Source organism: Streptomyces sp. NPDC005761 (genome assembly GCF_040630635.1).
Lineage (GTDB): Bacteria > Actinomycetota > Actinomycetes > Streptomycetales > Streptomycetaceae > Streptomyces.
This window is the reverse complement of sequence record NZ_JBEXXX010000004.1, coordinates 1-114,886: the sequence shown is the minus strand read 5'-3', so window position 1 is coordinate 114,886 and position 114,886 is coordinate 1. Positions and strand designations below refer to the sequence as shown.

At 71.4% G+C, this 114,886-nt stretch carries 102 protein-coding genes, 1 pseudogene and 1 riboswitch (1 of these 104 cut by a window edge); of the genes and pseudogenes, 37 read left to right on the top strand and 66 right to left on the bottom strand.

What is annotated here, in order from left to right:
- Together ABZ434_RS05840 and ABZ434_RS05835 are read right to left on the bottom strand one after the other, a co-directional pair.
- Positions 1-10, bottom strand: partial view of a helix-turn-helix domain-containing protein gene (locus ABZ434_RS05840; protein WP_359132400.1) — the 5' portion only. Its footprint begins 1,361 nt before the window's first position; only the first 10 of its 1,371 coding nucleotides appear in the window; it begins with the start codon at positions 8-10; its stop codon lies beyond the left edge, outside the window.
- Between the two features lie 212 nt (positions 11-222).
- Positions 223-3,582, bottom strand: coding sequence for a LuxR family transcriptional regulator (locus ABZ434_RS05835; protein ID WP_359132397.1), 3,360 nt, complete (start codon positions 3,580-3,582; stop codon positions 223-225).
- 161 nt (positions 3,583-3,743) lie between these two features.
- Here ABZ434_RS05835 and ABZ434_RS05830 point away from each other — a divergent pair, with 161 nt between their 5' ends.
- Positions 3,744-4,520 carry an alpha/beta fold hydrolase gene (locus ABZ434_RS05830; RefSeq protein ID WP_359132395.1) on the top strand — a complete coding sequence of 259 codons (777 nt, stop codon included), beginning with the start codon at positions 3,744-3,746 and terminating at the stop codon, positions 4,518-4,520.
- Between the two features lie 82 nt (positions 4,521-4,602).
- Here the strand turns inward: ABZ434_RS05830 and ABZ434_RS05825 are convergent, their stop codons facing one another.
- From ABZ434_RS05825 to hisD, 9 genes are all read right to left on the bottom strand, one after another.
- Entirely contained in the window at positions 4,603-5,487 is an 885-nt protein-coding gene (locus tag ABZ434_RS05825; RefSeq protein WP_359132576.1) for an alpha/beta hydrolase, read from the bottom strand.
- Between the two features lie 236 nt (positions 5,488-5,723).
- On the bottom strand, positions 5,724-6,479 hold the full coding sequence (hisF, locus tag ABZ434_RS05820; RefSeq protein WP_359132393.1) for an imidazole glycerol phosphate synthase subunit HisF: 756 nt from the start codon (positions 6,477-6,479) through the stop codon (positions 5,724-5,726).
- Positions 6,479-6,874, bottom strand: coding sequence for a RidA family protein (locus ABZ434_RS05815; protein ID WP_359132391.1), 396 nt, complete (start codon positions 6,872-6,874; stop codon positions 6,479-6,481). The genes hisF and ABZ434_RS05815 overlap by 1 nt, the downstream gene beginning before the upstream one ends.
- On the bottom strand, positions 6,871-7,596 hold the full coding sequence (gene priA, locus ABZ434_RS05810) for a bifunctional 1-(5-phosphoribosyl)-5-((5-phosphoribosylamino)methylideneamino)imidazole-4-carboxamide isomerase/phosphoribosylanthranilate isomerase PriA (RefSeq protein WP_148017770.1): 726 nt from the start codon (positions 7,594-7,596) through the stop codon (positions 6,871-6,873). The genes ABZ434_RS05815 and priA overlap by 4 nt, the downstream gene beginning before the upstream one ends.
- The gene (hisH, locus tag ABZ434_RS05805) at positions 7,596-8,237 is read right to left on the bottom strand and encodes an imidazole glycerol phosphate synthase subunit HisH (RefSeq protein WP_359083251.1); all 642 of its coding nucleotides are present in this window, start codon (positions 8,235-8,237) and stop codon (positions 7,596-7,598) included. Before hisH ends, priA begins: the two co-directional genes overlap by 1 nt.
- Positions 8,238-8,247: 10 nt before the next feature.
- A complete protein-coding gene (locus ABZ434_RS05800; protein ID WP_168713658.1) occupies positions 8,248-8,415 on the bottom strand; it encodes a hypothetical protein in 168 nt (55 codons plus the stop codon).
- Positions 8,412-9,014 (bottom strand): imidazoleglycerol-phosphate dehydratase HisB, encoded by a 603-nt coding sequence (hisB, locus tag ABZ434_RS05795; protein ID WP_136328297.1) that lies wholly within the window; start codon positions 9,012-9,014, stop codon positions 8,412-8,414. The genes ABZ434_RS05800 and hisB overlap by 4 nt, the downstream gene beginning before the upstream one ends.
- Positions 9,011-10,168 (bottom strand): histidinol-phosphate transaminase, encoded by a 1,158-nt coding sequence (locus ABZ434_RS05790; RefSeq protein WP_359132389.1) that lies wholly within the window; start codon positions 10,166-10,168, stop codon positions 9,011-9,013. Before ABZ434_RS05790 ends, hisB begins: the two co-directional genes overlap by 4 nt.
- Positions 10,165-11,487, bottom strand: coding sequence for a histidinol dehydrogenase (gene hisD, locus ABZ434_RS05785; RefSeq protein WP_359132388.1), 1,323 nt, complete (start codon positions 11,485-11,487; stop codon positions 10,165-10,167). The genes ABZ434_RS05790 and hisD overlap by 4 nt, the downstream gene beginning before the upstream one ends.
- Before the next feature lie 153 nt (positions 11,488-11,640).
- Here hisD and ABZ434_RS05780 point away from each other — a divergent pair, with 153 nt between their 5' ends.
- From ABZ434_RS05780 to ybaK, 4 genes are all read left to right on the top strand, one after another.
- Entirely contained in the window at positions 11,641-13,242 is a 1,602-nt protein-coding gene (locus ABZ434_RS05780) for an oxidoreductase (RefSeq protein ID WP_359132387.1), read from the top strand.
- 246 nt (positions 13,243-13,488) lie between these two features.
- Positions 13,489-14,526 (top strand): hypothetical protein, encoded by a 1,038-nt coding sequence (locus ABZ434_RS05775; RefSeq protein WP_359132386.1) that lies wholly within the window; start codon positions 13,489-13,491, stop codon positions 14,524-14,526.
- Between the two features lie 5 nt (positions 14,527-14,531).
- Positions 14,532-15,275, top strand: a complete 744-nt coding sequence (locus tag ABZ434_RS05770; protein WP_359132384.1) for an LON peptidase substrate-binding domain-containing protein — start codon at positions 14,532-14,534, stop codon at positions 15,273-15,275.
- Positions 15,276-15,297: 22 nt separating this feature from the next.
- Positions 15,298-15,822, top strand: coding sequence for a Cys-tRNA(Pro) deacylase (ybaK, locus tag ABZ434_RS05765; RefSeq protein ID WP_359132383.1), 525 nt, complete (start codon positions 15,298-15,300; stop codon positions 15,820-15,822).
- Positions 15,823-16,081: 259 nt separating this feature from the next.
- On the opposite strand, the gene ABZ434_RS05760 is transcribed toward ybaK, so the two are convergent.
- From ABZ434_RS05760 to ABZ434_RS05745, 4 genes are all read right to left on the bottom strand, one after another.
- The gene (locus ABZ434_RS05760; protein WP_359132382.1) at positions 16,082-16,825 is read right to left on the bottom strand and encodes an ABC transporter permease; all 744 of its coding nucleotides are present in this window, start codon (positions 16,823-16,825) and stop codon (positions 16,082-16,084) included.
- 34 nt (positions 16,826-16,859) lie between these two features.
- Complete coding sequence (locus ABZ434_RS05755; protein WP_359132380.1) at positions 16,860-17,720, bottom strand: ABC transporter permease; 861 nt, start codon at positions 17,718-17,720, stop codon at positions 16,860-16,862.
- A 91-nt stretch (positions 17,721-17,811) separates the two neighbouring features.
- Positions 17,812-18,786: an ABC transporter ATP-binding protein gene (locus ABZ434_RS05750; protein WP_359132574.1), complete on the bottom strand. Its 975-nt coding sequence runs from the start codon at positions 18,784-18,786 to the stop codon at positions 17,812-17,814.
- 154 nt (positions 18,787-18,940) lie between these two features.
- Positions 18,941-20,275, bottom strand: coding sequence for an NYN domain-containing protein (locus ABZ434_RS05745; protein ID WP_359132572.1), 1,335 nt, complete (start codon positions 20,273-20,275; stop codon positions 18,941-18,943).
- Between the two features lie 259 nt (positions 20,276-20,534).
- On the opposite strand from ABZ434_RS05745, the gene ABZ434_RS05740 reads away from it, so the two are divergent.
- The gene (locus ABZ434_RS05740) at positions 20,535-20,714 is read left to right on the top strand and encodes a hypothetical protein (RefSeq protein ID WP_326735693.1); all 180 of its coding nucleotides are present in this window, start codon (positions 20,535-20,537) and stop codon (positions 20,712-20,714) included.
- A 92-nt stretch (positions 20,715-20,806) separates the two neighbouring features.
- On the opposite strand, the gene dnaE is transcribed toward ABZ434_RS05740, so the two are convergent.
- Positions 20,807-24,343 carry a DNA polymerase III subunit alpha gene (dnaE, locus tag ABZ434_RS05735; RefSeq protein WP_359132378.1) on the bottom strand — a complete coding sequence of 1,179 codons (3,537 nt, stop codon included), beginning with the start codon at positions 24,341-24,343 and terminating at the stop codon, positions 20,807-20,809.
- Between the two features lie 195 nt (positions 24,344-24,538).
- Between dnaE and ABZ434_RS05730 the strand changes: the two genes are divergently transcribed.
- From ABZ434_RS05730 to ABZ434_RS05715, 4 genes are all read left to right on the top strand, one after another.
- Positions 24,539-25,864 (top strand): DUF2252 domain-containing protein, encoded by a 1,326-nt coding sequence (locus tag ABZ434_RS05730; RefSeq protein WP_359132376.1) that lies wholly within the window; start codon positions 24,539-24,541, stop codon positions 25,862-25,864.
- A 65-nt stretch (positions 25,865-25,929) separates the two neighbouring features.
- On the top strand, positions 25,930-26,661 hold the full coding sequence (locus ABZ434_RS05725; protein WP_359132570.1) for a hypothetical protein: 732 nt from the start codon (positions 25,930-25,932) through the stop codon (positions 26,659-26,661).
- 51 nt (positions 26,662-26,712) lie between these two features.
- On the top strand, positions 26,713-27,528 hold the full coding sequence (locus ABZ434_RS05720; protein ID WP_359132374.1) for a DsbA family protein: 816 nt from the start codon (positions 26,713-26,715) through the stop codon (positions 27,526-27,528).
- A 391-nt stretch (positions 27,529-27,919) separates the two neighbouring features.
- Complete coding sequence (locus ABZ434_RS05715) at positions 27,920-28,882, top strand: zinc metalloprotease (protein WP_359132370.1); 963 nt, start codon at positions 27,920-27,922, stop codon at positions 28,880-28,882.
- A gap of 60 nt (positions 28,883-28,942) precedes the next feature.
- Here the strand turns inward: ABZ434_RS05715 and ABZ434_RS05710 are convergent, their stop codons facing one another.
- Positions 28,943-29,521, bottom strand: coding sequence for a dienelactone hydrolase family protein (locus tag ABZ434_RS05710; protein WP_359132568.1), 579 nt, complete (start codon positions 29,519-29,521; stop codon positions 28,943-28,945).
- 37 nt (positions 29,522-29,558) lie between these two features.
- Here ABZ434_RS05710 and ABZ434_RS05705 point away from each other — a divergent pair, with 37 nt between their 5' ends.
- Positions 29,559-30,686, top strand: a complete 1,128-nt coding sequence (locus ABZ434_RS05705) for a mechanosensitive ion channel domain-containing protein (RefSeq protein ID WP_359132565.1) — start codon at positions 29,559-29,561, stop codon at positions 30,684-30,686.
- Positions 30,687-30,711: 25 nt separating this feature from the next.
- On the opposite strand, the gene ABZ434_RS05700 is transcribed toward ABZ434_RS05705, so the two are convergent.
- From ABZ434_RS05700 to ABZ434_RS05680, 5 genes are all read right to left on the bottom strand, one after another.
- Entirely contained in the window at positions 30,712-32,298 is a 1,587-nt protein-coding gene (locus ABZ434_RS05700; protein WP_359132563.1) for a Na+/H+ antiporter, read from the bottom strand.
- 137 nt (positions 32,299-32,435) lie between these two features.
- Positions 32,436-32,906: a GNAT family N-acetyltransferase gene (locus tag ABZ434_RS05695; protein ID WP_359132367.1), complete on the bottom strand. Its 471-nt coding sequence runs from the start codon at positions 32,904-32,906 to the stop codon at positions 32,436-32,438.
- Complete coding sequence (locus ABZ434_RS05690; protein ID WP_359132364.1) at positions 32,903-33,844, bottom strand: RluA family pseudouridine synthase; 942 nt, start codon at positions 33,842-33,844, stop codon at positions 32,903-32,905. The genes ABZ434_RS05695 and ABZ434_RS05690 overlap by 4 nt, the downstream gene beginning before the upstream one ends.
- A 23-nt stretch (positions 33,845-33,867) precedes the next feature.
- Positions 33,868-34,521 carry a signal peptidase II gene (gene lspA / locus ABZ434_RS05685; RefSeq protein ID WP_359132362.1) on the bottom strand — a complete coding sequence of 218 codons (654 nt, stop codon included), beginning with the start codon at positions 34,519-34,521 and terminating at the stop codon, positions 33,868-33,870.
- Between the two features lie 57 nt (positions 34,522-34,578).
- On the bottom strand, positions 34,579-35,451 hold the full coding sequence (locus ABZ434_RS05680) for a TraR/DksA C4-type zinc finger protein (RefSeq protein ID WP_359132360.1): 873 nt from the start codon (positions 35,449-35,451) through the stop codon (positions 34,579-34,581).
- Positions 35,452-36,029: 578 nt separating this feature from the next.
- On the opposite strand from ABZ434_RS05680, the gene ileS reads away from it, so the two are divergent.
- Complete coding sequence (gene ileS, locus ABZ434_RS05675) at positions 36,030-39,179, top strand: isoleucine--tRNA ligase (protein ID WP_359132358.1); 3,150 nt, start codon at positions 36,030-36,032, stop codon at positions 39,177-39,179.
- 469 nt (positions 39,180-39,648) lie between these two features.
- Here ileS and ABZ434_RS05670 read toward each other — a convergent pair whose 3' ends face one another.
- The 16 genes from ABZ434_RS05670 to rsmH form a co-directional block, all read right to left on the bottom strand.
- A complete protein-coding gene (locus ABZ434_RS05670; RefSeq protein ID WP_359132356.1) occupies positions 39,649-40,785 on the bottom strand; it encodes a DivIVA domain-containing protein in 1,137 nt (378 codons plus the stop codon).
- 49 nt (positions 40,786-40,834) lie between these two features.
- Positions 40,835-41,119, bottom strand: a complete 285-nt coding sequence (locus tag ABZ434_RS05665; RefSeq protein WP_136328318.1) for a YggT family protein — start codon at positions 41,117-41,119, stop codon at positions 40,835-40,837.
- Between the two features lie 71 nt (positions 41,120-41,190).
- Positions 41,191-41,802: a cell division protein SepF gene (gene sepF, locus ABZ434_RS05660; protein ID WP_136328319.1), complete on the bottom strand. Its 612-nt coding sequence runs from the start codon at positions 41,800-41,802 to the stop codon at positions 41,191-41,193.
- 125 nt (positions 41,803-41,927) lie between these two features.
- Entirely contained in the window at positions 41,928-42,647 is a 720-nt protein-coding gene (locus ABZ434_RS05655; RefSeq protein ID WP_359132353.1) for a YggS family pyridoxal phosphate-dependent enzyme, read from the bottom strand.
- A gap of 3 nt (positions 42,648-42,650) precedes the next feature.
- Positions 42,651-43,412, bottom strand: coding sequence for a peptidoglycan editing factor PgeF (gene pgeF / locus ABZ434_RS05650; RefSeq protein WP_359132351.1), 762 nt, complete (start codon positions 43,410-43,412; stop codon positions 42,651-42,653).
- A complete protein-coding gene (gene ftsZ, locus ABZ434_RS05645; protein WP_359132349.1) occupies positions 43,409-44,623 on the bottom strand; it encodes a cell division protein FtsZ in 1,215 nt (404 codons plus the stop codon). The genes pgeF and ftsZ overlap by 4 nt, the downstream gene beginning before the upstream one ends.
- Positions 44,624-44,899: 276 nt before the next feature.
- Complete coding sequence (locus tag ABZ434_RS05640) at positions 44,900-45,694, bottom strand: FtsQ-type POTRA domain-containing protein (RefSeq protein WP_359132347.1); 795 nt, start codon at positions 45,692-45,694, stop codon at positions 44,900-44,902.
- Positions 45,695-45,744: 50 nt separating this feature from the next.
- Complete coding sequence (gene murG / locus ABZ434_RS05635; protein ID WP_148017738.1) at positions 45,745-46,839, bottom strand: undecaprenyldiphospho-muramoylpentapeptide beta-N-acetylglucosaminyltransferase; 1,095 nt, start codon at positions 46,837-46,839, stop codon at positions 45,745-45,747.
- A gap of 6 nt (positions 46,840-46,845) precedes the next feature.
- Positions 46,846-48,288: a putative lipid II flippase FtsW gene (gene ftsW, locus ABZ434_RS05630; protein WP_359132344.1), complete on the bottom strand. Its 1,443-nt coding sequence runs from the start codon at positions 48,286-48,288 to the stop codon at positions 46,846-46,848.
- Positions 48,289-48,402: 114 nt separating this feature from the next.
- Positions 48,403-49,836: a UDP-N-acetylmuramoyl-L-alanine--D-glutamate ligase gene (gene murD / locus ABZ434_RS05625; protein WP_359132342.1), complete on the bottom strand. Its 1,434-nt coding sequence runs from the start codon at positions 49,834-49,836 to the stop codon at positions 48,403-48,405.
- Positions 49,818-50,888 (bottom strand): phospho-N-acetylmuramoyl-pentapeptide-transferase, encoded by a 1,071-nt coding sequence (mraY, locus tag ABZ434_RS05620; protein WP_359132340.1) that lies wholly within the window; start codon positions 50,886-50,888, stop codon positions 49,818-49,820. The genes murD and mraY overlap by 19 nt, the downstream gene beginning before the upstream one ends.
- Entirely contained in the window at positions 50,885-52,291 is a 1,407-nt protein-coding gene (murF, locus tag ABZ434_RS05615) for a UDP-N-acetylmuramoyl-tripeptide--D-alanyl-D-alanine ligase (RefSeq protein ID WP_359132337.1), read from the bottom strand. Before murF ends, mraY begins: the two co-directional genes overlap by 4 nt.
- Positions 52,292-52,295: 4 nt before the next feature.
- Entirely contained in the window at positions 52,296-54,014 is a 1,719-nt protein-coding gene (locus ABZ434_RS05610) for a UDP-N-acetylmuramoyl-L-alanyl-D-glutamate--2,6-diaminopimelate ligase (RefSeq protein WP_359132335.1), read from the bottom strand.
- Between the two features lie 17 nt (positions 54,015-54,031).
- The gene (locus ABZ434_RS05605; RefSeq protein WP_359132332.1) at positions 54,032-56,032 is read right to left on the bottom strand and encodes a penicillin-binding transpeptidase domain-containing protein; all 2,001 of its coding nucleotides are present in this window, start codon (positions 56,030-56,032) and stop codon (positions 54,032-54,034) included.
- A 4-nt stretch (positions 56,033-56,036) separates the two neighbouring features.
- A complete protein-coding gene (locus ABZ434_RS05600) occupies positions 56,037-56,555 on the bottom strand; it encodes a cell division protein FtsL (RefSeq protein WP_359132561.1) in 519 nt (172 codons plus the stop codon).
- Positions 56,556-56,661: 106 nt separating this feature from the next.
- Positions 56,662-57,627 (bottom strand): 16S rRNA (cytosine(1402)-N(4))-methyltransferase RsmH, encoded by a 966-nt coding sequence (gene rsmH / locus ABZ434_RS05595; protein WP_359132329.1) that lies wholly within the window; start codon positions 57,625-57,627, stop codon positions 56,662-56,664.
- A 381-nt stretch (positions 57,628-58,008) separates the two neighbouring features.
- Here rsmH and ABZ434_RS05590 point away from each other — a divergent pair, with 381 nt between their 5' ends.
- The 4 genes from ABZ434_RS05590 to ABZ434_RS05575 all read left to right on the top strand — a co-directional run bounded on the left by ABZ434_RS05590 (position 58,009) and on the right by ABZ434_RS05575 (position 63,675).
- The gene (locus ABZ434_RS05590; protein WP_359132327.1) at positions 58,009-58,554 is read left to right on the top strand and encodes a carbonic anhydrase; all 546 of its coding nucleotides are present in this window, start codon (positions 58,009-58,011) and stop codon (positions 58,552-58,554) included.
- 267 nt (positions 58,555-58,821) lie between these two features.
- Positions 58,822-59,871 carry a MoxR family ATPase gene (locus ABZ434_RS05585; protein ID WP_359132324.1) on the top strand — a complete coding sequence of 350 codons (1,050 nt, stop codon included), beginning with the start codon at positions 58,822-58,824 and terminating at the stop codon, positions 59,869-59,871.
- On the top strand, positions 59,871-61,250 hold the full coding sequence (locus tag ABZ434_RS05580) for a DUF58 domain-containing protein (RefSeq protein ID WP_359132322.1): 1,380 nt from the start codon (positions 59,871-59,873) through the stop codon (positions 61,248-61,250). The genes ABZ434_RS05585 and ABZ434_RS05580 overlap by 1 nt, the downstream gene beginning before the upstream one ends.
- 10 nt (positions 61,251-61,260) lie before the next feature.
- The gene (locus ABZ434_RS05575) at positions 61,261-63,675 is read left to right on the top strand and encodes a DUF3488 and transglutaminase-like domain-containing protein (RefSeq protein WP_359132320.1); all 2,415 of its coding nucleotides are present in this window, start codon (positions 61,261-61,263) and stop codon (positions 63,673-63,675) included.
- 249 nt (positions 63,676-63,924) lie between these two features.
- Here ABZ434_RS05575 and ABZ434_RS05570 read toward each other — a convergent pair whose 3' ends face one another.
- The 3 genes from ABZ434_RS05570 to ABZ434_RS05560 all read right to left on the bottom strand — a co-directional run bounded on the left by ABZ434_RS05570 (position 63,925) and on the right by ABZ434_RS05560 (position 65,994).
- Positions 63,925-64,323, bottom strand: coding sequence for a DUF3040 domain-containing protein (locus ABZ434_RS05570; protein ID WP_359132318.1), 399 nt, complete (start codon positions 64,321-64,323; stop codon positions 63,925-63,927).
- 284 nt (positions 64,324-64,607) lie between these two features.
- Entirely contained in the window at positions 64,608-65,366 is a 759-nt protein-coding gene (locus ABZ434_RS05565) for a methyltransferase (RefSeq protein ID WP_359132315.1), read from the bottom strand.
- Positions 65,367-65,466: 100 nt separating this feature from the next.
- The gene (locus ABZ434_RS05560; protein ID WP_359132312.1) at positions 65,467-65,994 is read right to left on the bottom strand and encodes an SAV_6107 family HEPN domain-containing protein; all 528 of its coding nucleotides are present in this window, start codon (positions 65,992-65,994) and stop codon (positions 65,467-65,469) included.
- A 179-nt stretch (positions 65,995-66,173) separates the two neighbouring features.
- On the opposite strand from ABZ434_RS05560, the gene ABZ434_RS05555 reads away from it, so the two are divergent.
- The 5 genes from ABZ434_RS05555 to ABZ434_RS05535 all read left to right on the top strand — a co-directional run bounded on the left by ABZ434_RS05555 (position 66,174) and on the right by ABZ434_RS05535 (position 72,345).
- Entirely contained in the window at positions 66,174-67,073 is a 900-nt protein-coding gene (locus ABZ434_RS05555) for an ATP-binding cassette domain-containing protein (protein WP_359132559.1), read from the top strand.
- Positions 67,045-69,174 carry a YhgE/Pip domain-containing protein gene (locus ABZ434_RS05550; protein WP_359132310.1) on the top strand — a complete coding sequence of 710 codons (2,130 nt, stop codon included), beginning with the start codon at positions 67,045-67,047 and terminating at the stop codon, positions 69,172-69,174. Before ABZ434_RS05555 ends, ABZ434_RS05550 begins: the two co-directional genes overlap by 29 nt.
- A 29-nt stretch (positions 69,175-69,203) precedes the next feature.
- Positions 69,204-69,815 carry a TetR/AcrR family transcriptional regulator gene (locus ABZ434_RS05545; protein ID WP_266777756.1) on the top strand — a complete coding sequence of 204 codons (612 nt, stop codon included), beginning with the start codon at positions 69,204-69,206 and terminating at the stop codon, positions 69,813-69,815.
- 363 nt (positions 69,816-70,178) lie between these two features.
- Positions 70,179-70,796, top strand: coding sequence for a DUF4126 domain-containing protein (locus tag ABZ434_RS05540; protein ID WP_359132308.1), 618 nt, complete (start codon positions 70,179-70,181; stop codon positions 70,794-70,796).
- Positions 70,797-70,827: 31 nt separating this feature from the next.
- The gene (locus ABZ434_RS05535) at positions 70,828-72,345 is read left to right on the top strand and encodes an NAD(P)/FAD-dependent oxidoreductase (RefSeq protein ID WP_359132306.1); all 1,518 of its coding nucleotides are present in this window, start codon (positions 70,828-70,830) and stop codon (positions 72,343-72,345) included.
- Positions 72,346-72,395: 50 nt separating this feature from the next.
- Here the strand turns inward: ABZ434_RS05535 and ABZ434_RS05530 are convergent, their stop codons facing one another.
- The 5 genes from ABZ434_RS05530 to ABZ434_RS05510 all read right to left on the bottom strand — a co-directional run bounded on the left by ABZ434_RS05530 (position 72,396) and on the right by ABZ434_RS05510 (position 76,762).
- Positions 72,396-73,313 (bottom strand): hypothetical protein, encoded by a 918-nt coding sequence (locus tag ABZ434_RS05530; protein ID WP_359132304.1) that lies wholly within the window; start codon positions 73,311-73,313, stop codon positions 72,396-72,398.
- A 50-nt stretch (positions 73,314-73,363) separates the two neighbouring features.
- A complete protein-coding gene (metF, locus tag ABZ434_RS05525) occupies positions 73,364-74,281 on the bottom strand; it encodes a methylenetetrahydrofolate reductase [NAD(P)H] (RefSeq protein WP_359132302.1) in 918 nt (305 codons plus the stop codon).
- Positions 74,282-74,403: 122 nt separating this feature from the next.
- Positions 74,404-75,057, bottom strand: coding sequence for a thiamine phosphate synthase (gene thiE, locus ABZ434_RS05520; RefSeq protein ID WP_359132300.1), 654 nt, complete (start codon positions 75,055-75,057; stop codon positions 74,404-74,406).
- Positions 75,058-75,151: 94 nt separating this feature from the next.
- Positions 75,152-75,517, bottom strand: coding sequence for an Rv2175c family DNA-binding protein (locus ABZ434_RS05515; RefSeq protein ID WP_359085106.1), 366 nt, complete (start codon positions 75,515-75,517; stop codon positions 75,152-75,154).
- 69 nt (positions 75,518-75,586) lie between these two features.
- On the bottom strand, positions 75,587-76,762 hold the full coding sequence (locus ABZ434_RS05510) for an FAD-dependent oxidoreductase (protein WP_359132558.1): 1,176 nt from the start codon (positions 76,760-76,762) through the stop codon (positions 75,587-75,589).
- Positions 76,763-76,977: 215 nt separating this feature from the next.
- A riboswitch (TPP riboswitch) is annotated at positions 76,978-77,090 on the top strand.
- On the opposite strand from ABZ434_RS05510, the gene thiO reads away from it, so the two are divergent.
- From thiO to ABZ434_RS05480, 6 genes are all read left to right on the top strand, one after another.
- Entirely contained in the window at positions 77,088-78,266 is a 1,179-nt protein-coding gene (thiO, locus tag ABZ434_RS05505) for a glycine oxidase ThiO (protein WP_359132298.1), read from the top strand. Its footprint overlaps the riboswitch before it by 3 nt.
- Positions 78,263-78,493 carry a sulfur carrier protein ThiS gene (gene thiS / locus ABZ434_RS05500; RefSeq protein ID WP_359132296.1) on the top strand — a complete coding sequence of 77 codons (231 nt, stop codon included), beginning with the start codon at positions 78,263-78,265 and terminating at the stop codon, positions 78,491-78,493. Before thiO ends, thiS begins: the two co-directional genes overlap by 4 nt.
- Before the next feature lie 2 nt (positions 78,494-78,495).
- Positions 78,496-79,290 (top strand): thiazole synthase, encoded by a 795-nt coding sequence (locus tag ABZ434_RS05495; RefSeq protein ID WP_359132294.1) that lies wholly within the window; start codon positions 78,496-78,498, stop codon positions 79,288-79,290.
- A gap of 171 nt (positions 79,291-79,461) precedes the next feature.
- The gene (gene pknB, locus ABZ434_RS05490) at positions 79,462-81,384 is read left to right on the top strand and encodes a Stk1 family PASTA domain-containing Ser/Thr kinase (RefSeq protein WP_359132291.1); all 1,923 of its coding nucleotides are present in this window, start codon (positions 79,462-79,464) and stop codon (positions 81,382-81,384) included.
- A gap of 6 nt (positions 81,385-81,390) precedes the next feature.
- Positions 81,391-82,248, top strand: a complete 858-nt coding sequence (locus ABZ434_RS05485) for a deoxyribonuclease IV (protein WP_359132289.1) — start codon at positions 81,391-81,393, stop codon at positions 82,246-82,248.
- Positions 82,249-82,455: 207 nt separating this feature from the next.
- Entirely contained in the window at positions 82,456-82,878 is a 423-nt protein-coding gene (locus ABZ434_RS05480) for a DUF4396 domain-containing protein (RefSeq protein ID WP_359132557.1), read from the top strand.
- A gap of 29 nt (positions 82,879-82,907) precedes the next feature.
- Here the strand turns inward: ABZ434_RS05480 and ABZ434_RS05475 are convergent, their stop codons facing one another.
- Complete coding sequence (locus tag ABZ434_RS05475; RefSeq protein WP_359132286.1) at positions 82,908-83,540, bottom strand: sulfite oxidase-like oxidoreductase; 633 nt, start codon at positions 83,538-83,540, stop codon at positions 82,908-82,910.
- Positions 83,541-83,694: 154 nt separating this feature from the next.
- Here ABZ434_RS05475 and bfr point away from each other — a divergent pair, with 154 nt between their 5' ends.
- Positions 83,695-84,174, top strand: coding sequence for a bacterioferritin (gene bfr, locus ABZ434_RS05470; RefSeq protein WP_136328351.1), 480 nt, complete (start codon positions 83,695-83,697; stop codon positions 84,172-84,174).
- A 40-nt stretch (positions 84,175-84,214) separates the two neighbouring features.
- Here the strand turns inward: bfr and ABZ434_RS05465 are convergent, their stop codons facing one another.
- Positions 84,215-84,538, bottom strand: a complete 324-nt coding sequence (locus ABZ434_RS05465) for a (2Fe-2S)-binding protein (protein WP_359132283.1) — start codon at positions 84,536-84,538, stop codon at positions 84,215-84,217.
- A 169-nt stretch (positions 84,539-84,707) separates the two neighbouring features.
- Positions 84,708-86,054 (bottom strand): class II 3-deoxy-7-phosphoheptulonate synthase, encoded by a 1,347-nt coding sequence (locus ABZ434_RS05460; protein ID WP_359132281.1) that lies wholly within the window; start codon positions 86,052-86,054, stop codon positions 84,708-84,710.
- A gap of 156 nt (positions 86,055-86,210) precedes the next feature.
- Between ABZ434_RS05460 and ABZ434_RS05455 the strand changes: the two genes are divergently transcribed.
- From ABZ434_RS05455 to ABZ434_RS05445, 3 genes are all read left to right on the top strand, one after another.
- Positions 86,211-89,039 carry an N-acetylmuramoyl-L-alanine amidase gene (locus ABZ434_RS05455; RefSeq protein ID WP_359132278.1) on the top strand — a complete coding sequence of 943 codons (2,829 nt, stop codon included), beginning with the start codon at positions 86,211-86,213 and terminating at the stop codon, positions 89,037-89,039.
- Between the two features lie 73 nt (positions 89,040-89,112).
- Positions 89,113-89,187 carry a trp operon leader peptide gene (locus ABZ434_RS05450; RefSeq protein ID WP_359132555.1) on the top strand — a complete coding sequence of 25 codons (75 nt, stop codon included), beginning with the start codon at positions 89,113-89,115 and terminating at the stop codon, positions 89,185-89,187.
- Positions 89,188-89,286: 99 nt separating this feature from the next.
- A complete protein-coding gene (locus ABZ434_RS05445; RefSeq protein ID WP_359132276.1) occupies positions 89,287-91,179 on the top strand; it encodes an anthranilate synthase family protein in 1,893 nt (630 codons plus the stop codon).
- Between the two features lie 31 nt (positions 91,180-91,210).
- On the opposite strand, the gene ABZ434_RS05440 is transcribed toward ABZ434_RS05445, so the two are convergent.
- The 5 genes from ABZ434_RS05440 to ABZ434_RS05420 all read right to left on the bottom strand — a co-directional run bounded on the left by ABZ434_RS05440 (position 91,211) and on the right by ABZ434_RS05420 (position 96,197).
- Complete coding sequence (locus ABZ434_RS05440) at positions 91,211-92,215, bottom strand: 2-hydroxyacid dehydrogenase (RefSeq protein WP_359132274.1); 1,005 nt, start codon at positions 92,213-92,215, stop codon at positions 91,211-91,213.
- Between the two features lie 123 nt (positions 92,216-92,338).
- Positions 92,339-93,367, bottom strand: coding sequence for a 6-phosphofructokinase (locus ABZ434_RS05435; RefSeq protein ID WP_359132272.1), 1,029 nt, complete (start codon positions 93,365-93,367; stop codon positions 92,339-92,341).
- Between the two features lie 111 nt (positions 93,368-93,478).
- Positions 93,479-94,174: a response regulator transcription factor gene (locus tag ABZ434_RS05430; RefSeq protein ID WP_359132270.1), complete on the bottom strand. Its 696-nt coding sequence runs from the start codon at positions 94,172-94,174 to the stop codon at positions 93,479-93,481.
- Entirely contained in the window at positions 94,171-95,397 is a 1,227-nt protein-coding gene (locus tag ABZ434_RS05425; protein WP_359132268.1) for a DUF5931 domain-containing protein, read from the bottom strand. Before ABZ434_RS05425 ends, ABZ434_RS05430 begins: the two co-directional genes overlap by 4 nt.
- A 38-nt stretch (positions 95,398-95,435) precedes the next feature.
- Positions 95,436-96,197: a lysophospholipid acyltransferase family protein gene (locus tag ABZ434_RS05420; RefSeq protein ID WP_359132266.1), complete on the bottom strand. Its 762-nt coding sequence runs from the start codon at positions 96,195-96,197 to the stop codon at positions 95,436-95,438.
- 198 nt (positions 96,198-96,395) lie between these two features.
- Here ABZ434_RS05420 and ABZ434_RS05415 point away from each other — a divergent pair, with 198 nt between their 5' ends.
- Positions 96,396-97,175: an alpha/beta fold hydrolase gene (locus tag ABZ434_RS05415; RefSeq protein ID WP_359132264.1), complete on the top strand. Its 780-nt coding sequence runs from the start codon at positions 96,396-96,398 to the stop codon at positions 97,173-97,175.
- On the top strand, positions 97,168-97,854 hold the full coding sequence (locus tag ABZ434_RS05410; protein ID WP_359132262.1) for a hypothetical protein: 687 nt from the start codon (positions 97,168-97,170) through the stop codon (positions 97,852-97,854). Before ABZ434_RS05415 ends, ABZ434_RS05410 begins: the two co-directional genes overlap by 8 nt.
- A gap of 574 nt (positions 97,855-98,428) precedes the next feature.
- Here the strand turns inward: ABZ434_RS05410 and ABZ434_RS05405 are convergent.
- From ABZ434_RS05405 to ABZ434_RS05380, 6 genes are all read right to left on the bottom strand, one after another.
- Positions 98,429-99,217, bottom strand: coding sequence for an endonuclease/exonuclease/phosphatase family protein (locus ABZ434_RS05405; protein ID WP_359132260.1), 789 nt, complete (start codon positions 99,215-99,217; stop codon positions 98,429-98,431).
- 78 nt (positions 99,218-99,295) lie between these two features.
- Positions 99,296-100,237 carry an ROK family glucokinase gene (locus ABZ434_RS05400; protein WP_350998474.1) on the bottom strand — a complete coding sequence of 314 codons (942 nt, stop codon included), beginning with the start codon at positions 100,235-100,237 and terminating at the stop codon, positions 99,296-99,298.
- A 73-nt stretch (positions 100,238-100,310) separates the two neighbouring features.
- Entirely contained in the window at positions 100,311-100,769 is a 459-nt protein-coding gene (locus ABZ434_RS05395; RefSeq protein WP_359132258.1) for a DUF5304 domain-containing protein, read from the bottom strand.
- A gap of 83 nt (positions 100,770-100,852) precedes the next feature.
- Positions 100,853-102,067: an ArsA-related P-loop ATPase gene (locus ABZ434_RS05390; RefSeq protein ID WP_359132255.1), complete on the bottom strand. Its 1,215-nt coding sequence runs from the start codon at positions 102,065-102,067 to the stop codon at positions 100,853-100,855.
- A 4-nt stretch (positions 102,068-102,071) separates the two neighbouring features.
- The gene (locus ABZ434_RS05385) at positions 102,072-102,521 is read right to left on the bottom strand and encodes an SRPBCC family protein (protein WP_148017697.1); all 450 of its coding nucleotides are present in this window, start codon (positions 102,519-102,521) and stop codon (positions 102,072-102,074) included.
- A gap of 111 nt (positions 102,522-102,632) precedes the next feature.
- Positions 102,633-103,439 (bottom strand): metallophosphoesterase, encoded by an 807-nt coding sequence (locus ABZ434_RS05380; RefSeq protein WP_359132254.1) that lies wholly within the window; start codon positions 103,437-103,439, stop codon positions 102,633-102,635.
- A gap of 280 nt (positions 103,440-103,719) precedes the next feature.
- On the opposite strand from ABZ434_RS05380, the gene ABZ434_RS05375 reads away from it, so the two are divergent.
- Complete coding sequence (locus ABZ434_RS05375; RefSeq protein ID WP_359132251.1) at positions 103,720-105,516, top strand: AMP-dependent synthetase/ligase; 1,797 nt, start codon at positions 103,720-103,722, stop codon at positions 105,514-105,516.
- A 57-nt stretch (positions 105,517-105,573) separates the two neighbouring features.
- On the opposite strand, the gene ABZ434_RS05370 is transcribed toward ABZ434_RS05375, so the two are convergent.
- Positions 105,574-106,716 (bottom strand): glycosyltransferase family 4 protein, encoded by a 1,143-nt coding sequence (locus ABZ434_RS05370; RefSeq protein ID WP_359132249.1) that lies wholly within the window; start codon positions 106,714-106,716, stop codon positions 105,574-105,576.
- A gap of 101 nt (positions 106,717-106,817) precedes the next feature.
- On the opposite strand from ABZ434_RS05370, the gene ABZ434_RS05365 reads away from it, so the two are divergent.
- A complete protein-coding gene (locus ABZ434_RS05365) occupies positions 106,818-108,089 on the top strand; it encodes a glycosyltransferase family 87 protein (RefSeq protein WP_359132248.1) in 1,272 nt (423 codons plus the stop codon).
- Here the strand turns inward: ABZ434_RS05365 and ABZ434_RS05360 are convergent.
- From ABZ434_RS05360 to ABZ434_RS05340, 5 genes are all read right to left on the bottom strand, one after another.
- Positions 108,046-109,299, bottom strand: a complete 1,254-nt coding sequence (locus tag ABZ434_RS05360) for a hypothetical protein (RefSeq protein WP_359132247.1) — start codon at positions 109,297-109,299, stop codon at positions 108,046-108,048. The genes ABZ434_RS05365 and ABZ434_RS05360 overlap by 44 nt on opposite strands.
- A 16-nt stretch (positions 109,300-109,315) precedes the next feature.
- Positions 109,316-110,350, bottom strand: a complete 1,035-nt coding sequence (locus ABZ434_RS05355) for an NlpC/P60 family protein (protein WP_359132246.1) — start codon at positions 110,348-110,350, stop codon at positions 109,316-109,318.
- A 237-nt stretch (positions 110,351-110,587) separates the two neighbouring features.
- Entirely contained in the window at positions 110,588-111,613 is a 1,026-nt protein-coding gene (locus ABZ434_RS05350) for an NlpC/P60 family protein (protein ID WP_359132245.1), read from the bottom strand.
- A gap of 284 nt (positions 111,614-111,897) precedes the next feature.
- Positions 111,898-113,259: an NYN domain-containing protein gene (locus ABZ434_RS05345; RefSeq protein ID WP_359132554.1), complete on the bottom strand. Its 1,362-nt coding sequence runs from the start codon at positions 113,257-113,259 to the stop codon at positions 111,898-111,900.
- A 36-nt stretch (positions 113,260-113,295) separates the two neighbouring features.
- Positions 113,296-113,538 carry a hypothetical protein gene (locus ABZ434_RS05340; RefSeq protein ID WP_014156692.1) on the bottom strand — a complete coding sequence of 81 codons (243 nt, stop codon included), beginning with the start codon at positions 113,536-113,538 and terminating at the stop codon, positions 113,296-113,298.
- 160 nt (positions 113,539-113,698) lie between these two features.
- On the opposite strand from ABZ434_RS05340, the pseudogene ABZ434_RS05335 reads away from it, so the two are divergent.
- Together ABZ434_RS05335 and ABZ434_RS05330 are read left to right on the top strand one after the other, a co-directional pair.
- Positions 113,699-114,477 (top strand): annotated as a pseudogene (locus ABZ434_RS05335) (rhomboid family intramembrane serine protease).
- Positions 114,474-114,755: an Lrp/AsnC ligand binding domain-containing protein gene (locus tag ABZ434_RS05330; protein WP_136328375.1), complete on the top strand. Its 282-nt coding sequence runs from the start codon at positions 114,474-114,476 to the stop codon at positions 114,753-114,755. Before ABZ434_RS05335 ends, ABZ434_RS05330 begins: the two are co-directional and overlap by 4 nt.
- Positions 114,756-114,886: the final 131 nt, after the last annotated feature.

The window sequence follows — 114,886 nt, the reverse complement described above, 5'->3', positions numbered from 1 at the left end:
CCTGCGGCATGGCGGCCTCCACCGGGATTCGGCCGGCTCCGGAATACGGCCGGCTCCGGTTCACCCAGCCCGGCATTGGGCATGAGCACACCGAATCATCCTGACGCCCGCAGAATGGCATACCGCCCAGTCGGTACCTAGAGGTTTGCGGCGTTCTTCTCATCACGGTCCTGCAACCTCTCGGACTCGGAGCCGAAACCCGAGCCCTTCGCCGGAGGCTGTTCAGCGGTCCAGCAACCTGGCCAGCTCGGTCCTGGACCGCACTCCGAGCGCGGCGAACACATTGCGCAGATGGTGGTCGACGGTCCGGGTGCTCACCGAGAGCCGCAGCGCCACCTCACGGTTGGTGGCCCCCTCCGCGACGCACCGGGCGATGCGCTGCTGCTGCGGGGTCAGCGCGGCCAGCGGATGCGTGCCGCCCGCCGAGGCCGAGCCCTCCACGGCCTCCCCGGCGGCCCGCAGCTCTCCGCTCGCCCTGTCCGTCCAGGCACGCGCGCCGCACCGTTCGAAGGCGACCAGGGCGTCCCGCAGCGGCCCCCTTGCCTCCCGGGTGCGGCGGCGCCGACGCAGCCACGCCCCGTACAGCAGTTGGGTGCGGGCGCGTTCGAAGTCGCCGCCCGCGCGGTCGTGGTGGGCGAGCGCCTCCTCGTACCGTCCCGCCACATCGGCCGGTGCCGCCAACAGGGCGCGGCAGCGGGCCAGCTGGGCGGGGGCCTGGGGATCGGTGGTGCGCGTGACCCACACGGCGAACTCCGCCACGGCGTCGGCGACCGGGTCCGCTCCCCTGCCCCGGTCCGCCCGTCCGGCCAGGACGGACGCCTCGACGTAGCACGGTACGGCGAGCATCCGGGTGGCGAAGTGCCCGCGCCTGGGGCCGGGCCGCACGAGCGGGTCGAGCCGGGCCGCGGCCTCGCCGGAGCGCCCCGCCGCCAGGTCCGCGCGGGCGAGTGCCCAGGTGGCGAGGGTCGCGGCCTGGGCGAGTCCGTGGGGTCCGGCCCCGGCGAGGGCCGCGTCGGCATGGGCGGTACAGGCCTCCGCGCCGCCCTCGACGGAAGCGGTGAGGGCGAGCACGGCGTGCAGGTGGGATGCGGTGTTGGGCTGTCCGGTACGCCGGGCGGCGTGCAGGCCCTCCAGCGCGTGGGCGCGGGCGGGGGCGTGGCGGCCGGCCCGGAGCTCGGCGTACGCCAGGTGTTCCAGGGCCTGCGGCAGCAGGGCCTCGGGGCCGGCCGACCGTACGGCGGCGAGGGCGCGGGTCCCGAGCCGGCAGGCGGCGTCGATGTCGCCCAGCACCAGGGCGGAGACGCCGCCGCGGAGCAGCGGGGCCGATCCCTCCGCCCGGCCGGCCGCGTCGAGGCAGCGGCGCAGCAGTGCCTGCCCCTCGGCGATGCGTCCGCACAGCACCGCGCTCATGCCATCGCAGTATTGGGCGAGGGCCGGATCGGACGCGGAGCCCGGGATCCGGCTCATGGCGTCGAGGTACGCCAGCGCGTCCCCCATCGCCCAGGCCGCCTCGGCGGCACCGAGGCGGGCGTCGAGGGCGCGGCGCGGGTCGTGCGGAGCGAGCAGCGCCGCAGCGGTGAGGAGGGCCTCATGGGCGTCGGCGGCGGGCCCGTCGCGCAGGGCGAGCAGTCCGCGCACCAGATGCGCGCCGTCGTGTGCGGGGCGGGCGCCGGCCCGGGCCAGCAGCGCACGGGCCCTGCCCGCGTCACCCGCGAGCCGGGTGTGCTCGGCGGCGGCGGCGAACCGCGCGGCCCGCACCGCTTCGTCGGTGGTGAGCACCGCGGCACGGGCGAGCGCGGCCGCCCGCTCGGCATGCGGGCGCGGAGCCACGGCCGCAGCCTCCAGCGCGTCGGCCAGCCCGTCGTCGGGCCCCGCGGCGGCACAGGCACGCTGGACGAGCGCGGGCAGCACGGACGGCCCGGCCGCACGGTGCCCCGGTCCGGACCGGGACGTGCCCTGTTGAGGGGGCAGCGGCGTTCCGGGCCAGGTGGCACCGCCGTGGACCGGAACGGGGGCAGGGGCGGGGGCGGGTGCAATCGCGCGGGACTCGGCGGGAACACGGCCAGGGACGGGACCGGCCGCACGGGCGTCACCGGGAACAGGGCCGGGGGCGGAACCGGAACCAGCCGCACGGACGCCCCCGAGGCCAGGACCAGGCACCGGACCGGCCGCACGAGCGTCCCCAGGGGCACGGCCGGGCACGGAACCGGCCGTACGGGTGTCACCTGGACGCAGGCCGGCAGCGGCCGCCCAGCCGTCGTCCGGGCGGAGTCCGGAGTCGGTCACCGGGACTTCGCCCGGAAGCAGACTCGGAGCGGTCACCGGGCCGTCACCCGCCCGGAAGCCGGAACTTGTCGCCCGGCCGCCGTCGCCGGGGCGGGAACCAGCTGCCGTCAGGTACGGAACCCCCGCCCCGGTCCGGGAGGCCGGGCCGCCGGAGCGCCCTTCCCCGCCTCCAGGTCCGGCCGCCCGTCGCCCGGGCCGGCGGACGCGTCCCCGGGCGCCGGCCGGGGCGGTCGTCAGCAGGGTGGCGAGCAGTCCGTGCACTGCTCGGCGATGCTGCGGGGAGGCGCTGTGCAGGACCGCCCGGCGCACCAGGGGGTGGCTGAAGTGGAGGCGGTCGCCCGCCCGTTGGAGGGCCCCGGCGGTCCCGGCCGGGGTGAGCAGGGCCTGGTCGAGCACGGCGGGGCCGAGGCCGGCCGAGGCGGCCGCGCGAAGCAGGAGGGCCATGTCCGCTCCTGCCCCCTCCGGCTCGTGCTCCTGCGCCGCGGCCGCGAGCAGGAGCAGCGTGCGGGTTTCCGGGGGCAGCCCGTCGAGGCGGGCGGCGTGCGCGTCGAGAACATCCTCCGCGCCGGGCAGTGGCCAGGGCGGCGGGGTGCGTCCGGCGAGTTGGCCGGGGGTCAGCCGGGCGGCCAGTCCGGCGAGCAGCCGGGGGTTGCCGGCCGCCTCCCGCAGGAGTTCGCCGCGGACCACGGGGTCGAGCTGCTCCCCGACGCCGGTCGCGTCGGTGATCCGGTCCAGGAGGGCCGCCGCCGCGTCGTCGTCCAGGGGGCCCAGCCGGAGCGCGGGCAGTCCGGCGAAGCTCGTCTCGTCACCGGAACCGATCACCACCGCGACCCGGCTGCCCGCGCCGAGCCTGCGGGCCGCGAAGACGAGGGCGGCGCGCGAATCGGGGTCCCAGGCGTGCCCGTCGTCCACGCACACCAACAACGGGCGGGCGGAGCCGAGTTCTCGCAGCAGCACGAGAAGCGCCGTGGGAGTGATGCCGTCGCGCAGCACCCTGTCGGGCGGCAGCGGAAGCGGGCCCGGCGCGGAGCAGAGCAGGGCGTGCAGCCCGCTGTACGGCAGCCGCTGCTCGTCGGGGGCCGCGGTGGCGGACAGGACCGGGCCGGCACGCCGCTCGCGGTGCGCGGCCACGGCGCTGTCCAGGAGCGCGGTGCGGCCGGTGCCGGGCAGCGCGGTCAGTACCAGCGAGCCGCCGTCACCCCTGTGCAGCCGCGCCAACAGGGTGTCGAGGATGGCGAGTTCACCGCTGCGGCCGTACAGCCGGAGCGGACTGTGCACGGTCGTCGATGGAGTCACACCAGCACGTTACTTCCGCGTATACAGCGCCGGAAGATGTGCGTCCGGCCCCTCCCCGCCCCCGGCCGGTTGCGGGGCACCCTCCCAAGGCGAGCCGCATCTCGCTGTGCACGCGCACAAGGCGGGCCTGCTCTCGCGCGCGCCGCCCGTAACGTCGGGCCATGACTGATGAATTCCGTACGGACGACGGCCTGACGCTGCGGTACTGGTCCTGGTCCCGCGGGCCCCGGAGCGGGCTGCCCCCCGTGCTTCTGCTGCACGGTTTCGCCGCCCATGCCCGGCTGAACTGGGAAGGCCCCGGTGTGGTCGAGGCCCTGGTCGCCCGGGGCCGCCACGTATACGCCCTCGACGCCCGGGGACACGGTTCGTCGGACAAGCCGCACGACGACTCCCTGTACGGCGAGTCGCTGATGGCCCGGGACGTGCGACAGCTGATCGACCGCACCGGTTCCGGGGAAGTGCATCTGGCGGGCTATTCGATGGGGGCGGTCGTGGCGCTGCTCGCGGCCGCCGATGACGAGCGGATCACCCGGCTGGTGGTCGGCGGGATCGGCGCGGGCGCGGTGGAGCTGGGCGGGCTGGACACCCGGGCCATGCCTCCGGAGCTGGTGGCGGCCGCCCTGACGGCCGAGGACGCGGCCGACGCCCCCGAGCGGACCCGGGGCTTCCGGATCCTGGCCGACACCACGGGCTCCGACCGGCTGGCCCTCGCGGCTCAGCTCCGCTCGCTGCACCGGGCGCCGCTGCCGCTGGACCGGATCCGGATACCCACCCTGGTTCTCGCCGGGGCGGGCGATCCCCTGGCCGCGCGGCCCGAGGTGCTGGCCGGCGCCCTCGCGGGGTCGCGGCTGACGGTGCTGCCCGGCGACCATCTCACGGTTGTCCGCGATCCCGGGTTCGCCGCCTCCGTCGCCGGGTTCCTCACCGAGGACGACTGACGCGCCACGGCGGGGTCGCCCGACGGCGAAGGGCCGGACCGCCGTGCGCGGTCCGGCCCTCACCCCTTGTCGGAGCCTGGAGCTACGAGGTGTGGGGGCAGTTGCCCCGCGACTCGGCGACCGTCAGGCTCACCGACGGCAACGGGCACAGGAACTGCTCGTAGCGGGTGTCATTGTCGATGAAGCGCTTCAGCCACGAAATGCTGTACTTCGCGATCGTCGTGTTGGAGGAGTTCGGGGTGAAGTGCGTGGCTCCGCGGAGCTCCACGTACGCCTTGTCCAGTGTGCTCGGAAGCGACCGGTAGAAGGGTTCCGAGTGGGTGGCGACGGGGGCGATCGTGTCGCCGTCCGCGCCGAAGATCAGCGTGGGTGTACGGACTTCGGGCCAGGTGGTGTCGGTGTTCCAGCCGGTCAGCGGGATCGCCGCCTTGAGCGAGGTGCGGCTCTTGGCCGCCTCCAGGGTGCCGCCACCGCCCATGGAGTGGCCCATCACGCCGAGCCGGGAGGTGTCGATCCGGGTACGCACCGAGCTCGACTTCGTCAGGTAGTCCAGCGCGGCCAGGAGCTGGCGGCCCCGGCTGTCGGGCTGGTCCAGCGTGGTGTTGGTGTCGATGGTGAAGACGACGAAGCCCTGGGAGGCGAGCCGCGGTCCGAGCCAGGCGATGCTCGACTGGTAGGCGGTGAAGCCCGGCGAGATGGCGACCGCGCCGAAGGTGCCGTCCGAGGTGGACGTCGGGTAGTAGATCGTGCCGCCGCCGAATCCGGTGACGCCGAGCGAGGAGACGCTGGTCTGCGAGACCGCGTACGAGCCGCGGCTCGCCTCGATACTGGAGTTGCTGGGGGCCGGGCCTCGCTCGTAGGGGTTGTCGGCGGCCTGGGCGCCCGGCACCAGCGCGGTGCACAGACCCGCGGTGGCGACGGTGGCGGCCAGCAGGCCCTTGACGAGACGGGCGCGGCTCTTCGACATCCGGTGGCGCGAGGAGGTGTCGCCGGAGGGGAGGTGCTGCACGAGGGGGGGTCCTCTCGGTCGTGGCGGGAGCCACGCCGGGCAGGGGCCGAGGGCCCGTCGTCACCGGGGGCCGTTCGGGGTGCACCGCGTGGAACCGCCGTTGTTCTCTGGCGGTCGCCACTTTCGCGGTGCACCCCGGGGGCACACATCGGCAACTTCACCGGCCTTCACGGCCGGTCCCCTCCCGCACGCCCTCAGCGGACGGGGTGTCCGGCCTCCCGCAGGGCACCCTTGACCTCGGAGATCCGCAGATCGCCGAAGTGGAAGACGGATGCGGCGAGGACCGCGTCGGCCCCGGCGTCGATGGCCGGTGCGAAGTCCGCGAGCCGGCCCGCGCCGCCGGAGGCGATGACGGGAACGCTCACGTGCGCCCGCACGGCGGCGATCATCTCGGTGTCGTAGCCGTCCTTCGTGCCGTCGGCGTCCATCGAGTTGAGCAGGATCTCGCCCGCGCCGAGCTCGGCTGCCCGGTGCGCCCACTCGACGGCGTCGATGCCGGTGCCCTTGCGGCCGCCGTGCGTGGTGACCTCGAAGGTGCCCGCGGGGGTGCGCCTGGCGTCCACGGAGAGCACCAGGACCTGGCGGCCGAAGCGCTCGGCGATCTCCCGGATCAGGTCCGGCCGGGCGATGGCCGCGGTGTTGACGCCGACCTTGTCGGCGCCGGCCCGCAGGAGCTTGTCGACGTCGTCCGGGGTACGGACCCCGCCCCCCACGGTGAGCGGGATGAAGACCTGCTCGGCGGTGCGGCGCACCACGTCGTAGGTCGTCTCCCGGTCGCCGCTGGACGCGGTGATGTCGAGGAAGGTCAGCTCGTCGGCGCCCTCGGCGTCGTACAGCTTCGCCATCTCGACGGGGTCACCGGCATCGCGCAGGTTCTGGAAGTTGACGCCCTTGACGACCCGCCCGTTGTCCACGTCGAGGCAGGGGATGACACGTACCGCGAGCGTCATCACGCACCTGCCCGGTAGGCCTCGACCTCGACCTCGACGACCAGGCTCGGGTCGACGAGACCGGACACGATGACCATGGTGGCGGCGGGGCGCACGTCGTCGAACAGCTCCTTGTGGGCGCGGCCGACCTCGTCGGTGTCCCGGGCGTGGGTGACGTACATCCGGGTACGGACGACGTCCGCGCGTCCGAGGCCCAGCTGCTTCAGCCCTTCGAAGGCGACCTCGAAGGAGGTGACGGTCTGCTCGTAGGGGCCGCCTGCGGAGATCGCGCCGCCCACCACCGACGTGCACCCGGCGACCAGCACCAGCCCGTTCGGCAGCTCGACCGCCCGGGAGTAGCCGAACTTCTCCTCCCAGGGGGCGCCGGAGGAGATGCGCTTGACGGAGTCGCTCATACGGAGACCGCCTCCAGCGCCTCTTCGAGGGTGAACGCCTTCGCGTAGAGCGCCTTGCCGACGATGGCGCCCTCGACGCCCGCAGGGACGAGCGAGGCGATGGCCCGCAGGTCGTCGAGCGAGGAGACGCCGCCGGAGGCGACGACCGGCTTGTCCGTGGCCGCGCAGACGTTCTTCAGGAGCTCCAGGTTGGGGCCCTGGAGCGTGCCGTCCTTGGCGATGTCGGTGACGACGTAGCGGGCGCAGCCCTCGGAGTCGAGGCGGGCCAGCGTCTCGTAGAGGTCGCCGCCGTCGCGGGTCCAGCCACGGCCGCGCAGCGTGGTGCCGCGGACGTCGAGGCCGACCGCGATCTTGTCGCCGTGCTCGGCGATGACCTTGGCGACCCACTCGGGGGTCTCCAACGCGGCGGTGCCGAGGTTGACGCGGCGGCAGCCGGTGGCGAGTGCGGCGGCGAGCGTGGCGTCGTCGCGGATGCCGCCGGAGAGCTCGACCTTGATGTCCATGGCGCCGGCCACCTCGGCGATCAGCGCCCGGTTGTCGCCGGTGCCGAAGGCGGCGTCCAGGTCGACGAGGTGCAGCCACTCGGCGCCGGAGCGCTGCCAGGCGAGTGCGGCCTGGAGCGGGGAGCCGTAGGAGGTCTCGGAGCCGGACTCGCCGTGCACCAGGCGGACCGCCTGGCCGTCGCGGACGTCTACGGCGGGGAGCAGTTCAAGCTTCGGCATTACAGCGTCTCGATCCAGTTGGTCAGCAGCTGGGCGCCGGCATCGCCGGACTTCTCGGGGTGGAACTGGGTGGCCCACAGCGCGCCGTTCTCCACGGCCGCCACGAACCGTTCGCCGTGTGTCGCCCAGGTGACCTTGGGGGCACGGATCTTGGCGTTGGTGACTTCGAGGGACCAGTCGTGCGCCGCGTACGAGTGCACGAAGTAGTACCGGGCCTCGGCGTCGAGTCCGGCGAACAACCGGGAGTCCTCGGGCGCCTCGACGGTGTTCCACCCCATGTGCGGGACGACATCGGCCTGGAGCGGGCCGACGGTGCCGGGCCACTCGTCGAGCCCCTCGGTCTCCACGCCGTGCTCGATGCCGCGCTCGAAGAGGATCTGCATGCCGACGCAGATGCCCATGACGGGGCGTCCGCCGGAGAGCCGGCGGCCGATGATCCATTCGCCGCGGGCCTTCTTCAGCCCTTCCATGCAGGCGGAGAACGCACCGACGCCGGGCACCAGCAGCCCGTCGGCGTTCATCGCCGTGTCGAAGTCGCGGGTGATCTCGACGTCGGCGCCGACGTGGGCAAGGGCACGCTCGGCGGACCGGACGTTGCCGAAGCCGTAGTCGAAGACGACGACCTTCTTCTTCGTATCCACGTGTGCTCCCTCAGTCCCAGAGGCCCTGGATCCGCATGACGCCCGCTACCAGGCACATCACGGAGGCGATCCCGAGCAGCACGATGACGCCCTTGGGCATGCCCTGCTTCGAGAAGGAGTAGACCCCGCCGGCCAGGAAGAGGCCGACCAGGATCAGGACGGTGTTGAGGCCGGTCACAGGGCGCCCTTCGTGGAGGGAAGGATGCCTGCGGCGCGCGGGTCGTGTTCGCTGGCGTAGCGAAGGGCGCGGGCGAGCGCCTTGAACTGGCACTCCACGATGTGGTGGGCGTTGCGCCCGTACGGCACGTGGACGTGCAGGGCGATCTGCGCCTGGGCGACGAACGACTCCAGGATGTGCCGGGTCATCGTGGTGTCGTAGGCACCGATCATGGGCGCCATGTTCTCGGGCTCGGTGTGCACCAGGTACGGGCGGCCTGAGAGGTCGACGGTGACCTGGGCGAGCGACTCGTCCAGCGGGACGGTGCAGTTGCCGAAGCGGTAGATGCCGACCTTGTCGCCGAGGGCCTGCTTGAACGCGGCACCGAGTGCGAGGGCGGTGTCCTCGATGGTGTGGTGCGAGTCGATGTGCAGGTCGCCGTCGGTCTTGACCGTGAGGTCGAACAGTCCGTGGCGGCCGAGCTGGTCGAGCATGTGGTCGTAGAAGCCGACCCCGGTCGCGACATCGACCTTGCCGCTGCCGTCGAGGTTGATCTCGACGACGACGGAGGTTTCCTTGGTGGTCCGCTCCACTCTTCCTACGCGGGCCTCGCGAGTCATGCGTCGTGCTCCTTCTTCAGTTCGCGTACCGCATCGAGGAACGCGTCGTTCTCTGCCGGGGTCCCTGCGGAGACCCGCAGCCATCCCGGTACGCCGTTGTCCCGGACCAGGACGCCCCGGTCGAGGATGTGCCGCCAGGCGGTGTGACTGTCGGCGAACCGGCCGAACTGGACGAAGTTGGCGTCCGAGTCGGTGACGTCGAAGCCGAGAGCACGCAGCTCGGTGACGATCCGGTCGCGCTCGCCCTTGAGCTGCGCGACGTACCCGAGGAGCGTATCGGTGTGCTCCAGGGCGGCGAGGGCGGTGGCCTGGGTGACGGAGGACAGGTGGTACGGCAGCCGCACCAGCTGGAGGGCGTCGACGACGGCCGGGTCCGCGGCGAGGTAGCCGAGCCGCAGTCCGGCGGCGCCGAACGCCTTCGACATGGTGCGGGAGAGCACCAGGTGGGGGCGGCCCTCGATCAGCGGGAGCAGCGAGGCGTGGTGGCTGAACTCGCCGTACGCCTCGTCGACCACGACCATCGACGGCCGGGCGGCCTGCGCGGCGTCGTACAGCGCGAGGACGGTCTCCGCGTCGACCGCGGTGCCGGTGGGGTTGTTGGGCGAGGTGATGAAGACGACATCGGGCCGGCGCTCGGCGATGACCGCACGGGCCGCGTCGACGTCGATGGTGAAGTCCTCGTTGCGCGGGCCGGAGATCCAGCCCGTGCCGGTGCCGCGGGCGATGAGGGCGTGCATCGAGTACGAGGGCTCGAAACCGATCGCGGTGCGGCCGGGCCCGCCGAAGGTCTGCAGCAGCTGCTGGAGCACCTCGTTGGAGCCGTTGGCCGCCCATACGTGGGCGCGGGTGACCTCGAGCCCGGCGGTGCGGGTGAGGTAGCGGGCGAGCTCGGTGCGGAGCTCGACCGCGTCCCGGTCGGGGTAGCGGTTGAGGTCGCGGGCGGCCTCGCGGACCCGTTCGGCGATCCGGTCGACGAGTGCGTCGGGGAGCGGGTACGGGTTCTCGTTGGTGTTCAGCCGGACGGGTACGTCGAGCTGGGGCGCCCCGTACGGGGACTGGCCGCGCAGTTCGTCGCGGATCGGGAGGTCGTCCCAGGCGTTGTGCGTGGTGCCGCCGTCCTCGGAGCCGGCGCCCGTGGTGCTGTCGTTCGTCACTGCTGCGGAACCTTCCACCCGAACCTGGCCTTGAGCGCGGCGCCGTGGGCGGGGAGGTCCTCCGCCTCGGCGAGGGTCACCACGTGGTGGGTGACCTCGGCGAGCGCGTCGCGCGTGTAGTCGACGATGTGGATGCCGCGCAGGAAGGACTGCACGGACAGGCCCGAGGAGTGGCAGGCGCAGCCTCCGGTGGGCAGGACGTGGTTCGAGCCGGCGCAGTAGTCGCCGAGGGATACGGGCGACCAGGGTCCGACGAAGATCGCGCCGGCGTTGCGGACGCGGCCGGCGAGGGCGGCCGCGTCGGCGGTCTGGATCTCCAGGTGTTCGGCGGCGTACGCGTCGACGACCGTGAGACCGTCCTCCAGGTCGTTGACCAGGACGATCGCGGACTGCCGGCCGGCCAGTGCGGGCTCGATCCGGTCGGTGACGTGCTTGGTCGCGGCGACCTGCGGCTTCAGCTCGGCCTCGGTGGCGGCGGCGAGCTCCTCGGAGTCGGTGACCAGGACGGCGGCTGCCATCGGATCGTGCTCGGCCTGGCTGATCAGGTCGGCGGCGACGTGGACCGGGTCGGCGGTTGCGTCGGCGAGGATCGCGATCTCGGTGGGGCCGGCCTCGGCGTCGATGCCGATGCGGCCCTTGAGGAGACGCTTGGCGGCGGCGACGTAGATGTTGCCGGGGCCGGTGACGAGGTTGACGGGCAGGCAGTCCTCGGTGCCGTACGCGAACATCGCGATGGCCTGGGAGCCGCCGGCGGCGTACACCTCGTCGACGCCGAGCAGGGCGCAGGCAGCCAGGATCGTGGGGTGCGGCAGGCCGCCGAACTCCTTCTGCGGCGGGGAGGCGACGGCGACGCCCTCGACACCCGCCTCCTGGGCGGGGACCACGTTCATCACGACGGAGGACGGGTAGACCGAACGCCCGCCCGGGACGTACAGCCCGACGCGCTCGACCGGTACCCACTTCTCGGTGACGGTGCCACCGGGCACGACCTGGGTGGTGTGCGTGGTGCGGCGCTGCTCGCGGTGGACGAGGCGGGCCCGGCGGATCGACTCCTCCAGGGCGGCGCGGACGGCGGGGTCGAGCGTGTCCAGCGCACCGGAGATCGCGTCGGCCGGGACCCGGATCGAGCCGAGCCGCACGCCGTCGAGTTTCTCCCCCCAGTCGATCACTGCCGCCGAGCCACGATGGCGTACGTCCTCGCAGATGGGCCGCACCGTCTCCAGGGCGGCTTCCACATCGAACTCGGCACGGGGCAGCAGGTCGCGCAGGGCGCCGCCCTCGGGGAGGGCTTCGCCGCGCAGATCGATTCGAGAGATCACACCGCAATTCTCTCAGACCGCCGCAGACGCCTGGTCGCCCGTATCACTGGCTGATACATGCCCACCGTGTCACGGCTGACTATTAGCGTTCACGTGGTGACTCAGAGGGAATAAGGGGATTACCGATTACGGCTCCGAGCGGAAGGAGCGTCGGTGACCGAACCGCACGACGGGGAATTTCCGGACGGCCTCAGCGCGGCAGAGCTGGGCATGTGGCAGTCCTTCAGGACCGGGACCACCTACGACCTGCGCGCCCGTGACGGGGTGCGCGACGATCCCTTCGCCCCGCACGTCTGGGGCCCCGAACGCAGCGTGGAGGCCCGGGTCGTCGCCCGGCTCCTGCTGAGCGGTCCACAGCCCCGGCCGGGGCGGGTGGCGGCGCTGAAGCTCCGCGGACTGCTGATCACGGGCAGGCTCGACCTCGCCGGCGGGCGCGTCGATCCGTACGTGGAGCTGACGGGCTGCCGCTTCGAGGAGGAGGTGCTGCTGCCCGAGTGCCACTTCACGACGCTGCGGATGGTGGGGTGCGCCCTCCCCCGGCTGGAGGCGGCACGGCTGCGCACCGAGGGCGACCTCCATCTTCCGCGCTGCCGGGTCGAGCGCGGGATCCGGCTCACGGACGCCCAGATCGGTACGGATCTGCTGATCAGTCAGATCGACATCGGCCCCGACCGGCAGGGGCGGGCGCTCGTCGGTGACGGTCTCACGGTCGCCCAGGACCTGCAGGCCGAGATGATCGAGACGCTGGGCGAGCTGAGCCTGCGCGGGGCCACGGTGGGCGGTTCGCTGAGTCTGCGCGGCAGCCGGCTGCGGGCGACGCAGGGACGCCGCGCGCTGAACGCCCCGCAGCTGAGCGTGGAGCGGACGCTGTACATGAGCGAGGCCTGGGTCAGCGTGGACACGGGGAACCAGGGCACCACTCCCCCGTACGGCATCACGAACTCCCCGACACCAGCCCGCGGCACCCGCCCGCAGGTCTTCCGGTGCCGGGGAGGGGTCCGCCTGGACGACGGGCGCTTCGGGGACGCGGTCGACCTGCACAAGGCCGTCTTCGTGCTGGCCGGCCACGAGGAGCTGTCGCTGCGCCGGACGGTCGTACCGGAACTGCGGTTCAACCCGGAGCGCCCCGCCCGGGGACGGGTGGTGCTCAATGGGGCGAAGGTCGTCACGCTCATCGACGTGTCGACCAGCTGGCCGGGCCCGGGCGGTCTGGCGATGGGCGGCTTCGTGTACGAGAACCTGGTCCCGTACGGGCACTTCCCGCTCTCCCGCCGACTGGAGTGGGTGGCTGCGGCGACCCCCGAGTACGTGCCGGAGCCGTACGAACGGCTGGCCGCCGTGCTCCGCGGCAGCGGGGAGGACGCGGACGCCCGCGAGGTGCTGCTCGCCAAGCAGCGGCGCCGGCGCGAGACGCTGCCGCCCGCCGCGAAGCTCTGGGGCTTCGTCCAGGACTGGACGGTGGCGTACGGCTACCGGCCGGGGCGGGCCGCGGTGTGGATGGCAGTGCTGTGGGCGGCGGGAACGGTGGCGTTCTCACGGTACGAACCGGCGTCGCTCAAGGGCAGCGAGCATCCCGAGTGGAACCCCGCGCTGTACGCGCTGGACCTGCTGGTGCCGGTGATCAATCTCGGCCAGGACGGTTACTGGCGGATGGTGGGCGGCTGGCAGTGGATCGCGGCGGCCCTGATCCTGCTCGGATGGATACTGGCCACCACCGTCGCGGCCGGCGCCTCACGGCTGCTGCGCCGCGGGTGACCGCAGGCGCGGCCCTCCGGAGAACATTCCCGGGGCCGCGCCCTTGCGCCGACAGGACCGACGGCGGCCGAACAGATGCGCCCGGGCATCGCACACACCACCGGTCACTCACACCCGGAGCAACAGGAACAGGCCAGATTTCGCGCTTTCCTTTACTCTTTCTTGGCTCCGGACAGGGCAACCCATCCACTCGGCACCAAAGCTTCACAGCGCTTCTCTGGCGCCCGCCCCGACCAGCGCTTTTCAATGGTCTGCACCATGCCTTTCCTCCGCGCTCTGCTCCGTACCGCGCGCGTGATCCGGCACACCCCGGAGCTGTCCGCCGGGTTGCCCGCGGACCATGCGGTAATGCTCGACGCCCCGGACGAGCGACTCTCGCCCGCTCTGGTGGCCGCCGCCCTCGGGGAGTACGAGCCCGCGGCGAAGCTGCTGGCGACGACCCGGGACGCCGCCGACTGGGAGAGCCGGGACCGCTATCTGAACCGGCTCGTCGCCTTCGCCCGCAACCGGGACGGCTGGCTCCGCGACTGGCTGGCCGTCGCCCCGCGCGACTGCGACGCGATCCTCGTCAAGGCCCAGCTCGCGGTCGAACGGGCCTGGGAGTCACCGGCCCGCGCCGAGCAGCTGCGCGCGATCGGACCGATGATCACCGCGGCGGCCCAGAGCGATCCGCGCGATCCGGTGCCCTGGCGCCTCGCCCTGGACCACGCCCGCGGTACACATGCCACGCACACCACGTTCGAAGCGCTGTGGGAGCAGGCTCTGCAGCGCTCCACGCATCATTACGGCTGCCATGTCGCCGCCCTCCAGTACCTCTCCGCCGCCTGGTACGGCTCGCACCGCGAGTGCTTCGACTTCGCCGAGCGGGCCGCCGAGGACTCGCTGCCCAGCTCCCTGGTGCAGGCGCTGCCGCTGCGGGCCGCGTTCGCGGTGCTCACCGAGGGGCCGGGGGCCGGGTTCACCTCGGTGCAGGAGGAGCGGATCGACGCAGCCGCGGATCTGGCGATCTCGCTGTCCGGCGCCTTCGCGCCCGGCGACCCGTGGCCGGCCGAGGTGCGCAATCTGCTCGCGTACGTGCTGGTGGTGCGAGGCCGCTGGGGCGAGGCACTGGAACAGTTCCGGCAGATCGGACCCCATGCGATGTCCTTCCCGTGGGCCTCGGTGTCCGACGATCCGCTCGGCAGGTTCCTCGACGCACGGGACGGAGCAAGGCTCAGGGTGGCCTCCGGGACGCCCCTCGGCCACCGGGCCGACCGAGGACGGGCCCGCGGCCATTACGCTTGACCGTTGTGACCACCGCTCGCCTGCCTCTGTTCCCGCTGAACGCGGTGCTGTTTCCCGGCCTTGTGCTGCCGCTGAACGTCTTCGAGGAGCGTTATCGCGCCATGATGCGCGAACTGCTGAAGACCGATGAGGACGAGCCCCGGCGCTTCGCCGTGGTCGCCATCCGCGACGGCCGCGAGACCGCCCCGACGGGCTCGGGCATGCCGGACGCGATGACGGTTCCCGTCGAGCGCGGCCCGGCGGACGGCTTCGGCCCCGACCCCGTCCAGACCTTCCACCGGGTCGGCTGCATCGCCGACGCGGCGAAGATCCGGGAGCGTTCGGACGGCAGCTTCGAGGTGCTGGCGACCGGCACCAACCGGGTGAAGCTCCTGTCCGTGGACGCGAGCGGCCCGTACCTCACCGCCGAGCTCGAAGAGCTGGAGGAGGACCCGGGCGAGGAGGCTGAGGCGCTCACCGAAGGCGTCCTGCGGGCATTCCGCAGCTACCAGAAACGACTGGCGGGCGCGAGCGAGCGCTCCCTGACCACGGGCGCGGACCTGCCCGACGAGCCGTCGGTCGTCTCCTACCTGGTCGCCGCCGCGGCGGTCCTCGACATCCCCGCCAGGCAGCGGCTGCTCCAGGCCCCGGACACCGCGACCCGGCTCCGCGAGGAACTGACGATCCTGCGCTCCGAGACCGCCGTCATCCGCCACCTCCCGTCACTGCCCGCCGTGGACCTCACCCGCACTCCGACCCACCCCAACTGAGCGACCGGAGGGCCACTCCCCCGTGGCGAAGAAGCCGAAGAAGCAGCCCCAGTCGGGCGGCACCCCCGCGACGGTCGCGCTGACCGCTGCGGGCACGGAGTTCACGGTGCACGCGTACGAGCACGACCCCGCGTCGGCCTCCTACGGCGAGGAGGCGGCCGAGGCCCTCGGTGTGTCCCCCGACCGGGTGTTCAAAACCCTCGTCGCCGACGTGGACGGCCGTCTGACGGTCGCGGTCGTCCCCGTGGCCGGCTCCCTGGACCTGAAAGCCCTCGCCTCGGCTGCCGGCGGCAAGCGCGCCACCATGGCGGACCCGGCGGCGGCGGAGCGCACCACGGGCTACGTGCGCGGCGGAATCTCCCCCCTGGGCCAGCGCAAACGGCTGCCCACGGTGCTGGACGCCTCGGCACGGACCCACACGACGATCTGCGTATCGGCGGGCCGCCGCGGCCTGGAGGTCGAACTGTCCCCCACGGACCTGGCATCCCTGACGAACGCGCTCTTCGCCCCCATCGGCCGCCCAAGCGCCGGCCAACCCGGCGCTTGAGGGCCGGACAACCACTCCCAGCCCGCCCCCCACTCACGGCCCGGACACCCATACCCAGCCCGTCCCCCACTCACGGCCCGGGCAGCCACTCCCAGCCAGCCCGGCGCTTGAGGACCGGGGTCCGGGGCAGAGCCCCGGTTACGGGAAGGGGCGGGTAGGGGAAAGGCCCCGCGCAGCGGCCCCGCTCACCCCCGGCAGGCGACGCAGGCGGCCCAGACACCGGCCCCGCACCCCCCGCAGGCCCCGCGCAGCGGCCCGCTCACCCCCCGGCAGGCGGCACCGGCGGCTCGGGCGAGGCCGACGGCGAGGCCCCGGGCGCGGACGACGGCCCCGCCCCGTCCCCGTACGACGGACCCCCCGAAGGCCCCCCGTGGTACACCCCCCACTCCGGCTCCGGATCCCGCGGCCCGAACACCGCCGTCAGCCCCAGATGCACGGCCATCGCCGCCAGCGACCACGCCAGCAGCGCACCCTTCGCGTGCAGTTCCAGGGGCGCGTCGAAGATCACGCCCTTGCCGACCTCGCGCGCGTGGGCGACCACGTCGTCGGTCGGGCCCAGCCGGGTACCGAGCTGCCACGCCACGAGCGAGCCGAGTACGCCGCCCACCGCGAGCGCCACCACGAGGGCGATCCCGCCCTTCCGGTGGAACAGGAAGGCCACTCCCGCGGAAACCGCACCGAAGGCCAGCGCCAGCAGCGCGAACGTGCCGTCGGCACCGATCGCCTCCTCGCCCTCGCTGTCGCTGAGGAAGACGGCCGCGTCGTCGGAGACCAGCGGAACGCGCGGCGCCAGCCACAGCCAGAGCAGACCGAGCGCGAGCCCCGCGACCGTCACAGCGACGGCGACGACGGCCGCCCGTCGCAGTTCCGAACGGAGTTCGCCGTTCTCCGGCGACCCCAACAGGGTTCCGAGGCGGGAGCCGCCGGAGCCACCCCCCTCCGGCGGCTTCTGCCACGGGTCGTGGGGCGAGGGCTGGTGCGGCGGCGTCAGAGGTGCTGTCACTGTGCCATCGTGCCAGGCGCCCCTGGGGCGCGCCTCACCGGACCGCCGCCCTGCGGTAGGCCCAGGTCGCCACGGCGAGCGAGAGGACCCCCACGACGGCGCAGACGGCGAGGTCGAGGGCGACGACGGCCCAGTCGGGGTGGGCGTCGAAGGACCGGGAGAGCGCCTCGACGCCGTACGTGGACGGCAGCAGGTCACGCGCCCAGCCGATCGGCTCCGGCAGCCGGGCCGCCGGGAGCACGCCCAGCAGCAGCGCCGCGGACATGCCGAGCTGTCCCAGCAGCGTGGCGAGCTCCTGTCGCGGCGCGAGCAGCCCGAGGGCCGCGCCGAGTCCGGAGAGGGCGGCGCCGGAGAGCGGGATGACGGCGACGAGGACCCAGAGGTGGGTCATCGGCAGCCCGAACAGCACGCTGCCGGTCACGGCCGTCACGATCGTGCCGGGCACGGTGAAGGAGGCGTACGCCCCGGCCGCCCCCAGCACCACCGCTGCGGGCGGCACCGGCAGGGTCGCGTAGTGGTCGAGTCCGCCGCCGGCCCGCAACTGCCCGAAGTACTGGGCGAGCAGGTTCAGCGCGACGAAGGCGACGACCAGGACGCTGGACCCGGCCACGACGGCGCGCGCCTCGGTGCCCCCGTCCACGACCCCGCGCATCAGGACCATGATCCCGATGGACTGGAAGGTCGCCACGAAGAGCAGCGGGATGCGGGCCACCCTGGCCCGGGACAATTGCGCCCGGTAGACCGCGGCGAGCGAGGGGAAGAGCCGGGCGCGCGGGGCGAGCGGCGCGGGCGCCCGGTCGCTCTGCGCGCCCCCGGCGCCACCTGTCGCCGGACCGGACCGGCCGTGGAGCCCGGGCCGGCCGGACACCGCTTCCGCAGGAACGATGCTCGTCACCTGGCGCTGCTCCTGTTCGGTCCCTGCCCGGCCGCACACCCGCACCGGTCCGTTTCGGCCGCTGTGGCCACCGCACTCGTCCGACATCGCGTCATGACTTCACCAGCCCCTTGGTCTCGTCCCCGCCGAGCGCCAGGTAGACATCTTCCAGGCTGGGGGTCGCCAGGGTGAAGTCGTCGAGTGCGGCGAAGGCCGCGCCACCGGTCACGGCGGCGACCGCCGCCCGCGCCTCGTCGGGCCCGAGCCGCAGCACCCAGCGGCGCCCCGACTCCTGGGCGGACGGCCGGAGCGCGGCGACCTCGGGCACGTCCAGCGGTGCCCGCTCGCGCCACACCAGTTCCACCCGGACCTCGCCCGCGACCCGTGCCTTGAGCCCGGCCGGGGTGTCGCAGGCGATGACCTTGCCGCGTTCGATGACGGCGACCCGGTCGAGGACGGTCTCGGCCTCGATGACGTTGTGGGTGACCAGAAGCACCGTCGCACCGCGTTCGGCACGCCGCCGGTCGACGGCGGCCCAGACGGCGCGCCGGGCCACGGGGTCCATGCCGGTCGTCGGCTCGTCGAGGACGAGCACCGGGCGCTCCCCGACCAGCGCGGCCGCGACGCAGGCGAGCCGCCGCTGCCCCCCGGAGAGCTTCTTCAGGGGACGGCCGGCGAGTTCAGCGAGGCCGAGTTCGCCGAGCACCGCGTCGCGTTCGGCGCGGGCCTCGCGCACCGGCAGGCCGCGCAGCCGTCCGGTGGTCTCGGCAGCGAGCCCGACGGTCAGCTCGTCGAGCGCGGTCGACTCCTGCCCGAGGTAGCCGATCAGCCGGGAGGCCCGTTCCGGGTGGCGGACGAGGTCGTGGCCGAGCATGTCGACGCTGCCCGAGTCGGGCTTCATCAGTCCGGTGAGCTGTCGCACCAGGGTGGATTTGCCCGCGCCGTTGGGGCCGAGCAGGCCGAAGATCTCACCGCGCCGGACGTCGAGGCTGATGCCGTCGGTGGCGCGTACCTCGGGGGTGGCGGGGGCGCCCCGCCGGCCCCGGGCCGCAGGGTAGGTCTTGACCAGATCACGCACCACGCACACAGTGCCGTTCGCCGTCTGCGCCTGTGCTGTGCCCGTGCTCACGAGGTACGAGGGTACGGGGTCCGGGGACCCGCATTACGCCCGGGGCCGCACCGATCGGACATCAACGCAGCACATACCGGCCGGGTTGAGCGCCGTGCGTACCGATGCGGGCTCAGTCGCCGGACGAGGCGGCGGTCTCCGGCTTCCCCGCGACGGCGGCGTGCCGTTCGGCCGCCGGGGTGTGCTTCTCGCCCGTCGGGGCGTGCTCCGCGGCGGCCCGGACGTCGATCTCGCGCCAGAACCCCGCGCGGATCGCGTACCGGTCGTGCTCGTCGATCTGGTCGTCCTTGTGGGCGAGCAGCCCGAACCGGGCGGCGTAGCGCAGAAGCTCACCGTCGATGCGGTGCGGGACGCGGGGGTACATGGTGGACAGCTTCTGCAGGTGGACGGTCTCCGGCAGGCGTTCCATCCAGCGGCGGGCGAAGACCTGGCCCACCTCGAAGGGATCGCCGCCGACGGTGGTGATGTCCTCCTCCCGGTCCGCCCAGCGCTGTTCGGCGCTGGTGAGCTGGGCGAGCGTCGGCAGCGAGGCGGTCTCGGGCGGTTCACCCAGGGGGCCGCCGCGCTCCACCCAGCCCCGGTCGGACGACCAGCGCAGAGTCGCGCCGGCGGGCTGCGGGGCGGGGTGCTGCCGGTCCGCCCGGTCGGCGGGGCCGCGCAGGGTGCCCGCGAGGTCCTTCGGGGTGGGGACGCCTCGGCCGCCGTGGCTGTGCGCGGTGTGGCCAGGGGGCTCGTCGGGCGGCGCGGGCGTGCCGTTGCGGGCGGCTTCGGCCTGGGCCTCCTGCGCCCGCTCGGCGGATGCCGCGAGGGCCGCCTCGGGCAGGGGCGCGGAGAGGATCGCGGCGATCTCGGGGCGCGGGACGGGAGGAGGGGCACAGGCGCCGCCGGTCTCCTTGGCGCGCACGGCCTGGGTGATCCAGGCACGGTCCAGCACGCGCCGCTCGTCGGCCTCGGCGACCAGGTCCTCCGACTGGTTGTAGTCGCCGTCGGCGGCCTGGACGGCCCAGAGGTGGACGGCGACGCCGTGCTCCTTGGCGGACATCAGGCCGGGGAGCAGGTCCCCGTCACCGGTCACCAGGACGACGTCCGAGCAGGCCCGGTTCCTGGCCAGTTCGGTGAGCTCGGCGTGCATCGCCGCGTCGACACCCTTCTGCGCCCACCGCCCGTCACTGCGCGTCAGGGCGCCCAGCCTCACCGTCACCCGCGGCATGACGCGCAGCCTGCGGTGTTCCGGCTGTGGTACGCGGTCGGGGGCGCCGTCGAACCAGTAGATCCTCAGCAGCGGCTGTGCCGTATCGGCCTCGGCCCGCTCCCGCAGCCCCTGGATCAGGGCCGCGTGGTCGACGGTGATGCGGGACCGGGCGGGCTCTCCGGCCAGCAGACTCGCGGCTGCGCCCAGCAAGTAGCCGGCGTCCACCAGGACGACGCAACGGTCCACGCGTTCCACCCTCTTCCAGGAATTCGGGAACGGGTTCAGCGGGTCCGTCTTGGCTGAAGGCACGGATCCGCTTACTCAGGGTTTCCTTCGAGTCTGCCCGACCGCGCGAGGGTTGACGGCCGGAACTCGATCATCGGCGTGGCGGATCCGGAAAACGGCGCATCATACCCCCTCACTACGCACGGTAATGATCCAACATGCGATGTTTATCCGATTATGTGAATCTGACAGCGGTCCTGGCCCCGAGAGTCCTTATAGGAGGAACACCATGGCCAAGAACAAGAACCGCAAGCAGGGCAGCCAGCAGGAGCGCGCGTCCGAGTCGGAGCGCGGTGCTCAGGAGGCACGGTCCACGGCTTTCGAGTCGCAGAACCAGCCCCAGGCGCAGTCCCAGGGCAGCCCTGCCGATGTTGCGCGTAAGCATCAGCGGCGCTTCGGCCACAACTGACCGGACTTCTCCGGTACGGCCACAGGCCGGTAGCCGAGAGGGGCGCACCCGCTGTCGCGGGGCGCCCCTCTCGTGCGTGCGCGAGCGGTGACTCAGCCGGCCAGGCAGGACGGGCCGAGGAGCACCTTCAGGTCACCGAAGAGCGCCGGGTCCGCCTTCACCCGGTGCCGGTCGAGGCGGAGCACCGTCGTCTTGCGGGGGCCCTGCAGCTTGATCCGCACCTCGGTGTCGCCCCGGTGGCTGTTGAGCACCTCGCCGAGCCGGCTGACCATGGGCGGGGTGATCTTGACGGTGGGGATGGTCAGGATCACCGGGGCGTTGGTACCCGCGTTCGAGATGTCCGGGACCTGCATCTCCATGGCGACCAGCCGGGGCACGTCCTCGCGCTTGTCGAGCCGTCCCTTGACGAAGACGACGGTGTCCTCGACGAGCTGGGTGGAGACCAGCTGGTAGGTGGCCGGGAAGAACATGCACTCGATCGAGCCGGCCAGGTCCTCGACGGTGGCGATGGCCCAGGCGTTGCCCTGCTTGGTCATCTTGCGCTGGAGGCCGGAGATGATGCCGCCGATGGTGACGATCGCGCCGTCGCTGTGCTCGCCGCCGGTGAGCTGCGAGATCGCCGCGTCGGACTTGTCGCTCAGCACGTGCTCGATACCGAAGAGCGGGTGGTCGGAGACGTAGAGCCCGAGCATCTCGCGCTCCTGGGCCAGCAGGTAGGACTTCTCCCACTCGATGTCGGAGAACTCCACGTCGAGCCCGAAGCCCGGCTCGTCGCTGTCCTCCTCACCTCCGCCGAAGAGGTCGAACTGCCCCTCGGCCTCCTTGCGCTTGACCTGCACCACGTTGTCGATCATGGGCTCGTGGTGCGCGACGAGGCCCTTGCGGGTGTGGCCCATCTCGTCGAAGGCGCCGGCCTTGATCAGCGACTCCACGGTCCGCTTGTTGCAGACCACGGCCTCGACCTTGTCGAGGAAGTCGGGGAAGCTGCTGTACTTCCCCTTCGCCTTGCGGCACCGGATGATCGAGTCGACGACGTTCTGGCCGACGTTACGGATGGCCGTCAGTCCGAAGAGGATGACGTCGTCACCCTGGGCGGCGAAGTTCGACTCCGACTCGTTGACGTTCGGCGGGAGCACCTTGATGCCCATGCGCCGGCACTCGTTGAGGTAGACCGCCGACTTGTCCTTGTCGTCCTTGACCGAGGTGAGCAGCGCCGCCATGTACTCGGCGGGGTAGTTGGCCTTGAGGTACCCGGTCCAGTACGTGACCAGGCCGTACGCGGAGGAGTGCGCCTTGTTGAAGGCGTATCCGGCGAACGGGACCAGCACGTCCCACAGCGCCTTGATCGCGGCGTCGGAGAAGCCGTTCTTCTTGGCGCCCGCCTCGAACAGGACGAAGTTCTTCGCCAGCTCGTCGGCCTTCTTCTTGCCCATCACACGGCGCAGGATGTCGGCCTCGCCGAGCGAGTACCCGGCGACGATCTGGGCGGCCTTCTGCACCTGCTCCTGGTACACGATCAGGCCGTACGTGAGGCCGAGGACCTCCTTGAGCGGCTCCTCCAGCTCCGGGTGGATCGGAGTGATCTCCTGGCGGCCGTTCTTGCGCTCGGCGTAGTTCGTGTGCGAGTTCATGCCCATCGGGCCCGGCCGGTACAGGGCCGAGACGGCGGAGATGTCCTCGAAGTTGTCGGGCTGCATCTGGCGCAGCAGGGACCGCATCGGCCCCCCGTCGAACTGGAACACCCCGAGCGTGTCGCCGCGGCAGAGCAGCTCGTACGTCTTGGGGTCGTCCAGCGGCAGCGCCAGCATCTCCAGGTCGATGCCCTTGTTGGACTTCACCATCTTGATGGCGTCGTCCATGATCGTCAGGTTGCGGAGCCCCAGGAAGTCCATCTTCAGCAGGCCGAGCGACTCGCACTGCGGGTAGTCCCACTGCGTGATGGTGACGCCGTCGGTGTGCCGCACCCAGACCGGGGCGTGGTCGACGATCGGCTCGCTGGACATGATGACGCCTGCGGCGTGCACGCCCATCTGCCGGACCAGGCCCTCGACACCCTTCGCGGTGTCGATGACCTTCCGGACGTCCGGCTCGTTCTCGTACATCCCCCGGATCTCACCGGCCTCGCTGTAGCGCGGATGCTTGGGGTCGGTGATGCCGTTGAGGTCGATGCCCTTGCCGAGGACGTCGGCGGGCATGGCCTTGGTGAGCCGGTCACCCATGGCGTACGGGTAGCCGAGGACGCGGGCCGAGTCCTTGATCGCGTTCTTGGCCTTGATCTTGCCGTAGGTACCGATCATGGCGACCTTGTCGGCGCCGTACTTCTCCGTGACGTACCGGATCACCTCGACGCGCCTGCGCTCGTCGAAGTCGATGTCGACATCGGGCATGGAGACGCGCTCGGGGTTCAGGAAGCGCTCGAAGATCAGTCCGTGCTCGATCGGGTCGAGGTCGGTGATGCCCATCGCGTACGACACGATCGAACCGGCGGCGGAGCCTCGGCCGGGGCCGACCGCGATGCCGTTGTTCTTGGCCCACATGATGAAGTCGGCGACGACCAGGAAGTACCCCGGGAACCCCATCTGGATGATGATGTCCATCTCGTACTCGACCTGCTTCTGCCGGTCCTCGGGGACCCCGCCCGGGAAGCGGCGGTCCATCCCGACGCGGACCTCCTCCTGGAACCAGGTGATCTCCGTGTAGCCGTCCGGGATGTCGAACTTCGGCATCAGGTCGCGCTTCTCGAACATCCCGGTGGTGTCGATCTGCTGCGCGACGAGCAGGGTGTTGGCGCAGCCCTCCTGCCAGGCGTCCGAGGAGTCGACGCCGTACATCTCGTCGGTCGTCTTGAGGTAGTAGCCGGTGCCGTCGAAGCGGAAGCGGTCCGGGTCGGAGAGGTTCTTGCCGGTCTGGATGCAGAGCAGCGCGTCGTGCGCCGTCGCCTCGCTGGCGTAGGTGTAGTGCGAGTCGTTCGTCACGAGCGGCGGGATGTTCAGCTTCCTGCCGATTTCGAGGAGCCCGTCACGGACCCGTCGCTCGATCTCGATGCCGTGGTCCATCAGCTCCAGGAAGTACTTGCCCTCGCCGAAGATGTCCTTGTAGTCGGAGGCGGCCTGGACCGCCTCGTCGAACTGTCCGAGCCGCAGCCGGGTCTGCACCTCTCCCGAGGGACAGCCGGTGGACGCGATCAGGCCCTCGGACCACTGGGAGATGGTCTCCTTGTCCATGCGCGGCCACTTCTGCAGCCAGCCCTCGGCATAGGCGTCGGAGGACAGCTTGAAGAGGTTGTGCAGCCCCTTGGCGTTCGACGCCCAGATCGTCTTGTGGGTGTAACCACCCGAACCGGAGACGTCGTCCCGCTTCTGGTGCGGCTGGCCCCACTGGATCTTCCGCTTGTGCTTGCGCGACTCCGGAGCCACGTACGCCTCGATCCCGATGATCGGCGTCACGTTCGCCTTCTGGGCGGAGTGGAAGAAGTCGTACGCCCCGTGCAGGTTGCCGTGGTCGGTCATCGCGATATGGGACATGCCCATCTCGTTGCACGCCTCGAACATGTCCTTGAGCCGCGCGGCACCGTCCAGCAGCGAGTACTGGGTGTGGACGTGAAGGTGCGTGAAGGGCGGCTTGGTCACGGCGCTGTGCCTCCGGGGGAAGTGGGAGTGACGGAGTGGGGGCGTCCGCCGAGGGGGACAGCGTGGAAGTCTACGTCTCCCGGGTCACGAGCGACGGGCACTCCGCGATACGGTCGCGCGTTGGAAGGGCGAGGACGCCCGTCCCTTTTGTCATGTACGTCGTCATGCAGGCCAGGTACCAGGAGGCACCCAGAGATGTCGGAAACGCAGACCGGCGCAGCGCAGCGCGGGGAGCAGATCCTCGAGGTCTTCGACACCGCTTTCGGTGAGCTGCTGGCCGCCGATCCGGCTGCCTTCCGGGTGAAGTTCCGCAAGATGGCGGGCTCCGCCTTCGCCTTCTACCGGGGCACTGCGTGTCTCTTCTACAACGACCTGGAGCGGGAGCGGCACGGCGGGCCGTATCTCGACGAGCGCACCGGGCGGGTGTGGATCCACGGCGATCTGCACGCGGAGAACTTCGGCACCTACATGGACGCCAACGGACGTCTGGTCTTCAACGTGAACGACTTCGACGAAGCCTATGTGGGCCCCTTCACCTGGGACCTCAAGCGCTTCGCCGCCTCCGTCGCCCTGGTCGGTTACGCGAAGGCCCTGGGCGACGACCAGATCACCGAGCTCGTCCGGGTCTACGCCGCGGCCTACCGCGAGCGGATCCACGCGCTGGCGACGGGCGCGAAGAACGACGAGGTGCCGCCGTTCACGCTGGACACCGCCGAGGGGCCGCTCCTGGGCGCCCTGCGCGTCGCCCGGTCCCTCACCCGGTTCTCGTTGCTGGACTCGATGACCGAGATCCGTGACTTCGAGCGCAGGTTCGCGGAGGGCGGCGGCGCGATCGACCTCGACGCGGCGACGCGCTACAAGGTCCTCGCGGCGTTCGACGGCTACCTGGAGACGCTGCCGGAGTCGAGCCTGACCCGCCCGGACTCCTACCGGGTCAAGGATGTCGTCGGCCGGCGCGGGATCGGCATCGGATCGGCCGGGCTGCCCTCGTACAACATCCTCCTGGAGGGCAACAGCGACGCCCTGGAGAACGATGTCGTGATCTACCTCAAGCAGGCGCAGACCCCCGCCGTCTCCCGGCACATCACGGACGCCGCGGTGCGGAGCTACTTCCAGCACGAGGGGCACCGCACGGTGATCTCGCAGCGCGCCCTGCAGGCGCACGCCGACCCGTGGCTGGGCTGGACCGAGCTGGACGGGGCCGGCCAGCTGGTCGCCGAGGTGTCGCCGTACGCGGTCGATCTGGACTGGTCGGACATCGACGAGCCCGAGGAGATCGCGGCGGTGGTCGCCGACCTCGGACGGGCGACGGCGACGATGCACTCCGCGGCGGACGACGAGAGCGGCCATTCGCTGGTGCCGTTCTCCACCGAGCGGGCGATCGACGCGGCGATCGCGGCCGACGAGGAGGGCTTCGGGGACCTGCTGGTGGACTTCGCCCACAGCTACGGGGCCCGGGCGCGCGCGGACCACCAGATCTTCGTGGACCTCTTCCGCAACGGCCGCATCCCGGGGCTGTAAGTCTTCCCACAGCGCCCTGGCCCTTTAGGGCTGGCTTACAGGTTCGCATGCGACACTCCCTGACGATGGACATCTCCGGGACACAGCTCAGAGTCGTACGCGCGGCGCTTTTCACAGCGCTCGTCGTGACGCTCTCCGCTGCCTCCCACGTGGTGCTCTCCCGGGTCCCGCTGCCGCTCACCCTCGTCGCCGTGCTGGCCGGGGCCGTCTTCGCGACGGCCTACGCGCTGGCCGGCCGGGAGCGCGGCTTCGGGGCCATCGCCGGACTGCTGGTGCCGCTGGAGCTGGCCGCCGACACCGTGTTCACCACCGGCCAGCACCTCTGTTACGGCGCGGCGGGCGGCCCGATCGCGGGCCCGCTGCGCTCGGTCGGCGTGGACGTGCTGTGCGGTGGCGGTGACGTCGGGACCGGCACGACGGGGCTCGGCAGCGTCGGCGAAGTGGGCACCCCGCTGGCCTCGGTGACGGCGGGCGGTCACGGCGCTGCCGCCCTGCTGGCATCGCCCGGCCCCCTGGTGCCGTGGCTGCTGCTGGCCGCGCACGTGACGGTCGGGCTGCTCGCCGCCGCCTGGCTGCACCGCGGTGAGCTGGCGCTCGCCGGGCTGCTGGGCGCGTTCGCCCTGATGGCCTTCCGGCCGCTGCTGGTCGCGGTGGCCGTGGCGGGTGCGGTCCCTCGCTCCGTGGGCCTCGAGGCCCCCGCCCCGGGCGCCGGCCCGCACCTGATGGCCCACGCCCGCCTGCTGGTGCACTCCGTGGGACGGAGGGGACCGCCGCGCTCGGCCTGCGCCATCGCCTGAGCACACGAGTCCCCTGAGACGTACGACCACGCACCCCACGGAGAACCGACCATGAGCAAGCGCAACAGCCAGGCCAACAAGTCCGCCGCCCGCGAGCGGCTGCGCGAGGAGCGCGAGCGCCAGGCCAAGAAGGACAAGACCCGCCGCCAGGTCGTCGTCGGCGTCTCGGTCGTCGCCGCCCTCGCGATCATCGGCGGCGGCGCCTACGGCGTGATGCAGCTGAACAAGCCCGGCCACTGGGACGAGGCCGGTGACGCCAAGAACGTCACCGCGCCGAAGAACACCTCGGGCGAGAACGGCACGACCGTCGTGGTCGGCAAGTCGACCGCCAAGAAGACGCTGGAGCTGTACGAGGACTCCCGCTGCCCGATCTGCGCCACGTTCGAGCAGACGGTCGGTGAGACCGTGCACAAGGACGTCGACGCCGGCAAGTACAAGGTCAAGTACGTCGGTGCCACGTTCATCGACAACAGTGACAACGGCGAGGGCTCGAAGAACGCCCTGAGCGCCCTCGGTGCCGCGCTGAACGTGAGCCCCGAGGCCTTCCTCGACTACAAGTACGCCCTCTACTCCGCGAAGTACCACCCGCAGGAGACGGAGGACAAGTTCAAGGACGACGCGTACCTGATCAAGGTCGCCGACACGGTCGACGCGCTGAAGGGCAACGCCGGCTTCCAGAAGAACGTCAAGGACGGCACGTACGACGCCTGGGCGATGAAGATGTCCGCCACGTTCGACAAGAGCGGTGTCCAGGGCACCCCCACGCTGAAGATGGACGGCAAGACGCTGACCGGCTCGGACGAGAAGAACGCCCCGATGACGGTGGCGGACTTCAACACCGCGATCACCGCCGCGCTCAAGGCCTGATCCACCCGGCCCCGGCCGACGGGCAGGTGAACCCACCGGGTTCACCTGCCCGTTCGCGTGCGCCTCGCGGACCGGACCGTCCAGATCCGGCCACGGCGCGAAGTGTTGCCGGCGCATGACGGCCTCGCGGCGGCCGGTGTTCCGCATGGATCCAATGCGGACACACCGGCCGCCGGAACGACCCGGGACATGACGCCCGTGTCTCAAACTCCGTTGCGGACAGAAGATTTTCTTCCCGTTGTCCTGGTTCGCACCGCGAATGATTGGGCCGGATCAGTTCTCCCCCGGATGTGACATGCCCACGTAATCTCCCGGCGGCGGGTGAGGAAATCCCTCCCCCACCCATCCGCTAGGAGACCCTGTGCGCACTCTTGCCCGTATATCCCCGCGTATGCGCCACCGTGCGATCGGCACCGCCGTTCTGGCCGGAACCCTGGCCCTGGCACCCCTCACCGTCTCCTCCGGCGCCACCGCCGCGCCCGGCAAGGCCACCGCGGCCACGTCAGCCGAGGCCTGCGCCGGCACCCCGGACAGCGCCACCGCCCGCCAGTCCCGCCCCACGGGCCCGCAGCACGCCGCGGATCCCAACGAGCTCACCGCCTCCCAGGCCGCCGCCATCGACAAGCAGCTGAAGCAGAGAGTCGCCGAGCGCCGGGTCACCGGCTCCGCACTCGCGGCCGGCGCGACGATCCCGGTCTACTTCCACGTCATCCACTCGGGCACCACGGGCAAGCTCACCTCGGGCGCCATCAGCAGCCAGATGAGCGTGCTGAACTCCGCGTACAGCGGCCAGGGCACGGGCAACACCCCCACCGGCTTCCAGTTCTCCCTGGCCGGCACCGACTACACGGACAACGCCTCCTGGTACAACCTCTCCTCGGGCTCGTCGGCCGAGAAGTCCATGAAGACCGCCCTGCGCAAGGGCGGCAAGAACGCGCTCAACGTCTACACCGCCAACCTCGGCGGCGGGCTGCTCGGCTGGGCGACGTTCCCCAGCTCCTACAACTCCAGCCCGTCCATGGACGGCGTCGTGATCCTGGACGCCTCGCTGCCGGGCGGCTCGGCCGCCCACTACGACGAGGGCGACACCGCGACGCACGAGGTCGGCCACTGGATGGGGCTCTACCACACGTTCCAGGGCGGCTGCAGCGGCAACGGCGACTACGTCTCCGACACCCCCGCGGAGAAGAGCGCCGCGTTCGAGTGCCCGACCGGGCGCGACACCTGCGCCAACAAGACCGGCGTCGACCCGATCCACAACTTCATGGACTACACGTACGACTCCTGCATGTACCAGTTCACCGCCGGCCAGGTGCAGCGGATGAGCGACAGCTGGACCGCGTACCGCGGCTGATCCCGCTCCGTCACGTCGAAGGGCCCCGCGCCGTAGCGTGCGCGGGGCCCCTTCACGTACTCACAGGGTGGCGAGGAAGCCGATCGCGACCTTCCAGGCCAGCTCGGCCGACGCCCGGTCGAAGTCCGGCAGCTCGGCGTCGGTGAACAGGTGTCCCGCGCCGGGGTACCGGTAGACCTCGACATCGGCGCCGGTCCGCTGCATCTGCAGATACCAGGAGTTCAGCCAGTCGTGCGTCTCGAAGGGATCGGGGTCCGCGACGTGCAGTTGGACGGGCAGCTCGTCCACCGAGGCGTTCTCGGCGATGTCCGACGTGCCGTGGAACAGCAGCAGCCCGCGGGCCTTCGCGTCCCCGAGCGCCAGCGTCTGGGCGACGGACGCGCCGAGCGAGAAGCCCACGTAGACCAGCCCGCGGTCGGAGTAGGGCGCCGCGGCCAGCACCGCGCGCCTGAGCAGCTCCTCCTTGCCCGTCTCCTCCTTGAAGGCGAGCCCCTCCTCGATGGTCTCAAAGGTGTGCCCCTCGAAGAGATCGGGCACGTGCACCTCATGCCCGGCGGCGCGCAGCCGGTCGGCGGCCGCGTGCACCGCGGGGCGCAGACCGTACGTCGAGTGGAAAAGCATGATGTTCATGAGGCCCATGGTGCCATTTACCGTCGAGAGCATGGAGAGCGACAGGATGGAGAACGTACTGCGGCCGCTGATCGTCCTCGGCGGCTCCGCCGTGATCACCCTGGTGGTGGGCTGGCTGCTCGACCTGCTGCTCAGGCGTGCCGACGGCCGGCACCACGAGACCCCCCTGTGGGGTCTGCTGCGGCGCTGCCGGGTCCCGTTCCAGCTGACGCTGGGCACGGCGCTGCTGCGGGCCTCGTACACCCATACCGGGCTGAGCATCGTCGGCGATCACAGGACGGGCATCGGGCAGTTGCTGACGCTGGTCCTGATCGGGGCGTCCGCCTGGCTGGTGGTGGGCGTCGCCGTGGCAGTGGTGGACTCGGTGTACGCGCGCTACGCGGCGAGCACCCGCGATCCGGCGCGGGTGCGCCGGGTGCGGACGCAGGTGACCCTGATCCAGCGCGTGGTCATCGCGATCGTGACGACCGTCGCCGTCGCCGCGATGCTCCTGACGTTCCCCGCCATGCAGACCGTCGGCACCTCGATGCTGGCCTCGGCCGGTGTCCTCGGCATCGTCGCGGGTGTCGCCGCCCAGTCCACGCTCGGCAATCTCTTCGCCGGCCTTCAGATCGCGTTCGGCGACATGGTGCGGATCGGCGACACGGTGGTGGTGGACGGTGAGTGGGGCACGATCGAGGAGATCACTCTGACCTTCCTCGCGGTCCGGACCTGGGACGAGCGGCGGATCACGATGCCGGTCTCGTACTTCACCAGCAAGCCCTTCGAGAACTGGTCGCGCGGCGGGATCCAGATGACCGGCTCGGTCTTCTTCCACCTCGACCACGCGGCGCCGATCGCCGCCATGCGCGAGCAGCTGCGGGACATCCTCGGCGAGTGCGCCGCCTGGGACGGGCGGGACTGGTCGCTGGCGGTCACCGACACCACACCCTCCACTATCCAGGTGCGCGCGGTGGTCACGGCGAAGGACGCGGACGACATCTGGACGGTTCGCTGCGCGGTCCGGGAGCAGCTGATCGGCTGGCTTCGCGATCATCATCCGTACGCGCTGCCGCGGATCGCCACGGCCCCCGCCACGCTGGCGCCGGGCGACATGTGGCCGACCGTGACCATGGACGGCCAGGAGGCGAAGCCGGCGGGCTGGGGCAGGGCGCCGCGCACCGGGCGCGGCTGAGCTCCCGGCGCCGCGGGCCGGACGGTCAGCGCAGGCTGCGTACGTCCAGCTGCCGCAGCACCCGGTCGACCACCTCGGGATCCGCACCGGCCTCGCTGCGCGCGGAGAGCACCGCGTGGCGGGCTGCCGACATCATCTCGCGCTGGATGCGGCTGACGGCCTTGAACCGCTCGGCGCGCTGGGCGTACGCCTCGCGCCGTTCGTCGTCGACCATGTCGGGGCTGATCCGCGCGCCCACGTCGTAGGCCAGCCGCTGGAGGCGCTCCACGAGGTCCTCGGGGAACTCCTCGACCTCCTGGATCTCCTTGAGCCGCTGTCTGGCCGCCTTGGCGGCGCGGATCGCGAGGTCCTTCTCCAGCGCCTCCTCGGCATCGGTGTCCGCCTTGACCCTCAGCCTGCGCACCAGCCAGGGCAGGGTCAGACCCTGGAAGACCAAGGTGACCATGATCACGGCGAAGGCGACGAACACGATCTCGTCGCGGCCGGGGAACGGCTTCCCGTCGTCCGTCTTCAGCGGGATGGCGAGCGCGAGGGCCACGGAGGCCACGCCGCGCATCCCGGCCCACCACATGATCACGGTCTCCCGCCAGCTCGTCGGGATCTCCTCGCTGACGTCGCGGCGGGTGTGCAGCCGCTTGGCCAGCCAGGTCGCGGGGAGCAGGTAGAGCAGCCGTACGCCGACGACGACGGCGACGACGGCGAGGGCCCAGCCGGCCATCTCCAGTTCACGGCCGTCGGCGGTCCCGAAGACGTTGTGCAGTTCGAGTCCGATCAGCCCGAAGGCGACACCGGTGACGAGGGTGTCGACGATTTCCCAGAAGGTGCGGCCGGTGAGCCGGCCGAGGACGTCGTCGGCGTCGGCGGTGTGTTCGGCGAGGAAGAGAGCGGTGGTCAGCACGGCGAGCACGCCCGAGCCCATCAGCTCCTCGGCGAGCACATAGCTGACGAACGGCACCAGCAGGGTGAGCCCCACCTGGAGGGTGGCATCCCCGAGCAGGCCCATGAGTTTGATGGTGAGCCAGCCGATCAAGGCACCCACCACCACGGCGACGACGGCGGACAGTCCCAGCAGCCCGAAGGCCTCGGGCAGCGAGAACGTGCCGCTGACCGCCGCGGCGATCGCCACGTGGTAGAGCACGATGGCGGTCACGTCGTTGAACAGTCCCTCGCCCTCCAGGATGGAGACGAGCCTGCGGGGCAGCCCGACCGATCCGGCGACCGCGGTGGCCGCGACCGGGTCGGGCGGGGCGACGAGCGCGCCCAGCGCGACAGCTGCGGCGACGGGCAGTCCCGGAATGACCGCGTTGGCCACCGCCGCGACGGCCGCCGTCGTGAGGAAGACCAGAGCCACGGCCAGGAGGAAGATCGGCCGTTTGTTGGCGGCGAACTGCCGCCAGGAGGTGCGCTGCACGGATGCGTAGAGCAGGGGCGGCAGCAGTGCGGGAAGAATGATCTCGGGCGGGATGTCCACGTTCGGCACGAAGCTGAGGAAGGCCATCACGACGCCCATGAGGGTCATCAGCACCGGCGCGGGAAGCCCGAGCCGGTCTCCCAGTGGCACGGTGACCACGGCTCCGAGCAACAGCAGGAGCAGCAGGGCCATTTGATCCACGAGGTGCCTTCCGGAGCGCGCCGGGCCGGCCTCGGCGACCGGCCGGCCTCGGCCCAAGCCTGCCATGCAGGCTCCGCAATCCGGACAACGGGCCCTGCTGCCGGCTCCGGGCTCCCGGCCCGACCGGGGCGGGAGCCCTACGCGTCCACGGTGCGGCGCATCGCCCGGTGCGGAATGCCGGCGTCCGGGAATTCGGGGCCGTACGCCACGTAGCCGAGCCGCTCGTAGAAGCCGAGCGCATGTGTCTGGGCGTGCAGGTCGACGGCGGCCAGGCCGAGGGCGCGGGCGGCGTCCTCGATGGCCCGTACCAGGGCCGCGCCGACCCCGAGGCCGCGCGCCTCCTTGGTCACGGCGAGCCGGCCGAGCGAGCCGACGGTGGGATCGCCGCCGGTCTTCGCCGCGACCGCCGGACCGTGCAACAGCCGGCCGGTGCCGAGCGCCGTGCCGTCCGCGGCGACGGCGATGACGTGCACCGCGTCCGCGTCGTAGGCGTCGTACTCGATCTCCTCGGGCACGTTCTGCTCGCCGACGAAGACGTCCTTGCGGATCTGGAAGCAGGCGGCACGGTCCTGCTCACCGGTGACCGTGCGGGTGACGTATCCGGTCATTCGCTCTCTGCCGCGATCCTGTCGAGGGCCTGCTGGAGGTCGTCGGGGTAGGTGCTGGAGAACTCCACCCAGCTGCCGTCCGAGGGGTGCTCGAAGCCGAGCCGGACCGCGTGCAGCCACTGCCGGGTCAGGCCCAGCCGCTTGGCCATGGTCGGGTCGGCTCCGTAGGTCAGGTCGCCGACGCAGGGGTGGCGGTGGGCGGACATGTGCACCCGGATCTGGTGGGTGCGGCCCGTCTCCAGCTTGATGTCCAGGAGGCTGGCGGCGCGGTACGCCTCGATCAGGTCGTAGTGCGTCACGGAGGGCTTGCCCTCGGCGACGACGGCCCACTTGTAGTCGTGGGTGGGGTGCCGTCCGATGGGGGCGTCGATGGTGCCGCTCATCGGGTCCGGGTGGCCCTGGACCAGCGCGTGGTACTTCTTGTCGACGACCCGGTCCCGGAACTGTGCCTTCAGCAGTGTGTAGGCGCGCTCGGACTTGGCGACGACCATCAGCCCGGAGGTGCCGACGTCGAGCCGGTGCACGATGCCCTGGCGCTCGGCGGCGCCGGAGGTCGAGATCCGGTACCCGGCCGCGGCGAGACCGCCGATGACGGTGGTGCCGGTCCAGCCGGGGCTCGGATGCGCGGCGACGCCGACCGGCTTCATGATCACGACGATGTCGTCGTCGTCGTGGACGATCTCCATGCCCTCGACGGGCTCGGCGACGATCTGTACCGGAGCGGGAGCCTGGGGCATCTCCACTTCCAGCCAGGCGCCACCCCGCACCCGTTCGGACTTCCCGACCACCGAACCGTCCACCTGCACCTTCCCGGCGGCGGCCAGCTCTGCGGCCTTGGTGCGGGAGAAGCCGAACATGCGGGAGATGGCGGCGTCGACACGCTCGCCTTCCAGGCCATCGGGTACGGGCAGGGTTCGGATCTCGGGTTGCGTACTCACCTGTCGAGTATGCCTTGCACGGCCTAGTCCTTGTGCACGGTGCCGTCGGGGTCCAGGCCCTTGAAGGAGAGCAGCACGATCAGGATGCCTCCGCAGACGATCGCGGAGTCCGCCAGGTTGAAGACGGCGAAGTGCGCGGGGGCGATGAAGTCCACCACCGCGCCCTCGAAGACGCCGGGCGCACGGAAGATGCGGTCGGTGAGGTTGCCGAGTGCGCCGCCGAGCAGCAGGCCGAGCGCGATCGCCCACGGCAGGCTGTACAGCTTGCGCGCGAGCCGGGCGATCACCACGATGACCGTCGCCGCGATGATGGTGAAGATGATCGTGAAGGCCTCGCCGAGGCCGAACGCGGCGCCCGCGTTCCGGATCGCGTCGAGCTTGAGCCAGTCGCCGAAGATCTCGACCGGCTCCTGGTGCTCCAGCTTCGCCACCACGAGCATCTTGCTGCCGAGGTCGAGCAGGTAGGCGAGGACGGCGACGCAGAAGAGCAGGATGATCCGGCGCCGACGCGTGGCCGGCGACCGGTCGGCGGTCGCTTCCCCGTCCCCCGCGTCCTGTCCGTCCGGCGCGGCGGCCTCCGGGGACACGCCCCCGTCCGCCTGCTCCGGCTCGGCTCCTTCGTGTCCCTCAGCCTCAGGGATGTCCGGCGTACCGATGATGCGCTCCGCCTCTGCCACGTGAGTCCCTCAACCTAGTTCCCGACTGAGGACGAGGGTACGACACACGGGTGGTGATCAGCCGCGTCGCTCCTGCTTCTGTTTGTCCTCGACACAGAGGGTGGCCCGGGGGAACGCCTGCATCCGCGCCTTGCCGATCGGGTTGCCGCAGACCTCGCAGAGTCCGTACGTGCCCGCGTCGAGCCGGGCCAGTGCCCGCTCGGTCTGCTCCAGCATCTCCTGGGCGTTGGCGGCGAGCGACATCTCGTGCTCCCGGGTGATGTTCTTGGTGCCGGTGTCCGCCTCGTCGTCACCCGCTCCGTCGCCGGAGTCCCGCATCAGCCCGGCCAGCGCCAGCCCCGATGCCTCCAGCTCGTTGCGCAGCCGTGTGATCTCGCCGGTCAGCTCGGTGCGCGCGGCCGCGACCTCCTCCGGCGTCCAGGGGTCCTCTCCCGGCCGCACGGCCAGCTCCCCCGGGGCCGTCGCCGCTGCCCGCGCCGGGGGCACGGGTGCCGTGCTCCGTCCGGCCGGCCGGGTCCTGGCCGCGCTCTTCTTGGCTACCACCGTGTGGGCTCCCGTCTGCTCGGCGGCCTCGGCCGCCCCCGTGGCCGCGTCGGCGGCCTTCTTCGAAGCCTTCTCGGCCGTGGTCTTCCCGGCCGCGTTCCTCTTCGCCGCGGCGGTCTTCTTCGCGGCGCCCTTCGTCGTGGCGGTCTTCTTCGCCGCCGCCTTCTTGGCCGTCGTCTTCTTGGCCGCCCTCTTGGCTGCCGTCTTCGTGGTCTTCTCCGTCGGTTCGGCGGCCGCGGTGGACTTCGCGGCCGTGTGCTCCGGCCCGGTCCGCGCGTCCGCGCCGGACGTGCTCTCCCGGCCGGTCTCTCCCGTCGTCTCCCCGGCTGCCGCGCCCGTGGATCTCGCCGACGCCGTCTTCTCTGCGGCGGTCTTCTTCGCCACCATGGCCGCGGCCCCTTCACACATTGTGATCTTGCTCGCGAGTCGTGCTGGGACGATAAGTCGACCCCAGCCCCGCGGCAACGGGGCACGCCGCCGCATCGCCCCTCCCCGTGTCCGGATCACCGCACGCCTGAAACCGTTGTGCCCAGCTCCCCGCCCGGTAATCCGCCTTCCGGCCGCCCGCCGGACGGCGCCGGGACCCGGTGCGCCCCGTCTGGCCATTCGGGTCACGCCGGGCCCCCGGGAAATCCGGTCGGCCGATGCTCCCCCGGGCCCGTACACTGGCCGCAGCGAGAGGCATGGATGGGACGAGTAGCGTCGTACGCAGCCCAGAGCGACCCGGGGACGGTGGGAGCCCGGGGGTGAGCGCGCCGTGAAGATCACCCCGGAGCCGCCGGAAGAAAGCTTTGGACAGTGGGCTCCGCGCCCACGGGTACAAGGCCGGTAGAACCGGCATCGCACCCCAATGAGGGGGTCACGGGCGGCATGCCCGGGGCCAAGGAGGGTGGTACCGCGGGATCCGGCATCGGTTCTCGTCCCTCCGACGGAAGTGGAAGACGTCCGCCGGAGGAAGCCCGCACATGACATCGCCGCAGTACCGCCAGGTACCCGCCCAGGTCGACCTGCCCGCGCTGGAGCACGCCGTGCTCGACTTCTGGCGCGAGAACAAGGTCTTCAGCCAGAGTCTCGAACAGTCCGAGGGCCGCCCCGAGTGGGTCTTCTACGAGGGCCCGCCCACCGCCAACGGCATGCCCGGCGCCCACCACATCGAAGCCCGCGTCTTCAAGGACGTCTTCCCCCGCTTCCGCACCATGCAGGGCTACCACGTCGGCCGGAAGGCCGGCTGGGACTGCCACGGTCTGCCGGTCGAGCTCGCGGTCGAGAAGGAGCTCGGCTTCAACGGCAAGAAGGACATCGAGGCGTACGGCATCGCCGAGTTCAACGCCAAGTGCCGCGAGTCCGTGACCCGGCACACCGATGCCTTCACCGAGCTCACGACCCGGATGGGCTACTGGGTCGACCTCGACGACGCGTACCGCACGATGGATCCCGAGTACGTCGAGTCCGTGTGGTGGTCCCTGAAGGAGATCTTCAACAAGGGCCTGCTGGTCCAGGACCACCGCGTCGCCCCCTGGTGCCCGCGCTGCGGCACCGGCCTCTCGGACCACGAGCTGGCCCAGGGCTACGAGACGGTCGTCGACCCCTCGGTCTTCGTGCGCTTCCCGCTGACCTCCGGCCCGCTGGCCGGTGAGGCGGCCCTCCTGGTCTGGACGACGACCCCCTGGACCCTGGTCTCCAACACGGCCGTCGCCGCGCACCCCGAGGTCGAGTACGTCGTCGCGACGAACGGCGAGGAGAAGCTCGTCGTCGCCCGGCCGCTCGTCGAGAAGGCGCTGGGCGAGGGCTGGGAGCTGACCGGCCCGTCGTTCACGGGCCGCGAGATGGAGCGCTGGACGTACGAGCGCCCGTTCGCCCTGGTGGAGTTCCCGGAGCCCGCCCACTACGTCGTCAACGCCGAGTACGTGACGACCGAGGACGGTACGGGTCTGGTCCACCAGTCCCCCGCCTTCGGCGCCGACGACCTCCTGGTCTGCAAGGCGTACGGCCTTCCGGTGGTCAACCCGGTCCGCCCCGACGGCACCTTCGAGGAGGACGTGCCGCTGGTCGGCGGCGTCTTCTTCAAGAAGGCCGACGAGGCCCTCACCGAAGACCTCAGGAACCGCGGCCTGCTCTTCCGGCACGTTCCGTACGAGCACAGTTACCCGCACTGCTGGCGCTGCCACACCGCGCTGCTCTACTACGCGCAGCCGTCCTGGTACATCCGCACGACTGCGGTCAAGGACCGGCTCCTCGAGGAGAACGAGAAGACCAACTGGTTCCCGGACTCGGTCAAGAACGGCCGGTACGGCGACTGGCTGAACAACAACATCGACTGGGCCCTGTCGCGCAACCGCTACTGGGGCACACCGCTGCCGATCTGGCGCTGCGAGGACGACCACCTCACCTGCGTCGGCTCGCGCGCCGAGCTGACCGAGCTCACCGGCACCGATCTGTCCGGCCTCGATCCGCACCGGCCGTTCATCGACGAGATCACGTTCACCTGCTCGCACGAGAACTGCCAGCTGGAGGCGTACCGCGTCCCCGAGGTGATCGACGCCTGGTACGACTCGGGCTCGATGCCGTTCGCGCAGTGGGGCTACCCGTACAAGAACAAGGAGATCTTCGAGAGCCGCTACCCGGCGCAGTTCATCTCGGAGGCCATCGACCAGACGCGCGGGTGGTTCTACACGCTGATGGCGATCGGCACCCTCGTCTTCGACAAGTCGTCGTACGAGAACGTGGTGTGCCTGGGCCACATCCTCGCCGAGGACGGCCGGAAGATGTCCAAGCACCTGGGCAACATCCTCCAGCCGATCCCGCTCATGGACCAGCACGGCGCCGACGCGGTCCGCTGGTTCATGGCCGCCGGAGGTTCGCCGTGGGCGGCCCGCCGGGTCGGACACGGCACGATCCAGGAGGTCGTCCGCAAGACGCTCCTCACGTACTGGAACACGGTCGCCTTCCAGGCCCTGTACGCCCGTACGTCGAACTGGGCCCCCTCGGCCGCCGACCCGGCACCGGCCGACCGCACGGTCCTGGACCGCTGGCTGCTGAGCGAGCTCAACGCCCTGGTGGACCAGGTCACCCAGGCGCTGGAGGGTTACGACACCCAGCGCGCCGGCAAGCTGCTCTCCGCGTTCGTCGACGACCTGTCCAACTGGTACGTACGCCGCTCCCGCCGCCGCTTCTGGCAGGGCGACAAGGCGGCTCTGCGCACCCTGCACGACGTCGTCGAGACGGTCACCCGGCTGATGGCCCCGCTGACCCCGTTCATCACCGAGCGGGTCTGGCAGGACCTCGTCGCGCCGGTCACATCCGACGCTCCCGCCTCGGTGCACCTCTCCACGTGGCCGCAGGCGGACCTGTCGGCCATCGACCCGGACCTCTCCACGCAGATGGCCCTGGTCCGCCGCCTGGTCGAGCTGGGGCGCGCCACGCGTGCCGAGTCGGGCGTCAAGACCCGCCAGCCGCTGTCGCGCGCCCTGGTCGCCGCCTCGGGCTTCGAGGCGCTCTCCCCCGAACTGCACGGCCAGATCACGGAGGAGCTGAACGTCGCCTCCGTGGCCTCCCTCTCCGAGGTAGGCGGCTCGCTGGTCGACACGACGGCGAAGGCGAACTTCCGGGCGCTCGGCAAGCGCTTCGGCAAGGGCGTCCAGGCGGTGGCGAAGGCCGTCGCGAACGCGGACGCGGCGGCGCTCTCACTGGCGCTGCGCGAGGGTACGGCGTCGGTCGAGGTCGACGGGGAGCAGGTCACCCTGTCCCCCGACGAGGTCATCATCACGGAGACCCCGCGCGAGGGCTGGTCGGTCGCGTCCGACTCGGGCGCGACGGTCGCCCTGGACCTGGAGATCACCCCGGAGCTTCGGCGTGCGGGCCTGGCCCGTGACGCGATCCGCCTGATCCAGGAGGCGCGCAAGAACAGCGGCCTGGACGTGGCGGACCGCATCGCCGTCCGCTGGACGTCCACGTCCCCCGCGACGGCCGAGGCCCTGACCGAGCACGCGTCGCTCATCGCGGACGAGGTCCTGGCCCTGGACTACGCGCAGGGCGAGGCGGACGCGTCCTACGGCGAGCCCTTCGAGGACGAGGGCCTGTCCCTCACGTTCCGCCTCCGCAAGACGGAGCGGTAACCAGCAGCACGCACAGGGCCCGGCCGGAACGTATCCGGCCGGGCCCTCAGCTGTTCCCACGCACAATCAAGCCTGCCGCTCCAGCCCCTCCGGCGAGGGCCCCATCCCAGCCCCCGCACGATCAAGCCCTGCCTTCCCCCCGGAAGGGGCCCCCAGCCCCTCAGGCGAGGGCGCCAATCCAGCCCCTCCGGCGATTGAGGAGCGGGGTCCGGGGCGGAGCTCCGGTTACGGGAAGGGGCGGGTAGGGGAACGGGGCCCCGCGCAGCGGCCCCGGACCGGCCCCCGGCCCCCGGCCCAAGGCAAAGGACCGGCCACCGGCCCCCGGCCCACGGCAAAGGACCGGCCACCGGCCCACGGCCCAAGGCAAAGGACCGGCCCCCGGGCCACGGCAAAGGGCCGGGCCCCGGGGAATCCCCGGGGCCCGGCCCTCAGCCTGCCGACGGCTACGCGCTCAGCGAGCGCGAACCGCTCAGTTGTCGTCCTCGTCGATCAGGAACCCACGCATCGGCGACGGCGCCTGCTGCATCGGCTGCGGCGCCTGCGGCCGCACCGGTGCCATCGGCTGGGTCATCGCCGGCGACATCTGCTGCTGGCCCCCGTAGGACGGCCCACCGCCCATGGACGGGTTGCCGCCCATCTGCTGGTTGCCGTGTCCGCCGTGGTTGCCGCCCATGGTGTGACCCATGGCACCGGCACCGGCCGGGGCCAGCGAAGGCGACGGCGGCAGCGAAGCGGCCGCCGGCGTCCGCGGCGGAGCCAGCGAGTCGTCGGCCTGGGTCTCCAGCTGACGCAGCTGGCTCTCCAGGTAGGACTTCAGACGGGTCCGGTACTCGCGCTCGAAGCCACGCAGGTCCTCGACCTTGCGCTCCAGCGTCGCGCGGGCCGACTCCAGCGAGCCCATCGCCACGCGGTGCTTCTCCTGCGCGTCCCGCTCCAGCGCGTCCGCCTTGGCACGCGCGTCCCGCTCCAGGCCCTCGGCACGACTGCGCGCCTCACCGACGATCTTGTTGGCCTCGGAACGGGCCTCCGCGATCGCCTGGTCGGCGGTCTGCTGCGCCAGGGAGAGGACACGGGCGGCACTGTCGCCACCGGGGCCCTGCTGCATCTGCGGCGGCTGCTGCTGCTGCATCTGCTGCATCTGCTGCTGCGGGTTGTGACCGCCCATGGGGCCACCCATCGGTCCGCCCATGGGACCGCCCTGCATCGGGCCGGGGCCGTGCGGGCCCTGCGGACCGGGGCCGTGCGGACCCTGGGGGCCGTGGCCACTGGGACCGGCCGGCAGCTGAGGAGCTCCACCGGGCAGCTGGGGCGGACCCATCTGCGGGGGCTGCTGCTGGACCGGCGGACCAGATATGGCGGCGGGCACAGGTGCACCGGGCCGGTCCTGCGGCTCCGGCTTGCGCATACCTTGCTGCTGCTGGTTCTGCGCGGCGGCACGCGTGGCGGCGGCCAGCTTGGCGCGCAGGTCCTCGTTCTCACGGAGCAGGCGGGTCAGCTCGGACTCGACCTCGTCGAGGAAGGCATCGACCTCGTCCTCGTCATAGCCTTCTCGGAGGCGGACCGTCGTGAACTGCTTGTTCCGCACGTCCTCGGGGGTCAGCGGCATCTCTTCTTCACCTCTACGTAGTCGTCGGCAGTCGGCAGGACCGTATCGCTCACAGCCTGGTCACGATGCTGATCAGGATGGAAACGATGATCATCAGAACGAAGAAGGACAGGTCGAGTGCCACGCCCCCGAGACGCAGCGGCGGGATGAACCGCCGCAGGAGCTTCAGCGGTGGATCGGTGACTGTGTAAGTGGCCTCAAGGACGACCACCATCGGCTTGCCCGGCTGCCATGAACGTGCGAACTGGAAGACGTAGTCCATGACCAGCCGGAAAATCAGCACGATGAGGAAACACATCAACGCGATGTAGACAACACTTTGTGCGACGCCCATCCTCGCGCTTCCCTCTCCCCTGGCTCTCGTAGCTCCGGCCTCGCGGCCGGGTTGTTCCCGGTGTCGTGTTCTCAGCTCTGGTTGAAGAATCCGCCCTCTGCGATGCGGGCCTTGTCCTCCGCCGTGACATCGACGTTAGCAGGCGACAACAGGAACACCTTCTGCGTCACTCGTTCAATGCTGCCATGGAGACCGAAGACGAGTCCCGCGGCAAAGTCGACAAGTCGCTTTGCGTCCGTATCGTCCATCTCCGTGAGATTCATGATCACCGGAGTGCCCTCACGGAAGTGTTCCCCGATGGTACGGGCCTCGTTGTACGTCCTGGGGTGCAGCGTGGTGATGCGGTACGGCTCCCGCTCGGACACGACCTTGGGCATGATCACCGGTGCGTTCTTCTCCATGTTCGGGCGTTCAGGTGTGATGGATGCCACGGGGGCGATTCGGGCGGGTCGCTCTCTCTCCGCCGGAATCTGAACCGGCTCCCGCTGCGCCGGAGGCTGCACCACTCGTACCGGTTCGTCCCGCTCCCGCTCCACCTGATGCGCGGGCTGGTGCCGACGCCGGTCGCGTTCGGGCTCCGGCTCGGGTTCGAATTCGTCGTCGGGGTCGAACCCCGGACCGTCGTACCCATCGTCCTCCACGAGGCCGAGGTAGACCGCCATCTTGCGCATCGCGCCGGCCATGCTCTGAGTCCTCCGCTCTGTGGTGGATCGGCATCTGTCACCAAGTGCCCGCGATCCACTGTGGCCTGCCCGCCATAGCGGGTAATGACCATATTTTCTGCTGTGGTCCGACTTGCTTGGCGACGTTACCCGAGCCCGGGTCGGACTCCGAGTACCGCAGTACCGACGCGCACATGTGTCGCTCCGGCCGCAACCGCGTCCTCGAGGTCCGCACTCATCCCTGCAGAGACCATGTTCGCAGCCGGATGGTTCCCGCGCAGCCGGGATGAGAATTCCATCAGCCGGTCGAACGCGGCCCGTTGCCTTCCGGCGAACGGCCCGGCGAGCGGCGCGACGGTCATCAGACCGTCCAGCCGGAGCCCGGGCGCCGACGCGACCGCGTCGGCCAACTCCTCGATCCCGTCGGGGGCGACACCGCCGCGCTCCCCCCGCTCACCGCTCTCCGCGTCGAGCGCGACCTGGATGAGGCACCCGAGTTCGCGCCCGCCGCGGCCGGCCGCGGCCGAGAGCGCGGTCACCAGCTTCGTACGGTCCACCGACTGCACGACATCGGCATAACTCGCCACGGATCGGACCTTGTTCGTCTGCAATTGGCCGACAAAGTGCCATGTGAGGGACAGATCCGCACATTCGGTGGCCTTGGGGGCCGCATCCTGGTCACGGTTCTCCGCGACGTGGCGCGCACCGAGTTCATGCAGGATTCGCACGTCGCTCGCCGGGTAGGTCTTGGTGACCACGATGAGAGTCACCTCTTCCCGTTTGCGACCGGCGGAGGCGCAGGCGGAAGCAATGCGTTCCTCCACCTGTGCGAGATTTGCTGTGAGTTGCGCCTTACGGTCCGTCATGCCCTATCCGTCCAGCCAGACATATCCGGCGAGCCGCCCGGTGGTGCGGTCGCGCCGATACGAGAAGTGATCGCCCGATTCGAGGGTGCAGACGGGCGACGCCTGCCGGTCGGTGACGCCGAGGTCCGCGAGTTGCGCATGCACTCCGGCGGTCACGTCCACCGCCGGGGTGCCCCAGCTGGTCTCGGACCACGAGGCGGGGACCACCGCGGCGACCTCGTCCCGCATGCCGGCCGGCACCTCGTAGCACCGGCCGCAGACGGCCGGGCCGGTGCGGGCGGTGATGCGGGCGGGGTCCGCGCCGATTGCGATCATGGCCTCGACCGCGGCGGGCACGATTCCGGCAACCAGCCCGGGACGGCCCGCGTGTGCTGCTGCGACGATTCCGGCGACCGGGTCGGCGAGCAGTACGGGGGTGCAGTCGGCGGTGAGGACGGCGAGCGGGAGTCCGCGCCGCGCGGTCACCACGGCGTCCACAGCGGGAATCGCGCCGGTGTCGCCCCAGGGGCCGTCGACGACGGCGACGTCCCGCCCGTGCACCTGGTTCATCCAGACGACCTGCGCCGGATCGAATCCGCGGGCCCGGGCGGCGAGGGCCCGGTTGGCCAGGACGGCGGCCGGGTCGTCACCCACCGCCCCGCCGAGGTTGAGCTCCGCGTACGGAGCGGCGCTCACCCCGCCCCACCTGTCGGTGAAGGAGAAGTGAGCGCCGCCGTCCGAAGAAACAGAATCCTTGTGACTCACTGAGTGGTGCGGACCTATCACTTCAAGAAGTCCGGTACGTCCAGCTCTTCGGCCTGGGAGTCCTGGTAGGGACGGGCCGGCGGGACGTGCGGCGGGGCGACCGGCGGAAGGTGGCTCTCATGAGCCACCGGAACCGGCTCGGCCTGGACCGGGGGCTCCTCGCGCGGGGGCACGGAACCCAGTCCGCTCGACTGGCGCACGGGCTCGGCGGCCCGGACCGGCGGAGCCGGCTCCTCGCGCTTGGTGGAGTTCGCACCGAGGACGTTCTCCCGGCGGGCCGGGGGCTGTCCGCCGTCGAAGCCCGCCGCGATCACGGTGACCCGCACCTCGTCGCCGAGCGCGTCGTCGATGACCGCACCGAAGATGATGTTCGCCTCGGGGTGTGCCGCCTCGCTCACCAGCTGCGCGGCCTCGTTGATCTCGAAGAGACCGAGGTCGCTGCCGCCGGAGATGGAGAGCAGGACGCCGCGGGCGCCGTCGATGGACGCCTCCAGGAGTGGCGAGGAGATCGCCATCTCCGCCGCGGCCACCGCACGGTCGTCGCCGCGGGCCGAGCCGATACCCATGAGCGCCGATCCGGCCTCGGACATGACCGACTTGACGTCGGCGAAGTCGAGGTTGATCAGACCCGGGGTGGTGATGAGGTCGGTGATGCCCTGGACGCCCGAGAGCAGTACCTGGTCCGCCGACTTGAACGCGTCGAGCACGCTGACCTGGCGGTCCGAGATGGACAGCAGCCGGTCGTTGGGAATGACGATGAGGGTGTCGACCTCTTCGCGGAGTTCGGCGATGCCGTCCTCCGCCTGGTTCGCGCGACGCCGGCCCTCGAAAGTGAACGGGCGGGTGACCACGCCGATCGTCAGGGCGCCGAGCGAGCGCGCGATGTTGGCGACGACGGGTGCGCCACCGGTGCCGGTGCCGCCGCCTTCTCCTGCGGTGACGAAGACCATGTCGGCCCCCTTGAGGACCTCCTCGATCTCTTCACGGTGGTCCTCTGCCGCCTTACGACCGACGGCCGGGTTCGCCCCGGCGCCGAGGCCGCGGGTGAGTTCACGACCGACGTCGAGCTTGACGTCGGCGTCGCTCATCAACAGGGCTTGCGCATCCGTGTTGATCGCGATGAACTCGACGCCCTTGAGACCGACCTCGATCATTCGGTTGATGGCATTGACACCACCGCCGCCGACACCGATGACCTTGATGACTGCGAGGTAGTTCTGCGGTGCTGCCACGTCGAAGGCCTCTCGCCTCGAGTTACGTGTCGTCGCTTGGCGGTAGTCCCGCCGCGACGACGGATGCCGATTGGGACGGTCCGAACGCCGACCCAAACCCTAACGTTGAAGTTTAGGGTTACCAGTGTGTCTGCTTCATGGACTCTTCCGAACAGGACACTAAGTCGACAAGTGGCGCACGTTCAACGAACACGCCGAACCTCCCGTTTTTCTTTTCACCCTATGTGATCACCCGTAGCGCTGACCAACCAGGGTGCTGGCCAGGCCAAATGTGCGTCAACTACCCGACACCGCCGGAGCGGTGGGTGCACTCACGTCGAAGTGTCCTGCTTTGGGAGCAGCTTTCATGAGAGCGGTGAGGACTCTCGCCTTCACCACACCTTCTTCACTGCTCCCCCAGATCACCGTGCGGCCTCCGGTGAGCCCCAGGCTGACCGCATCGTACGAGATGACTCGCACGATGCGGGTCTCCCTGGCGACGGCATCCGGGAGATCGCCGGCGACCCGGACCGCTTCCCGCACCAGCCGGTCACTGCCGAACCGGAGCCGGCTTGCGGACTGACCGGGTGTCAGTTCCAGCAGGGGTACCCGCCCGGGAGCCTTGTCCACCGTGGCGAAGCGCACGCCTTCGGCGTCCACTTCGATGAATTTTCCACCCTTTTTCACCAACAGGACCGGCTGTCGTTCGGTCACCTTAAGTCCGATGTCGTGCGGCCATGACCGTACGACATCCACCGAGTCGATACGAGGCAACTTCTGGCGCAACCTCGCGGCGACGGCGTCCGTGTCGACGGAGATCAGCGGGGCACCCATCGGCACCGCCGCCGCAGCCTCCACCTCGGCCGGAGTCAGTACGTCGACACCGGTGATCCGGACCTTCTCGGCGCGGAGCCAGGAGGAGCCGTAGAGCGCCCACACGGCGCCGGAACCGAGCAGCAGCACGGCGGCGGCGATCACGATCACGAGCGTGCGCCGGGACATGCGGCGCCCCTCCGCCCGCGGGCGCGGCGGGCGGTCCGGGGTGTCGTTCTGCTGCCCTGCACCGCGCTGGGCGGTCGTCGGTCCGGCCACGCTCGCTCCTTATGCCGGGTCCGGGGGCGCCGCCCCCGGACCCGTCCGCCTCACGCGCCGCGGCGTGCGGCGATCGCCTCGTACACCATGCCGACCAGCAGATCGTCGGCGTCCCGGCGGCCGAACTCGGCGGCGGCCCGGGACATTTCGTACAACCGGTGCGGATCCGAAAGCACCGGGAGGACGTTGCCCTGCACCCACTCGGGGGTGAGCGCCGCGTCGTCCACCAGCAGTCCGCCGCCGGCGTTGACCACCGGCTGGGCGTTGAGCCGCTGTTCGCCGTTGCCGATCGGCAACGGGACGTACGCGGCGGGGAGCCCGACGGCGGAGAGTTCGGCGACGGTCATCGCGCCCGCGCGGCAGAGCATCATGTCGGCCGCGGCGTACGCGAGATCCATCCGGTCCACGTACGGTACCGGGATGTAGGGCGGCATCCCGGGCATGTTGTCGACGCGCGGCATTTCGTTCTTGGGACCGACGACGTGCAGGATCTGGATCCCGGAGCGCTGGAGCAGCGGCGCGACCCGCTGGACCACCTCGTTGAGGTGGCGGGCGCCCTGCGAGCCTCCGGAGACCAGCAGCGTCGGCAGGTTGGGGTCGAGGCCGAAGGCGGCGCGCGCCTCGGGGCGGACCCGGGCCCGGTCCAGCGTGGCGATGGTGCGGCGCAGCGGGATGCCGATGTAGCGGGCACCCCGGAGCTTGCTGTCGGGGGTGGAGACGGCGACCCCGTGCGCGTACCGCGAACCGATCTTGTTGGCGAGGCCCGGCCGGGCGTTGGCCTCGTGCACCACGATCGGCACCCCGGCGCGCTTGGCCGCCAGGTAGCCGGGCAGCGCCACGTAGCCGCCGAAGCCGACCACGCAGTCCGCCTTGGTGCGCTCCAGGATCTGCTCGGCGGCCTTGATGGTGCCGCGCAGCCTGCCCGGGACGGTGATGAGTTCAGGGGTGGGTTTGCGCGGCAGCGGTACGGCCGGGATCAGGGCGAGTTCGTACCCCCGCTCGGGTACGAGCCTGGTCTCGAGTCCGCGCTCCGTGCCCAGAGCGGTGATTCCCACGCTCGGGTCCTGCCTGCGCAGTGCGTCCGCGAGGGCAAGCGCGGGCTCGATGTGGCCGGCGGTCCCCCCACCGGCGAGTACGACATGCACCGAAATTCACCGCTCTCCGGACGGACGCTTCTTGACGCGCCGTCTCATCGTCTTCCATCTCACCCCGGGCCTCCGCATGGCCAGGGCCGCCTTCGCGGCGGGATCCGCTCGCGCGAACGCGATCAGCAACCCGACAGCGAACATGGTCGGCAACAGGGCCGACCCCCCGTAGGAGAACAGCGGGAGCGGGACACCGGCGATCGGCAGCAGGCCGAGCACCGCACCGATGTTGATCACGGCCTGGGCCGTGATCCAGGTGGTCACACCTCCCGCTGCGTACCTCACGAAGGGGTCCTCCGTGCGTCCGGCCACGCGGATACCCGCATAGCCTAGAGCCGCGAAGAGGGCGAGTACCGACAGCGTCCCCGCCAACCCCAGTTCCTCCCCTGTGATGGCGAAGATGAAGTCGGTGTGAGGTTCAGGCAGTTGACCCCACTTTTCCACACTTGCACCGAGCCCGGATCCGAACCATCCGCCGGACGCCAGGGCGTAGATGCCGTGCACGGCCTGCCAGCACGAGCCTCCGGGGCCCGGCTCGCTGGCGCCCATGCAGTCGAGGCGGGACATCCGGTTCGGGCTGGTCTTGATCAGCAGGAAGGCGATCAGACCGGCGGAGGCGAGCACTCCGGCGAACAGCCGGGTCGGCGCTCCGGCCAGCCAGAGCAGTCCGAACAGGACGGCGGTGAGAATGATCGCAGTGCCCATGTCACCGCCGAGCATGATCAGTCCGAGCAGCATGAAGGCGACCGGAACCAGGGGGACGAGCATGTGCTTCCACTGGGTCAGCAGCCGTTTGTCCTGTTTGCGGGCGAGCAGGTCGGCCCCCCACAGGACGAGGGCCAGCTTGCCGAACTCACTGGGCTGGAGCTGGAAGGGGCCGCCCAGGTAGAGCCAGTTCCGGTTGCCGTTGACCGACATCCCTATCCCCGGCACCTGGACCAGCACCATCAGGAAGACGGCGCCCATCAGCAGGGGGTAGGACAGGGCCCGGTGCAGTTTGACGGGCATCCGGGCAGCGGCCGCCATGAGCCCGGCCCCGATGACGGCGGCGAGGAACTGCTTGCGGAAGAAGTACGTGCCCGGCTTGCCGAGCTCCAGCGCCTTGATCATCGAGGCGGAGTACACCATCACGAGGCCGAGCACGGTGATGAGCAGCCCGGCACCCAGGATCAGGTAGTACGCGGTCAGCGGGCGGTCCCACGCCCGGCGCGCCTGCTCGTACAGCCGCCGCGCCCCGCCGCCCCGGGGCGAGCGGGGGCCGCCGGAGGTTCTGGAGCGCGCCGCAGAGGGCCGTCGGGCGCCCGCTGCGGGCCGCACGCGCAGTGCGAGACCGGTGGGGAGCGGTGCGCCCCCGGCGGCGAGGAGGGGCGAGTGGAGCGCCCGGCTGATCGCCGGGGTCGCCCGTGAGCGGCCCCCGCGGCGTGCGGCAGAGCTCTCTTCGGCCGGCATGGTCCCTGTCCCCTCCACTGCTCGTGCCCGGGGCTTCGGAGCCGGGGCCCGGGCCCCGGCACAACCGTCCGTACCCGGGTGCTCCGGGACCGTACGGCGCTCAGGCCGGGCCCGTCAGGCGCTCTCGGCGGCGAGCGTGCGGACGGCGTCCGCGAAGGCCTCGCCCCGCTTGTTGTAATTGACGAACATGTCCATCGAGGCGCAGGCCGGAGCCATCAGTACGGTGTCTCCCGGCCGGGCGAGCCGTGCCGCCTCGCGGACCGCCTCCGACATCGCCCCAGTGTCGGTCCGGTCGAGGTCGGTCACCGGGACCTCGGGCGCGTGTCGCGCGAGGGCTTCGCGGATGAGGGCCCGGTCGGCTCCCATCAGCACGACACCCCGCAGGCGCGCCGCGCAGCCGGCCACCAGCTCGTCGAAGGCGGCGCCCTTGGCCAGGCCGCCGGCGATCCAGACGATCGGGTCGTAGGCGGCCAGGGACGCCTCGGCGGCATGGGTGTTGGTGGCCTTGGAGTCGTCGATGTAGGTGACTCCGCCGACCTCCGCGACGTGCTCGATGCGGTGCGGGTCCGGGCGGAAGGCCCGCAGCCCGTCGCGCACGGCGGCGGGCTCGACACCGAAGGCCCGGGCCAGCGCCGCGGCCGCGAGGGCGTTGGCGATGTTGTGCGGGGCGGGCGGGTTCACGTCCGCGACCTCGGCGAGCTCCTGGGCCTGCTTCTGCCGGTTCGTCACGAAGGCGCGGTCGACGAGGATGCCGTCGACGACCCCGAGCTGGGAGGGCCCGGGGGTGCCGAGCGTGAAGCCGATCGCCCGGCAGCCCTCCTCCACGTCCGCCTCGCGCACCAGGTCCTCGGTGGCCGGGTCCGCCACGTTGTAGACGCAGGCAACGGTGTTGCCCTCGTAGATCCGGCCCTTGTCGGCGACGTACGCCTCCATGGAACCGTGCCAGTCGAGGTGGTCGGGGGCCAGGTTGAGGACGGCCGCGGAGTGGGCGCGCAGCGAGGGCGACCAGTGCAACTGGTAGCTGGAGAGCTCGACGGCCAGGACGTCGTACGTCTCCTCGCCGAGGACCGCGTCCAGGAGCGAGACCCCGATGTTGCCGACGGCGGCGGTGCGCAGACCCGCGGCCTCCAGGATCGAGGCGAGCATCCGTACCGTCGTCGTCTTGCCGTTGGTGCCGGTGACCGCCAGCCAGGGGGCGGCACCGGGTCCGCGCAGCCGCCAGGCCAGTTCGACGTCGCCCCAGACCGGGACGCCCGCCTCGGCGGCTGCGGCGAAGAGCGGCTTGTCGGGCTTCCAGCCCGGGGTGGTGACGATGAGCTCGGTGGACTTCGGCAGGGTGGCCCCGTCGCCGAGGCGCACGGTGATGCCCTGCGCCTCCAGCTCCGCGGCCTGGCCGCGGGAGCGCTCGTCGTCCCCGTCGTTGACCACGGTGACGACGGCGCCGAGGCCGTGCAGCACCCGGGCCGCCGGGATCCCGGAGACCCCGAGTCCGGCGACCGTGACGTGCTTGCCCTGCCAGTCCACGTTGCTCACTTCTTGGCTGCCCATCCTGCGTAGAAGAGGCCGAGGCCGACGATCACGCACATGCCCTGGATGATCCAGAAGCGGACCACGACAAGGACTTCGGACCACCCCTTGAGTTCGAAGTGGTGCTGGAGCGGTGCCATCCGGAAGACGCGCTTGCCGGTCATCTTGAACGAGCCGACCTGGATGACGACGGACATCGTGATCATCACGAAGAGGCCGCCGAGCACCGCCATCAGGAACTCCGTGCGGGAGCAGATCGCCAGACCGGCGAGCGCGCCGCCGAGGGCGAGCGAGCCGGTGTCGCCCATGAAGATCTTTGCGGGCGAGGTGTTCCACCACAGGAAGCCGAAGCAGGAGCCCATGAGTGCGGAGGCCACGACCGCGAGGTCGAGTGGATCTCGTACTTCGAAGCAGGCGCTCGGGTTGGTGAGCGTGGACGCGTTGGCACAGGACTCCTGGAACTGCCAGAGCCCGATGAAGGTGTAGGCACCGAAGACCATCACCGACGCGCCGGTGGCCAGGCCGTCCAGACCGTCCGTCAGGTTCACGCCGTTGGACATGGCGAGAATCATGAAGAGTGCCCAGAGCACGAACAGCACCGGGCCGATCGACCAGCCGAAGTCCTCGACGAACGAGAGCCTGGTGGAGGCGGGGGTGTTGCCGCGGACGTCGGCGAACTGGAGCGAGAGCACCGCGAAGGCGATGCCGACGATCAGCTGGCCGGCCATCTTGGCCTTGGCCCGCAGACCCAGCGAACGCTGCTTGACGATCTTGATGTAGTCGTCGAGGAAGCCGACGAGCCCCATGCCGGCCATCAGGAAGAGGACCAGGACACCGGAGAAGCGCATGTCCTCGCCGGTGATCACCTTGGCCAGGAGGTACGCGATGATCGTCGCCAGGATGAAGGCGATGCCGCCCATGGTGGGCGTGCCCTGCTTCGATCCGTGGGTGCGAGGGCCGTCGTCCCGGATGAACTGCCCGTATCCCTTGCGGGCCAGCAGCTTGATCAGCAGCGGGGTACCGACCAGGGTCAGGAAGAGCCCGATGGCCCCCGCGAAGAGGATCTGCCTCATCGGCCGGAGACCTCACCCTCGGTCGCGTTGTCCAGCAGTGCACTGACAACCTGCTCCAGGCCGACCGACCGGGACGCCTTCACCAGCACGACGTCTCCCGGGCGCAGTTCACTGCGCAACAGGTCGACGGCAGCCTGTGCGTCGGACACATGCACCGACTCCTCACCCCACGAACCCTCGTTGTATGCGCCCAGTTGCAGCCAGGAGGCTTCTCTGCCCCCGACCGCGACGAGCTTGCTGACGTTGAGCCGGACGGCAAGCCGTCCGACCGCGTCGTGCTCGGTGAGCGAGGCGTCGCCGAGCTCGGCCATCTGGCCGAGCACCGCCCACGTACGACGCCCCTTCCCCATGGCGGCCAGCGCGCGCAGCGCGGCCTTCATGGATTCGGGGTTGGCGTTGTAGGCGTCATTGACGAACGTCACGCCGTCCGGACGCTCGGTGACCTCCATGCGCCAGCGGGAGAGGGTGCCCGACTCGGAGAGCGCCACGGCGATCTCGTCTGCGGACAGGCCCAGCTCATGGGCGACGGCGGCCGCGGCGAGCGCGTTCGACACGTGATGCTCACCGTACAGGCGCATGGTCACATCGCTGCACCCGGTGGGTGTGTGGAGCCTGAAGGCGGGGCGTCCGTCCTCGGTGAGACGGACGTTCTCACCCCGTACGTCCGCATCCGCGGCTTCACCGAAGAGCAGCACCCGGGCCTTGGTCCGGGAGGTCATGGCGCGGACGAGCGGATCGTCGGCGTTGAGGACGGCGAGGCCGTCCGCAGGGAGGGACTCGACCATCTCGCCCTTGGCCTGGGCGATCTGCTCGCGTCCGCCGAATTCGCCGATGTGCGCGGTGCCGACGTTGAGGACGAGGCCGATCCGAGGCGGGACGAGCCCGGTGAGGTAACAGATGTCGCCGATGTAGCGGGCACCCATTTCGAGGACCAGGTGCTGGGTCTCCTCGGTGGCGCGCAGTGCGGTGAGCGGCAGACCGATCTCGTTGTTGAGGTTGCCTGCCGGGTAGACGGTGGGGCCCTTGCGCTCCAGGAGCTGGGCGATCAGGTCCTTGGTGGAGGTCTTGCCGGCGGATCCGGTGAGGGCGACGACGGTGGTGCCGAGGCGCCCGACGACGGCGCGGGCGAGCGCGCCGAGCGCCGCCACCACGTCGTCGACGACGATCGCGGGGACGCCGACGGGACGGGCGGCCAGGACGACTGCCGCGCCCGCCTCCACGGCACGCTGCGCGTAGTCGTGGCCGTCGACGCGTTCACCGGCGAACGCGACGAAGAGGCTGCCTTGCTTCACCTCCCGGGAGTCGATGACGACGGGCCCGCTGACGGTTACCGCCGGATCCGGTATGTCGTACGACTGCCCGCCGACGATTTCGGTGATCTCGGCGAGTGAAAGGGCGATCACTTGGTCATCCCTGACTGTTGTTCTCGTGGGTGGGGGCACGGTGGGTGGCGTTCTCGTGTCCCAGGGACCGCTCGATGGCTGTGCGCAGGACCACCCGGTCGTCGAAGGGGCGCACCACTCCGTGGACGTCCTGGCCCTGCTCGTGGCCCTTGCCGGCGATGAGCACGGTGTCCCCGGGGCCGGCGCGTCCGACGGCGGCCGCGATGGCGGCGGCCCGGTCGGCGTCGACCAGGACGTCACCGCGTTCGTGCACGGGCACTTCGGCCGCGCCCGCGAGCATGGCGGCGAGGATCCCGAGGGGGTCCTCGGAGCGGGGGTTGTCGGAGGTCAGCACGGCGGTGTCGGCGAGCCGGGCCGCGGCCGCGCCCATCGGGCCGCGTTTGGTGGTGTCGCGGTCGCCGCCGCAGCCGAGGACGATGTGCAGTTTGCCCTCGGTGACCTTCTGCAGGGAGCGCAGCACCGACTCGACGGCATCGGTCTTGTGCGCGTAGTCGACGAGCGCGAGGTACGGCTGGCCGGCGTCCACCCGTTCCAGCCGGCCGGGCACGCCGGGCACGGCGGCGACGCCGTCGGCCGCGGTCTGCGGGTCGATCCCGGCCACGGCGAGGGTGACGATCGCCGCGAGGGTGTTGGCCACGTTGAACGGGCCGGGCAGCGGGGCCTTGGCCGTGGCCCGCTCGTCCTTGGGCCCGACGACGGTGAAGGTGGAGCCGAGCTGGCCCACCTCGACGTCCTCGGCGCGCCAGTCGGCGTCGGGGTGGCCCTCGGCGGAGAACGTGGTGACCGGGACGGAGGCCTCGGTGATCAGCCTGCGGCCGTACTCGTCGTCGTAGTTGACGACTCCCTGCCTGCTGCGCTGCGGGGTGAACAGCCGGGCCTTCGCCTGGAAGTAGTCCTCCATGCCGGAGTGGAACTCCATGTGCTCCGGGCTCAGGTTGTTGAAGACCGCGACGTCGAAGACGCAGCCGTCGACCCGGCCGAGCACCAGGGCGTGGCTGGACACCTCCATCGTCACCGCGTCCACGCCGCGTTCGCGCATGACGGCGAACAGGGCCTGCAGATCCGTGGCTTCAGGAGTGGTGCGCTCGGACTTGATGCGCTCGTCGCCGATCCGCATCTCCACGGTGCCGATGAGGCCCGTACTGCGTCCGGCGCCGCGGAAGCCGCCCTCGACGAGGTAGGCGGTCGTGGTCTTGCCGGATGTTCCGGTGATGCCGATCTGGAGCAGGCCGGTGCCGGGGTGGCCGTAGATCTCGGCGGCGAGTTCGCCCATCCGGCCGCGCGGATCCTCGGTGACCAGCACCGGGAGTCCGGTGGCCGCGGCGCGTTCGGCGCCCGACGGGTCGGTGAGGATCGCGGCGGCGCCGAGACCGGCGGCCTGGGCGGTGAAGTCGGCACCGTGCAGACGGGCACCCGGCAGCGCCGCGTACACGTCCCCCGGACGTACGGCCCGGGAGTCGTGGGTGATGCCGGTGACTTCACCGTCGCCCGGTGGTTCTGCTCCCAGCCGGGCTGCCAGCGTGACCAGGGTTGTCGGCCGCAGCCGATCCGGGCGGGGCGCTCCCGGGTAGTTCACAGGGGCGTCCTTCTGGGTGGTTCGGGACTGTTCAGCGTGGGGCACGGCGGTGAGCGTACCGGGCGCACCCGGCCTCTCGCGAAGTGAGGGGGCGGGGGTGCGGTGGTTCCCGTTCCGGTTTTCCGGATCGGGGGTGATGGTTGTCACTGATGGTCTCCCCGAGTTCACTCGCCGGGTTCGAAGGACACCGGCAGCCGGGCCGGCTCGTCGCCGGTGGGTGCGGTCTGCAGCGTCTTCAGCGCGAATTCCATGACCTGCTTGTAGATGGGTCCGCAGATCTGGCCGCCGAAGTAGCTGCCCTTGGTGGGGTTCTGGATGGCGCAGTAGACGGTGAGCTGAGGGTTGTCGGCGGGGGCGAAACCGGCGAAGGAGGCGGTGTAGCCGTGGTAGCCGCCGCGGACCGGATCGACTCGGTTGGCCGTACCGGTCTTGCCCGCGACCCGGTAACCGGGGATCTTCGCCTTCGTACCGGTGCCCTCCTCGTCGCCGACGACCGACTCCAGCATGCTGGCCAGCGTCTTGGCCGTCTTCTCGCTGACCACCCTGGTCTGCCCGGGCGCCTCCGCGGGGGTGAAGCGGCCGTCGGCGCCCTTGGTGCCGCGGACGAGGGTCGGTTCGATGCGGACCCCGCCGTTGGCGATCGTGGAGTAGATCGAGGCCGCCTGCATGGCGTTGAGGGAGAGTCCCTGGCCGAACGGGATCGTGTACTGCTGCGAGGTCGACCAGTCCTGCGGCTTGGCGAGGATTCCGGCGGTCTCACCCGGGTAGCCGAGTCCGGTCGGTGAGCCGATGCCGAATTTGCGCAGGTAGGTGTAGAGCACCTTGTTGGATTCGGCCTGGGTCCTGCCCAGCTGGCCGGTGGCCAGGATGGTGCCGATGTTGCTGGACTTGGCGAGTACGCCGTTGAGCGTGAGGTACCAGGTCGGGTGGTCGATGTCGTCCTTGAAGAGCCGGTCGCCGCGGTGCAGGCGGTTGGGGACCGTGACATGGGTGCCGGGTGTGGCGGCACCCTCCTCCAGCACGGCGGCCATCGACATGACCTTGCTGGTGGAACCGGGCTCGTACACGTCCTGGAGCGCCGCGTTTCCCAGCGAGGCGGCGTCGGCCTGCGAGAGGTCGTTGGGGTCGAAGCCCGGCGCGTTGGCCATGGCGAGGACCTCGCCGGTACGGGTGTTCTGCACGACGACGTAGCCGCGGTCGGCCTTGGACTTGGCGACCTGGTCGGAGATGGCCTTCTGGGCCGCCCACTGGATGTCACGGTCGATGGTCAGCTCGATGTCGGTGCCGGCGACCGCGGGGACCTCCTTGGTGCCCGCCGTGGGCACCCGGCGGCCGCCGGACTGCGCGTACTTGATCGTGCCGTCCTCGCCCGCGAGTTCCGTGTCCAGCTGCGATTCGAGGCCGCCCGCGCCCTTGCCCTCGGCGTTGACGTAACCGAGTATCCCGGCGGCGAGGCCGCCGTTGGGGTAGACGCGTTTGGTGGTCGGCTCCTGGAAGACGCCGGCCAGCACATTGGCTCCGGGCCCGCCGGCCGCCCTGTCCTTCTCGGCCTTCTCGGCGAAGACGGACTTGAGGTCCTTGATCTGCGTCCAGACCTGCGGGGTCTGCCTGCGGGCCAGCACCGTGTAGCGGCTCTTCGGCTTCGACAGCTTCTTGGTCAGTTCGGCCCTGTCGACACCGAGGATGGGCGCGAGGAGTGCGGCGGCCTGCTGGGGCGCGTCGGATGCCTTGCTGTCCTCGGGAGTGAACATCTTGGGGTCCGCGGTGATGTCGTACGCGTCGACGCTGGTGGCCAGCGCGATGCCGCCGCGGTCGGTGATCTCGCCCCGCTCTGCGGCGACGGTGTAGCTGAGGTAGCGGTTCTTCTCTGCCTTGGCCGCGTAGGCGTTGGCATCCACGGCCTGCACCTGGAGGAGCCGGACGACGAACGCGATCATGACGAGGGTCAGGGCCAGGCTGACCAGCCGCAGTCGCGGCCGTGGGCTGCCGAGGCGCAGCGGCCGCGAGGAGCGGCCGCGAGGTGTCCGTCCGCGCGGCGCCGCGGACGAGGGCCGCCGTCGCGGCTCGGGGCGGGCGGCGGGCCGGGGGCGGCCGGAGCGGGCTGCCGCGTTACGCGGACGCGCGGGGCCGGGTACCCGGCGGCGCGGTGGTTCCTGGGAGGGCACTGCGTCACCTGCCGGGGCTCGTGGAGGTCTGTTCTGCCGGGGTACGCGCGCCGGCGGAGGCGTCCGGCTTCGCCGGGGCGGTGCCGGTCGCCGTCGCGGACGCGCCGGGCGTGGCGGTGGGCGACGCGGCCGGCGAAGGGGTGGAGAGGGGCGAGGCCGCAGTTGGCGGCTCGGGGACCTGCGACGTCGGCGCCGCGGTGGTCGGAGCGGCACTGGCGGGCGACGGTACTCCGCGGACCTTTCCGTCCGGTCCGAGGAACGCGGGGCTGCCGCCGGGGACCATGCCCAGCTCCCGTGCGCGGCGCGCCAGGGCGTCCGGCTCGGAGGCGCTGTCGACGTCGCGCTGGAGGGCCTGCTGATCGTCCGTGAGGTCCGTGGTCCGCTTCTTCAGCTCGCTCAGCCGGAACGATCCTTCGTTGAGCGCGGAGTTCAGCAGCAGCAGGGAGATCAGGCCGCCGCCCAGGAGCAGGACGACCAGCAGGACGAAGGGGGTACGGGCCGCGTTGCTCGGCCCGGCCGGCATGAGCCGGCTGAGCTGTGCGGCGCGCCCTTTCAGCCGGCCGGGCGCCTTGCTCACCGCGCCACTCCGTCCCCGGGCCGGGTCCGCGAAGCCTCCGGGCGCCGACTGCTCATCGTTCCTCCTCGCGGATCCGCTGGGCTCCGCGCAGCCGGGCGGGGGCGGCTCGCCGGTTCTCGGCGACCTCCTCCTCGGTGGGGAGCTCGGCGCCCCGGGTCAGCAGTTTGAGCCGCGGCTGGTAACGCTCGGGGACGACCGGCAGGCCCGGCGGTGCGGTGTTGGCCGCACCCGCCGCGAACACCTGCTTGACCAGCCGGTCCTCCAGCGAGTGGTACGACAGGACGGCGATGCGCCCGCCGACGGCGAGGCTCTGCACCGCGGCCGGAATCGCCCGCTCCAGCACGGTGAGCTCGCCGTTGACCTCGATGCGCAGCGCCTGGAAGGTGCGCTTGGCCGGGTTGCCGCCGGTGCGCTTGGCGGCCTGCGGCAGCGAGTCACGGATCAGTTCGACGAGCCGGGCACTGTTGGTGAACGGCTCCTTCTCCCGTTCACGCACGACGGCGGAGACGATCCGCTTGGCCTGCTTCTCCTCGCCGTACGCGCGCAGGATCCTGACCAGTTCGCCCGGCGGGTAGGTGTTGAGCACCTCGGCCGCGCCGATGCCGGTCGTCTGGTCCATGCGCATGTCGAGCGGGGCGTCCTGGGCGTACGCGAATCCACGGTCGGCCTCGTCCAGTTGCATGGAGGACACGCCGAGGTCGAAGAGGATGCCCTGGACCTTGGGGACGCCGAGGCGGGCGAGCACCTCGGGCAGTTCGTCGTAGACGGCGTGCACCAGCGTGGCACGGTCGCCGTACGGGGCGAGCCGCTCGCCGGAGAGCCGCAGCGCCTCCTTGTCCCGGTCGAGCGCGATCAGCCGGGCGGTGGGGAAGGCGGAGAGCAGCGCCTCGCTGTGTCCGCCGAGGCCCAGGGTGCAGTCGACGACCACGGGCGGCTGTGGGCCGGATGCCTCCAGAGCCGGGGCCAACAGGTCCAGGCACCGCTGGAGCATCACCGGGACGTGTCGGGTCTGGCTCATGCGCCCTCTCAGGCTCAGGTCCCGGGGCGCTGCACGTACGGCCTGGTCCCCGCCCGCTCGCGAAGGGGAGGCCCGCCGGCGCCGGGGAAGGGGCGTCAGCCGACCGGCAAGCGGGAGAGGGCCGGGCCGTACGTACGCCGCGCACACGGGGAAGACATCGGAATGTGCAGGGTGTCGGTAACTTCCCGTCACTTTAGTCCACCCTGCCATTCGATCGATTCCCGATCAATCAACCCGGCAGCGCGTCGGCCCCTCGCTTTCTTCACCCGGCCGAGTGACCGGGTGTGAGGCTTGTGGGTTACCTCACAACAAGCGTTGTTGACGTTCTTTGTCCGCTTCGACACCAAGCCCGGGGGACCTCCGACGGCTAACGTCTAGTCCATGTCGACTTCTGCGCACTCCCCTGCCGCGGGCCAGGCCCGCACCGGCGGCACCGTCACCGACCGCCTGGTCGAGGCGAACACCCAGTACGCCGCCGAGTTCAGCGATCCCGGTATGGACGCGAAGCCCGTGCTGCGCGTTGCCGTGGTCGCCTGCATGGACGCCCGGCTCGACCTGCACAAGGCGCTCGGCCTGGCACTCGGCGACTGTCACACCATCCGCAACGCGGGCGGTGTGGTCACCGACGACGTCATCCGCTCGCTGTCGATCAGTCAGCGGGCCCTCGGCACGCGCAGCGTGGTGCTGATCCACCACACCACCTGCGGCATGGAGTCGATCACCGAGGAGTTCCGCCGGGAACTGGAGATGGAGGTCGGCCAGCGGCCGGCCTGGGCCGTGGAGGCCTACACCGACGCCGACCAGGACGTGCGGCAGTCGATGCAGCGGGTCCGCACCTCGCCGTTCCTGCTGCACACCGATGACGTGCGCGGTTTCGTCTTCGACGTGACCACCGGTCTGCTGCGCGAGATCCTCCCGGCTTCCTGACCTTCCTGACCTTCCTGGCCCCGCGGGCGCCGGTCGGGCACATTTCCGCAGAGAAAATCCTCCTCAACCCGGCATATCGACCCTGGTTGTCCACAGGCGAGTGACACGAAGCGGTAACGGCAACAAGAATGCAGGGGTGGCACCCCGCCGGACCCCGTCCGGCGCGGTGTCCTGTTTCGGGGTGGGCCGGGCCGCACAAGGGCGCCGGCCCGTGACTGGGGAATCCCGTGCTCCTGGTGAGCGTGGGGCAGGGCCGAGGAGGGCCGGGTGACGACCTATGACGATCGAGCGAGCCTCACAGATCTGACCACCACAGCGGAGCGGGTGCGCAGGTCGGTGGAAGGTGTGATCGAGGGCAAGCCCGAGGTCGTCCGCCTTTCGCTGACCGTGCTGCTCGCGGAGGGTCATCTGCTGATCGAGGACGTCCCCGGGGTGGGCAAGACCATGCTGGCGAAGGCGCTCGCACGGTCCATCGACTGCTCGGTGCGACGCATTCAGTTCACGCCGGACCTGCTGCCCTCGGACATCACCGGTGTGTCCATCTTCGATCAGCAGCGCCGCGACTTCGAGTTCAAACCGGGCGCGATCTTCGCCCAGATCGTGATCGGCGACGAGATCAACCGGGCGTCGCCCAAGACCCAGTCCGCGCTCCTGGAGTCGATGGAGGAGCGCCAGGTCACCATCGACGGGCACACCTACGAGCTGCCCGACCCCTTCATGGTCGTGGCCACGCAGAACCCGGTGGAGATGGAGGGCACGTATCCGCTGCCCGAGGCCCAGCGCGACCGTTTCATGGCCCGGGTGTCGATCGGCTACCCCAGTGCCGAGGCCGAGCTGCAGATGCTGGACGTGCACGGCGGTGTCTCGCCGCTCGACGACCTCCAGCCGGTGGCGCACGCACACGACATCGTCAAGCTGATCGAGGCTGTGCGCGCGGTCCACGTCGCGGAGGCCGTCCGGCGTTACGCGGTCCAGCTCGTCGGAGCCACTCGGAACCACCCCGACCTCAGACTCGGCGCCTCACCGCGTGCCACCCTGCACCTGCTGCGCGCCGCCAAGGCCTCCGCCGCGCTGAGCGGCCGGGACTACTGCCTGCCGGACGACGTGCAGGCCCTCTCCGTCCCCGTGCTCGCCCACCGGCTGCTGCCCACCGCACAGGCCCAGCTGAACCGCCGCACCGCCGAACAGGTGGTCCAGGAGATCCTTCAGCAGACCCCCGTACCGACGGCTTCCGGCGGCGCGACCGTCCCGGCGCCCCAGCACCAGCCGGGCGCGGTGTACGGCGGCCGGCAGCAGCCCGGCGCACGGCGGCTCTGATGGCCGCCGGGGGGCCGCCCGCGATGGACGACAGCGACGACAGGGGCGGTCTCCGGGCCGCGCTGGGCGGGCTGACCACGCGCGGACGTTCCTTCCTCGCGGCCGGTGTCGCCGCCGCGGTCTGCGCCTACGTGCTGGGCCAGGGGGATCTGCTGCGGGTCGGCCTGCTGCTCGCCGTGCTGCCGCTGGTCTGTGTGACGGTGCTCTTCCGGACCCGCTATCAGGTCGCGGGCACCCGGCGGCTCTCACCGTCCCGGGTGCCGGCGGGCTCCGAGGCGCGGGTCCATCTACGGATGGACAACGTCTCGCGGCTGCCCACCGGTCTGCTCATGCTGCAGGACCGGGTGCCGTACGTCCTCGGGCCCCGGCCCCGGTTCGTCCTGGACCGGGTGGAGGCGGGCGGCCGGCGCGAGGTGTCCTACCGGGTGCGGTCCGATCTGCGCGGGCGCTACCCGCTCGGTCCCCTGCAGCTGCGGCTCAGCGATCCGTTCGGGATGTGTGAGCTGACGCGTTCGTTCAGCGCGTACGACACGCTCGTCGTCATCCCGCGGACCGAACCGCTGCCCCCCGTGCGGCTGGCGGGCGAGGCCTCCGGTTACGGCGAGGGGCGGCAGCGCTCGCTCGCGCTGGCGGGTGAGGACGACGTCATCCCGCGGGGCTACCGGCACGGCGACGACCTGCGGCGTGTCCACTGGCGCTCCACCGCGCGCTACGGCGAGCTGATGGTGCGCCGCGAGGAGCAGCCGCAGCGGGCCAGATGCACGGTGCTGCTGGACACCCGCCGGAGCGCCTACCAGGGCACGGGACCCGACTCGCCGTTCGAGTGGGCCGTTTCCGGCACGGCGTCCGCGCTGGTCCACATGCTGGAACGGGGCTTCGCGGTCCGGCTGCTGACGGACGACGGCACGGCCGTGCCGGGTGAGAGCGGTTTCGCGGGCTCCACCCAGAACTCGGCCGACTCGGCCGGACTGATGCTGGACACCCTCGCCGTCGTCGACCACTCCGACAGCGGCGGGCTCACCCGCGCGTACGACGTGCTCCGCGGCGGCGACGAGGGTCTCCTGATCGCCTTCCTCGGCGACCTCGACGACGAGCAGGCAGCGGTGGCGGCCCGGATGCGGCAGCGCAGCGGTGGTGCCGTCGCCTTCGTCCTGGACAGTGCCGCCTGGGCCCGCGGCGAATCGCCCGCCTCGGACGCGGCCTGCGAGCAGCGGCTCCGGCTGCTGCGCGAGTCGGGGTGGACAGCGGTACCGGTCCGGCCCGGCATGGATCTCGCCGGGCTGTGGCAGCAGGCGAGCCAACAGAGCTCGCTGACCCGGTCCGCCGGGATGGGCGGCACGGCGGACGGCACAACGGGCTTCTCCGGTGATTGGTCATGAGAGGACGGTCATGAGCGGTCATGGTCGGCTGGCGCTGTGCGCCTTCGCGGCGACGCTGATGGCAGCTGGTTCGATGCTGCCGCTGGTCGACCCCTACGCCTGGATAGTGCAGGCCGCGTTCCTGCTGGCCATCCAGTGCGGTGTGGGGGCGCTCGGCAGGCGGGTGCCCCTGCCGCGGGCGGCGACCGTCGCCGCCCAGGCGTTGGTCCTGGTGATTCTGCTGACCGTGGCGTTCGCGCGCGAGGAGGCGCTGGCCGGCTTCCTGCCCGGCCCGCAGTCGGTGCAGCGGCTCGCCGATCTGCTGACCGTGGGTGCGGACGACGTCGGGCGGTACGCGATCCCGGCACCGGACACGGCGGGCATCCGGCTGATGCTGGTGGGCGGCGTGCTGGTGATAGGACTCGCGGTGGACGCGCTGGCGGTCACCTTCCGCAGCGCCGCACCGGCCGGGCTGCCCCTGCTCGCCCTCTACTCCGTCGCCGCAGGCCTTTCCGACGGCGGCGCGGACTGGCTGTGGTTCCTGCTGGCCGCCTGCGGCTATCTGCTCCTCCTACTGGCCGAGGGACGGGACCGGCTCTCCCAGTGGGGGCGGGTCTTCGCCGGGGCCGCCGCGGCCCGGGGCAGGGGCCCGTCCTTCGGCATGGACGCCTCGGGCGGCGGGGCGTCGGCCCCCGTGCGCACCGGGCGGCGCATCGGCGCTTTCGCACTGGGCATCGCGCTCGTGGTGCCCGCGGCCCTGCCCACGCTCGACAGCGGACTGCTGGCCGGCACGGGAGCCGGCAACGGCAAGGGGGGTGGTGGCGGCACCATCTCCGCCGTCAACCCGCTGGTCTCGCTGCAGAACAACCTCAACCAGCCGGAGAACAGGGAGGTGATGTCGTATCGCACCAACTCGACCGGTGCGCAGGACTTCTACCTCCGCATCCTGGCCCTGGACCAGTTCAACGGGAACGAGTGGCGGGCTTCGACCCGTCGGCTGAAGGACGTACCGAAGCGGCTCCCGAACCCGCCCGGTCTGTCGCCGGACGTTGCCGTGACCGAGATCAGCACCAACATCTCCGCGTCCGGTTCGTACCGGCAGACGTACCTGCCGCTCCCCTACCCGGCGACCGAGGTGAGGGTCGACGGGCGCTGGCGGTTCGAACCCGAGGGCCGCACCCTCGTCGGTGACGACGGGCAGACGACCGGCGGTGCGCAGTACGGGGTCTCCAGCCTGATCGTGCAGCCGACGGCCGCCCAGCTCGCGGGCGCGGGCGAGGTCCCCGAAGCCCTGCTCCGCGAATACACCCAGGTGCCGGGCTCACTCCCCGAGGTGGTCAGGCAGACGGCCGACGAAGTGACGAAGGGGTCCGCCAACGCCTACGAGCAGGCGGTGAAGCTGCAGAACTTCTTCGCCTCCGACGGTGGCTTCACGTACGACACCTCGGTGAACTCGGGGACCGGCAGCGCAGCGATCGGCCGCTTCCTGAAGGACAGGCGGGGCTTTTGCGTCCACTTCTCGTTCACCATGGCCGCAATGGCCCGGACGCTGGGCATCCCTGCCCGCGTCGCCGTGGGCTTCACACCCGGCACAGCGCAGTCGAACGGGGCGATGTCCGTCGGTCTGCGCGATGCGCATGCCTGGCCGGAGCTGTATTTCGAGGGCATCGGGTGGACCCGCTTCGAGCCCACGCCGACGCGTGGTTCCCTGCCGTCATACACCCTGCCGGACACGCCTTCCGGTGACTCCGCAGATCCGGCACGGCCGGAGGCGGAGGCCTCGGCAGCGGTGCCGGTCGCACCGTCCGCCTCGGACGACTGCCCGGCGCAGACGCGCCGACAGGGCGACTGCGGCAGTTCGGCGCTTCCGGGGGCCGCGGAGCCCACGGACACGGGGACGTCGGCGGGCGCCGTACTCGGAGTGGTCCTGGTGGCCGGGCTCGTCCTGCTGCTCCCCCTGCTGCCGATGTTCTGGCGCATGCGGGTACGGGCCCGGCGGCTGGGCTCCTCCACCGGGCGCACCCCGGCGGACGCCACCGCGAGAACACTGGCGGCCTGGCAGGAGATCACTGATACCGCCTGGGACCACGGCATCGAGCCCGACGAGTCGCTGACCCCGCGAAGGGCAGCGGCCCGCGTGGTGCGGGTGGGTGAGCTGGACGCCGAGGTGGCCGAGGCGGTGCACCGGTTGGCGGGCGCGGTGGAGCAGGTGCTCTACGCGCCGCAGCCACGGCCGGTGTCCGGGCTCGCGGAGGATGCGCAGGCCGTACGGGCGGGCCTCCGGGCCTCCGTCGGACGGTTCGCCCGGTTCCGCGCCGTAGTCGCACCGCCCTCGGCCATACGGGTGGTGTGGGCGGTCTCGGAGCGCCGGGCGGCGCTGGCCGATCGGTGGCGGGCACCGCAGCGACCGGCGTGGTTGCGGCGCCCCTCCCGCCAGCAGGGCTGACGCCTCGGCCCGCCGTCCCCACGGGCCGGCCCGGGTCATCGGCCGGTGGGCACCAGAGCCCCGGCCCGTGGGCGGGTGCGGGTGGACGGTCCCAGGCGGGTGGGGGACGGAGGCGGCTCGCAGGGCCGCAGGACCGCAGGACCGCAGGACCGCAGGACCGCAGGCGGAGCATCGCCCCCTGTGCCGGGGCATGGGTGAGGGGCGGTCGCAGAAATGCGACCGCCCCTCACCCATAAGTGTTCCGAGCGCTTACTGACCCTGCTCGTCACGGCGGCGCTGCCACCGCTGTTCGATCCGGTTCATCACGGACCGGCGCTGTCTCGGCTGTCGGCGTGTCCCCGCACCACCTGCGCGGACTGCCTGCTGCTCGCCCGGTTTCGGCGCTTTGCGCCAACCCGTCACCGCGAGCACCGCGCAGCCCAGCATGACGAGGAACCCCACCACGCTGATCCAGATCTGCTGGGCGACCATTCCGGCCATGAGGAGCGCGATTCCCACCAGGAAGCCAGCAACTGCCTGGTAGACCCGTCGCCGGGTGTATGTACGCAGCCCACTTCCCTCGAGCGCTGTCGCGAACTTGGGATCTTCGGCGTACAGCGCTCGCTCCATTTGCTCGAGCATTCGCTGCTCGTGCTCCGAGAGCGGCACGGAGTCCTCCTCGTCGTCGGCCGCGGGGGGCGGCCGGTATGCGGCCCTTCCAGGATAGGCAGGGAATCGCCCCCGTGAAACCCGCCCTCATTGCCAATCAGCCAGTCCGGGCCGCCACGACGGCTCAGCTGCTGAGGCGTTGATTCCCCAACCTCCGATCCGTCATGCCGGATGGTGTCCCCCGATCATACGGGGCCAAGGCCCTGATCGGGGCTGCTGGGGCGTACTCCGTCTGCAGCTGCGTTGCTGATCAGCCACGCTGCCGTCGTGATCCGGCCGGTGGCTCAGGCCCGCCTGGTGCCCAGGACGTGCAGCTGGGTCGCCACCGCGTGGAACGCGGGCAGCTCGGCGGCGGCCGTCTCCAGCTTGAGCAGGGCCTCCATCGCACCGGGCTCGGTGTCCACCAGGACGCCCGGGACCAGGTCGGCGAAGACGCGTACACCGTGGACCGCGCCGACCTCGACGTCCGCGGCCTCGACGAGCCCGGTGAGCTGCTCCGCCGTGTACCGCCGGGGCACCGGGTCGCCCTCGCCCCAGCGGCCGGCCGGGTCGTCGAGCGCGTGGCGGGCCTCGGTGAAGTGACCGGCGAGCGCCCGGGCCAGGACCGCGCCGCCGAGCCCGGCGGCGAGCAGACTGAGCGCACCGGACGGACGAAGCGCCTCCACCGCGTGCCGCACACCCTCGGCGGGGTCGTCCACGTACTCCAGGACTCCGTGGCAGAGCACCGCGTCGAAGCCCCCGCGCCCGACCACGTCGAACAGGCCGAGGATGTCGCCCTGGACCCCGAGGACCCGGTCGGCGACCCCGGCCTCGGCCGCACGGCGCTCCAGCGCGAACAGCGCGTTGGGGCTGGGGTCGACCACGGTGACCCGGTGGCCCAGCCGGGCGACGGGCACGGCGAAGTTGCCCGTGCCGCCGCCGGTGTCCAGTACGTCCAGGGCGTCCCTGCCGGTTGCCTTGACCTGGCGGTCGAGAGCGTCCTTGAGGACCTCCCAGACCACAGCGGTACGGAGGGAGGCGCGGGGGCGCAGCTGGTCCGACACGGCAGTTGACTCCTCGGCACGGTGCCGCCGCTGAGGGCGGAGCGTGAACAGCGCAGGTGATAGGTCCCGTCCACCCTATTGCCTCGCGCCACCGTCTCCGTCATCCCGTATCGGGCCGCTCCGCGCGGGGTTGCGGAAGGACCGGCTGGAGCACCAGCAGCCGCTCCACCAGGCGGAGGAACATCGCCGCGTCGCGCAGGAGGTCGTCCGCGTCCCGCCGGCCCGCCGCACCGGGTATACCGGCCTCCGCCCGGGCGCGGCGACGGGCACCTGAGGCGAAGAGCGCGCTCCACTCGGTGAGCTCGGGGGCGATTTCCGGGAGGACCTCCCAGGCGCTGCGGATCCGCTCCCGGCGGCGCCGGGAGGTCTCGGGGCGCCCGCGGACGGCGAGCACCGCTGCTGCGGTGCGCAGCGCGGCGAGGTGGGCGGTGGCATAGCGCTCGTTCGGCACGTCGAGAACAGCTGCCTCTTCGAGGCCGGCGCGGGCCTGGGCGAGGAGATCGAGGGCGGCGGGCGGCGCCGTGGCACGCCGGAGTACGGGGTGGACGTCGTGCGCCGGACCGGTCGGTGAGGGGGCAGGGCCGTCTGCGCGGCGTCGCGGAGCGGCTGCTGCGGACGAGTGGGCCATGACAGAACCTCCTGTCTCGTAACGGCTTCGTGGCCGTCTGTGTCCATCGTGACGGCCCCCACTGACAGTCGGCCCGGCACCCTCTCCGACCTGGCCTTTTGCTTCAGCCGCACGTTCGGGCTACCTTTTTGTACTGACCAGTCAGTACAGACGAAGGACGGGGAGGGTCTGTGGACAGCCTGGACAGCCCGCACGGAGCAGCTGTCACCGCCGACGGCCTGGGCCTCGAAGGGCCGCGCGGATGGACATTCCGGGATGTGACGTTCAGCGCCGCCCCAGGGTCCCTGGTCGCGATCGAGGGACCGTCCGGCTCGGGCCGCACCTGCCTGCTGCTCGCCCTCACCGGACGGATGCGCCCCACCGAGGGCGAGGCGGCGACCGGCGGCCTGCGCCTCCCGCGCAGGGCGGCCGCCGTACGACGGATCGCGGCCCTGGGACCGGTGCCAGGGGTCAGCGAACTCGACCCGGCGCTCACGGTCGCCGAGCACCTGCGCGAACGCGCCCTGTTGCAGCGCCGCTTCGGCGGCTCGCTGCGCGCCCTGCTGCGGCCCCGCCGCGAGCGCGCCGCCACGGCACGGGCCCGGATCGACGCCGCGCTGGAGGCTGCCGGGCTCGACCCGGCCACGCTGCCCAAGGCCGAGCGGACCTCCGTGCGTGATCTGGAGAGGCTGGAGGCACTGCGGCTCTCCGTCGCCCTCGCGCTGATCGGTCGGCCGCGGCTGCTCGCGGTCGACGACACCGATCTCAAGCTCTCCGACGCGGAACGAGCCGAGGCCTGGGAGCTGCTGCGCTCCCTCGCCGCCGGCGGCACGACCGTACTGGCGGTGTGCAGTCAGGCTCCCGAGGACGCCGTGACCGTACGCACCGGCACCACCGGAACGGCAGGCTCCACAGCCCCCACCGAAACGGCCGCCCCCTCAGACACCACCGGCACCGCCGCAGCAACAGACCCCACAGACACCACCGGCACCACCACAGCCGTGGACCCCGCCGACAACACCGGGGAGCCCGCTTCGCCGGCAGCCCCGGCACACGACGAAGGGACGGCCGATGCGTTCGCCGAGACTGGCCGCGCTTGAGCTCCGGCGTTTCGGCAGGGGAAAGCTGCCGCGCGCCGCACTGGCCGCGCTCCTGCTGCTGCCCCTGCTCTACGGCGCCCTGTACCTGTGGTCCTTCTGGGACCCCTACGGACGACTGGACCGCATTCCGGTCGCCCTGGTCAACGACGACAAGGGCGCCACCGCCGCAGGCAAGCGCGTCGCGGCCGGGGACGAGATCACCGGCAAGCTGCTCGACTCCAAGGTCTTCGAGTGGCACGAGGTCAGCGCCGCCGAGGCCGGGAAGGGCGTCGAGGACGGCACGTACTACCTCTCGCTGACCATGCCCTCCGACTTCAGCAGCCGCATCGCCTCCAGCGCCGGTGACTCCCCCGAGACGGGTGCGCTCCAGGTGCGCACCAACGACGCGAACAACTACATCGTCGGCCAGATCTCCCGGACGGTGTTCTCCGAGGTCCGCACCGCCGCGTCGGCCAACGCCTCCCGCGGCTTCCTCGACCGGATCTTCATCAACTTCTCCGATCTCCACGACGCGACGGCGAAGGCGGCCAAGGGCGCAGCAGACCTCGAGGGCGGGATCGTCAAGGCGAAGAAGGGCTCGAAGGACCTCGAGGGCGGGATCGTCAAGGCGAAGAAGGGCTCGAAGGACCTCGCGGACGGGCTGAAGGACGCGAAGGCGGGCAGCGGCCGGCTGGCCACCGGCATCGTGCGGCTGGACAAGGGCGCAGGTGATCTGGAGACCGGCTCACGCCAGGTCGCGGACGGCACCCAGCTCCTCGCCGACAAGGTCAACGGAGTGGCATCCGACGTCCGTCCGTTCCTGAAGGACAACGGCAAGGCGATCGGCGACACGGCCCGGCTCGTCGCCGACTCCTCGCAGACCGTGCGGGACAACCTCGACCTGCTGGTGAAGGCGGCGCCCACCGCCGCCACGGCCGCCCACGCGGCCTCCGACGACCTCACCGCGGTCCACCGCGAGCGGTGCGTGGAGCAGCCGCTCCCCGATGCCACCGTCTGCGCACCGCTGAAGCGGGCCGTGACGGCGGCGGCCGACGTCGCCGCCGTGGCCGACGACGTGAACGTCCTGGTCAAGAACCAGAACGGGGACCTCAAGAAGCTGCGCGGCCGGCTGACCACCCTGCAGCAGCAGGCCGACGCGCTCGCCGAGCGCTCGCCGCACCTGGACGAGGACCTGGAGAGCGCCGTCAAGAAGGTCAACGCGCTCAACACCGGCGCCCACAAGGTCGCCAAGGGCGCGGACCAGCTGCACACCGGCCTGGCCACGGCCAAGTCGGGCTCCGCGGAGCTCAATACCGGGGTCGGTGACCTCAAGAAGGGCGCGACGAGCCTGGACAGCGGGATGATCCGGCTCGGCGACGGTTCGGCCACGCTGGCCAAGGGGCTCGACGACGGCGCCGGCAAGATCCCCGACTACGGCAAGAAGGACCGAGACGCCCGTACGGAGGTCATGGCCGACCCCGTGCAGCTCGCCTCCCGGTCACTGCACGCTGCCCCCAACTACGGCACCGGCTTCGCCCCCTACTTCATCCCGCTCTCCCTCTGGGTCGGCGCGATGGTGGCGTACATGCTCATCCAGCCGCTGAACCGGCGCGCCCTGGCAGCGGGGGCGCCCGCCTGGCGGATCGCCCTCGCGGGCTGGCTGCCGGTGGCCGCGATCGGCGTGCTCCAGGTGGCCGCGCTGATGTCCGTACTGCACTGGGGGCTCGGGCTGCAGATGGCACACGCGGCCGGGACCATCGGCTTCCTGGCACTGGTCACCTGCTGCTTCGGCGCGATCGTGCAGTGGCTGAACGCCCGCTTCGGGGCGGCGGGCCGCATCCTCGTCCTCGCGGTGCTGATGCTCCAGCTGACCTCGGCCGGCGGCACGTACCCCGTACAGACGAGTCCGGGCTTCTTCAACGCGATCCATCCGTACCTCCCGATGAGCTACGTCGTCGAGGGCCTGCGTCGGCTGATCACGGGCGGCGGACTCGGTCCCGTCTGGCAGGGCTGTGCGGTGCTGCTTGCCTTCACCGCCGGGGCCCTCGCGCTGACCGCCCTGTCCGCGCGCCGCAAGCAGGTGTGGACCCTGGACCGGCTGCACCCGGAGCTGAGTCTGTGAGTGCTCCTGGACCTGTGAGAATCAGCAGCATGGAAAGCAGTAGCACCACACGCCGCCAGGCGACCCGGCAGAAGCTCTACGAAGCGGCCGTGACCCTCATCGCCGAGAAGGGGTTCTCGGCCACCACGGTGGACGAGATCGCCGAGCGTGCCGGGGTCGCCAAGGGCACGGTGTACTACAACTTCAAGAGCAAGACCGAGCTCTTCGAGGAGCTGTTGCGCCACGGAGTCGGCCTGCTCACCTCCTCGCTGCGCTCCGCGGCGGAGGAGACCGACGAGCGTGGTGGCAGCCGGGTCGAGGCGCTGGACGCCATGATCAGGGCCGGTCTGGCCTTCATCGACCGCTATCCGGCCTTCACCCAGCTGTACGTGGCCGAGCTGTGGCGCACCAACCGCGCCTGGCAGGCCACCCTGCTGGTGGTGCGCCAGGAGGCGGTCGCCGTGGTCGAGGGCGTCCTCAGGGAGGGCGTGGCGGGCGGCGAGCTCAGCGAGGAGATCGACATCCCGCTGACGGCGGCCGCCCTGGTCGGCATGGTGCTGGTGGCCGCGCTGGACTGGCAGGCGTTCCAGCCGGAGCGGTCGATCGACGACGTGCACTCCGCGCTGTCCCTGCTGCTGCACGGGCGGGTCAGCGGGCGCTGACCCCGGCTCCGCCCGCACGCGGGACGCACGAAGGCGCCGGTCCGACGGGGCTCGATCCCCCCGAGCCTCGCCTGACCGGCGCCTTCCGTGCCTGCCGGAGAACCTTCCCCCGTGACCCCCGTGTTCCCCCGTGGTCCCGAGTCCTCCGCCGTGCACCCCCGTTCGGAAAGGAGTGCCGCGCCCGCTCCGCCGCCCCGTGCCGGCGGTACCGGCGCAGCGCCCCTTCCGTGGTCCCCACTCTGCCGTCCCCGCAGGTCGCGGCCCATCCGCGCCGCTACTCATCTCACCCCGTAGGTACGGGTACTCAGGGCTGCGTACCCGCACCCTCCCGGACCGGTGCACCACCTGGTTACGATCACCCCCGTGTCCGTACTCCCCCTGGTGTTCACAAGCGGCTGGGCAAGCGGGATCAACGCCTACGCGGTGGTCCTGCTCCTCGGCATCTTCGGCGCGACCGGTGTCACCGACGAGGTGCCCGCCTCGCTGCAGCGAACCGACGTCCTCGTCGTGGCCGGTGTGCTCTTCCTGTGCGAGGTGGTGGCCGACAAGATCCCGTACGTGGACTCGGTCTGGGACACGGCGCACACCGTCATCAGGCCGCTCGCCGGGGCGGTGGTGGCGGCGCTGCTGGCGGGTGAGAGCGGGTCGCTGCCGGAACTCGCCGCCGGGGCCGTCGGCGGGTCCACCGCGCTGATGAGCCATCTGGTGAAGGCGGGCACCAGGATGGCGGTCAACACCTCCCCCGAGCCCTTCAGCAATATCGCGGTGAGCATCGCCGAGGACCTCGGGGTCGCCGGGGTCGTCACGTTCGCCATATTCCATCCGTGGATCGCGGCGGGCATCGCCGCGGCGCTGCTCCTGCTCGGCCTGGTGATACTGGTCTTCCTGGCCTCCCGGATCCGCCGCTTCCTGCGCCGCAGGGCACAGCGGCGCGAGGAGAAGCGCCTGGCCGGATCCGGTGCCCGTTGGCCTGACGGCTGAGCTGTCGGCAGCGGCCGTTAAAGTCGCAGCCATGGCACGTATTGCGGTGATCGGCGCCGGGCTGGGCGCGATGTCGGCGGCGGCCCGGCTGGCCGTGGCAGGCCACCGGGTGACGGTGTACGAGCGGTCGGAGACGTTCGGCGGTTCCGTGGGCCGTCATGCCCTGCACGGCTTCGCGTTCGACACGGGCCCCGGTCTGCTCCATCTGCCCGCCGTCTACCGCGACCTGTTCGTGAAGACGGGCAAGGAGCCGCTGGAGCGGTGCGTCACCCTGACCCAGGTCGACCCGGCGAGCCGTCATGTCTTCGCGGACGGCACCGACGTCTCCCTGCCGAACGCCTCGCGGGCCGGCGTCGTCTCGGCCCTGGACGGCGCGCTCGGCAAGGGCGCGGGCGCAAGCTGGGGGGAGTTCCTCGACCGGGCCGGGGACGCGTGGGACCGGTCCCGACGGCCGCTGCTGGAGGAGCCCCTGCGCCCCGACTGGCAGGTCCTGACCCGCGATCCGTATCCGGCGACCGTACGGCGGCGGCTGCTGCGCCCCGCGCTTCGGGCAGGCACGGTGACGGAGATCGGTTCCTGGGAGCTGACGGATCCCCGGCTGGCCGCCCTGCTGGACGGGTACGCGCTGTCGTACGGCCTCGATCCGCTGCACGCCCCGGCGAGCACGGCCCTGCTGCCGTACATGGAGGAGACGTTCGGCAGTTGGTACGTCTCCGGTGGCATGCGGGCGCTGGCGCAGGCGGTGTACGAACGGTGTCTGGCCCGGAACGTGGAGTTCGTGTTCGGCGCGGAGGTGTCCCGGGTCCTGGAGAAGGACGGCCGGGCGGCAGGCGTGGAGCTGACGGACGGCACGGTCGCCCAGGCGGCCCACGTGGTGCTGGGGGCCCGGCCGCACCCGGGCCTGATGCCCGCTCAGGAGCTCTGGCAGGACGGCGATGTGACGGTGCAGCCCCGGCCGGCGGGCTCCGCGCCGACGGGCCGGTTCCTGGTTCTGCTGTCGCTGCGCGGCGCCCGGCCCGCGGACGCGGTGCACCGGACACTGGTGCATCCGGCGGACGGCGCGGACGAGCGCGAGGCGGTGTTCGGCGGCCGGCTCGCCGCGCGCCCCACGGTGACGGTGCTGCGTCCCGACGATCCGTCGACCCGTCCGGACGGGGTCCACGAGGCGGTGACGCTGACGGCGACGGTGGCCCCGCACGGCCCGGTGGACTGGACGGACGAGGCACTGCGCGCGCGGTATGCGGACACCCTGATCGACACCGCGAGCGCCGCCCTGCCCGGCCTGCGGGACCGGGTGCTGCACATGGAGGTGCGGACGCCCGCGGAGTCCGCGGCCGAGACGGGCGCGCCGGGTGGTGCGGTTCCCGCGCCCGCGCTGGCGGGTGCCGGGGGCGGCTGGCTCCACGCGGGCAACCGCACGCGGCTGCCGGGACTGCTCCTGGCGGGCGGCTGGTCGCACCCGGGCGGCGGTCCGGCGCACGCGGGGATGTCCGGGGCGCTGGTCGCGGGGATCATCGTCGAAGGGGAGGGGTTCCGCGGGTCGCAGTAGGGACCCGGGCGAGGGCGGGGCGCGGCCCGACGAGCCGGCCCGCCCGGGAGTCAGTAGCGGTACTGCTCGTTGTAGCCCGTGTCGTAGCCACTCGGGTACGGCGCCGGCTGGGTCTGCTGCTCCGGAGGCATCGGCGGGTACTGCTCGCCCTCGCGCTGCTGCGGCACCCACACGCCGCCCGGCGGGGTCTCGGAGGCGTACGGCTGGGGCTGCGCGTACGGGTCGGCGAACTGCTGGCCGCCGCCGTAGCTGTCGTAGTTCCCGTCGTTCCCGTACGTGTCGTACGTGCCGTACTGCGGGGTGCTCGCGGTGGTGCCGATGTACGGGTCGGAGTAGGCGGCGTACTGCTGCTGGTCCGTACCGTAGTCGTACTGGCCCGTTCCCGCGTAGGTGTCCTGGCCGGCTCCCGCATAAGGCGTTTCCTGGCCCTGCGCCGGGTACGCGGAGTAGTCGGTGTACGGGTCGTACGCGGCGTACTGCGGCTGTTCCTGGGGCTGTTGGGGCTGTTCCTGCCGGCGGGGTTCGGTGTAGACGCCGTACTGGCCGGTGTCGTCCGGCAGCGGCTCCGGAGCGTAGACGGCGGCCGGCCCGGGCTGTGGTGCGGCCTCCGGCTGGGGCGGCGCCTGGTGGTCGTACTCCACCTCCAGGTCCGAGACCTGCAGCGTGGGTTCGCGGTCGGCGCCGGCGCCGCGGCGCCGGCGGCTCTCCCCGGGGCTGCCCCCTATGGCCCAGCCCGTCGAGAAACCGCGGCGGAAGGAGAGCGTGACGTAGGTCTGGCCCGTCGCGAACGCGATCGCGCCGACGGCGATGACGAACACGGACGGCATCAGGACACCGATGACGACACCGACGAAGCCGGTGAAGGCGAGCAGGCGCCAGCGCAGGCGTGCCTTGTACTGCAACAGCACCTCACCGAGCAGCCACAGCGCAACGATGCCGAACGCGATGTAGAGGACCGTCCAGCCCATGCCCGCCCCCTTCTACGGCCACCGCCCCGGGTCGCGGCGGGTACGGCCGGTCACGACTGCTTGTGCAGTCCGAGATTCTCGTAGATTTCGAGCGTCGCCGTCGAGTTGTTCAACGTGATGAAGTGCAGCCCGGGGACACCCTCGGAAAGCAGCTTCGCGCAGAACCGCGTTGCGAAGTCGATGCCAATGGAGCGTACAGCGGCGGGATCGTCCTTGGCGGCGAGGATGCGTTCTTTCAGGTCCCCGGGCAGGGTCGCGTTGCTGAGCTGCGCGAATCTCTCCAATTGCCGGACGCTCGTGAGGGGCATGACCTCGGGAATGATCGGGGTGCCGCAACCCGCAGCGACCACCCGGTCACGCATCCGGAGATAGGCGTCCGGGTCGAAGAACATCTGCGTGATCGCATAGTCCGCTCCGGCACGGCACTTGTCCACGAAATGCCGGATGTCGGTGTCCCAGTCGGCAGAGCGCGGATGCCGTTCGGGGAATGCCGCGACGCCGACACAGAAATCACCGGATTCCTTGATCAGCCGGACGAGATCCGCCGCGTACCGCACGCCCTGCGGGTGCTCGACCCACGGACCCATGGGGTCGCCCGGCGGGTCGCCGCGCACGGCGAGGATGTTCCGGATACCGGCGTCCGCGTACTGACCCACCATGTTGCGCAGCTCGGCGATGGAGTGGTTCACCGCCGTGAGGTGCGCGACCGGGGTGAGGGTGGACTCGGCGGCGATGTCCTGGGTCGCCTTCACCGTCCCGGCGCGGGTGGATCCGCCGGCCCCGTACGTCACGGAGACGAAACTCGGTCCCACCGCTTCGACCCGGCGGAGCGCGTTCCAGAGGTTCCGCTCGCCCTTCTCGGTCTTGGGCGCCCAGAACTCGAAGGAGTACGAGGTCTTGCCGGTCGCGAGCATCTCACGCACGGTGCGCGCGTGATCTGTCCTGGTGGAGGGTGTGCCAAGGGCCATACGGGCAGGTTAACCAGGGCGCGCCCGGCTCCCAACCGAACTGGGGCGATTTGGCTTGATTGCCCGTTCTTTGTCCACCCTTCGGACACTCCTGTCCCGAATCGGCCCTCCGGCCCGTCCGGTCACGCGCCGGCGCGGTCCCGGATTCTTCCCGCCAGCTCGGCGGCGGCGGCAGCCGGATCGGACGCCTCGGTGACGGCCCGCACGACGACGACCCGGCGGGCTCCGGCGTCCAGCACCTCGTCGAGGTTGCCCGCGTCGATCCCGCCGATGGCGAACCACGGACGGGCGGGTGCGAGCGAGGCGGTGTAGCGGACGAGGTCCAGGCCGGGGGCGTGCCGGCCCGGCTTGGTCGGGGTGGGCCAGCAGGGGCCGGTGCAGAAGTAGTCGACACCGGGCTCGGCGACGGCCGCGTCGACCTCGGACTCGGCGTGCGTGGAGCGGCCGATGACCACGTCCCGGCCGACGATCGCGCGGGCGGCCGGTACCGGCAGGTCGCCCTGGCCCAGGTGCAGCACGTCCGAGCCGATGGCGTGGGCGACGTCGGCCCGGTCGTTGACCGCGAGGAGCTTGCCGTGACGCTTGCAGGCGTCGGCGAAGAGCGCGAGGTGTTCGAGCTCCTCGGCCGCCTCCATGCCCTTGTCGCGCAGCTGGATGACGTCCACGCCACCGGAGAGGACCGCGTCGAGGAACGCGGGCAGGTCGCCCTGGCGGCGGCGGGCGTCCGTGCACAGGTAGAGCCGGGCGTCGGACAGCAGCGCGCGAGGCGTGGACATGGTGCGGTTCCCCCCGGGGAAGGCGACGACGGTCGGTCGGTGGTGCGGGGTCGCGGGCCGCGTCGAGCGGCCCGCGACCCGGTGCGGCTGTGGGTCAGACGGCGAGCGCCTGGGCGCGGCGCTTCACCTCCGTGCCGCGATTCTCACTCAGCGCCTGCGCGGGCGTGCCCGGCAGGCTCGGGTCGGGGGTGAAGAGCCATTCCAGCATCTCCGCGTCGGAGTAGCCGTCGTCCCTCAGGAGCGTCAGGGTCCCCGAAAGGCCCTTGACCACCTTGTCGCCGTCGATGAAGGCGGCAGGCACCTGGAGCGCCCGGTTCTCACCACGTCGTACGGCGATGAGCTGGCCCTCCTTCACCAGCTGGCGCACACGCGTCACCTGGACATCGAACATTTCGGCGATGTCGGGGAGGTGGAGCCAGGCAGGGACGAGAGCATCGATCTTTGCGTCAATCTCGGTCACGGGGACAAGCGTGCCATCCCGGACCGACAGTCGGTACCCGGGCCGACCGTCCGAGGGCCGGCCGGGCCGTCAGAGCGTGGCCGATTTCAGGGGCACGGAGGGGTCCGCGACCCGGTCGGGGGCGAGTTCCACCCCCGATTCGACGAGTTTGCGGCCCTGCGCGAGATCGCGCGGACGGCCGACCGCCAGTACGGCGACGAGCACGCCGCCGCGCAGCCAGCACACCGTCCAGCTCGGTCCGGACGGATCACCTCGCCACACCAGGGTGTCGGCCTCCGTGTGGTGTCCCGCGTACTGGACGAAGCGGCCGAACTGCTCGGACCAGAAGTAGGGCACGGGGTCGTAGACCGGGAGGGGCCCCTCGCCCTGCGGAGCGGTGACGGCGGCTGCGACGGTCCGGGGGCCCTGGAGGGCGTTGTCCCAGTGGTGGACGAGCAGCCGCTCGCCGTAGCGGGCCGAGGGGAAGGAGGCGCAGTCGCCGACCGCGTACACATCGGGGAGTGAGGTGCGCAGCGACGCGTCGGCGGTCACCGACCGGTCCGGGCCCCTCTCGATCCCCGATCCGGCGAGCCAGCCGGTCGCGGGCCGGGCACCGACGCCCACGACGACCGCGTCCGCCGGGAGCACGCGGCCGTCGGCCAGGACCACGCGACCGGGTTCGATGCGGGCGACCCGGGCGCCGGTGAGAAGTGCGGCGCCGCTCTCGGCGTACCAGCCGGCCATGGGGGCCGTCACCTCGGCGGGCAGTGCGCCGGCGAGCGGGCGGTCGGCGGCCTCGACGACGGTGACCGCGCAGCCGGCCGCGCGGGCGGCGGTCGCGAACTCGGCGCCGATCCAGCCCGCGCCGACGACCACGACGTCGTGCTGTCGTTCGAGGACCGGCCGCAGCCGGGCGGCGTCGTCGAGCGTGCGCAGGAGGTGGACCCCGGGGACGCCCTCGGATCCGGGCAGCACCAGAGGCTCGGCGCCGGTGGCGATGACCAGGACGTCGTAGGGGACGGGCCCCTCCGGGGTGTCCAGTTCGTGGTCGGCCGCGCGCAGTGCGGTCACGTCGAGGCCGAGTCTCAGGGTGATGTCCAGGGCCTCGAAGTCGATGTCGAAGGCCGAGCCCTCGGCCTTGCCGAGGAGGACGGCTTTCGACAGCGGGGGCCGGTCGTACGGCTGGTGCGGTTCGGCGCCGATCAGCGTGACGGGGCCGGTGAAGCCCTGTTCGCGCAGGGCCACGGCGGTCTGCACGCCTGCCATGCCCGCTCCGGCGATCACGACGCGGCGGCTCGGCCGCGAATCTGTCTGCTGCTGTCCGGTCTGCTCGTCCACCCGCCCACCTTAAACACCTGACGCATCGTCAGTAAGTCGGACGGCCGCTCACCGCCGCCGGATCGCCGCGCCCGGCGCTCGGGCCGACGGCCTCGGCGGCTCCCCTTGCCGGGGGCGCGGGGCAGGGGATTAGGGTGGCCGTGCACATCACTCGCGGGAGCCCGGACGCACCGGGCTGAGAGGGAGGCTGGACGGCCTTCGACCGTACGAACCTGATCCGGGTCATGCCGGCGAAGGGAGGGGCTGGACGCCCATGCGCACGCATCGTACGAACGGGTCCGACGTCCTGGTCATCGGGGGCGGCATCATCGGACTGGTCACCGCCTGGCGGGCCGCTCAGCGCGGTCTGGCCACCGCGGTCGTCGATCCCGCACCCGGCGGCGGCGCCGCCCAGGTCGCGGCCGGGATGCTGGCAGCCGTCACCGAACTCCATTACGGCGAAGAGATGCTGCTCGGCCTCAACGTCGCTTCCGCCGCACGCTATCCGGCGTTCGCGGCAGAGCTGGAGGCGGCGAGCGGACAGGACATCGGCTTCCGTGCCTGCGGCACCCTGGCCGTCGCGCTCGACGCCGACGACCGCGCCCATCTGCGCGATCTCCACGCCCTGCAACGCCGCTCGGGGCTGGAGTCGGAGTGGCTCACCGGCCGTGAGTGCCGTCGCCTGGAGCCCATGCTGGCCCCTGGCGTACGCGGAGGGCTGCGGGTCGACGGCGACCACCAGGTCGACCCGCGACGGCTGGCCGCCGCGCTGGTGACGGCGTGCGAACGGGCCGGGGTTGTCTTCCACCGCCAGCGGGCCGAGCGGCTCTCGGTCACGGGCGGCCGGGCCGCCGGAGCCGTACTGGCCGACGGTACGCAGCCGGCGGCCGATCAGGTCGTCCTCGCCGCGGGCAGCCTCAGCGGCCGGCTCGCGGGGGTGCCGGATCACGTCCTGCCCCCGGTGCGCCCGGTGAAGGGCCAGGTACTGCGCCTGACCGTGCCCACCGCGTACGCCCCCTTCCTCTCCCGCACCGTGCGGGCCGTCGTCCGGGGCAGCCACGTCTATCTCGTGCCGCGCGAGAACGGCGAACTGGTCATCGGCGCCACCAGTGAGGAGATGGGCTGGGACACCACGGTCACGGCCGGCGGTGTGTACGAGCTGCTGCGCGACGCGCACGAGCTGGTGCCCGGCATCACGGAGCTGCCGCTCACCGAGACCCTCGCCGGCCTGCGCCCCGCCTCCCCCGACAACGCCCCGCTGCTCGGCCGCACCGCGCTGCCCGGCCTCCGTCTCGCCACCGGCCACCATCGCAACGGGGTGCTGCTCACCCCCGTCACCGGGGACGCCATGGCAGAGCTGCTGGCCGGCGGCGAGCTGCCCGAGGTGGCGCGCCCGTTCTCCCCCGGCCGTTTCTCACCCGCCGCCCCCGTACGTCAGGAGCAGCCCGCATGACCGAGTCCGCCCCCCTCTCCGAGCCCATGGCCGTCTCCGTGAACGGCGAGACCGTCGCCGTCGCGCCCGGCACCACCCTGGAGGCCCTGGTCGCCTCGCTGACCGGTGCGTCCTCGGGCGTCGCGGCCGCCCTGAACGAAACCGTCGTGCCGCGTGGCCAGTGGCCCGCGGCCGCACTCACCGCCGGCGACCGGGTCGAGGTCCTGACCGCGGTGCAGGGAGGCTGACCATGTCCGACGACCTCTTCTCCCTCGGCGGCACCGTTCTCGGCTCCCGGCTGATCATGGGAACGGGCGGGGCGCCCAGCCTGGACGTGCTGGAACGGTCCCTGACCACTTCCGGCACCGAGCTGACGACCGTGGCGATGCGCCGCCTCGATCCGACCGTGCAGGGCTCTGTCCTCTCCGTGCTGGAGCGCCTCTCCATCCGTGTGCTGCCGAACACGGCGGGCTGCTTCACGGCGGGCGAGGCCGTGCTCACCGCCCGGCTCGCCCGCGAGGCGCTGGGCACCGACTGGGTCAAGCTGGAGGTGGTGGCGGACGAGCGCACCCTGCTGCCGGACCCGATCGAGCTGCTGGACGCCGCCGAGACGCTGGTGGACGACGGTTTCACCGTCCTGCCGTACACGAACGACGACCCGGTGCTGGCCCGGAAGCTGGAGGATGTCGGGTGTGCGGCGATCATGCCGCTCGGCTCCCCCATCGGCTCCGGTCTGGGCATCCGCAATCCGCACAACTTCCAGCTGATCGTCGAGCAGGCGCGGGTCCCCGTGATCCTGGACGCGGGGGCCGGAACGGCTTCGGACGCGGCGCTGGCCATGGAGCTGGGGTGCGCGGCCGTGATGCTCGCCTCGGCGGTCACCCGCGCTCAGGAGCCCGAGCTGATGGCCGCCGCGATGCGTCACGCGGTGGAGGGCGGGCGGCTCGCGTACCGCGCGGGGCGGATCCCCCGCCGCCACTTCGCCGAGGCCTCGTCGCCGACGGCGGGGCGGGCGGTGCTGGACCCGGAGCGTCCGGCGTTCTGACCCGGTCCCGGCTCGTGCGTGAGGCGGATCTCATGGACCCGTGGCGTCATGCCGCCGGCCCGGGCCACACCCCGGCTGACGGCGTGTCCCTGTCACGGCTCGGCTGCAGTAGGGCCCCGGGACCGCCCCAGCCAGTCGGCCGTGTCCGCGGCGGCTCGTAGACTCGGCTGCGTGGATACGACCCTCCAGGACCCTCTCGTCGGGCAGCTGCTCGACGGCCGCTACCGCATCGATGCCCGCATCGCCGTGGGCGGCATGGCCACGGTCTACCGGGCCATGGACACCCGACTCGACCGGGTGCTCGCCCTCAAGGTGATGCATCCGGCGCTCGCGGCCGACGCCTCGTTCGTCGAGCGCTTCATCCGCGAGGCCAAGTCGGTGGCCCGGCTCGCGCACCCCAATGTGGTCGCGGTCTTCGACCAGGGCGCCCAGAGTCAGTACGTCTACCTCGCCATGGAGTACGTGGCGGGGTGCACGCTGCGCGACGTACTGCGCGAGCGGGGCGCGCTGCAGCCGCGGGCCGCGCTGGACATCCTGGAGCCGGTCCTCGCCGCGCTGGGGGCCGCGCACCGGGCGGGCTTCGTCCACCGGGACATGAAGCCGGAGAACGTGCTGATAGGCGACGACGGCCGGGTCAAGGTCGCCGACTTCGGCCTCGTCCGGGCCGTGGGAACGGTCACGAACACCACCGGGAGCATCCTGGGGACGGTCTCGTACCTCGCCCCCGAACAGATCGAGCACGGCACCGCGGACACCCGCGCCGATGTGTACGCGTGCGGTGTCGTGCTGTACGAGATGCTGACGGGCACCAAGCCGCACGCCGGGGACTCCCCCGCCCAGGTCATCTACCAGCACCTCAACGAGGACGTGCCGGCCCCCTCCGCCGTCGTTCCCGGCCTCGCGGCCGAGCTGGACGAGCTGGTGGCGAGTGCCACGGCCCGTGACCCCGAGCGCCGCCCGTTCGACGCGGTGGCGCTCCTGGCCGGGTCCCGCCGGGCCCGGTCCGGTCTCACCGACGCGCAGCTGGACGCCGTGCCGCCGCAGGCCCTGGCCGAAGTGCGCGACGGCGCGGAGGACCGCACGAGCGTGATCCCGCGGGTGCTGCCCCCGGGCCAGGGCACCACCCACCACACCAGCCGGCTGGAGATGCCGCCGCAGCCGCCCGCGCAGGCGCCGGCCCGTCGCGCCGGCCTGCGTCGCGGGAGGCCGCAGCGCGGTGTCATCGCGGCCGTTCTGGCCGTGCTGCTCGTCCTAGGGGTCGGCGGTGGCGTCTGGTACATCAACTCCGGACAGTTCACCCGGGTCCCCTCGCTGCTGGGCCAGAGCGAGAAGGCGGCCGGGAAACGGCTGTCGGACAGTGGTCTGGAGCTGAAGGGCGTACGACGGGCCTACAGCGACACCGTCGGACGCGGCAGGGTGATCAGCAGCGACCCCAAGCCGGGCGCCCGGATCCGGGGCAACGACTCCGTGTCGCTGGTCGTCTCGCGCGGTCCCGAGATCGTCACGGTGCCCGATGTCCATGGCGTCGCACTCGCCGAGGCCAGACGGCAGCTGGAGAAGCGGGGCCTGACCCCGGGCATGATCACCAAGGAGTTCAGCGACGACGTGTCCGCGGGCGAGGTCGTGCGTACGGATCCCGAGTCGGGCGCCGAGCGCCACCCGGACTCCGCGGTCGCGCTCGTGGTCTCCAAGGGGAGCCCGGTCGACGTCCCCGATGTCACCGGCCAGTCGGTCGACGACGCCACCGCGGAGCTGGAGGACGCCGGCCTGGAGGTCGTCGTCGCGCCCGGCCGGGTGAACTCCCCGGAGGACGAGGGCGACGTCGCCCGCCAGTCGCTCGAGGAGGGCACCGAGGCGGCGGAGGGCGACACCATCACGCTCACGGTCTCCAAGGGGCCGCAGATGATCGACGTCCCGGACGTCACCGGCAAGGACGTCGACGACGCCCGTGGCGAGCTGGAGGACGCGGGCTTCGAGGTCAAGGTCGACCGCCCGTTCCTCTCCTTCAGCGACACCGTCGAGAGCCAGTCCACCGACGGGGGCGACCAGGCCCCCGAGGGCAGCACCATCACCATCAAGACCAAGGGACTGTAGATCCGTATGCGCAACCCCGTCGGCGGCCACATCCCGGTGGCCGGCGGCCTCTCCAAGGTCGGCCTGCCCTACGCCCGCGAGATGGGCGCGGAGGCCGTCCAGGTCTTCGTGGCCAATCCGCGCGGCTGGGCGACCCCGGCCGGCAATCCGGTGCAGGACGAGTTGTTCCGTACCGAGTGCGCCGCCGAGTCCATACCGGCGTACGTCCACGCCCCGTACCTGATCAACTTCGGTTCGCACACCCCGGCGACCGTGGAGAGGTCCGTGGACTCCCTGCGTCACTCCCTGCGCCGGGCGCGCCAGATCGGCGCCCTGGGCGTCGTGGTGCACACCGGTTCGGCGACCAACGGCCGGCCGCGTGAGGAGGCGCTGGCGCAGGTGCGCACCCACATGCGGCCGCTCCTGGACGAGCTGACGCACGACGACGACCCGTTCCTGCTGCTGGAGTCGACCGCGGGGCAGGGTTTCTCGCTCTGCTCACGCACCTGGGACTTCGGCCCGTACTTCGAGGCGCTCGACTCCCATCCGAAGCTCGGTGTCTGTCTCGACACCTGCCACATCTTCGCCGCAGGCCACGACCTGGCCGGTCCGGCGGGCATGAAGAAGACCCTGGACCTGCTGGTGGAGACGGTCGGCGAGGGCCGGCTGAAGCTGATCCATGCCAATGACTCCAAGGATGTGGCCGGAGCGCACAAGGACCGGCACGAGAACATCGGGTCGGGTCACATCGGCGAGGAACCGTTCCGGGAGCTGTTCTCCCACCCGGCCACCGCGGGCGTCCCCCTGGTCATCGAGACGCCGGGCGGCAAGCAGGGCCATGCGGCGGACGTGGCCCGGCTCAAGGAGCTGCGCGGCCGGGGCTGACCGGACGCACTCATGCGGGGAATACCCCAGGGGGGTATATGGTTCCTACAGGCGACAGGAACCGCTCCTCGGCATCGGGGGATCACCATGCGAGACCACGCAGACCACGCGCAGCACGACGACCGCACCGGCGATCTCGACCATGCCGGCCACCCCGGCGGCCTCCCGGACCACTCCGGTCACGGCTCGGGCGGCGCGAGCTGGTCGATGGCGGCGCGCGCCACGCTCCACTGCCTCACCGGCTGCGCCATCGGCGAGGTCCTCGGCATGGTGATCGGTACGGCGTTCGGCTGGGGCAACATGCCGACGACGGTCCTCGCGATCGCCCTGGCGTTCTTCTTCGGCTACTCGCTGACGCTGCGCTCGGTCCTGAAGTCGGGCGTCGACTTCCGAACGGCATTCCGGGTCGCGCTCGCGGCCGACACGCTCTCCATCGCGGTCATGGAACTGATCGACAACGGGGTGATCGTCCTGTGGCCGGGCGCCATGGACGCCATGCTCTCGGACGCCCTGTTCTGGGGGGCTCTCGCGATCTCGCTCGCCGTCGCCTTCGTCGTCACCACACCGGTGAACAAGTGGATGATCGGGCGCGGCAAGGGACACGCGGTGGTGCACCGGTACCACCACTGACACGGCACGGCGGACGGGGCGCCACCGGGTCAGAGCTCGGGGCCCTCCCCGGGCTCCTCCTGGTAGGAGTAGCGCTGTTCCTTCCACGGGTCGCCGATGTTGTGGTAGCCGCGCTCCTCCCAGAAGCCGCGGCGGTCGGCGCTCATGTACTCGATGCCCCGGACCCACTTGGGGCCCTTCCAGGCGTACAGGTGAGGCACCACGAGCCGGAGCGGGAAGCCGTGTTCGGCGGTGAGCAGTTCGCCGCCCTTGTGGGTGGCGAACAGGGCCCGCTCGGAGATGAAGTCGTCGAGCCGCAGGTTCGAGCTGAAGCCGTACTCGGCCCAGACCATCACATGCGTGACCTGCGGCGCCGGGGGCGCCAGCGCCACGACATCACGGGCGAGGACTCCACCCCACTCGGCGCCGAGCATGCTGAACTTGGTCACGCAGTGCAGATCGGCGACGACCGAGGAGAACGGCAGTGCGGAGAACTCCTGATGGTTCCAGCAGTGCTTGTCACCGTCGGCCGTGGCACCGAAGACCCGGAACTCCCAGCGGTCGGGCTTGAACTTGGGCACCGGACCGTAGTGGGTAACCGGCCAGCCACGCTGCAGTCGCTGCCCCGGCGGAAGCTCGGACTGCTCTGATGCGTGATGTTCCCGGCTTTCCGGCTGACCCATGACTCCATGGTGACAGACAGGCAGGGGTGGTCATGACCAGGGCAGAGGCGATTCGGGCAACTCGTACTAAGCGTGCACTTACTGGACGCCTACCGGACGCGATGCGAGGATGCGGCCAACGTGCCCAGTTCACCGGTTGGAAGGAGCCTCTGCGATGCAGGGCGACCCCGAGGTCCTCGAGTTCCTGAACGAACAGCTGACCGCCGAATTGACTGCCATCAACCAGTACTTCCTGCATGCAAAGATGCAGGACAATTTCGGCTGGACGAAGCTCGCGAAGTACACCCGCTCCGAGTCCTTCGACGAGATGAAGCACGCCGAGATCCTGACGGACCGCATCCTCTTCCTGGACGGACTGCCGAACTACCAGCGGCTTTTCCATGTACGAGTGGGCCAGACGGTCACCGAGATGTTCCAGGCGGACCGCCAGGTCGAGGTGGAGGCGATCGACCGCCTCAAGCGCGGCATCGAACTGATGCGCAACAAGGGCGACATCACGTCCGCAAATATCTTTGAGTCGATCCTGGCGGACGAAGAGCACCACATCGACTATCTCGACACCCAGCTGGAACTGGTGGAGAAGCTCGGGGAGCCCCTCTACATCGCACAGCTGATCGAGCAGCCCGAGAGCTGACCGGCGAACCACGCGTGCGGGCCGCCCGGTCCCGCGGGGCTCAGGCCGCTTCGGGAAGAGCGACGGGCCCGGGAGCGATGCCGCTGCCAGGAACGGGGCCGGCGCCGGCGGCGATGCGCTGATCGGCATCGGGCGCGGCGCCGGCCGTGACACGGTCCGCGGTGCCGGGCGTCCGCTTCTGGTCGAGCAGGTCACGACGCGGACAGGCGCCGCGGCCGAGCATGGCCTGGATGGTACGGACGCAGCTGCCGCAGTCGGTCCCCGCCTTGCTGGCGGAGGCTATCTGGCGGGGCGTGCAGGCGCCGTCTTCCGCATGCTTCCTGACCTGCTGCTCCGTAACGCCGAAGCACGAGCAGACGTACATGCGGTTCACCTCCCGGCGGGATGGATCGTAGGTGCCGCCCCGTTAATCGGTGAGGCTAACCTAACCTTACCCGCCGCTCAAGGCCCGCAAAAGCCCCGGAACGCCCTGTGGGGCACGGATCACATCGATCCGTGCCCCACAGTCGTACGTGCGCTGCGTTCGGTGACGCCTACTGGTCCCGGTACATCTCGGCCACCAGGAACGCGAGGTCCAGCGACTGGCTGCGGTTGAGCCGCGGGTCGCAGGCCGTCTCGTAACGCTGGTGGAGGTCGTCCACGAAGATCTCGTGGCCGCCGCCGACACACTCGGTGACGTCGTCACCGGTGAGCTCGACGTGGATACCGCCCGGGTGCGTGCCGAGGCCCTTGTGCACCTCGAAGAAGCCCTTGACCTCGTCGAGGACGTCGTCGAAGCGACGGGTCTTGTGGCCCGACGCGGCCTCGAAGGTGTTGCCGTGCATCGGGTCGGTCACCCAGGCCACGGTCGCGCCGGAGGCGGTGACCTTCTCGACCAGCTCCGGGAGCTTGTCGCGGACCTTGTCGGCGCCCATCCGGACGACGAAGGTCAGCCTGCCGGGCTCGCGCTCGGGGTCGAGGCGCTCGATGTAGCCGAGGGCCTCGTCGACGGTGGACGTCGGGCCGAGCTTGATGCCGATGGGGTTGCTGATCTTCGAGGCGAACTCGATGTGCGCGCCGTCCATCTGCCGGGTGCGCTCACCGATCCACACCATGTGGGCCGAGGTGTCGTACAGCCGGCCGGTCCGCGAGTCGACGCGGGTCAGCGACGACTCGTAGTCCAGCAGCAGTGCCTCGTGCGAGGCGTAGAACTCGACGGCCTTGAACTCCGCCGGGTCCGTACCGCACGCCTTCATGAAGTTCAGCGCGTTGTCGATCTCGCGGGCCAGGGCCTCGTAGCGCTGGCCGGACGGGGACGACTTCACGAAGTCCTGGTTCCAGGCGTGCACCTGGCGCAGGTCGGCGTAACCGCCGGTGGTGAAGGCGCGGACGAGGTTCAGCGTGGAGGCGGATGCGTGGTACATCCGCTTCAGCCGCTCCGGGTCGGGGATGCGCTCGGCCTCGGTGAAGGCGAAGCCGTTGACGGAGTCGCCGCGGTAGGTCGGCAGCGTCACGCCGTCGCGCGTCTCGGTCGGCTTGGAGCGCGGCTTGGAGTACTGCCCGGCGATCCGGCCCACCTTGACGACGGGCACGGAGGCCGCGTAGGTGAGGACGGCGCTCATCTGCAGCAACGTCTTCAGCTTGGCGCGGATGTGCTCGGCCGACACGGCGTCGAAGGCCTCGGCGCAGTCACCGCCCTGCAGCAGGAACGCCTCGCCCTTGGCGACGGCTCCCATGCGGGCGCGCAGCTGGTCGCACTCGCCGGCGAAGACGAGCGGCGGATACGACGCGAGGTCCGCGAGTACATCGCGCAGGGCCTCGGAGTCGGGGTACTCGGGCTGCTGCGCCGCGGGAAGGTCTCGCCAGGTGTTGCCACCGGCGACGGAGGTATTGGCGTTCACGGTCACGGGCTCCACATTACGGGGTCGCGTCCACTGTTTTTCGGGGTGCTCAACGGATGAGACGGACACGGGGCCCGGCCAGTGACAGGGAGCGCGGTCGGGCCTGCTAGCGTCACGTCTTTCAGAATTGAACAAGTGGACCACAGGGGTGGGGCTTTGAAGCGGAATCACCGCAGGGACCTCAAGAAGCGACGTCTGCTGTACGGAGTCGGCGCCGCGGTCGTCGCGACGGCGACCGTCGGCACGCTCGCCATGGCCTCGCAGGACACCGCGACCACCGACGGGAAGGCGGTAGCGGCCTCCGCCGCGCTGCAGCAGCAGTTCGCGGACGCGGCGTCCGAGTTCGACGTACCGCAGAGCGTGCTGATGGCGGTCTCGTACCGGCAGACGCGCTGGGAGAGCCACGACGGCGAGCCGAGCACCAGCGGCGCGTACAACGTGATGGGGCTCACCCGGGTCACCGAGGACGACATCGAGCAGCCGACGGACGCCGAGCGGCTCGCGCACCTCAACATGAGCGGCGATCCGGCCGTGATGAAGCACTTCGACGCCAAGCGCGCGCTGCGCAACCTGCCGAAGCCGGTCGACACCGACGCCGCGGAGCTGCACACGCTCGACGAGGCCGCGAAGCTGATCGACGAACCGGCCGCCGACGTGCAGGACGAGACGGCGCAGAGTATCCGCGCAGGCGCGGCGCTGCTGGCGCAGTACCAGCGCGAGGCCACCGATTCGCTGCCCGACGAGGCCGGCAAGTGGTACCCGGCCGTCGCGCGCTACAGCCAGGCCCCGGACACCAAGGGCGCCACGCTCTTCGCCAACCGCGTCTTCGAGTCGGTGAAGACCGGCGAGAGCCGCCTCACCGCGGACGGCCAGCAGCTGACGCTGCCCGCCGACCCGTCGGTGGTCCCGGTCAAGCCCGCGAAGATGCCGCTGGCGGCGACGAACGCGAGCACCACGGCGGCCCCCGCGCCGGAGTGCCCCTCCGGACTGAACTGCGACTTCAAGCCCGCCGGGTTCAAGCAGAACAGCAGCACCCCGGACGACTTCGGCAACTACAACGTCGCCGACCGTCCGGCCAGTGGCGAGGACATCCGCTACATCGTCATCCACGACACCGAGGGTGGCTACGACGGTTCGCTGGCGACGTTCCAGAACCCGACGTCCTACGCCAGTGCGCACTATCTGATCCGGGCCAAGGACGGTCTGGTCACCCAGATGGTCGAGACCAAGAACGAGGCATGGCACGCGGCCAACAAGACCGCGAACATGCACTCGGTCGGTATCGAGCACGAGGGCTACGCGATCAAGTCGGGCAGCTGGTACACCGAGCCCCAGTACGAGTCGTCCTCGACGCTGGTGAGGTACCTCGCAGCCCGCTTCGGCATCCCGCTGGACCGTGAGCACATCATCGGTCACGACGAGGTGCCGGGCGTCCTGGACGGCAATGTCGCCAGCCAGCACTGGGACCCGGGCCCCTTCTGGGACTGGAACCACTACATGTCCCTCATCGGCGCCCCGACCGGCTCCGAGGGTGCGGGCGGTCCGATCAAGGCCGGCCAGGTGGTCAAGGTGGTGCCGCCGTTCACCACGGCCAACCAGCCGGCGCTGACGTACGGCGGCAGCGCGGTCGCCACCCAGCCGGCGAACTTCGGCTACCTCTACAGCTCGCCGTCGACGACGGCTTCGAAGATCGCCGACCCGTACATCCCCAACGTGAAGTCCACGGACGGACCCAACTGGGGCAACAAGGTCGTGGCCGGCGGCAAGTACGTCGTCGCCGAGGCCCGGACGGACTGGACCGCCATCTGGTACGGCGGCGTGAAGGCCTGGTTCCACAACCCGAGCGGCCAGTTCACCGCCCAGGTTTCCAAGGCCGCCCAGCCTGTACTGAAGCCCAAGGCGGGTGTGACGTCCATCAAGGTGTACGGGCGTGCCTACCCCGAGGACGCGGCCTACACCGGCACCGGTGTGGCGGTGCAGTCGAAGAACAACGACTCCCTCACGAAGTACAGCATTCCTGCAGGTCAGGCCTATCCTCAGGTCGGCCCGGCACAGGTCGGTGACTACTGGTTCGCGGGTACGTTCGCGGGCACGGCCGCCAATGACCGCACGCTGGTGAAGGGGAGCACGAACCTCTTCTACCCGATCCGCTACAACCACCGCATGGCGTGGGTGAAGGCCAGCGACGTCCAGACCGGCACCAGTGTCGCTCCGGACGCCGGTACGAACCGCTACAACATCCTGGGCCGTGACTCCGCCGGTGTGCTCTGGCAGTACCAGGGCACCGGCAGCGCCACCACGCCGTTCTACAGCCGTTACCGCGTGGGTCCCGGGTGGCAGGGCTACAACGCGATCCTCGCGATGACGGCGCTGCGGGCCGACGGTACGGGCGACATGGTGGCCCGCGACACGAGTGGCACGCTCTGGTACTACCGGGGCGGCAGCAACCCGAGCAAGCCGTTCCAGACCCGTCTCAAGGTGGGCGGCGGCTGGGGTGTCTACAACGGCATGTGGGGTGCCCGCGACCTGAACGGTGACGGCAAGGCCGACCTGATCGCCCGCGACGCCTCCAACGTCCTCTGGTTCTACCAGGGCACCGGCGACCCGGCGAAGCCGTTCGCGACGAAGGCACGGGTCGGCGGTGGCTGGGGTGTCTACAACACGCTGGTCCCCACCGGTGACCTGACCGCCGACGGCAAGGCTGACCTGGTCGCCCGGGACAAGTCCGGTGTGCTGTGGCTCTACAAGGGCACCGGCAGCCCGACCGCGCCGTACGCCGCGCGCACCCAGGTCGGCAAGGGCTGGGGCGTCTTCAAGGACCTCCTGGGCCCGAGCGACCTGAACCGTGACGGCATCCCGGACCTGATCGCCCGGGACAGTGCGGGCGTGCTCTGGTACTACCGGTCCACGGGCGACATGGCGAAGCCGTTCGCGCCGATGGTGAAGGTCGGCGGCGGCTGGGGCATCTACAACACGCTGGTCTGATCGTCGTAAGACCGGCTCCGTGAAGGGGTCCGTTACGCCCATCGGGCGGAACGGGCCCCTTCGTGCGTGCTCCATGGGTTATGGTTCGGACATGTTCGCGCACTCGACCCGTAACTGGTGGTGGACCGCTCATCCGGCGGCCCACTGATCGCGCGTACACACCGACGCAGAGGCCGCCCGAGGGGCGGCCTTTCCCATGTCCAGGGGCCGTTCCTCCCAGCTGATCCCAGTGGAAGGAACACCGCAGATGGCACCGCACACCGCCCCGCACGCGATCGTCCAGAGACTTCTCGGCGACGACTGCCCGCCCTTCGCCCTGCTGCGCAGGCGCACCCCCGGTCACGACCACGACACCGTCGAGGTGCTGATCGGCCGGGTCCACGAGGCCGACCGGCTCGCCGACCTCCCCGTGGGTGAGCGGCCCACCCTGGCCCTGGTGCCGTTCCGGCAGATCGCCGAGCGCGGCTTCGACGTCCGCGACGACGGCACACCGCTGACCGTGCTGGTCGCCGACGAGACGTACGAACTGCCCCTCGACGGGACCCTGGACGCGCTCCCCGCCCACGCGGTGCGGGTGGAGGGCGGTGCGTTCGACGTCTCCGACGAGGAGTACGCGGGGACGGTGCGGCGGGTCATCGAGGACGAGATCGGCCGGGGCGAGGGCGCGAACTTCGTCATCCGGCGGACTTTCCGGGGCGAGATCCCGGGGTTCGGACGGGCGGACGCGCTGGCGCTCTTCCGACGGCTGCTGGCCGGTGAGCGGGGGGCGTACTGGACCTTCGTCGTGCACACAGGGGACCGGACGCTGGTCGGCGCCAGCCCCGAGGTGCATGTGCGGATGTCCGGCGGGACGGTCGTGATGAATCCGATCAGCGGCACCTACCGCTATCCCGCCGAGGGGCCGACCGCCGAGAACCTGCTGTCCTTCCTCGGCGACCGCAAGGAGACCGAGGAGCTCTCCATGGTGGTCGACGAAGAGCTCAAGATGATGTGCACCGTGGGGGACATGGGCGGCGTGGTGATCGGGCCGCGTCTCAAGGAGATGGCCCATCTCGCGCACACGGAGTACGAGTTGCGCGGCCGCTCCTCGCTGGATGTGCGGGAGGTCCTGAAGGAGACGATGTTCGCGGCGACGGTCACCGGCTCCCCCGTACAGAACGCCTGCCGGGTCATCGAGCGGTACGAGTCCGGCGGGCGCGGCTACTACGCGGGCGCGCTGGCCCTGCTGCGGCAGGGACCCGACGGGGCACAGACGCTGGACTCGCCGATCCTGATCCGGACCGCCGACATCTCGGCCCGGGGTGAGCTTCGCGTGCCGGTCGGGGCGACGCTGGTGCGCCACTCCGATGCGGAGAGCGAGGTCGCCGAGACGCACGCCAAGGCGGCCGGTGTGCTGACCGCGCTGGGGGTGCGGCCCGGGCGGCCGCAGGCGGAGGACGCGAGGCCGCGGCTGGCCGACGACCCCCGGGTGCGGGCGGCGCTGGATGCCCGGCGGGAGGGGCTGGCGCCGTTCTGGCTGCGGATGCAGGAGCGCACCGACGCGCTGTCCGGTCATGCGCTGGTGGTCGACGGCGAGGACACGTTCACGTCGATGCTGGGGCATCTGCTGCGCGCCTCGGGCCTCGAGGTGTCGGTGCGCCGCTACGACGAGCCGGGGCTGCGCGAGGCCGTACGGGCGCATGAGGGGCCCGTCGTGCTGGGCCCCGGGCCGGGTGATCCGGGCGACGCGGCCGACCCGAAGATGCGGCTGCTGCGCGCGCTGACCGCGGAGCTCGTACGCGATCACCGGCACGGGCTGCTCGGGGTGTGTCTGGGCCATGAGCTGATCGCGGCGGAGCTCGGGCTGGACATCGTCCGCAAGAACGTCCCGTACCAGGGTGCGCAGACCCGGATCGATCTGTTCGGCCGCCCGGAGACCGTCGGCTTCTACAACAGTTTCACCGCGCGCTGCGACGGCGCGGCGGCCACCGAACTGGCGGCGCACGGCATCGAGGCGAGCCTGGACCCGGCGACCGGGGAGCTGCACGCGCTGCGCGGGGACGGCTTCGCCTCGGTGCAGTTCCACCCGGAGTCGGTGCTGACGCTGCGCGGGTCGACGATCGTGGGCGAGCTGCTGGCGGGGCTTCCGGTGCGCGGCTGAAGCTCCGGCCGCCCGGGCCCCGGTGAGGTCCTCAAGGTCCGGGCGGTGCGGGGACCAGCACGTTCTCGCTGCGGCGGCCGGCCACGTAGTCGTCGACGTTCTGGACGGTGGCCGCGATGATCTGGCCCAGGGCGTCCTCGGTGTAGTACGCCTGGTGCGAGGTCACGAGGACGTTGGGGAAGGTGACGAGCCGGGCCAGGGTGTCGTCGTCGACGCCCTCCAGCGACTTGTCGAGGAAGAAGAGCCCGGCCTCCGCCTCGTACACGTCGAGTCCGACTCCCAGGAGCCGGCCCGCCCGCAGTTCCCCGACCAGGGCCTTGGTGTCGATGAGTCCGCCGCGGCTGGAGTTGACCAGGATGACGTCGTCCTTCATGTGGGCCAGGGCGTCCTTGCCGATGATGTGGTGGGTCGAGGGCAGCAGCGGGACGTGCAGGCTGATCAGGTCGGACTCGGCGAGGAGCTCTTCCTTGTCGACGTAGCGCAGGCCGAGCTCGACGCAGGCCGGGTTCTCGGCGACGTCCCAGCCGAGCAGGTTCATGCCGAAACCATGGGCGATCCGGGTGAAGGCCTCGCCGATCTTGCCGGTGCCGATGATGCCGGCCGTCCGGCCGTGCATGTCGCGGCCGAGGAGGCCGTCGAGGCGGAAGTCGAAGTCCCTGGTGCGGATCGTGGCGCGGACCACGCGGCGGTTGACCGCCATGGCGAGGGTCCAGGCGAATTCGGCGACCGAGTAGGGGGAGTACCAGGAGACCCGGGAGACCCGCAGGGCGAGGCGCTCCGCGACATCCAGATCGATGTTGTTGAAGCCGGTGGAGCGCTGGGCGATCATCTGTGTGCCGCCGGCCGCGAGGGTCTGCAGGACCTTGCCGCCCAGGTCGGCGTTGACGCTGGTGGAGATGATCTCGTAGCCCGCCGCGATGGGGGCGGTGTCCCGGTTCAGGAAGACGTCCAGGCAGCGCACCTCGTGCTTCCCGGCGAACGCCTTCTCGATCAGGGGCTTCTCGTCGGACTGCACACCGAATGCCAGGATTTCCACGACGTCTCCCGTGACTGATGCGGGCGAGGGTGCGGGGCCCGCTCCGGGAGCGGGCCCCGCGGGGGCCGGTCATCGCGAATATAAGGCGGTGGGGTCCGGTCCGCCGCTCAGCCTGTCAGCCTTTCAGCCGAAGAAGACCCCCACCTCCGCGTAGAGCGCCGGGTCGACCGTCTTGAGACGGGCGGTGGCCTCCGCCATCCGCACCCGCACGATGTCCGTGCCCCGCAGGGCCACCATCTTCCCGAAGTCGCCGTCGCGCACGGCTTCGATGGCGTGCAGCCCGAAGCGGGTGGCCAGCCAGCGGTCGAAGGCGCTGGGGGTGCCGCCGCGCTGCACATGGCCGAGCACGGTGGTCCTGGCCTCCTTGCCGGTTCGGCTCTCGATCTCCTTGGCCAGCCACTCGCCCACGCCGGAGAGGCGGACATGGCCGAAGGAGTCGTGCGAACCGTCCTTGAGGACCATCTCCCCCTCGGCGGGTGCCGCGCCCTCGGCGACCACCACGATCGGTGCGTAGCTCGCCCGGAACCGGGAGGTGACCCAGGCGCAGACCTGGTCGACGTCGAAGCGCTGTTCCGGGATGAGGATGACGTTCGCGCCGCCGGCCAGCCCCGAGTGGAGCGCGATCCAGCCGGCGTGGCGGCCCATCACCTCGACGACGAGGACCCGCATATGGGACTCGGCCGTGGTGTGCAGGCGGTCGATGGCCTCGGTCGCGATACCGACGGCGGTGTCGAAGCCGAAGGTGTAGTCGGTGGCGGACAGGTCGTTGTCGATGGTCTTCGGTACGCCGACGCATGGCACGCCGTAGGTGTCGGACAGGGTGGCCGCCACGCCGAGGGTGTCCTCGCCGCCGATCGTGACCAGCGCCTCGACCTCGTACTCGGCGAGGTTCTCCCTGATCCGGTGAACGCCGTGATCGGCCTTGAGCGGATTGGTGCGCGAGGATCCGAGGATGGTGCCACCGCGCGGCAGGATGCCGCGCACCACCGGGATGGAGAGCGGGACCGTCTCGCCCTCCAACGCTCCGCGCCAGCCGTCCCGGAAACCGATGAAGTCGTAGCCGTACTCCTGCACGCCCTTGCGGACGATGGCGCGGATGACCGCGTTGAGCCCGGGGCAGTCGCCGCCCCCGGTCAGTACTCCGACCCGCATGGAAGCATCCCTTCGCCGAAGTGAGCTCGCTCCTCACCACGCTAAGGGTGACCCAGGTCACTTCGTGATGGGTCGGACGGTCAATTCCCGTGCAATGCGCGGGAATTGATCTCAGACGTCGTCGAGGCCGCGCTCGATGGCGTACCGCACGAGCTCCACCCTGTTGTGCAGCTGGAGCTTGCCCAGGGTGTTCTGGACGTGGTTCTGGACGGTGCGGTGCGAGATGACCAGCCGCTCGGCGATCTGCTTGTACGAGAGCCCCTTGGCCACCAGCCGCAGCACCTCGGTCTCCCGGTCGGTGAGCTGGGGAGCCTTCGGTTCGTCCGACGCGACGGGTGCGGGTTCGGACGCCAGTCGGCGGTATTCGCCCAGGACGAGTCCGGCGAGGCCGGGGGTGAAGACCGGGTCGCCGACGGCGGTGCTGCGGACGGCGTCGGTCAGCTCCTGGGTACTCGCCGACTTCAGCAGATAGCCAGTCGCACCGGACTTGACCGCTTCCAGGACGTCGGCGTGCTCCCCGCTGGCGGAGAGCACCAGGACGCGCAGTCCGGGCTGGGAGCCGACGAGTCCCTTGCAGACCTGGACGCCCGGCATCCCGGGCAGGTTGAGGTCGAGGACGAGGACGTCGGGGGTGACCGCCCCGGCCCGGCGGACGGCCTGCGGGCCGTCACCCGCAGTCGCCACGACGTCGAAGCCGGCCTCGGCGAGGTCACGGGCGACGGCGTCGCGCCACATCGGGTGGTCGTCGACCACCATCACCCTGATGGGCCGCTGCTGCCCGGCGCCCTCTTCGGTTGCTGCGCTCATCGGACTGAACCCGCCTTCCCCCGTGCCGTTTTCGGAACCTTCAATTCGACCTCGGTGCCCTGGCCGGGCACCGAGATCAGTTCTGCCGTACCGCCCAGGTCGCGCAGCCGCCCACGGATCGACAGGGCGACGCCGAGGCGTCCCTCCCCCTCGGCCTGGTCGAGCCGGCCCTCCGCGATGCCCGGCCCGTCGTCCCGGACCGTGACGATCACCTCGTCCGGCCAGTCCTCGACCAGGATCCACGCCCGGGCGCCCTCTCCCGCGTGCACCCGGACATTGTCCAGGGCCGCGCTGACCGCCGCCGCCAGTTCCCCGGCCGCCGCGGGCGCGAGCAGTACCGGTGCCCCCGGCTCCGCGAAGGTCACCCGGGATCCGGCGTGCGGGGCGAGCAGGGCCCGCAGATCGGTTTCGGCCGGGGCCCCGGTCTCCTCGTCGTCCGTCTCGACGGTCCGCACGACGGCACCCTCGGCCGCGTCCTCCGAGACCCGGGTGGGGGGTACCAGGCCGCTGGAGACGAGGGTGCGCAGGGCGACCTCCTGTTCCCCGGCCATCCGGCCCAGTTCGGCAGCCTCGCCGCCGATCGCCGCGCCCCGGCGCTGCACCATGGCGAGGACCTGGAGCACGCTGTCGTGGATGTCGCGGGCCAGACGTTCCCGCTCCCGGGTGGCGGCCTCGATCTCCAGGGCGCGGGCGAGGGTGCGCTCACTGGCACGGGCGACCTCGACGACGTACCCGATGGCGATGGAGGCGACCCAGACCAGCAGGACGTTGTGGAGGGTGTCGCGGCTGGGTTCGGCGCGCTCGATCAGGTTGGCCACGGCGACGAAGGTGGAGGCGAAGGCCGCCCATCGCCAGCCGCCCTTGATCGCGAAGGCCAGGACGGATCCGGCGGTCCAGATGGACGGCAGGGTCGGGCCGTCGACCTGCTGGGCCTGGAAGTCGGCGAACGGGGTGACGAGGATGCCGGTGAGCGCGAGGGTGAGGTCGGCGCCCAGGAAGCGCTTGGTGCAGGCGGCGGCACTCGCGACCTTGGGCAGGGTGGCCAGCGTCCAGAGGGCCATGCCCGCCAGGAAGACGACGGCCACCCACGGCCGCTCGTACTTCTCGCGCCCGAAGGCCGCGAGCAGGATCGCGTAGAGCATCGTCAGGATTCGGTAGGCGGTCAGGGCACGCCACAGAGGCTGCTCGACCGACATCCGCACGACCCGCACACGTTTGGCCATCTTCTTCTCCCCCACCCCCGGACGGACCCGCCGCTCGCTCAGGCGCCGCCGCGGTCCCTGTCCGGCTCGTCCCGCCCGGCGGCGGCCTTCCTGGCGGCCTCCGCCCGGTGCTTCGCCTCGTCGGCGAGCTGCCGCTTGGCGGCGGTCGCGTAGATGTCGACGTACTCCTGGCCGGAGAGCTTCATGATCTCGTACATCACCTCGTCGGTGACCGAGCGCAGGATGAAGCGGTCGCCCTCCATGCCGTGGTAGCGGCTGAAGTCGAGCGGCTTGCCGATCCTGATCCCCGGGCGCATCAGCTTCGGCATCACCTGGCCGGGCGGCTGGATCTTCTCCGTGTCGATCATCGCGACGGGGATGACCGGCGCACCGGTGGCGAGCGCCACCCGGGCGAGACCGCCGGGCTTGCCGCGGTAGAGGCGGCCGTCGGGCGACCGGGTGCCCTCCGGATAGATACCGAACAGTCCGCCGCTCTCGATGACCTCGATCCCCGCCTTGATCGCCGCCTCACCGGCCCCCCTGGCGCCCGAGCGGTCCACCGGGAGCTGTCCGACGCCCTTGAAGAAGGCGGCGGTGAGCTTTCCCTTGACCCCGGGCGCGGTGAAGTACTCGGACTTGGCGATGAAGGTGACCTTGCGGTCCAGGACGGCGGGCAGGAAGAAGGAGTCGGAGAACGACAGGTGATTGCTGGCGAGGATCGCGGGTCCTTGCGCGGGAATGTTCTCCAGGCCCTCCACCCACGGCCTGAAGGCGAGCTTCAGAGACCCGCCGATGGAGAACTTCATAGCGCCGTAGATCAACTCGGGTGCCTCCTGTGTGCTGTCCGACAGACCTTAACCCGTGCCGAGGTCCCCACTCCCGCCCGGCACGGGCAGGGCGCCCCCGGCCCCGCCCGGTGACGGCCCTGGTCGGTGTCGGCCCGGTCGCGTACGGTGAAGTAATCCTTCTTCACTCCCCCCTTTCGCTCCCCCTTCGAGCCTCACGAACAGGAGACCCCCGTGCCGGTCCTTCCTGGAGCCGAGCCGTTCCGCCACGAGGGCGGAGAGGTCGGCGTCCTCCTCTGTCACGGATTCACCGGCTCCCCGCAGTCGCTGCGCCCGTGGGCCGACTATCTGGCGGAGCGCGGGCTCACGGTCTCGCTGCCGCTGCTGCCCGGACACGGCACGCGCTGGGAAGACATGCAGGTGACCGGCTGGCAGGACTGGTACGCGGAGGTGGACCGGGAGCTGCGGGCGCTGCTGGAGCGGTGCGAGCAGGTCTTCGTGTTCGGTCTCTCCATGGGCGGCGCGTTGTCGCTGCGGCTCGCGGCCAAGCACGGCGACGCCGTCCGCGGCCTCGTGCTGGTCAACCCGGCCAACAAGGTGCACGGTCTCGCGGCGCACGCCCTGCCTGTCGTCCGCCATCTGGTGCCGACGACCAAGGGCCTGACGAGCGACATCGCCCTGGAGGGCTCCCACGAGCTGGGCTACGACCGGGTGCCGCTGCACGCGGCGTACTCGTTGCGGAAGTTCTTCCGGCTGGTGGACGCCGAACTGCCCCAGGTGACCCAGCCGATCCTGCTGCTGCACAGCCCGCAGGACCATGTCGTGCCGCCGGCCGACACCGCCCGGATCCTGAGCCGGGTGTCGTCGACGGACGTCGAGGAGATCCTGCTGGAACAGAGCTACCACGTCGCGACGTTGGACCACGATGCGGAGCGGATCTTCGACGAGAGCCACTCGTTCATCGGCCGCCTCGCTCCGAGCGTCGGAATGAAGGGGAGCACGTCCGGTGGCTGAGCACGACGCGGAGCGCACAGGCAGCGAGGAGGAGCGCGAGCCGCTCCCCGCCGGAGGGACGGCCGTCCCCGACGAGGGCGGCGGTGCGCCTGCTCCGGAGACCCCGCCCGCGCCCACGCCCGGGGCGGCGCCGGAGGGCGAACGCCCGGTCGACGAGGACGCCGTCTGGAAGGCGATCGTCGAGGGTTACGGGGAGGAGCCGCCGGACCCGCCGGGCGCGAGGCCCTTCCGGTCCGTCGAGGACCTCGCACTCCCGGAGGAGGACACCACCGCTCCGGACCCGGACAAGGGCCTCGGGAAGCGCCCGCCCAAGCCACCGGAGAAGACGCTCGGCAGCTCGGTGGTCTTCGCCCCGGGCGTCGGCGGTCCGCGTGACTACGAGCCCGCGGAGCCCGCCGCGGGCGACATCGACGACGATGACGACAGCGGCGAGGGGCACTTCGTGCCGCCGGAGCCGCCGCCGCTGCCCGAGGCCGACGTCACGGCGAAGTTCGCCTGGCTCGCGGTGATCGGTGGTCCGGTCCTCCTGCTGCTGGCGGTGCTGCTGCAGTGGGAGATGACCTGGTGGCTGACCACGGTCTGTGTCGGCGGCTTCCTGGGCGGTTTCGCAACGCTGGTGGCACGGATGGAGCACGACGACGAGGACGGGGACGACCCCGGCCGCGGCGCGGTCGTCTGACCGGGCCCCTGCGGGGTGCGGGTCCCTGCGGGGTGCGGGTCCCTGCGGGGTGCGGGTCCCTGCGGGGTGCGGGTCCCCTTTCGGGTTGCCCCGTTCCGGGGCGGGGGTCTTGTCCTCAATCGCCGGACGGGCTGGGTGGTGCGGGTGCCCCGCCCCGGCGGCGCGTTTGCCCGGGGGGTGGGGGTCCGGGGTCCCTCCGGGGCGTCTCCTCAGACGACGAACGTTCAGCCGGTACGCGAGGGACCCGGGTCGGTGTTCGTCGTCCTGCGGGGACTCCCCTGCACGCCCCCGGCCCCGGCCGTCCTGCGTCTGCGGCGGTTGATTCGCCGGGGTGCAGACGCGGGTGATGGCGGGTGGGGACGTGCAGGGCAGTCCCCGCAGAAAATGGCGTACGACCCGGGTTCAAGTGCGTCGTCGGGTGCACACGCCATTTTTGAGGAGTCTGCCCGGAGGGGCACCACCCCCACCCCCCGGACAACAGCGCCCCGCGGGGCACCCGCACACAAGCCCGTCCGGCGATTGAGGACGGAACCCCGCACCCAGGAGCCCCGCACGCACCCTGAACCCGCTGCGATCAAGCCCGTCCGGCGAGCGGGGAGCCGCCGCCCTGTGAGGGGCCCGGCACCCGCAGTGCGGCCAGCACCGGCAGGTGGTCGGTCGCGGCCAGCAGGTCGGCCCCGGACACCCCGGGCAGCCCCGTCGGCACCCCGCAACCGAGCACCTCGATGCCGTCGGTCGCGAAGACGGCATCGAGCCGCTTGTGCGGGGCGTGCGGCGGGAAGGTGTGTTCGCCGCCCCGGGGCCGTACCGTCCAGCAGTCCTGGAACCGCCCGGCGAGCAGCCGGAACGCCCGCCCGCTCGGTACGTCGTTGAGGTCACCGGCCACCACCACGTGGTCCACACCCATCGCGTCCACCGTCTCCAGCAGCCGCTTGGCCTGGGCGAGGCGTTCGGTGCGGTCAAGGCTCAGATGGCAGCTCAGTACGCCGATCCTGGCGCCCGCGATCCGGACCACCGCCGTGGCGAAGCCCCTGCGGTGCAGTCCCGGGGTGAGCGGCAGCAGGATGTCCTCGGTGCGCTCCACCGTGGCGCGGAGCGAGCAGAGCAGCAGGGGGCCGGCGGCGGTGGCACCGCCTCCGAGGATCACCAGGCCGCTGCGGGCGGCGAGCCGGGCAGCGGCCTTGCGCCAGCGGAAGAAGCGCGGCGCCTCCTGGACGAGAACCAGGTCGGGTGCGCAGGCCTGGATCACGCGGGCCAGTGCGGCGCAGTCGTCGCGCATCGACCGGATGTTGTAGCTGAGCACTCTGACGACGGCCGAGCCGTCCTGCTCGGTGCGGGATTCGGGCAGCGACATCATGGCCATGCGGTTCACGATACGGCGGACGCCCGCCGCTCCCCGAGGGGGCGCGACGGGCGTCCGGTGTGTCCGTGTCCGGTCGGATCAGCCCTGCCGGGCCAGGTCCGCCGCGCCCACCAGCCCGGCCTTGCCGCCCAGTTGGGCCGCGAGCACCTGGGCGTGCGGGCGCCACTCGCCGCCGATCAGCCAGCGCCGGAACGACTTGCGGATCGGGTCGAGGACCAGTTCGCCCTCGTCCGAGACACCGCCGCCGACGATGAAGGCGGACGGGTCGAAGAGCGAGGCGAGGTCGGCCAGCCCGGCGCCGGCCCAGCGGGCCAGCTCTCGGAACGAGTCGACGGCCACCGGGCAGCCCTGCCGGGCGGCCTCGCTGATGTGCTTGCCCTCGATGCCCTCGACCGTGCCGTCGCCGAGCGCGAGCAGGATCGTGGCGTTCTCGGGGGTGGCGTTGGCGCGCTGCTTCGCGTACCGCACGAGGGCGCGGCCGGAAGCGTACTGCTCCCAGCAGCCCTGGCTGCCGCAGCCGCAGAGGAGGCCGTCCGGGACGACCCGGATGTGGCCGAACTCGGCGGCCACGCCGAAGCGTCCGCGGCGCAGCTTGTTGCCGATGATGATGCCGCCGCCGAGGCCCGTGCCCAGCGTGATGCAGATGACGTCCTCGTGGCCCTGGCCCGCGCCGAAGCGGTACTCACCCCAGGCTGCCGCGTTGGCGTCGTTCTCCACGACGACCGGGAGGCCGACGCGCTGCTCGACCTTGTCCTTCAGCGGCTCGTGCCGCCAGTTGATGTTCGGCGCGAACAGCACCGTGGCCCGCTTGTCGTCGACGTATCCGGCCGCACCGATGCCGACCGCCTCGACCGGGTGCCCCTCGCTCGCGCCGGACACCGCCGCCGCGATGGCGTCCACGATGCCTTCGGCCGTCGGCGGGGTCGACACCTTGAAGGTCGAGAGGATGTGGCCCTCTTCGTCCACCACTCCTGCTGCGATCTTCGTGCCGCCGATATCGACGCCGATGGTGAGTCCCATGAATCCCTCAGTTTCGGTCGAGCCCCGCTGGGGCAACCGTACCCGAGGCCGGGCCCCGCCCTGTCGGTGCCGGTCAGTCCAGGTCGATGTGTTCGCCGGCTCCGGGCCCCTCATCACGGGGGTCGGCGGCGTCCTCCGCCTTCTTTTCCGAGCCTGCGGGGTCCCCCGCACCCTGGGTCCAGCGGCGTTCCTGCCCCTCGACCGCGGAGCGGTATGCGGCCAGCAGTTCACTGCCGGCCGCGGCGATGTGATCGAAAACGTCCGGATTACGTTCGATGACGGGCTCGACCGCGGACTTCGCCTGCTTGATGACCTGCTGCACGGCCCCCTGGGCCGCCACGCCGAACAGCGGTGTCTGGAGCGACCCGAGCTTGTCGGCCACGGCGTCCACCAGCTTGCGCAGTTCCTCGGCGGCGGAGCCGGGCGGCGGGCCGTACTCGGCGCGGCGGCGGGCCTTCTCGGCGGCGAGGTCCTCGGCGCAGGCCTGCGCCCACGCGTCGTCGTCGACGGGACGATCGGTGGCTTCGCTCATGGCGGACTCCTGCGACGTGGTGGAACGGCGGCCCGGTGCCCGGGGCCCCTACCAACGACGGTACCCGAACGGTGGTGGGGCGTTCAGCCCGTCCTCGGCCACAGTGCGGGGTCCGGCGTGAAGCGGACACGCAGCACCCCGTCCGTGAGCGCCGCGCCGGAGACGGTGCAGCGGCGCAGTGCGGACTCCAGGGGCACGATGCGCTGGAACGGTCCGACGGTGAGCAGCAGTTCGCTGCCGCGCCGGACCAGGTGGAGGTCCTTCTTGACTGCGCCCGGCAGGCGCAGGCACCAGACGAGTATGCCGTCGGCGCCGTCCTGGCCTTCGGGCGCTCCGGCCTCCTCGATCCACCAGGGGTCCTCGGCGCGGCCGCCCTCGCGGCTGTCCGGGGTGAGGTCCGGCGTGTCGTCCGCGAGGCCGGCGAGGTCGCCGGGGTCCTGCGGGTCGCGGCCGAGATGGGGCACCCGCAGCGGTGGGGCCTCGGCGAACCGTTCTTCGTGCCAGTGGTCGAGGCACTTGTCCTGCTGCGCGGAAAGGGCGGCGAACCAGGGGTCGGACGAGTGCCGGGGCAGCACCCGGTTGGCGACCAGTGCGTCCACCCGCAGGCCGTGCAGGGCGAGCCCGGTGCGGGCGGCGCGCAGGGCGTCCTCGGCGGCCGGGCCCGGTTCGGCGACCAGCCGGAGCGTCGTCGCGCGGTCCTCGATCAGCGCCTGGACCCCGGCCAGCTCGGCGTCGCGCCGGGCGGCGGTCTCGTACAGCCACTCTGCGGGCATGGGCACACCGGCGAGCTGCGCGAGCATGGGGCGCAGGGCGCGGGCGGCCTGGCGTTCCCGGGGCAGCAGCCGGCGCAGGTAGCGGCGCAGCTGTCCGGGCAGGGCCAGCACGGCGAGGGCTTCGCGCAGCGGTGGCAGGTCGACGACGAGGAGGTCGTAGCCGGCGCGGGACCAGTCTCCCTGCGCGGCGCGGCGCAGGGAGTGCAGCAGGGCGAATTCGGCGCTGCCGGGGAGTTCGGTGAGTTCCTCGCCGTCCATGCGGTTGCCGCCGAGAAGGTCGAGCACGCCGGACAACTGGTCCTGGAGGGTGAGGAGTTCGTCGCGGAAATGCGCGCCGGAGTCGATCCGGACGGACCACAGGCCGTCGGTGACCACGGTGGGTTCGGTGGCCGACGGGAAACCGGGCAGGGCGTCGGCGGAGATCAGCAGGGTGCGTGCGCCGCCGCGGGCGCCGGCCAGGGCGGTGGCCGCCGCGACGGTGCTGCGGCCGGCTCCGCCGAGCCCGGTGACCAGGACCGTACGCACCGGGTCAGGCCTTCGGGACGGACTCGACACGCTTCTTGAGACCGGCCAGGGCGCGGTCGATGATGACCTTCTCGGCCTTGCGCTTGATCATGCCGAGCATCGGGATCTTGACGTCGACGGTCAGCCGGTAGGTGACCTCGGTGCGGTCGCCGTCGCCGAGCGGCGCGAGCGCGTACGAGCCGTCGATGGCGCGCAGCATCTGGGACTTGACCAGGGTCCAGCTGACCTCGTAGTCGCCGATCCAGGTGTAGGCGAGGGTGTGGTCGTCCTTGATCGCTCCGGCGTCCAGGACGAGGCGGACCTTCTCGGCGCGGCCCCGGTCGTCGGTGCCGAGGACCTCGGCCTCCTTGACCTCTCCGGTCCATTCCGGATAGCGGTCGAAGTCGGCGATCACACCCATGACGTCGGCCGGTGCCGCCTCGATCGTGATGCTCGAGCTGGTGTGTTCAGCCATCGCTGTGGCCCTCCAGTGCGGTGTACCGGTCGGTCGGCAGAGGCCTGCCGCCAGAAGGCTATCGCGTGAGCGCCGCGCCTCGTCCCAGGGCCTGGGCGCGCGGGGCCGTGGTCACCACTCCAGCGCCCAGGGCCGGCCGGTCGAGGCGAAGTGGCCGACGTTCACGCACTCGGTGTCGCCGATCCTCATCCGGCGGACCAGCGGCTGGTGCACGTGGCCGAACACGGAGTAGCGGGGGCGGGTGCGCCGGATGGCGTCGAGCAGGGCCCGGCTGCCGCGCTCGAAGCGGCGGGCCACGGTGTCGTACGTCAGCTCCGGGACCTCGGGCGGGATGTGTGTGCAGAGCACGTCGACCGGGCCGACCGCCTCGATCTTGGCCGCGTACTCCTCGTCGCTGATCTCGTAGGGGGTGCGCATCGGGGTCTGGAGGCCGCCGCCGACGAAGCCGAAGACACGGCCGCCGATCTCGACGCGGTCGCCGTCCAGGACGGTGGTGCCGGGGCCCGCGTACTCGGGCCACAGACCGGGGATGTCGACGTTGCCGTAGGTGGCGTACGTCGGAGTGGGCAGCGCGGCGAACATCTCGGCGTACTGCTTGCGTACCGCGGCCACGATCGCGGCGTTGCGATCCAGCCCCGCCCAGAGCTCCCGGCCGAAGTCCCGGGCCTCCTCGAAGCGGCGTTCGGTGCGCAGGGCGACGATCCGGTCGGCGTTCTCGACGCCGAAGAGATCGGGGAAGATGCCGCGCGAGTGGTCGGCGTAATCGAGGAAGAGCACCAGGTCACCCAGGCAGACGAGGGCGTCGGCGCCGTCCCCCGCGCGGGCCAGCGCCTCGGTGTTCCCGTGTACGTCGCTGACCACGTGGACGCGGGTGCGCCGACCCGTGGACGTGCTCCGGCTGTTCGGTCCTGCTCGCATGACGATCACCCTAGAACTCCCGGCACCCAGGTGGGTAGAGGCGGCCGGACCTGCGGTTACCTCCGGGTGTTGAACGAGGTGCACTACTGTGCGGATGAGGACCACCGATATGTGTGACGCATAAGACATCTGGCCTGAACCCCCTATCCGGAACCGAGTACCGGTGGGTAACGTCCGGGCAGTCCAGTCGTGCTCACCCCACTGAGCACCCCCGATCTTGGACCGCAGCCGGTGCGTCACACAGAGCCGTGGCACCGGAGCCCGATGAGGAGCAGCAGTCTTGCGCGAGTTCAGCCTTCCGGCCCTGTACGAGGTCCCCTCGGACGGCAACCTGACGGATCTCATCCGCCGCAATGCCGCTCAGCATGCCGACGTCGCGGTGATGAGCCGCAAAGTGGCCGGCGTCTGGACGGACGTCACGGCCACCCAGTTCCTGGCCGAGGTCAGATCCGCGGCCAAGGGGCTGATCGCCGCAGGGGTCGAGCCCGGCGACCGGGTCGCCCTGATGTCCCGTACCCGCTACGAGTGGGTGCAGCTGGACTTCGCGATCTGGAGCGCGGGTGCCGTCACCGTGCCGGTGTACGAGACCAGCTCCCCCGAGCAGGTCCAGTGGATCCTCGGCGACTCGGGCGCGGTCGCGGTCCTGGTCGAGAGCGATGCCCATGCCGAGGCCGTCGCCTCGGTGCGCGACGGGCTGCCGGGGCTGCGCCATGTGTGGCAGATCGACAAGGGCGCGATCGACGAGCTGACGGCGTCGGGTGCCGAGGTCTCCGAGGAGACCGTGGATCTGCGCAGCGTGAGCGCCAAGGCGGACGATCCGGCCACGATCGTCTACACCTCGGGCACCACCGGCCGCCCCAAGGGCTGTGTGCTGACGCACCGCAGCTTCTTCGCGGAGTGCGGCAACGTGGTGGAGCGGCTGAAGCCGCTGTTCCGCACCGGCGATTGCTCGGTGCTGCTCTTCCTGCCTGCCGCGCACGTCTTCGGCCGGCTGGTCGAGGTCGCCTCCGTGATGGCGCCGATCAAGCTCGGCTGCGTACCGGACATCAAGAACCTCACCGACGAGCTGGCCGCTTTCAAGCCGACCCTGATCCTCGGGGTGCCGCGGGTGTTCGAGAAGGTCTACAACTCGGCCCGTGCCAAGGCGCAGGCCGACGGCAAGGGCAAGATCTTCGACAAGGCCGCGAGCACGGCGATCGCCTACAGCCGCGCGCTGGGCACGCCGCAGGGCCCGTCCGTGGGCCTGAAGTTCAAGCACAAGGTGTTCGACCGGCTGGTCTTCAGCAAGCTGCGGGCCGTTCTCGGCGGGCGCGGCGAGTACGCGATCTCCGGCGGCGCGCCGCTGGGTGAGCGGCTCGGGCACTTCTACCGCGGTATCGGCTTCACCGTCCTGGAGGGCTACGGCCTGACCGAGTCGTGTGCGGCCACCGCCTTCAATCCGTGGGACCGGCAGAAGATCGGTACCGTCGGCCAGCCGCTGCCCGGCTCCGTCGTGCGGATCGCCGACGACGGCGAGGTGCTGCTGCACGGCGAGCACCTGTTCTCCGGTTACTGGAACAACGAGGCGGCGACGGTCGACGCGCTGGCCGACGGCTGGTTCCACACCGGCGACATCGGCACGCTCGACGAGGACGGCTACCTCGCGATCACCGGCCGCAAGAAGGAGATCATCGTCACGGCGGGCGGCAAGAACGTCGCTCCCGCCGTCATCGAGGACCGCATCCGCGGGCACGCCCTGGTGGCGGAGTGCATGGTGGTCGGCGACGGCCGCCCGTTCGTGGGCGCACTGGTGACGCTGGACGAGGAGTTCCTGGGCCACTGGGCCGAGGAGCACGGCAAGCCGGTCGGCTCGACCGCCCTGTCGCTGCGCGAGGACCCGGAGCTGCTGGCCGAGGTGCAGCGCGCGATCGACGACGGCAACGCCGCGGTGTCCAAGGCCGAGTCGGTACGCAAGTTCCGCATCCTGGCCGCCCAGTTCACGGAGGAGGCGGGCCACATCACGCCGTCGCTGAAACTGAAGCGGAACGTGGTGGCGAAGGACTTCGCGGACGAGGTGGAGTCGATCTACCGCGCCTGACCCGTGCGACGCGTACGTAGGGGCACGCACCGCGTCCGGTGCGTGCCCCTACGGCGTTCAGAGCAGCGCCCTGAGCCTCTCGGCCAGCAGGTCCCAGCGCCACTTCTCCTCGACCCAGGCGCGGCCCCGCTCCCCCATCCGCTGCCGCAGCTCGGCGTCGCCGAGCAGCAGCACGATCCGCTCCGCCGTCTCCTCGGCCGAACCGCCGCGCACCACCCACCCGGTCTCGCCGTCGAGCACGGCGTCCGGGGCGCCGCCCGAGTCGCCCGCCACGACCGGCAGGCCGGTCGCGGACGCCTCCAGGTAGACGATGCCGAGGCCCTCCACGTCGAGCCCGCCGCGCCGGGTGCGGCACGGCATCGCGAAGACGTCGCCGGCCCCGTAGTGCGCGGGCAGCTCCTCCCACGGCACCGGTCCGGTGAACCGCACCGAGTCCTGCACCCCGGTCTGAGCGGCCAGCTTCTTCAGCCGGCCGGCGTACGGTCCGCCGCCGACGATCAGCAGGACGGCGTCCGGCACTTCGGCCAGGATCGCCGGCATCGCGAGAATCAGGGTGTCCTGGCCCTTGCGGGGCACCAGCCGGGAGACACAGACCACGACCGGCCGGTCGGTGAGCCCGAGCCGGGCCCTGACGCGGTCTCCGCCGGAGTCCGGGTGGAAGGTCTTCTCGTCGACACCGGGCGGCAGCTGGACCATGCGGCCCGCGGCCGCCGGGGTGAGCGCGGCGGCGATCCGGGAGCGGGTGTACTCGCCGAGGTAGGTGATCGTGTCCGTGCCCTCGCCGATCCGCCGCAGCAGCTGACGGGAGGCCGGCAGCTGGGCCCAGCCGGCCTCGTGCCCGTGGGTGGTGGCCACCAGCCGGCGGGCTCCGGCCCGGCGCAGCGCCGGGGCCATCAGGCCGAGCGGGGCGGCTGCTCCGAACCAGACGGAGGAACAGCCGTGGGTGTGCAGCAGTTGCACGGCACGCCGGGTCACCCGCGGGGTCGGCAGCAGCATCGTCGTACGGTCGCGGACCACGGTGAAGGGCTGCTCGGCGTCGAACGCGGCGGTCGCCGCCGCGCCCTCGGCGCCGCGCTTCCAGGTCGAGGCGTAGACGACGACCTGTTCCGGGTCCAGGCGGAGCGCCATGTTGTGCAGGAACGCCTGGATTCCACCGGGGCGGGGCGGGAAGTCATTGGTCACGATCAAGGTCTTGTCCATCGCCGCCGACAGTACCGGGCGGCCCCGCTTGATGGCTCCCGCACGGACGGGACGGGCATCATGGCTCCTCGTACGACGAACGGGACGGACGAGGGCGGGTCATGGCGGGATCGAGCGGGGCACGGCCGGCGGCCTTCGTGGTGTGGGCGCTCACCAGGTCCCTGCTCCTCCTCTGCGTCATCAAGGTGATCACGGTGCCGGGGCCGGACGTGACGAGTGACGTGTCGGTGATCTACCACGGCTGGTACGACGTGCTGAGGTCGGGCAGCTATCCGCAGTCCGACGTCACCTGGCAGTACCCGCCGGCCGCCGCGCTCGCGATCCTCTCCCCCGGCCTGCTGCCCTTCCTGGACTACACGTCTGCCTTCTTCGTCCTGGCCTTCCTGTGTGACGCGCTGGTGCTGGGCCTGCTGCTGTACGCGGGCCGCGGCGCCGCCCGGCGGACCGCCGGGGCCTGGGTGTGGGTGGCCGGAGTGCCGCTGCTCGGCACGACCGCGTACGCCCGGTACGACGTGATGGTGACGGCCGTCGCCGTGGCGGCACTGCTGGCGGGCGTCCGGCATCCTCGGGTGCTGGGGGCGCTGGCGGCGTTCGGAGCACTGCTGAAGGTGTGGCCGGCACTGCTGCTCGCCGGCACCGCCCGGGGCCGGCGTACCCGCCTGGCGTGGGCGACGGCGGCCGGGGTGGCCTTCGGGCTGCTGGTGCTGTGCACCGCGGCGGCGCCGGGCGCGCTGGCGTTCCTCGGTTTCCAGCGGGACCGGGGCACCGAGGTCGAGTCGCTGGGGGCGCTGGTCTTCCACGTGGCGCGGCAGTTCGGCTGGCAGGGCCGGGTGGAGCTGCACTACGGCTCGCTGGAGTTCCTGGGGCCCCACGTGCCGCTGGTGAGCACCCTTTCCCTGGGGCTGAGCCTGCTCGCGTTCGGCTGGCTGCTGGTGTGGCGGCTGCGGGCCCGCACGTTCGGGGTGAGTACGACGGCGGACGCGGCGTTCACCGCGGTCCTGCTGTTCACCACCACGAGCCGGGTGATCAGCCCCCAGTACATGCTGTGGCTGGTCGGTCTGGCCGCGGTGTGCCTGGTCTTCCGGGAGAGCCGGATGGCCTGGCCGGCGGCGCTGGTCCTGGTGGCGACCGGTGTGACCCAGCTGGAGTTCCCGCTCGGCTTCGGCCATGTGGTGGCCGGCGACGCGACGGGCGTGACGCTGATGTTCGTGCGCAACGGGCTGCTGGTCGCGGCGTCCCTGCTCGCGTGCGGACGGCTGTGGCGGGACACCGTGCGCGCCCCGGCCGGCGGTCTTCCGGCCGCGGGCGCGGCCCCCGTCCCGCCCCGGCTCAGCCGAACCGGCTCTCCAGATACTCCCGCCAGCGCACCGTGAAGTCCTGCGGAGTGGTGCCGAGCACCTCGTGCAGGGCCTGCTCCACCGCTCCGTCCCGCCCCGAGTGCCCTCCTACGGCCCGGTAGAAGGCGAACAGCTTCTCCTCGCCCCAATGCTCGGCGATGAGCTCGCAGGCCAGCCAGCCGCCCTCGTACGCCCTCGCCAGCCGGTCCGCGTCCTCCGCGAAGCCGAAGTCCTCGTCGGTCGGCAGTGCGGCGGGCACGTCGCCGCCGCGGACGGCGTCGCCCAGTTCGGGGGCGATCTCCGTGGCGGTGCGCTCCCCGCCCCGGTAGGCGGCCCAGTCCGCGAAGCCCTCGGAGAGCCAGGCCGGGGTGGCGGCGGAGGTGTCGGCGCGGGTGGCCACATGGGTGGTCTCGTGGGTGAGGACGACGCGCTGCCCGAAGGCGCCGAGCATGGCGTACGCCTCGGGGTTGACGATCACACGGTCTGCGGGGGCCTTGCCCGAACCGCCGGTCTCGCCGGTCGTGACGGCCGCTATGCCCCGGTAGTTCGCGGCGGGCGACCCGAGGAGTTCCGCCATGTCCGTCACGGTGCCGGGCACCAGCACCACGACCCGCCCCGCCCAGTGCTCCGGCCAGGCGGCGGAGACGTCGGGCACCGCCCGGTCCGCGGTCGCGGCGATCGCCTTCAGCTCGTCCCGGGACCGCCCTACCCCCAGCACCAGGCTGTACGTGCCGCGCACCGCCTCCACCTCACCCTGCTCCCAGAGCTGTCCGACCCCGCCGTCGGCGGCCCGGTCGGCGGTCAGGTACCAGCGACCGTCGGCCGGGTCGCGCTCCAGGCCGAGCACCCGGTCGACGAAGACGGGCGCGGTGTCGTAGCCCTCGATCCGGTATCCGAGCCGTACCTCGGCGGTGGCCCGGTCGGCCCCGTGCGCGGTGAGGTCGGTCACCCGGTACGTCCAGGTGCCGAGCGGTACGTCCGCCAGCCGCCCGAACTCCTTGCGCTGAGCGCTCCGCAGCGCGGTGGCGTCCGGGTCCACGACGGCGACGTACGCGTCCTCGTCGTGGTGCAGCACGGCGGCTGCCCGGCGGTCGAGCGTGGCCCGGATGTCGCGGGCGGTGGTGTCGGGGGCCCGGTCGGCCGGGGCGGCGCAGGCGGCCGCGCACAGCAGCGCGGCGAGCACGGCGCCCGCCGCCCGCCGTCGTCCGCCGCGCGTCCGCCCCGCGGTACGCCCCTGATCAGCCACATGACCGAGGGTACGGTCAGACCCGGGTGACCGAGGAGACGGGCATCATGCCGACGGGGTCGTACCGGACCGGGGCTCCGGGGTACGGGGCGTGGATCACCTGGCCGTTTCCCACGTACATGCCGATGTGGCTGGCGTCCGCCCGGTAGGTGACGAGGTCGCCGGGGCGGGCCTCGGAGAGCGGCACCATGCGGCCGGCGTACCGCTGGGCCTGCGAGGTCCGCGGCAGACTCACCCCGGCCTGCGCGTACGCCCACTGCATCAGCCCGGAACAGTCGAATCCGGAAGGTCCGTTCGCGCCCCAGACGTACGGGCTGCCCAGCGCCTGCCGGACGGCCACGACGGCGGCCTCCGCCCGGGCCGACCCCGCGGGCAGACCGGCCACCGGGCCGGCTGCTCCGCCGTCGCGGCCGGTGCGCGAGGCCCGCTCGAACGCGGCCCGCTCGGCCCCGGGCAGCTCCTTCAGCAAGTCCCTGGCCTGACGGAGCTTGCGCTCGACGGTGCGCTTGTGGCGGCTGACGGCCGCCCGGTTGCGCTCCAGGCCGGCAAGCGAGCGGGCCGCCTCCGCACGGGTCTGGGCGAGCGCCTGCTGGGCCTTGCGGAGGCCGGCCAGGGCGGTGGCCCGACGGGTGTCGACCCGGTGCAGGGTGGCGGCCCCGTCGAGGTAGCCGTCGGGGTCGGACGAGAGCAGCAGGGCGAGCGAGGGGTCGATGCCCCCGGAGCGGTACTGCTCGCGGGCGGCCGAACCGATCTCCGTACGCATCCGGTTGATGCGCTCCTGGCCCCGGGCCGCCCGGTCCTGGGCCCGGCTCACCTCGCCGCGCAGCCGAGCGATGTTCTCGCCGGCCCTGTTGTAGCGCTCGGTCGCCTGCTCGGCCTCGGTGAAGAGGCGGTCGACCCGGGCACCGGCGGTCCGCGGTGTGTCCTGCGGCTCGGCGTTCGCGGTGGCCCCGCCGAGCGTCGCCGCGGCGGTCGCCGCCGCGGCCGACAGAACGCTCACCCGGACGCTCCGGCTCGTGCCGGGCTGTGTGGAACGGCGATGGGACACCACAGGACGCCGCACTCCCTTCCGCTGTACGCAGACGTGCGCAGCCCCTGCCACCCGGGGCGGGCGGACCGACGCACGGGAGCTGCACGGCAGGCAGACAGTAGTCGCGTGATCACGGAGCGGACAAAGACCACGCCGGTCCGGCAGGGGCCACACACAGTGACGCCCCGCCGGTGACCTGTGGTCTCCGGCGGGGCGGCTGTCAGTACGGGGCGCGGGAATTCGCCCGTTCGGGCGTGGTCAGATGCGCACCGCGCCGTAGAAGCTGCCGATGGTGCTCATCGACTCGTAGCGGACGTACGCGCCCGAGTGCGGGGCGTGCAGCACCGAACCGCCGCCCGCGTAGATGCCCACGTGCTGGTTGCCGTTGAAGAAGACGAGGTCGCCCGGCTTCAGCTGGCTCTGCCCGACCCGGGTGCCCTGGTTGATCTGGGTGTACGTGGTGCGGGTGATGTTGACACCGGCCTGCCCGTAGGCCCACATGGTGAGGCCCGAGCAGTCGTAGGAGCCGGGGCCGGCCTGGCCCGGGGCGTACGGCTTGCCGATCTGGGTGGCGGCGGCCTGAAGCGCGGCGGCACCGAGGCCGGAGGCGGGGGCCTCGTTGCCGAGGTCGACCCGGGTACCCGCGTCGCGGCTGGCGCGCTGGTCGTCCGCGCGCATCTTGTCGCGCTCGGCCTGGGTGAGGGTGTTGAGCAGTTCGCGCGCCTCGGCGAGCTTGCCCTGCTGCTTCTTCTTCTTCTCACCGAGCGTCTTGCGGACCTGCGCGAGGTCGCTCAGCTTGTCCTGGGCCTCCTTGCGCTCCTGCGCGAGGGACCGCTGCTTCTCCTGCACCTTCGACAGCGCCTCGGCCTGCTTGGCCGTCAACTGGTCGAGTGCGGAGGCCTGGTCGAGGAAGCTGTCCGGGTCCGAGGCGAGGAAGAGCTGCACGGAGGGGTCGATGCCTCCGGAGCGGTACTGCGCGGCGGCGAGGGAACCGAGGCCGGAGCGGAGGTTGTTGAGCTCCTGCTGACCGCGGGCCACCTTGTCCTGGAGCGCGCCGATCTGCTTCTCGAGCTTCTCCTGCTTCTCCTTGGCCAGGCTGTGCTGCTCGGTGGCCTGCTCCGCCTCTTCGTAGAGCTTGTCGACCTTCTCCTTGACCTCGCTCTTGGTCGGCTTGGGGTCGGCGTGCGCCGCCTGGGAGGTCAGGGCCACGGCCGCGGCAGCGGTCGCGGTGAGCACGGTCACGCGGGTGCGGCTCGGGCGCTTGGGACGACGGTGGGACCCCACGAAGGCGAGCTCCTTCTTCCTCGAGCCGCCTACCGGGCTATGGGGGAGATGAATCCCCAGCTCCGTGCACGTCACGGCCTCGGCGGTTCCTTCACTGCCACCCCGGATGGGTGGTCAACCGTGTGAAGGTTCGAGGCCCGACCTTAGTGACCATCTTGTGATCAGTTCAAATCCTCACAGGAAAAATCTCGTCACAGCAGGTACTTCTTTACCCACACCACACAGGGCGTAGCGGTGACTTGACGGTCCGTTCCCCGATGTCCGGCAAGTCCGCCCAACACGCACTAGACGCGCGAAAGCCGCTTCAGGAGCAAGACGGACGCAACGGGCCTGGCCCCCGCCTTCGCGACCCCGTCGGCCACTTCGCGGTCGGTGGAGACGACCACGACGGGCCGCCCGGGCGGCTCCGCACGCGCCAGTTGACGGATGACCTCGTCCGCCGTGACACCCGGCTTGCTGAACAGCACCCGCACGCCGCGCGGCGGCGCGAGCAGCACCGGAGCGGCCAGTTCGGCCCCGTCGAAGACGCAGGTCATCTCGGCGCCCGTCTGGGCCGCGAGCACCGACAGGCCGCCCAGCAGGCGCAGCCGCTGCTTCTCCAGGGGCATCTGCGGATAGCCGGTCTTGGTGACGTTGTAGCCGTCCACGATCAGATGGGCCTGTGGCAGCGCGAGCAACTGGTCGAGCAGCGCCGGATCGGTCTCCGAAAGGGCCCTGGCGGCAATGTCCTTGGGCGACATGCGGCCGGGCTCCACCGCGTCCACACTGTCCGCGGGACGCATCGAGGAGGGCGGCAGAGCCAGTTCGCGGCGCAGCCCGCCGGCCGCTTCCAGCACCGTGTCCAGCAGCAGCCGCAGCCGCATGTCCTCGACCGAGCGCCCCTCCCTGGCCGCCCGGCGCCCCGCCTCGACGGCGGCCTCCGCCTCGCTGAGCCTCGTCCGCAGCCGCCGGGTCTCACTCTCGGCCGCGGACACCTGGGCGGCCGCCTCGGCCCGCAGGGCATCGCTCTCGGCCTTGCCGCGCCGCAGCGCCGCCTCGCCGCGCTTGACCTCGTTGGCCGCGCTGCGCAGCTTGCGCTGGAGCGAGTCGGCCTCCTTGCGGGCGGCGTCCAGTTCGGCGCGGAGCCGTTCGGTGTCGCCCTTCGTCTGGGCGCGGGCCCGGGCGAGTTCCTCGCGCAGCCGTTCCAGTTCGAGCCGGATCTCCTCGTCGGCCCGCTCCGCGCCGGCCCGCTCGGCCTCCTCGCCCGCGGCGGCGACCAGCTTGACCCAGCCGGCCGGGCGCAGCACATAGGCCGCCGCCGCCACGTCGACGGGCTCGGCGGCGGCGGGCGGGGACCCGGCCACCAGCGCGCCGGCCAGCTCCGGCTGGGTCTCCTTCAGCCGTTCACCGATGCGTCGGCGGAAGGCCGCGTCGCCCTCCAGCGCGGCCGCCATGGCGTTCCCCGCGAACTTGGCGCGCCGGGTCGGCGTGAAGCGGGCGTACTGTCGGAGCTGGGCCGGGAGTTCGGTGACCGTGAGACCGCCGAACGCGTCCGAGACCAGCGCGACGACCCGACGCCGCACACCTTCGGGCAGCGGGCGGTCGAGCACCTCCACGGCGTCGCCGGCCTCATCGGCCGGCGTGGCGCCGCCAGCGGGCTGCTCCACCATCCGTCACCTCATTTTTATGTCCGCACGGCCCCGTCAGGAGTCGGCACCAGGCCTGTCGACTAGTTCGATCTGGTCCACCGCGTTGCACCAACGACAGCGCACCGACTCGATGGTCTCACTGACCACCTCGCGTTCTTCGACGCTGGACTCACCGGCCAGGTCGAGGTGAACGTACTCGACGACCTTGGAGGACCGCGTCACGTCGAACCGCGTCAGGTTTCCGCAGAGCGTGCAGCGCCAGCGGGTCCCGTCCGTCGGCTGGGGAACCGTCGTCATCGTTGCGTCCTCTTTCGTCGAGCCGTGAGCTGCCGGACAAGGATCTCGCGGTGCGCCGTCGAACTGCGGATGTCCTCTTGTAACCCTACGGCCTCAGTGCTTCCCACCGGCACGGCGAGGCGGTCTGTCCCGTTCCCTCCGCTTGCGTCATGCTCTGTTCATGATCGATCGGCGGACTGCGGCCGGCAGAATCCTGCGGGCGGCCACCTCGGGCGGGCCACCGGTGACCTACGCCCTCATCGCCCTGTGCTGCGTGGTCTTCGTGATCAGCCCGCTGTCCGGGTTCAACCCGGTCTACGGCACCGCGGACGCCCTGCTCGCCGCCCAGGCCGGGTACTTCGAACGCTGGGGCGTGATCCCTAGCGAGCTGTGGAACGGCTCGGCGCACGCCGTCCTCACCCCGCTCACCGCACTGTTCGTCCACGGCAGCTGGCTGCACCTGCTCGGCAACATACTGTTCCTGTACGTGTTCGGGGCCATGGCCGAGGAGCGCATGGGCCACACGGAGTTCGCGTTCTTCTACCTCGGCTCCGGCTATCTCGCCCTGCTCGCCTACGCGGCCGCGCACTCCGCCTCCGACCAGACGCTCGTCGGCGCGTCGGGGGCGATCTCGGCCGTCCTGGGGGCCTTCCTCTACCTCTTCCCCCGGGCCCGGGTGACCAGCCTGTTCCCGTTCCTGCTGTTCCTGCCGCTGCGCTTCCCCGCCTGGATGGTGCTGATCTTCTGGTTCGCCCTGCAGTGGGTGGCGGCCGAGGGGGCGGGCAGCGGGCCCGGGGTGGCCTACCTCGCCCATGTGGTCGGCTTCGCCACCGGCTTCCTCTACGCCTGGGGACGCTACCGGCGCGGGGCCCAGGACCCCGCGCGCCCGACAGGACCCGGCCACAAGGCCCTAGAGTGAAGTCTCCAGCCACGGCCACCGAGGGAGAAAGCAAGCCGTGATCACCGCGATCGTGCTCATCAAAACCAGCGTGGACCGGATTCCCGAGATCGCCGAGGCCATCGCCGCGCTCGACAGCGTCAGCGAGGTCTTCTCGGTCACCGGTACCTACGACCTGATCGCCATGGTCCGGGTGTCCAAGCACGACGATCTCGCCGATGTCATCCCCGGCCGGATCAGCAAGATCCCCGGCGTCGAGGGAACCGACACACACGTGGCGTTCCGTACCTATTCGCAGCACGACCTGGAAGCGGCCTTCGCCATCGGCCTGGACGCCTAGGGCCCGCCGTCAGCACGTTCGGCCGGGTACGGACCGCTGTCCGTAGCCCCCCCCACCGAGGGTATGGGGAAAAGAGCGGGGGAGGGAAAAGAGGAAAAGAAGGTGGGTATTAAAAGGGGTGGGAGCGGAAA

Excerpts from the sequence above, each read along its gene's own strand:
- ABZ434_RS05830 (WP_359132395.1), top strand. The coding sequence starts at position 3,744 with ATGACTGATGAATTCCGTACGGACGACGGCCTGACGCTGCGGTACTGG.
- ABZ434_RS05825 (WP_359132576.1), bottom strand. The coding sequence starts at position 5,487 with ATGTCGAAGAGCCGCGCCCGTCTCGTCAAGGGCCTGCTGGCCGCCACC.
- hisF (WP_359132393.1), bottom strand. The coding sequence starts at position 6,479 with ATGACGCTCGCGGTACGTGTCATCCCCTGCCTCGACGTGGACAACGGG.
- ABZ434_RS05815 (WP_359132391.1), bottom strand. The coding sequence starts at position 6,874 with ATGAGCGACTCCGTCAAGCGCATCTCCTCCGGCGCCCCCTGGGAGGAG.
- priA (WP_148017770.1), bottom strand. The coding sequence starts at position 7,596 with ATGCCGAAGCTTGAACTGCTCCCCGCCGTAGACGTCCGCGACGGCCAG.
- hisB (WP_136328297.1), bottom strand. The coding sequence starts at position 9,014 with ATGACTCGCGAGGCCCGCGTAGGAAGAGTGGAGCGGACCACCAAGGAA.
- ABZ434_RS05775 (WP_359132386.1), top strand. The coding sequence starts at position 13,489 with ATGGTCTGCACCATGCCTTTCCTCCGCGCTCTGCTCCGTACCGCGCGC.
- ABZ434_RS05740 (WP_326735693.1), top strand. The coding sequence starts at position 20,535 with ATGGCCAAGAACAAGAACCGCAAGCAGGGCAGCCAGCAGGAGCGCGCG.
- ABZ434_RS05730 (WP_359132376.1), top strand. The coding sequence starts at position 24,539 with ATGTCGGAAACGCAGACCGGCGCAGCGCAGCGCGGGGAGCAGATCCTC.
- ABZ434_RS05725 (WP_359132570.1), top strand. The coding sequence starts at position 25,930 with ATGGACATCTCCGGGACACAGCTCAGAGTCGTACGCGCGGCGCTTTTC.
- ABZ434_RS05720 (WP_359132374.1), top strand. The coding sequence starts at position 26,713 with ATGAGCAAGCGCAACAGCCAGGCCAACAAGTCCGCCGCCCGCGAGCGG.
- ABZ434_RS05715 (WP_359132370.1), top strand. The coding sequence starts at position 27,920 with ATGCGCCACCGTGCGATCGGCACCGCCGTTCTGGCCGGAACCCTGGCC.
- ABZ434_RS05710 (WP_359132568.1), bottom strand. The coding sequence starts at position 29,521 with ATGGGCCTCATGAACATCATGCTTTTCCACTCGACGTACGGTCTGCGC.
- ABZ434_RS05705 (WP_359132565.1), top strand. The coding sequence starts at position 29,559 with ATGGAGAACGTACTGCGGCCGCTGATCGTCCTCGGCGGCTCCGCCGTG.
- ABZ434_RS05695 (WP_359132367.1), bottom strand. The coding sequence starts at position 32,906 with ATGACCGGATACGTCACCCGCACGGTCACCGGTGAGCAGGACCGTGCC.
- ABZ434_RS05680 (WP_359132360.1), bottom strand. The coding sequence starts at position 35,451 with ATGGTGGCGAAGAAGACCGCCGCAGAGAAGACGGCGTCGGCGAGATCC.
- ileS (WP_359132358.1), top strand. The coding sequence starts at position 36,030 with ATGACATCGCCGCAGTACCGCCAGGTACCCGCCCAGGTCGACCTGCCC.
- ABZ434_RS05670 (WP_359132356.1), bottom strand. The coding sequence starts at position 40,785 with ATGCCGCTGACCCCCGAGGACGTGCGGAACAAGCAGTTCACGACGGTC.
- ABZ434_RS05665 (WP_136328318.1), bottom strand. The coding sequence starts at position 41,119 with ATGGGCGTCGCACAAAGTGTTGTCTACATCGCGTTGATGTGTTTCCTC.
- sepF (WP_136328319.1), bottom strand. The coding sequence starts at position 41,802 with ATGGCCGGCGCGATGCGCAAGATGGCGGTCTACCTCGGCCTCGTGGAG.
- ABZ434_RS05655 (WP_359132353.1), bottom strand. The coding sequence starts at position 42,647 with ATGACGGACCGTAAGGCGCAACTCACAGCAAATCTCGCACAGGTGGAG.
- ftsW (WP_359132344.1), bottom strand. The coding sequence starts at position 48,288 with ATGCCGGCCGAAGAGAGCTCTGCCGCACGCCGCGGGGGCCGCTCACGG.
- murD (WP_359132342.1), bottom strand. The coding sequence starts at position 49,836 with ATGGGCAGCCAAGAAGTGAGCAACGTGGACTGGCAGGGCAAGCACGTC.
- mraY (WP_359132340.1), bottom strand. The coding sequence starts at position 50,888 with ATGAGGCAGATCCTCTTCGCGGGGGCCATCGGGCTCTTCCTGACCCTG.
- ABZ434_RS05600 (WP_359132561.1), bottom strand. The coding sequence starts at position 56,555 with ATGCCGGCCGGGCCGAGCAACGCGGCCCGTACCCCCTTCGTCCTGCTG.
- rsmH (WP_359132329.1), bottom strand. The coding sequence starts at position 57,627 with ATGAGCCAGACCCGACACGTCCCGGTGATGCTCCAGCGGTGCCTGGAC.
- ABZ434_RS05590 (WP_359132327.1), top strand. The coding sequence starts at position 58,009 with ATGTCGACTTCTGCGCACTCCCCTGCCGCGGGCCAGGCCCGCACCGGC.
- ABZ434_RS05580 (WP_359132322.1), top strand. The coding sequence starts at position 59,871 with ATGGCCGCCGGGGGGCCGCCCGCGATGGACGACAGCGACGACAGGGGC.
- ABZ434_RS05575 (WP_359132320.1), top strand. The coding sequence starts at position 61,261 with ATGAGCGGTCATGGTCGGCTGGCGCTGTGCGCCTTCGCGGCGACGCTG.
- ABZ434_RS05560 (WP_359132312.1), bottom strand. The coding sequence starts at position 65,994 with ATGGCCCACTCGTCCGCAGCAGCCGCTCCGCGACGCCGCGCAGACGGC.
- ABZ434_RS05550 (WP_359132310.1), top strand. The coding sequence starts at position 67,045 with ATGCGTTCGCCGAGACTGGCCGCGCTTGAGCTCCGGCGTTTCGGCAGG.
- ABZ434_RS05545 (WP_266777756.1), top strand. The coding sequence starts at position 69,204 with ATGGAAAGCAGTAGCACCACACGCCGCCAGGCGACCCGGCAGAAGCTC.
- ABZ434_RS05535 (WP_359132306.1), top strand. The coding sequence starts at position 70,828 with ATGGCACGTATTGCGGTGATCGGCGCCGGGCTGGGCGCGATGTCGGCG.
- ABZ434_RS05530 (WP_359132304.1), bottom strand. The coding sequence starts at position 73,313 with ATGGGCTGGACGGTCCTCTACATCGCGTTCGGCATCGTTGCGCTGTGG.
- metF (WP_359132302.1), bottom strand. The coding sequence starts at position 74,281 with ATGGCCCTTGGCACACCCTCCACCAGGACAGATCACGCGCGCACCGTG.
- thiE (WP_359132300.1), bottom strand. The coding sequence starts at position 75,057 with ATGTCCACGCCTCGCGCGCTGCTGTCCGACGCCCGGCTCTACCTGTGC.
- ABZ434_RS05510 (WP_359132558.1), bottom strand. The coding sequence starts at position 76,762 with ATGGCAGGCGTGCAGACCGCCGTGGCCCTGCGCGAACAGGGCTTCACC.
- thiO (WP_359132298.1), top strand. The coding sequence starts at position 77,088 with ATGCGCACGCATCGTACGAACGGGTCCGACGTCCTGGTCATCGGGGGC.
- thiS (WP_359132296.1), top strand. The coding sequence starts at position 78,263 with ATGACCGAGTCCGCCCCCCTCTCCGAGCCCATGGCCGTCTCCGTGAAC.
- ABZ434_RS05495 (WP_359132294.1), top strand. The coding sequence starts at position 78,496 with ATGTCCGACGACCTCTTCTCCCTCGGCGGCACCGTTCTCGGCTCCCGG.
- ABZ434_RS05485 (WP_359132289.1), top strand. The coding sequence starts at position 81,391 with ATGCGCAACCCCGTCGGCGGCCACATCCCGGTGGCCGGCGGCCTCTCC.
- ABZ434_RS05480 (WP_359132557.1), top strand. The coding sequence starts at position 82,456 with ATGGCGGCGCGCGCCACGCTCCACTGCCTCACCGGCTGCGCCATCGGC.
- ABZ434_RS05475 (WP_359132286.1), bottom strand. The coding sequence starts at position 83,540 with ATGGGTCAGCCGGAAAGCCGGGAACATCACGCATCAGAGCAGTCCGAG.
- bfr (WP_136328351.1), top strand. The coding sequence starts at position 83,695 with ATGCAGGGCGACCCCGAGGTCCTCGAGTTCCTGAACGAACAGCTGACC.
- ABZ434_RS05465 (WP_359132283.1), bottom strand. The coding sequence starts at position 84,538 with ATGTACGTCTGCTCGTGCTTCGGCGTTACGGAGCAGCAGGTCAGGAAG.
- ABZ434_RS05445 (WP_359132276.1), top strand. The coding sequence starts at position 89,287 with ATGGCACCGCACACCGCCCCGCACGCGATCGTCCAGAGACTTCTCGGC.
- ABZ434_RS05435 (WP_359132272.1), bottom strand. The coding sequence starts at position 93,367 with ATGCGGGTCGGAGTACTGACCGGGGGCGGCGACTGCCCCGGGCTCAAC.
- ABZ434_RS05430 (WP_359132270.1), bottom strand. The coding sequence starts at position 94,174 with ATGAGCGCAGCAACCGAAGAGGGCGCCGGGCAGCAGCGGCCCATCAGG.
- ABZ434_RS05425 (WP_359132268.1), bottom strand. The coding sequence starts at position 95,397 with ATGGCCAAACGTGTGCGGGTCGTGCGGATGTCGGTCGAGCAGCCTCTG.
- ABZ434_RS05405 (WP_359132260.1), bottom strand. The coding sequence starts at position 99,217 with ATGGCCATGATGTCGCTGCCCGAATCCCGCACCGAGCAGGACGGCTCG.
- ABZ434_RS05400 (WP_350998474.1), bottom strand. The coding sequence starts at position 100,237 with ATGGGACTCACCATCGGCGTCGATATCGGCGGCACGAAGATCGCAGCA.
- ABZ434_RS05395 (WP_359132258.1), bottom strand. The coding sequence starts at position 100,769 with ATGAGCGAAGCCACCGATCGTCCCGTCGACGACGACGCGTGGGCGCAG.
- ABZ434_RS05385 (WP_148017697.1), bottom strand. The coding sequence starts at position 102,521 with ATGGCTGAACACACCAGCTCGAGCATCACGATCGAGGCGGCACCGGCC.
- ABZ434_RS05380 (WP_359132254.1), bottom strand. The coding sequence starts at position 103,439 with ATGCGAGCAGGACCGAACAGCCGGAGCACGTCCACGGGTCGGCGCACC.
- ABZ434_RS05370 (WP_359132249.1), bottom strand. The coding sequence starts at position 106,716 with ATGGACAAGACCTTGATCGTGACCAATGACTTCCCGCCCCGCCCCGGT.
- ABZ434_RS05365 (WP_359132248.1), top strand. The coding sequence starts at position 106,818 with ATGGCGGGATCGAGCGGGGCACGGCCGGCGGCCTTCGTGGTGTGGGCG.
- ABZ434_RS05340 (WP_014156692.1), bottom strand. The coding sequence starts at position 113,538 with ATGACGACGGTTCCCCAGCCGACGGACGGGACCCGCTGGCGCTGCACG.